The 114,755-nt window shown below is 59.8% G+C and carries 104 protein-coding genes and 2 tRNA genes (1 of these 106 cut by a window edge); 43 read left to right on the plus strand and 63 right to left on the minus strand.

Annotated elements, in window-relative coordinates; genetic code table 11:
* Window positions 1-293 precede the first annotated feature (293 nt).
* Window positions 294-752, plus strand: a complete 459-nt coding sequence (locus tag OOZ53_RS15425; RefSeq protein WP_271090546.1) for an acyl-CoA thioesterase — start codon at window positions 294-296, stop codon at window positions 750-752.
* Window positions 753-846: 94 nt separating this feature from the next.
* Window positions 847-2,058: a trans-sulfuration enzyme family protein gene (locus OOZ53_RS15430; RefSeq protein WP_271090547.1), complete on the plus strand. Its 1,212-nt coding sequence runs from the start codon at window positions 847-849 to the stop codon at window positions 2,056-2,058.
* Window positions 2,059-2,065: 7 nt separating this feature from the next.
* On the opposite strand, the gene OOZ53_RS15435 is transcribed toward OOZ53_RS15430, so the two are convergent.
* Together OOZ53_RS15435 and OOZ53_RS15440 are read right to left on the minus strand one after the other, a co-directional pair.
* Window positions 2,066-4,018, minus strand: a complete 1,953-nt coding sequence (locus OOZ53_RS15435) for a hypothetical protein (protein WP_271090548.1) — start codon at window positions 4,016-4,018, stop codon at window positions 2,066-2,068.
* A gap of 198 nt (window positions 4,019-4,216) precedes the next feature.
* Window positions 4,217-6,109, minus strand: coding sequence for a PhoX family protein (locus tag OOZ53_RS15440; protein WP_271090549.1), 1,893 nt, complete (start codon window positions 6,107-6,109; stop codon window positions 4,217-4,219).
* 292 nt (window positions 6,110-6,401) lie between these two features.
* Here OOZ53_RS15440 and OOZ53_RS15445 point away from each other — a divergent pair, with 292 nt between their 5' ends.
* Window positions 6,402-7,163 (plus strand): DUF1194 domain-containing protein, encoded by a 762-nt coding sequence (locus tag OOZ53_RS15445; protein ID WP_271090550.1) that lies wholly within the window; start codon window positions 6,402-6,404, stop codon window positions 7,161-7,163.
* Window positions 7,164-7,168: 5 nt separating this feature from the next.
* On the plus strand, window positions 7,169-8,065 hold the full coding sequence (gene yghX / locus OOZ53_RS15450; RefSeq protein ID WP_425499161.1) for a YghX family hydrolase: 897 nt from the start codon (window positions 7,169-7,171) through the stop codon (window positions 8,063-8,065).
* A 14-nt stretch (window positions 8,066-8,079) separates the two neighbouring features.
* Here the strand turns inward: yghX and OOZ53_RS15455 are convergent, their stop codons facing one another.
* The 7 genes from OOZ53_RS15455 to OOZ53_RS15485 all read right to left on the minus strand — a co-directional run bounded on the left by OOZ53_RS15455 (window position 8,080) and on the right by OOZ53_RS15485 (window position 14,423).
* Window positions 8,080-8,601, minus strand: a complete 522-nt coding sequence (locus OOZ53_RS15455; RefSeq protein WP_271090552.1) for a GNAT family N-acetyltransferase — start codon at window positions 8,599-8,601, stop codon at window positions 8,080-8,082.
* A 17-nt stretch (window positions 8,602-8,618) separates the two neighbouring features.
* A complete protein-coding gene (locus tag OOZ53_RS15460) occupies window positions 8,619-10,163 on the minus strand; it encodes an ankyrin repeat domain-containing protein (protein ID WP_271090553.1) in 1,545 nt (514 codons plus the stop codon).
* Between the two features lie 261 nt (window positions 10,164-10,424).
* The gene (locus OOZ53_RS15465) at window positions 10,425-11,171 is read right to left on the minus strand and encodes an outer membrane protein (protein WP_271090555.1); all 747 of its coding nucleotides are present in this window, start codon (window positions 11,169-11,171) and stop codon (window positions 10,425-10,427) included.
* Between the two features lie 184 nt (window positions 11,172-11,355).
* Window positions 11,356-11,772, minus strand: coding sequence for a PaaI family thioesterase (locus tag OOZ53_RS15470; RefSeq protein ID WP_271090556.1), 417 nt, complete (start codon window positions 11,770-11,772; stop codon window positions 11,356-11,358).
* 5 nt (window positions 11,773-11,777) lie between these two features.
* Entirely contained in the window at window positions 11,778-13,259 is a 1,482-nt protein-coding gene (gene gatA / locus OOZ53_RS15475; RefSeq protein ID WP_271090557.1) for an Asp-tRNA(Asn)/Glu-tRNA(Gln) amidotransferase subunit GatA, read from the minus strand.
* Window positions 13,260-13,331: 72 nt separating this feature from the next.
* Window positions 13,332-13,619, minus strand: a complete 288-nt coding sequence (gatC, locus tag OOZ53_RS15480; RefSeq protein ID WP_271090558.1) for an Asp-tRNA(Asn)/Glu-tRNA(Gln) amidotransferase subunit GatC — start codon at window positions 13,617-13,619, stop codon at window positions 13,332-13,334.
* Window positions 13,620-13,715: 96 nt separating this feature from the next.
* Window positions 13,716-14,423, minus strand: coding sequence for a metal-dependent hydrolase (locus tag OOZ53_RS15485; protein WP_271090559.1), 708 nt, complete (start codon window positions 14,421-14,423; stop codon window positions 13,716-13,718).
* A gap of 95 nt (window positions 14,424-14,518) precedes the next feature.
* On the opposite strand from OOZ53_RS15485, the gene ruvX reads away from it, so the two are divergent.
* Window positions 14,519-15,001 (plus strand): Holliday junction resolvase RuvX, encoded by a 483-nt coding sequence (gene ruvX, locus OOZ53_RS15490; protein WP_271090560.1) that lies wholly within the window; start codon window positions 14,519-14,521, stop codon window positions 14,999-15,001.
* Here ruvX and OOZ53_RS15495 read toward each other — a convergent pair.
* Complete coding sequence (locus tag OOZ53_RS15495) at window positions 14,950-15,306, minus strand: DUF6105 family protein (protein WP_271090561.1); 357 nt, start codon at window positions 15,304-15,306, stop codon at window positions 14,950-14,952. The genes ruvX and OOZ53_RS15495 overlap by 52 nt on opposite strands.
* Window positions 15,307-15,545: 239 nt before the next feature.
* Here OOZ53_RS15495 and OOZ53_RS15500 point away from each other — a divergent pair, with 239 nt between their 5' ends.
* Window positions 15,546-16,481: an AEC family transporter gene (locus OOZ53_RS15500; RefSeq protein ID WP_271090562.1), complete on the plus strand. Its 936-nt coding sequence runs from the start codon at window positions 15,546-15,548 to the stop codon at window positions 16,479-16,481.
* Here OOZ53_RS15500 and OOZ53_RS15505 read toward each other — a convergent pair.
* Complete coding sequence (locus tag OOZ53_RS15505; protein WP_271090563.1) at window positions 16,463-18,115, minus strand: acyl-CoA dehydrogenase family protein; 1,653 nt, start codon at window positions 18,113-18,115, stop codon at window positions 16,463-16,465. The two genes, OOZ53_RS15500 and OOZ53_RS15505, sit on opposite strands and share 19 nt — an antisense overlap.
* A 191-nt stretch (window positions 18,116-18,306) precedes the next feature.
* Between OOZ53_RS15505 and OOZ53_RS15510 the strand changes: the two genes are divergently transcribed.
* From OOZ53_RS15510 to rpmG, 9 genes are all read left to right on the plus strand, one after another.
* Window positions 18,307-19,245 (plus strand): aspartate carbamoyltransferase catalytic subunit, encoded by a 939-nt coding sequence (locus OOZ53_RS15510; RefSeq protein WP_271090668.1) that lies wholly within the window; start codon window positions 18,307-18,309, stop codon window positions 19,243-19,245.
* Window positions 19,242-20,519, plus strand: a complete 1,278-nt coding sequence (locus OOZ53_RS15515; RefSeq protein ID WP_271090564.1) for a dihydroorotase — start codon at window positions 19,242-19,244, stop codon at window positions 20,517-20,519. Before OOZ53_RS15510 ends, OOZ53_RS15515 begins: the two co-directional genes overlap by 4 nt.
* 103 nt (window positions 20,520-20,622) lie before the next feature.
* The gene (gene plsY, locus OOZ53_RS15520; RefSeq protein WP_271090565.1) at window positions 20,623-21,237 is read left to right on the plus strand and encodes a glycerol-3-phosphate 1-O-acyltransferase PlsY; all 615 of its coding nucleotides are present in this window, start codon (window positions 20,623-20,625) and stop codon (window positions 21,235-21,237) included.
* Entirely contained in the window at window positions 21,237-22,394 is a 1,158-nt protein-coding gene (gene dprA, locus OOZ53_RS15525) for a DNA-processing protein DprA (protein WP_271090566.1), read from the plus strand. Before plsY ends, dprA begins: the two co-directional genes overlap by 1 nt.
* Window positions 22,395-22,650: 256 nt before the next feature.
* Window positions 22,651-25,266 (plus strand): type I DNA topoisomerase, encoded by a 2,616-nt coding sequence (gene topA, locus OOZ53_RS15530; RefSeq protein WP_271090567.1) that lies wholly within the window; start codon window positions 22,651-22,653, stop codon window positions 25,264-25,266.
* A 2-nt stretch (window positions 25,267-25,268) separates the two neighbouring features.
* Window positions 25,269-27,560 (plus strand): ribonuclease R, encoded by a 2,292-nt coding sequence (gene rnr, locus OOZ53_RS15535; protein ID WP_271090568.1) that lies wholly within the window; start codon window positions 25,269-25,271, stop codon window positions 27,558-27,560.
* Window positions 27,561-27,562: 2 nt separating this feature from the next.
* Window positions 27,563-28,003 carry a DUF983 domain-containing protein gene (locus OOZ53_RS15540; RefSeq protein ID WP_271090569.1) on the plus strand — a complete coding sequence of 147 codons (441 nt, stop codon included), beginning with the start codon at window positions 27,563-27,565 and terminating at the stop codon, window positions 28,001-28,003.
* A 41-nt stretch (window positions 28,004-28,044) separates the two neighbouring features.
* Window positions 28,045-28,788 carry an NUDIX hydrolase gene (locus OOZ53_RS15545; protein WP_271090570.1) on the plus strand — a complete coding sequence of 248 codons (744 nt, stop codon included), beginning with the start codon at window positions 28,045-28,047 and terminating at the stop codon, window positions 28,786-28,788.
* 137 nt (window positions 28,789-28,925) lie between these two features.
* Complete coding sequence (gene rpmG, locus OOZ53_RS15550; RefSeq protein ID WP_136657050.1) at window positions 28,926-29,093, plus strand: 50S ribosomal protein L33; 168 nt, start codon at window positions 28,926-28,928, stop codon at window positions 29,091-29,093.
* Window positions 29,094-29,508: 415 nt separating this feature from the next.
* Here the strand turns inward: rpmG and OOZ53_RS15555 are convergent, their stop codons facing one another.
* Window positions 29,509-30,879 carry a PleD family two-component system response regulator gene (locus OOZ53_RS15555; RefSeq protein WP_271090571.1) on the minus strand — a complete coding sequence of 457 codons (1,371 nt, stop codon included), beginning with the start codon at window positions 30,877-30,879 and terminating at the stop codon, window positions 29,509-29,511.
* 17 nt (window positions 30,880-30,896) lie between these two features.
* Window positions 30,897-31,268 carry a response regulator gene (locus OOZ53_RS15560; protein WP_271090572.1) on the minus strand — a complete coding sequence of 124 codons (372 nt, stop codon included), beginning with the start codon at window positions 31,266-31,268 and terminating at the stop codon, window positions 30,897-30,899.
* A 171-nt stretch (window positions 31,269-31,439) separates the two neighbouring features.
* Between OOZ53_RS15560 and OOZ53_RS15565 the strand changes: the two genes are divergently transcribed.
* From OOZ53_RS15565 to OOZ53_RS15575, 3 genes are all read left to right on the plus strand, one after another.
* A complete protein-coding gene (locus OOZ53_RS15565; protein WP_271090573.1) occupies window positions 31,440-31,697 on the plus strand; it encodes a DUF3572 domain-containing protein in 258 nt (85 codons plus the stop codon).
* Window positions 31,697-32,344, plus strand: a complete 648-nt coding sequence (locus OOZ53_RS15570) for a hypothetical protein (protein WP_271090574.1) — start codon at window positions 31,697-31,699, stop codon at window positions 32,342-32,344. Before OOZ53_RS15565 ends, OOZ53_RS15570 begins: the two co-directional genes overlap by 1 nt.
* A 61-nt stretch (window positions 32,345-32,405) precedes the next feature.
* Entirely contained in the window at window positions 32,406-33,752 is a 1,347-nt protein-coding gene (locus tag OOZ53_RS15575) for a DNA polymerase IV (protein WP_271090575.1), read from the plus strand.
* Between the two features lie 32 nt (window positions 33,753-33,784).
* Here OOZ53_RS15575 and dnaE read toward each other — a convergent pair whose 3' ends face one another.
* A complete protein-coding gene (gene dnaE / locus OOZ53_RS15580) occupies window positions 33,785-37,279 on the minus strand; it encodes a DNA polymerase III subunit alpha (protein WP_271090576.1) in 3,495 nt (1,164 codons plus the stop codon).
* A 210-nt stretch (window positions 37,280-37,489) separates the two neighbouring features.
* On the opposite strand from dnaE, the gene OOZ53_RS15585 reads away from it, so the two are divergent.
* Window positions 37,490-38,641 carry a benzoate/H(+) symporter BenE family transporter gene (locus OOZ53_RS15585; protein WP_271090578.1) on the plus strand — a complete coding sequence of 384 codons (1,152 nt, stop codon included), beginning with the start codon at window positions 37,490-37,492 and terminating at the stop codon, window positions 38,639-38,641.
* Window positions 38,642-38,909: 268 nt separating this feature from the next.
* Here OOZ53_RS15585 and OOZ53_RS15590 read toward each other — a convergent pair whose 3' ends face one another.
* The 4 genes from OOZ53_RS15590 to OOZ53_RS15605 form a co-directional block, all read right to left on the minus strand.
* On the minus strand, window positions 38,910-39,590 hold the full coding sequence (locus OOZ53_RS15590) for an ABC transporter ATP-binding protein (RefSeq protein WP_271090579.1): 681 nt from the start codon (window positions 39,588-39,590) through the stop codon (window positions 38,910-38,912).
* A 9-nt stretch (window positions 39,591-39,599) separates the two neighbouring features.
* Window positions 39,600-40,910: a lipoprotein-releasing ABC transporter permease subunit gene (locus tag OOZ53_RS15595; protein ID WP_271090580.1), complete on the minus strand. Its 1,311-nt coding sequence runs from the start codon at window positions 40,908-40,910 to the stop codon at window positions 39,600-39,602.
* Between the two features lie 9 nt (window positions 40,911-40,919).
* Window positions 40,920-42,248: a proline--tRNA ligase gene (gene proS / locus OOZ53_RS15600; protein ID WP_271090581.1), complete on the minus strand. Its 1,329-nt coding sequence runs from the start codon at window positions 42,246-42,248 to the stop codon at window positions 40,920-40,922.
* 467 nt (window positions 42,249-42,715) lie between these two features.
* Window positions 42,716-44,278: an EAL domain-containing protein gene (locus OOZ53_RS15605; protein ID WP_271090582.1), complete on the minus strand. Its 1,563-nt coding sequence runs from the start codon at window positions 44,276-44,278 to the stop codon at window positions 42,716-42,718.
* Window positions 44,279-44,536: 258 nt separating this feature from the next.
* Between OOZ53_RS15605 and OOZ53_RS15610 the strand changes: the two genes are divergently transcribed.
* Both OOZ53_RS15610 and OOZ53_RS15615 read left to right on the plus strand, forming a co-directional pair.
* Complete coding sequence (locus OOZ53_RS15610) at window positions 44,537-44,992, plus strand: GNAT family N-acetyltransferase (protein ID WP_271090583.1); 456 nt, start codon at window positions 44,537-44,539, stop codon at window positions 44,990-44,992.
* Between the two features lie 318 nt (window positions 44,993-45,310).
* On the plus strand, window positions 45,311-46,465 hold the full coding sequence (locus OOZ53_RS15615; protein WP_271090584.1) for a phosphatase PAP2 family protein: 1,155 nt from the start codon (window positions 45,311-45,313) through the stop codon (window positions 46,463-46,465).
* Between the two features lie 18 nt (window positions 46,466-46,483).
* Here the strand turns inward: OOZ53_RS15615 and OOZ53_RS15620 are convergent, their stop codons facing one another.
* The 25 genes from OOZ53_RS15620 to OOZ53_RS15740 form a co-directional block, all read right to left on the minus strand.
* Window positions 46,484-46,759, minus strand: coding sequence for a DUF1467 family protein (locus tag OOZ53_RS15620; RefSeq protein ID WP_271090585.1), 276 nt, complete (start codon window positions 46,757-46,759; stop codon window positions 46,484-46,486).
* 6 nt (window positions 46,760-46,765) lie between these two features.
* Window positions 46,766-47,170: a methylmalonyl-CoA epimerase gene (mce, locus tag OOZ53_RS15625; protein WP_271090586.1), complete on the minus strand. Its 405-nt coding sequence runs from the start codon at window positions 47,168-47,170 to the stop codon at window positions 46,766-46,768.
* A 26-nt stretch (window positions 47,171-47,196) separates the two neighbouring features.
* Window positions 47,197-48,864 (minus strand): ribonuclease J, encoded by a 1,668-nt coding sequence (locus tag OOZ53_RS15630; protein ID WP_271090587.1) that lies wholly within the window; start codon window positions 48,862-48,864, stop codon window positions 47,197-47,199.
* Between the two features lie 36 nt (window positions 48,865-48,900).
* The gene (locus OOZ53_RS15635; protein ID WP_271090588.1) at window positions 48,901-49,653 is read right to left on the minus strand and encodes a biotin--[acetyl-CoA-carboxylase] ligase; all 753 of its coding nucleotides are present in this window, start codon (window positions 49,651-49,653) and stop codon (window positions 48,901-48,903) included.
* Between the two features lie 4 nt (window positions 49,654-49,657).
* Window positions 49,658-51,109, minus strand: coding sequence for an NADH-quinone oxidoreductase subunit NuoN (nuoN, locus tag OOZ53_RS15640; protein WP_271090589.1), 1,452 nt, complete (start codon window positions 51,107-51,109; stop codon window positions 49,658-49,660).
* 17 nt (window positions 51,110-51,126) lie between these two features.
* Window positions 51,127-52,635: an NADH-quinone oxidoreductase subunit M gene (locus tag OOZ53_RS15645; RefSeq protein WP_271090590.1), complete on the minus strand. Its 1,509-nt coding sequence runs from the start codon at window positions 52,633-52,635 to the stop codon at window positions 51,127-51,129.
* On the minus strand, window positions 52,635-54,620 hold the full coding sequence (gene nuoL, locus OOZ53_RS15650) for an NADH-quinone oxidoreductase subunit L (protein ID WP_271090591.1): 1,986 nt from the start codon (window positions 54,618-54,620) through the stop codon (window positions 52,635-52,637). The genes OOZ53_RS15645 and nuoL overlap by 1 nt, the downstream gene beginning before the upstream one ends.
* 7 nt (window positions 54,621-54,627) lie before the next feature.
* Window positions 54,628-54,936 carry an NADH-quinone oxidoreductase subunit NuoK gene (nuoK, locus tag OOZ53_RS15655; protein ID WP_271090592.1) on the minus strand — a complete coding sequence of 103 codons (309 nt, stop codon included), beginning with the start codon at window positions 54,934-54,936 and terminating at the stop codon, window positions 54,628-54,630.
* An 18-nt stretch (window positions 54,937-54,954) separates the two neighbouring features.
* Entirely contained in the window at window positions 54,955-55,569 is a 615-nt protein-coding gene (locus tag OOZ53_RS15660; protein WP_271090593.1) for an NADH-quinone oxidoreductase subunit J, read from the minus strand.
* Between the two features lie 152 nt (window positions 55,570-55,721).
* Window positions 55,722-56,210 carry an NADH-quinone oxidoreductase subunit NuoI gene (nuoI, locus tag OOZ53_RS15665; RefSeq protein ID WP_271090594.1) on the minus strand — a complete coding sequence of 163 codons (489 nt, stop codon included), beginning with the start codon at window positions 56,208-56,210 and terminating at the stop codon, window positions 55,722-55,724.
* A gap of 18 nt (window positions 56,211-56,228) precedes the next feature.
* Window positions 56,229-57,281: an NADH-quinone oxidoreductase subunit NuoH gene (gene nuoH, locus OOZ53_RS15670; RefSeq protein WP_271090595.1), complete on the minus strand. Its 1,053-nt coding sequence runs from the start codon at window positions 57,279-57,281 to the stop codon at window positions 56,229-56,231.
* 13 nt (window positions 57,282-57,294) lie between these two features.
* A complete protein-coding gene (gene nuoG / locus OOZ53_RS15675) occupies window positions 57,295-59,376 on the minus strand; it encodes an NADH-quinone oxidoreductase subunit NuoG (RefSeq protein ID WP_271090596.1) in 2,082 nt (693 codons plus the stop codon).
* 54 nt (window positions 59,377-59,430) lie between these two features.
* A complete protein-coding gene (gene nuoF / locus OOZ53_RS15680; protein ID WP_271090597.1) occupies window positions 59,431-60,735 on the minus strand; it encodes an NADH-quinone oxidoreductase subunit NuoF in 1,305 nt (434 codons plus the stop codon).
* Between the two features lie 11 nt (window positions 60,736-60,746).
* Entirely contained in the window at window positions 60,747-61,709 is a 963-nt protein-coding gene (gene nuoE / locus OOZ53_RS15685; protein ID WP_271090598.1) for an NADH-quinone oxidoreductase subunit NuoE, read from the minus strand.
* A 2-nt stretch (window positions 61,710-61,711) separates the two neighbouring features.
* Complete coding sequence (locus OOZ53_RS15690) at window positions 61,712-61,969, minus strand: hypothetical protein (protein ID WP_271090599.1); 258 nt, start codon at window positions 61,967-61,969, stop codon at window positions 61,712-61,714.
* Window positions 61,969-63,159: an NADH-quinone oxidoreductase subunit D gene (locus OOZ53_RS15695; protein WP_271090600.1), complete on the minus strand. Its 1,191-nt coding sequence runs from the start codon at window positions 63,157-63,159 to the stop codon at window positions 61,969-61,971. Before OOZ53_RS15695 ends, OOZ53_RS15690 begins: the two co-directional genes overlap by 1 nt.
* 4 nt (window positions 63,160-63,163) lie before the next feature.
* Window positions 63,164-63,610, minus strand: coding sequence for a GFA family protein (locus OOZ53_RS15700; protein WP_271090601.1), 447 nt, complete (start codon window positions 63,608-63,610; stop codon window positions 63,164-63,166).
* A 24-nt stretch (window positions 63,611-63,634) separates the two neighbouring features.
* Complete coding sequence (locus OOZ53_RS15705; RefSeq protein WP_271090602.1) at window positions 63,635-64,237, minus strand: NADH-quinone oxidoreductase subunit C; 603 nt, start codon at window positions 64,235-64,237, stop codon at window positions 63,635-63,637.
* Between the two features lie 14 nt (window positions 64,238-64,251).
* Complete coding sequence (locus OOZ53_RS15710; protein ID WP_271090603.1) at window positions 64,252-64,833, minus strand: NuoB/complex I 20 kDa subunit family protein; 582 nt, start codon at window positions 64,831-64,833, stop codon at window positions 64,252-64,254.
* Window positions 64,824-65,189 (minus strand): NADH-quinone oxidoreductase subunit A, encoded by a 366-nt coding sequence (locus OOZ53_RS15715; protein WP_271090604.1) that lies wholly within the window; start codon window positions 65,187-65,189, stop codon window positions 64,824-64,826. The genes OOZ53_RS15710 and OOZ53_RS15715 overlap by 10 nt, the downstream gene beginning before the upstream one ends.
* A 418-nt stretch (window positions 65,190-65,607) precedes the next feature.
* Complete coding sequence (locus OOZ53_RS15720) at window positions 65,608-67,170, minus strand: hypothetical protein (RefSeq protein ID WP_271090605.1); 1,563 nt, start codon at window positions 67,168-67,170, stop codon at window positions 65,608-65,610.
* Between the two features lie 863 nt (window positions 67,171-68,033).
* On the minus strand, window positions 68,034-69,053 hold the full coding sequence (locus tag OOZ53_RS15725; protein WP_271090606.1) for an RES family NAD+ phosphorylase: 1,020 nt from the start codon (window positions 69,051-69,053) through the stop codon (window positions 68,034-68,036).
* Window positions 69,053-69,994, minus strand: a complete 942-nt coding sequence (locus OOZ53_RS15730) for a sce7725 family protein (RefSeq protein WP_271090607.1) — start codon at window positions 69,992-69,994, stop codon at window positions 69,053-69,055. Before OOZ53_RS15730 ends, OOZ53_RS15725 begins: the two co-directional genes overlap by 1 nt.
* A 5-nt stretch (window positions 69,995-69,999) precedes the next feature.
* Entirely contained in the window at window positions 70,000-70,884 is an 885-nt protein-coding gene (locus tag OOZ53_RS15735; RefSeq protein WP_271090608.1) for a sce7726 family protein, read from the minus strand.
* Between the two features lie 324 nt (window positions 70,885-71,208).
* Window positions 71,209-71,285 (minus strand) — tRNA-Asp (locus tag OOZ53_RS15740).
* 211 nt (window positions 71,286-71,496) lie between these two features.
* Between OOZ53_RS15740 and OOZ53_RS15745 the strand changes: the two genes are divergently transcribed.
* A tRNA-Val gene (locus tag OOZ53_RS15745) sits at window positions 71,497-71,572 on the plus strand.
* A 16-nt stretch (window positions 71,573-71,588) separates the two neighbouring features.
* On the opposite strand, the gene OOZ53_RS15750 is transcribed toward OOZ53_RS15745, so the two are convergent.
* Window positions 71,589-71,741 carry a hypothetical protein gene (locus OOZ53_RS15750; protein ID WP_271090609.1) on the minus strand — a complete coding sequence of 51 codons (153 nt, stop codon included), beginning with the start codon at window positions 71,739-71,741 and terminating at the stop codon, window positions 71,589-71,591.
* 334 nt (window positions 71,742-72,075) lie between these two features.
* Between OOZ53_RS15750 and OOZ53_RS15755 the strand changes: the two genes are divergently transcribed.
* Both OOZ53_RS15755 and OOZ53_RS15760 read left to right on the plus strand, forming a co-directional pair.
* Window positions 72,076-73,224 (plus strand): mandelate racemase/muconate lactonizing enzyme family protein, encoded by a 1,149-nt coding sequence (locus tag OOZ53_RS15755; RefSeq protein WP_271090610.1) that lies wholly within the window; start codon window positions 72,076-72,078, stop codon window positions 73,222-73,224.
* Window positions 73,221-74,825: a GMC family oxidoreductase gene (locus tag OOZ53_RS15760; RefSeq protein ID WP_271090611.1), complete on the plus strand. Its 1,605-nt coding sequence runs from the start codon at window positions 73,221-73,223 to the stop codon at window positions 74,823-74,825. The genes OOZ53_RS15755 and OOZ53_RS15760 overlap by 4 nt, the downstream gene beginning before the upstream one ends.
* Here the strand turns inward: OOZ53_RS15760 and OOZ53_RS15765 are convergent.
* From OOZ53_RS15765 to OOZ53_RS15785, 5 genes are all read right to left on the minus strand, one after another.
* Complete coding sequence (locus OOZ53_RS15765) at window positions 74,816-76,210, minus strand: MATE family efflux transporter (RefSeq protein WP_271090669.1); 1,395 nt, start codon at window positions 76,208-76,210, stop codon at window positions 74,816-74,818. The genes OOZ53_RS15760 and OOZ53_RS15765 overlap by 10 nt on opposite strands.
* A gap of 171 nt (window positions 76,211-76,381) precedes the next feature.
* Window positions 76,382-76,657 carry a DNA-binding protein HupB gene (gene hupB, locus OOZ53_RS15770; protein WP_271090612.1) on the minus strand — a complete coding sequence of 92 codons (276 nt, stop codon included), beginning with the start codon at window positions 76,655-76,657 and terminating at the stop codon, window positions 76,382-76,384.
* 196 nt (window positions 76,658-76,853) lie between these two features.
* A complete protein-coding gene (gene lon, locus OOZ53_RS15775; RefSeq protein WP_271090613.1) occupies window positions 76,854-79,268 on the minus strand; it encodes an endopeptidase La in 2,415 nt (804 codons plus the stop codon).
* Window positions 79,269-79,690: 422 nt separating this feature from the next.
* Entirely contained in the window at window positions 79,691-80,968 is a 1,278-nt protein-coding gene (clpX, locus tag OOZ53_RS15780) for an ATP-dependent Clp protease ATP-binding subunit ClpX (RefSeq protein ID WP_271090614.1), read from the minus strand.
* A 278-nt stretch (window positions 80,969-81,246) separates the two neighbouring features.
* The gene (locus tag OOZ53_RS15785) at window positions 81,247-81,879 is read right to left on the minus strand and encodes an ATP-dependent Clp protease proteolytic subunit (RefSeq protein WP_271090615.1); all 633 of its coding nucleotides are present in this window, start codon (window positions 81,877-81,879) and stop codon (window positions 81,247-81,249) included.
* A gap of 199 nt (window positions 81,880-82,078) precedes the next feature.
* On the opposite strand from OOZ53_RS15785, the gene OOZ53_RS15790 reads away from it, so the two are divergent.
* Window positions 82,079-83,308 carry a cytochrome P450 gene (locus tag OOZ53_RS15790; protein WP_271090616.1) on the plus strand — a complete coding sequence of 410 codons (1,230 nt, stop codon included), beginning with the start codon at window positions 82,079-82,081 and terminating at the stop codon, window positions 83,306-83,308.
* Window positions 83,309-83,314: 6 nt separating this feature from the next.
* Here the strand turns inward: OOZ53_RS15790 and phnE are convergent, their stop codons facing one another.
* From phnE to OOZ53_RS15805, 3 genes are all read right to left on the minus strand, one after another.
* Complete coding sequence (gene phnE, locus OOZ53_RS15795) at window positions 83,315-84,109, minus strand: phosphonate ABC transporter, permease protein PhnE (RefSeq protein WP_271090617.1); 795 nt, start codon at window positions 84,107-84,109, stop codon at window positions 83,315-83,317.
* The gene (locus OOZ53_RS15800; RefSeq protein WP_271090618.1) at window positions 84,102-84,857 is read right to left on the minus strand and encodes a phosphonate ABC transporter ATP-binding protein; all 756 of its coding nucleotides are present in this window, start codon (window positions 84,855-84,857) and stop codon (window positions 84,102-84,104) included. Before OOZ53_RS15800 ends, phnE begins: the two co-directional genes overlap by 8 nt.
* A gap of 76 nt (window positions 84,858-84,933) precedes the next feature.
* A complete protein-coding gene (locus tag OOZ53_RS15805; protein WP_271090619.1) occupies window positions 84,934-85,797 on the minus strand; it encodes a PhnD/SsuA/transferrin family substrate-binding protein in 864 nt (287 codons plus the stop codon).
* A gap of 181 nt (window positions 85,798-85,978) precedes the next feature.
* Here OOZ53_RS15805 and phnF point away from each other — a divergent pair, with 181 nt between their 5' ends.
* Together phnF and OOZ53_RS15815 are read left to right on the plus strand one after the other, a co-directional pair.
* Entirely contained in the window at window positions 85,979-86,779 is an 801-nt protein-coding gene (gene phnF, locus OOZ53_RS15810) for a phosphonate metabolism transcriptional regulator PhnF (protein WP_271090620.1), read from the plus strand.
* A complete protein-coding gene (locus tag OOZ53_RS15815) occupies window positions 86,776-87,906 on the plus strand; it encodes an alpha-D-ribose 1-methylphosphonate 5-triphosphate diphosphatase (RefSeq protein WP_271090621.1) in 1,131 nt (376 codons plus the stop codon). The genes phnF and OOZ53_RS15815 overlap by 4 nt, the downstream gene beginning before the upstream one ends.
* 9 nt (window positions 87,907-87,915) lie before the next feature.
* Here the strand turns inward: OOZ53_RS15815 and OOZ53_RS15820 are convergent, their stop codons facing one another.
* The 4 genes from OOZ53_RS15820 to OOZ53_RS15835 form a co-directional block, all read right to left on the minus strand.
* A complete protein-coding gene (locus OOZ53_RS15820) occupies window positions 87,916-88,497 on the minus strand; it encodes a disulfide bond formation protein B (RefSeq protein WP_271090622.1) in 582 nt (193 codons plus the stop codon).
* Window positions 88,498-88,507: 10 nt separating this feature from the next.
* Window positions 88,508-88,663, minus strand: coding sequence for a DUF5993 family protein (locus OOZ53_RS15825; RefSeq protein WP_271090624.1), 156 nt, complete (start codon window positions 88,661-88,663; stop codon window positions 88,508-88,510).
* Window positions 88,664-88,811: 148 nt separating this feature from the next.
* A complete protein-coding gene (locus OOZ53_RS15830) occupies window positions 88,812-90,095 on the minus strand; it encodes an O-acetylhomoserine aminocarboxypropyltransferase (protein WP_271090625.1) in 1,284 nt (427 codons plus the stop codon).
* A 101-nt stretch (window positions 90,096-90,196) separates the two neighbouring features.
* Window positions 90,197-90,724, minus strand: coding sequence for a CoA-binding protein (locus tag OOZ53_RS15835; RefSeq protein WP_271090626.1), 528 nt, complete (start codon window positions 90,722-90,724; stop codon window positions 90,197-90,199).
* On the opposite strand from OOZ53_RS15835, the gene OOZ53_RS15840 reads away from it, so the two are divergent.
* Window positions 90,716-90,916: a hypothetical protein gene (locus OOZ53_RS15840; protein WP_271090627.1), complete on the plus strand. Its 201-nt coding sequence runs from the start codon at window positions 90,716-90,718 to the stop codon at window positions 90,914-90,916. The genes OOZ53_RS15835 and OOZ53_RS15840 overlap by 9 nt on opposite strands.
* Window positions 90,913-91,218, plus strand: coding sequence for a hypothetical protein (locus OOZ53_RS15845; protein ID WP_271090628.1), 306 nt, complete (start codon window positions 90,913-90,915; stop codon window positions 91,216-91,218). The genes OOZ53_RS15840 and OOZ53_RS15845 overlap by 4 nt, the downstream gene beginning before the upstream one ends.
* Before the next feature lie 6 nt (window positions 91,219-91,224).
* Here OOZ53_RS15845 and OOZ53_RS15850 read toward each other — a convergent pair whose 3' ends face one another.
* The gene (locus OOZ53_RS15850; RefSeq protein WP_271090630.1) at window positions 91,225-92,046 is read right to left on the minus strand and encodes an enoyl-CoA hydratase; all 822 of its coding nucleotides are present in this window, start codon (window positions 92,044-92,046) and stop codon (window positions 91,225-91,227) included.
* Between the two features lie 154 nt (window positions 92,047-92,200).
* Between OOZ53_RS15850 and OOZ53_RS15855 the strand changes: the two genes are divergently transcribed.
* From OOZ53_RS15855 to OOZ53_RS15895, 9 genes are all read left to right on the plus strand, one after another.
* Window positions 92,201-93,073, plus strand: coding sequence for a crotonase/enoyl-CoA hydratase family protein (locus tag OOZ53_RS15855; protein ID WP_271090631.1), 873 nt, complete (start codon window positions 92,201-92,203; stop codon window positions 93,071-93,073).
* A 16-nt stretch (window positions 93,074-93,089) separates the two neighbouring features.
* Complete coding sequence (locus OOZ53_RS15860) at window positions 93,090-93,533, plus strand: PaaI family thioesterase (protein ID WP_271090632.1); 444 nt, start codon at window positions 93,090-93,092, stop codon at window positions 93,531-93,533.
* Between the two features lie 236 nt (window positions 93,534-93,769).
* Window positions 93,770-94,234 (plus strand): 50S ribosomal protein L13, encoded by a 465-nt coding sequence (gene rplM, locus OOZ53_RS15865; RefSeq protein WP_271090633.1) that lies wholly within the window; start codon window positions 93,770-93,772, stop codon window positions 94,232-94,234.
* Window positions 94,235-94,236: 2 nt separating this feature from the next.
* Window positions 94,237-94,713, plus strand: coding sequence for a 30S ribosomal protein S9 (gene rpsI, locus OOZ53_RS15870; protein WP_271090634.1), 477 nt, complete (start codon window positions 94,237-94,239; stop codon window positions 94,711-94,713).
* 206 nt (window positions 94,714-94,919) lie between these two features.
* Window positions 94,920-96,620 carry a sensor histidine kinase gene (locus OOZ53_RS15875; protein WP_271090635.1) on the plus strand — a complete coding sequence of 567 codons (1,701 nt, stop codon included), beginning with the start codon at window positions 94,920-94,922 and terminating at the stop codon, window positions 96,618-96,620.
* A complete protein-coding gene (locus OOZ53_RS15880) occupies window positions 96,617-97,957 on the plus strand; it encodes a sigma-54-dependent transcriptional regulator (RefSeq protein ID WP_271090636.1) in 1,341 nt (446 codons plus the stop codon). The genes OOZ53_RS15875 and OOZ53_RS15880 overlap by 4 nt, the downstream gene beginning before the upstream one ends.
* Before the next feature lie 122 nt (window positions 97,958-98,079).
* Window positions 98,080-99,090: a C4-dicarboxylate TRAP transporter substrate-binding protein gene (locus OOZ53_RS15885; RefSeq protein ID WP_271090637.1), complete on the plus strand. Its 1,011-nt coding sequence runs from the start codon at window positions 98,080-98,082 to the stop codon at window positions 99,088-99,090.
* Window positions 99,091-99,175: 85 nt separating this feature from the next.
* Window positions 99,176-99,808 carry a TRAP transporter small permease subunit gene (locus OOZ53_RS15890; protein WP_271090638.1) on the plus strand — a complete coding sequence of 211 codons (633 nt, stop codon included), beginning with the start codon at window positions 99,176-99,178 and terminating at the stop codon, window positions 99,806-99,808.
* A 9-nt stretch (window positions 99,809-99,817) separates the two neighbouring features.
* Window positions 99,818-101,218, plus strand: a complete 1,401-nt coding sequence (locus OOZ53_RS15895; protein ID WP_271090639.1) for a TRAP transporter large permease — start codon at window positions 99,818-99,820, stop codon at window positions 101,216-101,218.
* 20 nt (window positions 101,219-101,238) lie between these two features.
* Here the strand turns inward: OOZ53_RS15895 and OOZ53_RS15900 are convergent, their stop codons facing one another.
* The 3 genes from OOZ53_RS15900 to OOZ53_RS15910 form a co-directional block, all read right to left on the minus strand.
* Window positions 101,239-102,864 (minus strand): SH3 domain-containing protein, encoded by a 1,626-nt coding sequence (locus OOZ53_RS15900; protein ID WP_271090640.1) that lies wholly within the window; start codon window positions 102,862-102,864, stop codon window positions 101,239-101,241.
* Window positions 102,865-102,892: 28 nt separating this feature from the next.
* The gene (locus OOZ53_RS15905) at window positions 102,893-103,642 is read right to left on the minus strand and encodes a hypothetical protein (RefSeq protein ID WP_271090641.1); all 750 of its coding nucleotides are present in this window, start codon (window positions 103,640-103,642) and stop codon (window positions 102,893-102,895) included.
* Between the two features lie 131 nt (window positions 103,643-103,773).
* Window positions 103,774-104,955 (minus strand): cytochrome-c peroxidase, encoded by a 1,182-nt coding sequence (locus OOZ53_RS15910; protein ID WP_271090642.1) that lies wholly within the window; start codon window positions 104,953-104,955, stop codon window positions 103,774-103,776.
* Window positions 104,956-105,148: 193 nt separating this feature from the next.
* Between OOZ53_RS15910 and argC the strand changes: the two genes are divergently transcribed.
* Window positions 105,149-106,081, plus strand: a complete 933-nt coding sequence (gene argC / locus OOZ53_RS15915; RefSeq protein ID WP_271090643.1) for an N-acetyl-gamma-glutamyl-phosphate reductase — start codon at window positions 105,149-105,151, stop codon at window positions 106,079-106,081.
* Between the two features lie 35 nt (window positions 106,082-106,116).
* Here argC and OOZ53_RS15920 read toward each other — a convergent pair whose 3' ends face one another.
* Window positions 106,117-107,451 (minus strand): alpha/beta hydrolase, encoded by a 1,335-nt coding sequence (locus OOZ53_RS15920; RefSeq protein ID WP_271090644.1) that lies wholly within the window; start codon window positions 107,449-107,451, stop codon window positions 106,117-106,119.
* Between the two features lie 104 nt (window positions 107,452-107,555).
* On the minus strand, window positions 107,556-108,635 hold the full coding sequence (locus OOZ53_RS15925) for a COX15/CtaA family protein (protein ID WP_271090645.1): 1,080 nt from the start codon (window positions 108,633-108,635) through the stop codon (window positions 107,556-107,558).
* A gap of 186 nt (window positions 108,636-108,821) precedes the next feature.
* On the opposite strand from OOZ53_RS15925, the gene OOZ53_RS15930 reads away from it, so the two are divergent.
* Together OOZ53_RS15930 and OOZ53_RS15935 are read left to right on the plus strand one after the other, a co-directional pair.
* Window positions 108,822-109,040 (plus strand): DUF2842 domain-containing protein, encoded by a 219-nt coding sequence (locus OOZ53_RS15930; protein ID WP_271090646.1) that lies wholly within the window; start codon window positions 108,822-108,824, stop codon window positions 109,038-109,040.
* A gap of 179 nt (window positions 109,041-109,219) precedes the next feature.
* The gene (locus OOZ53_RS15935; protein WP_271090647.1) at window positions 109,220-110,389 is read left to right on the plus strand and encodes a GNAT family N-acetyltransferase; all 1,170 of its coding nucleotides are present in this window, start codon (window positions 109,220-109,222) and stop codon (window positions 110,387-110,389) included.
* 12 nt (window positions 110,390-110,401) lie between these two features.
* Here the strand turns inward: OOZ53_RS15935 and OOZ53_RS15940 are convergent, their stop codons facing one another.
* On the minus strand, window positions 110,402-112,864 hold the full coding sequence (locus OOZ53_RS15940) for an exopolysaccharide transport family protein (protein ID WP_271090648.1): 2,463 nt from the start codon (window positions 112,862-112,864) through the stop codon (window positions 110,402-110,404).
* 226 nt (window positions 112,865-113,090) lie between these two features.
* Between OOZ53_RS15940 and OOZ53_RS15945 the strand changes: the two genes are divergently transcribed.
* Complete coding sequence (locus OOZ53_RS15945) at window positions 113,091-113,666, plus strand: polysaccharide biosynthesis/export family protein (RefSeq protein WP_271090649.1); 576 nt, start codon at window positions 113,091-113,093, stop codon at window positions 113,664-113,666.
* 19 nt (window positions 113,667-113,685) lie between these two features.
* A protein-coding gene (locus tag OOZ53_RS15950; RefSeq protein WP_271090650.1) for a glycosyltransferase crosses the window boundary here: on the plus strand, window positions 113,686-114,755 show its 5' portion. 67 nt of this gene lie beyond the right edge of the window; only the first 1,070 of its 1,137 coding nucleotides appear in the window; it begins with the start codon at window positions 113,686-113,688; the stop codon falls past the right edge of the window.

Here is a 114,755-nt window from a genome sequence, read left to right on the forward strand (position 1 = left end):
GGACCGGGTTGACGTCACCCGGTGACGTTCGTCCGGTTACCGGGCTCCGATCGGAGGCTGCTCCTTCTCGTTGCCCTTAAACTCTGTCCCAACGCGACACGTAAAAACGCTAGACATTGGACCACCTCCTTCCGTTGAATTGAACATTCCTGCCTTATACGCGGATTCGCCGCGGCGGTCCACTTGCGGTCGACATGGCCGCCGCGCGGACCGTATTGCGCATATGCGGCTTTCCATTTGATCGGCAATCGGATTAGGTTACGGCCCGGTCGATATTCAGCGGGAGCCCTCTCATGATCATGTATTCGCGCGAACTGACGGTGAACTGGGGTGAATCGGACCCTTTCGGCCTGGTCTATTTCCCGCTCATGCTGGCCTGGTTCAACGACACGGAGCACGAGCTCCTGCGCGCCATCGGCTTTCCGACCAACCGGATGATTGCCGAGAACCGCAGCGCCTTCGTCATGGGCGATGTGCATTTCAAGTTCATTGGCCCGGCCGCCTATGGCGACCGCGTGCGCACTGTCATCCAGCTCTCCAAGATGACCCGCTCGACCCTGCACTGGGACTGCCGCGCCGAACACTCATCCTCCGGCGATCTGATCACCATGGGTCGCGCCATTCGCATCCACGCGCAGATCCAGGACGACGGCAATATCAAGTCGATCCCGATCCCGGACGACATCCGGGACGCACTGTCGAAGCCCGGCGCCCTGGTCGATATGGACAGCGGCCACCCACAGTCGGATTAGCGATATCTCGACGTCGTGGCGGAAACGGACCTTTCCGCCTGCAGATACCATGATACGGCTGAGCTTCTGACAGCCAGAGCGCGGAGCAATGACCATGGCGAAATCCAACGCGTATAAGGGTCTTTCAACAACGGCGATCCATGCGGGCGAAGGTCCCGACCCGGCAACCGGCGCTTCGGCACCCAATATCGTCATGTCCTCGACCTATGTCGCCGAGGAGATTGCCGGCTTCTCCGCCCACGACCTTTCGGACGACAGCCCCTTCCTGTACGGGCGCTGGGCCAACCCGTCGGTGCGCGCCCTTGAAAACAAGATCGCGGCGCTCGAAGGAACCGAATCGTGCCTGTGCCTTGCATCGGGCATGGCGGCGGCAAGCGCCATATTCCTTACCGTGCTTTCGGCGGGAGATCACGTCATCGTCTCGGACGTATCCTATGCCGGCGTTGCCGAACTGGCCCGCGATACGCTGCCCAGGCTAGGTATCGAGGTGTCGCTGGTCGACATGACGGATCTGGGTGCTGTTGCACAGGCCGTTCGAGCGAACACCAAGCTGATACACACCGAGACGCCCGCCAATCCGATCATGCGGTTGACCGACCTCGCCGCCATTTCCGAAATCGCCCGAAGCGCCGGCGCCCGGCACTCCTGCGACGCCACATTCGCCTCGCCCATCGGCCAGAAATCAGCCGAACTGGGCGTCGACTATGTCATGCATTCGATTACCAAATATATCGGCGGCCACGGGGATGCCATCGGCGGCGCAGTGTGCGCACGCGCGCAGGATATCAGGGCGCTGACGGTCGAGGCCGCCATCCATCATGGCGGCATCCTGTCGCCCTTCAACGCTTGGCTGATCGCCCGCGGCACGTCCACGCTGCCATTGCGCATGCGCGCCCACCAGGAGGGCGCAATGGCCGTCGCAGCCTGGCTGGAAGATCATCCGAAGGCGACAAAGGTGCTCTATCCCGGCCTTGCCAGCCATCCGCAGCACGAACTCGCGGCCCGGCAGATGCAGAACTACTCCGGCATGATCGCCTTCCAGGTCGGCGATGAACGAACCGGCGAAACACTGGCCGCGCGCATGGCTGAAGAGTTGCAGGTCATCCACTATGCCGTCTCGCTCGGCCACCACCGCTCTCTGATCTGGTGGCTGCCGACCAGCGGCATGATGGAAACCTCTTTCCGGTTGAGCGGAAAACAGTTCGACCGCTACCGCGACTTTGCCGGCGACGGCATCTTCCGCCTGTCGATCGGCCTGGAAGACGCCGAAGACCTGATCGCGGATCTGGACCGGGTGTTGGGATAGACCTTCGTCAGACACCCCGCCAGGCGCGGATCAGCCGGAAATTGGCCTCCTTGTCGATCGAACAGGCGATGGTGTGGATCGGGTTGGTCTTGTCGGCATCCCCGCCGAACGCCTCGTTGAGCGCCTTTCCCTGACCGGCCAGGTCCTTGTAGTTGGCGATAAACTGCGTTGCGTTGCGAATGCCGAGCCTGCGCAGCTTCTCCACCGTCGTTTCGCCCTCGCCCCGCTTTCTGGGCCGTGCGCCCAGAACGCTGTACAGGATCGCCTGATCGACCCAGGAAACCAGCCTTTCGGGAGGGATCTGGGTGCGCAGCATGATGTCGACCACGTCGACCGTCGCCATGTTGCCGACATTCTCGACATCCTCTTCTTCCAGCCGCGCCGCATGCCAGATGGTCAACCCGTCAAGCTGGCTCAGCGGCTGGTCCTGATCCGTCTCGGGCATGGCGATCGAAACAATCTTGGCCTTGGTGAACATCGACTTGATGACCTGCCACAGGACCTGCGGGAAGAAACCGATGACAAAGGCCAGGACCAGCAGAAAGGCCGGCCACTGATACTGGCTGTTCGAATGCGCCAGATTGGCGGCAATTTTGGCGTAGGCATTGGTTGCATCGCCAAAGGAGCCCAGCACCTGAAGGCACAGCGCCGCGACCCAAACGGCGATAACGGAAAGCACGATGCGGACGGCAAAGGCCATGAAGGCATTGGGACTGAGATCGCGGATTACGAAACGCCGGAAGAGCATCTGGATGCCGAAGAAATAGGCGCCGAAAAATGCGAAATTGACCGGTGTCAGTTCCAGCGTCAGCCGGAAATCCTCGGGGCTCGGCGTTGTGCCCGAGCCGCCTGCTGCCGCAGGCGTCCAGGCCGGGTGGATCGACAGCATCCAGCCGACGCCCGACAGGATGGTGACGAGGCCGATTGGAATGACGAGATTGGCCTGGAAAATATCGGCGATCCGCACGACGCTTTCCGGCATGAAGATACCACCGTCGCCGGTGCCCGTCGGCTTGTCGGCCTTGCCCTTGTCGGAGGCTTGCCGCGGCTGGGACGCCGCTATGAGGGAGGTCGCGAAACTGCGCAGATTGCGACCGTCGTCAAAGCGCAATTGCCCGTACATCGCTTCGAAGCGTTGCAGATAGCCTTCGATGCGAAGCTGCCGTTCGCGGTTCGATTCGTGGCGTAGCGCCCGTTGCGGCTTACCGTCTTCTTCCCGCTCCCTGTCCGGATCGTAGATAAGGCGTGGCTCGTAGAGCGAGAAGTGGCCCAGATTGCCGATGAACTCGTTGAGAATGCCGAGCCGGCGCGAGCGCAGGAACAGGTAGTAGGTTGCCGCCGGCAGAATGCACACAACGGTTATGAACGTCGATTCAATGACATATTTCTGCCTGATCGGATCCAGGAAAGTGATGCTGCCGAGCGCGATGATAATCAGCGGGATGGCGCCGAACACCAGCACGAAATTCCTGGTGTTTTCCGACCATTCCGGAAATTTCTTCTCCGCCGCATTGACCGCAACACCCAGGACGGCAAATGCCACCGTGCCGATAATGACGGTCAGCCAATTATCGCTCCAGAAAGTGCGCGCGCCCCAGGCATCGAACAGCGCCGCCAGGCCGTGGATGACGAAGAACCAGAAACCGAGACCGGCAATGATGATGAAGATTATCGTCAGCGCCCCCGGCTCGTCCTGCGCGATGATTTTTGCCTTCAGTTCAGCCGCCTCAGTGGCTTGCGGCGAGTTCGGGAACTCCTCGATGACGCGATTGCAAAGATTCTTCGATCGAACGGCATCGCCGCCCGCGAAGGCCGCCGTGGCAGCGCGCATGATATCGGCCGCCTTTTCCAAGGTCTTTTGTTCGGTTGCGGCAGGCGCTCCGTCACCCGAACCGGTCGCCTCGGTTACACTCGCCGTTTGGTCACCCGTGCCGGATTTTCCAGATTTCTTCGAATCCATCGCCACGCTCTCCGGTTGCCGCATGGAAATGTAACCGGCAAACGGAATATTACCAAGTTCACGTGACGTTCCTTAGTTAAAAATACTTTATTCATACAAAATAAGGCATTGTAATTACTGAAATTATTCAGTCAGAGTAAAATAGAAAACCCCCGCTTGCCAAAGCGGGGGTTTCTTTTGCGTGTCCGATAATCGGGCCTAGCCCATCGGGCCGCCATCCTTGCGCGTAATGGCGATCACGGCGGAACGCGGCACCGCATCGCCACCCTCCGGCCAGTGGCTTTCGCCGCGCTCGCCCGGGTGCTGGATCCCGACAAACATGGTGCGCAGATCCGGGCTCCAGGTCATGCCGGTGACTTCGCACTCTTTCGGGCCGACCAGGAAGCGGCGGATCTCTCCGGTGACCGGATCGCCCGCCAGCATCTGGTTGTTGCCGTGCCCGGCGAAACCTTCCGCGTTGGAATAGTTTCCGTCGGTCTGGATCCACAAGATGCCGTTGGAGTCGAATTTCAGGCCGTCAGGCGAGTTGAACATGTTGTCGGCATTGACATTGTCCGAACCCTTGTTGGCGTCCTGGTGAACCGTCGGGTTTCCGGCGAGCACGAAAAGATCCCAGGTGAAATCCTTCGACGTATGATCGCCGTCCTTCGGGCGCCAGCGCACGATCTGGCCGTAATTGTTGGCCTCGCGCGGATTGGGTCCGCCCACAGGTGTCGGATCGCCCCCGGCATTCGGCTTGATGCCGCGGTTCTTGTTGTTGGTCAGGGCACAATAGATCTCGGCGGTGTTCGGATTGGAGGTCACCCACTCGGGACGGTCCATTGTGGTTGCACCGACCGCGGAACCGGCCTGGCGCGTATGCACGCAGATCTCCGCCTTGTTGGCCATGCCGGTGGTCTCCGGCGTCAGTTCCAGCCACTCGCCGGTCCCGTTCGGATAAAATTTGGCCACGGAAATCGTGCCTTCGTTCAGAAGGCCTTCCGTCGGGCCGCCCGGAGCGAAGACACCGTCGGAAACGAAGCGGTAGAGGAATTCGCCGCGTTCGTCGTCACCCATATAGACAACGACCCGGCCATCATTATTGACGACCGCCTCAGCGTTCTCGTGCTTGAACCGGCCGAGCGCCGTACGTTTCTTCGGCGTCGAATTGGGATCGCGTGGATCGATCTCGACGACGTAACCGGCACGGTTCGGTTCATTGGGATGTTTGGAAACATCGAAACGCTCATCCACCTGGGCCCAGCCATAGCCCCAGTCTTTCGAGGAAATGCCGTAACGATTCAGTTCCGGTGACACCTCATGGTTTTCATCCGCAGCAGAGAAATAACCGTTGAAGTTCTCCTCGCAGGTCAGATATGTGCCCCACGGCGTCGAGCCGTTGCCGCAATTGTTCCAGGTGCCCATGGACTTCTTGCCCGTCGGATCGGCGGCTGTCTTGAGCAGATCGTGACCGGCTGCGGGGCCTGTCAGTTCCATCTCCGTGTCTGGCGTGATGCGCCGGTTGAGCTGGCTGTCCTTGACGATGGTCCATTTGCCGTTTTCGGGCCTGATCTCGACGATGGAGATGCCGTGGGCCATTTTGCCTTTGTTCACATCGTCATCATTGGCGGACTTGCCTTCCTCGCGGTTCCCCCAGATGATTTTCCGGTTGGTGTATTCATTGTTGGCGACAAGCACCATCTTGTCGCCAATGGCGTAGACTTCCATCCCGTCGATATTGTCACCGAACGCCGTTGCCTGGCTTCCTGCCGTGCCGCGTGTCGCATGGTCGAACTCGGCGCCGTTTGACCAGAGCGGATCGCCCCAGCGCACCATCACATCGACATTGTAACCGTCGGGCACGGTCACAGCATCGTCGGTGTTGGCGGGAATCTGCTTGAAGGCGAAGCGATCGGAAGCGGCCTTGGCGGTGCCCGGAACGAGCGTGCCGCCCAGCAGGGCGAAACTGCCGAAAGCGAGCGCGCCGCCCAGAAACCCGCGACGTCTGACCGCTGCTTCGACGATACGGTCAAAATCGGTTTCTTCCGGGCGCGGGCTGACGACTTCGTCGAAATCGTCGAATGACAAGGGTTCGTTGGGCGATGAAGACATGGTGGGCTCCTCTCAGTTAAACAACTTGGTTCATACCGACGCCAAAATCCGGTCTGCGGAGGGCAAATTTCAAAGAACGGACCGGGTCTGCCGGCGGTAATTGGCGAGGCACGGGTGCCTGCGTTCATGGGCACTTCTAATTGGAATTAAAATTATTCTAGTTACAGTTTTGCGACGGTTTTGCGACGAAAGCCTGTTTCGGCTGATAGAAAATACCTATCGAGCAGCCACCGTTCTCGTTGAACTAAGTTTGAATTGGTGGAGGGCGCTCTTTGCCCTAGGCTCAACGCCCATGAAGAAAGCGCTACCCACCCTGTTGCTGTGTTTGTTGTTGTGGCCGATGGCCGCGTCCGCACAGACGGAGACCGATCTCGAACTCGTGCTGCTTGCCGATGCGACAGGTTCGATCGACGATGCCGAGATACGCTTCCAGCGCCGTGGCTACGCGGAGGCGATCACCAGCCCGCAGGTCCTGAACGCCATCCGCAGCAATGCGATCGGAAACATTGCCGTTACCTATGTGGAGTGGGCAAGCGATACGTCCCAAGACGTGGTCGTGTCCTGGACGATCATCGATGGTCCGGAAGCGGCGCAATCCTTTGCCGATAAACTCATGGCGGCACCGCGAAGGGCATGGGGCCGCAATGCGATCGGTGCGGCGTTGCTCTTCGGCAAGGAGCTTATCGAGAACAATGAATATACCGGCCTGCGCCGGGTCATCGATCTTTCCGCTGACAGCGCCAACAACTGGAGCGGGCCGCCGATCAGCGTCGCGAGGCAGCAAGTGCTCGATGCGGGTATCGTCATCAACGGACTTGCAATCCTGTGCCGGCAATGCAGCGGCCGCCCTGTCAGCTACGATCTGGAAAAGGCCTTTGCCGAAAACATCATCGGCGGTCCAGGCTCCTTCATAATTACGGCTGAAAACGCCGCTAACTTCGCAGTTGCGGTGCGGCGCAAGCTGGTGCTGGAAATCGGCGGCAAAACCCCTGCATCACGCTATGCACTGCAAAACCAAGCGCCCGGCCCATTGCAACAGGGAGAGCAGCGATGACATTCATGACACAGCAAAAAAGACTGACTGCGGCCGATTTCGACCAGGAACTTCTCGACCTCTACGACTTTTATGCCCACGGGCTGATCACCAAGCGCGAATTCCTCGACCGCGCCGGAAAATTCGCCGTCGGCGGCGTGACCGCGCTGGCGCTGCTTAAGACGCTCAGCCCGGACTATGCGCTGGCACAGCAGGTTGCTGCGGATGACCCGGATATCAGCACCGAATACGTCACCTATGACTCACCCGATGGCAATGGCGAGGTGCGCGGCTATCTCGTAAGGCCGGTATCGGCTTCCGGCCCCCTGCCCGCCGTACTCGTCGTTCACGAGAACCGCGGGCTCAACCCCTATATAGAGGACGTCACCCGCCGCATGGGCAAGGCGGGTTTCATGGCATTTGCGCCGGACGGGCTCACCTCCGTGGGCGGCTATCCGGGCAATGACGACGAAGGCCGGGCACTGCAGCGGACGGTGGACCGCGAGAAACTGATGAACGATTTTTTCGCCGGTTATGAATATCTCATGGCCCGCGACGACAGCTCCGGAAAAGTTGGTTGCGTGGGCTTCTGCTATGGCGGCGGCGTGTGCAATGCGTTGGCCGTTGCCTATCCGGAACTCGCCGCCTCCGTTCCATTCTACGGACGTCAGCCGCGCGCCGAGGACGTTCCGCGCATCCAGGCACCGCTGCTGCTCCACTATGGTGAACTCGACCAGCGCATCAATGAAGGCTGGCCGGCCTATGAAGAGGCGCTCATGGCAAATGGCAAGACCTACACCGCCCATGTCTATCCGGGCGCCAATCACGGTTTTCACAACGACACCACGCCACGGTACGACAGCGATGCCGCAGCGCTCGCGGAAGAACGTACGATCGCGTTCTTCAAAGAGCATCTGAACTGAGCCTAGAGCGTCGCCTAAGGCGGCGGCGCCACCCAGACCAGACCCCGCCATTGACCACCCGTATCGCTTGGCACCGTGAAGTCGCGTACCGCGTCTCGGCGCATGCCGAGACGGCGGATCACGGCCTGCGACCTGTAATTGTCCGGAGCCGTATAGGCGATCACCTCAGGTAACCCGATACGCCTATAGACATCGTCCAATGCGGCTCCGGCGGCCTCAAGGGCATAGCCATGACCCCAGGCGTGGCGGTTCAGCCGCCAGCCGATTTCGTCATGATCGCCCAGCGGGTGCTCGCCCCGGCGCGGCATGACACCGACATAGCCGAGGAAATTGCCTGATTGGTCCTCGACAGACCAGCGGGCGAAACCGAACGCCTCCAGCGCCGCAAGATAGCTGTCGAAACGACGCTCGCTGCCCGCGCGGTCACGCGGACCGCCAAGGTCGGCCATGACCTCGGGATCGGCGCACAGCGCCGCGTGCGCGTCCCGGTCGGCGTCACGCCACCAGCGCAGGCGCAGGCGGGCCGTTTCAATCAAAGATCGCTCCGCGACCACTATTCCTCCTTCCGGGCCGTTTGCCGGTCATCCTCGACCTGTCGCGGATGTGCCTCGGCCCAGTCGGCGAGAAGTTCCGTCATGTCCTCCACACCGCACAGATCGATTTCCGTTTGCCGCAGCACAGCGCCCTTGGCCAGCACCAGCCGCGCGCACTCCAGATGATTGCGACCGGCCCGCTTCGGACAGAACTCAGCGCCATGGATGATCGTGCCGAGCAGATCGCCGCCATAGTCGTTCTTGTGGTTAAGGTCGGGGTTCAAGGTCAGCAGCCACGCGACTGCATCCGCCTGTCCCTCCCAGCCCGCAACATGAATGGCCGTCATGCCCATCTCGTCCGTCCATTCCGGATCGATGCCGATCGCATATAGGCGCTTGATGTGTTCAAGCCTTCCGCTAAATCCGATCATGCGCATCATGATCCGCTGTGTTTCATCGGTCAGCGCGCCAGGATCGACACGCCCGCAAACGGGCCCGTTTACCGCAGAAGCAATAGTCGCCTCGACCGCATCCAACGCGGTCCCCTGTCCCGCATGTTCAAGCACATCGGCGACTTCGTTGTTGCCGAACATGCAGGCGAATGCGTAGGCCGAATGTCCGTTGAAGGGCACTGTGCCATCCGCTCCATGGTCGATCAGCAACTGCGCAATATCGCCGGAGCACATGCGCCGCGCGGCCTGATGCAAGGCAAAAACCATCATCATCGGCTGTCCGGAAGGATGCGGCACTATTCCCTCATTCGGATCGGCGCCGCCCTCAAGCAACAATTTCACCGCTTCAATATCATTGAAGTCCAGTGCCCGCGGCAAGGCATTGGTGCCCTCGGCGACCGCGCCATGTTCAAGGAGCATTTTCAGTCCTTCGTGATGACCCAGCTCAGTCGAATGATAGAGCGATTCATTGTCGTTGGGATCGGCACCGTTCTCCAGAAGCCACCGCGAGAGCCGCATATTGTCGCCGTGGCCGAGCGCCCCGTAGAGAGCCGAAAGGCGATGTTCCGAACCCGGTTCGAACGGATAGCTGTCGTTCACATCGGCACCATTGCGCAGCAGCGCCTCGGCTATGGCGATCATATCGTCGGCGCGGCCGGGCGCCGCATGAATGTGCCGCGAAAACGCAAGATGCAGGATCGGGCTCCGTATGCCGACGGTGCGGACCGCAGCTTCAGGATCGTCTTTGAGCGCGGCATCCACCGCCGTGCGGTCGTAGAGCGCCACTTGCAGCCCGAAATTCGCGTTCTCCAGACCAGGCTCCGCCTCGAGCAACGCCTTGGTTATCCAGTGCTGCCCGTAATAAAGCGCGATCTTCAGCCGTTCCGCTTTCTGCTCGCGGTTCATCTTTGCTGTTTCGGAGGCAAGTTTCAGGCGCGGCCAGCTCTCGTAGCCCTGCTCATGGGCAATCACATGGAGCGCCTGCGCATGTTTGAGCGCCTCCGCGTCCGGCAGAACGGACCGGGCGCGTTGGATAGCATGGGGATCGCCGGCTGCGAAGCCGCGTTTCAGTTGCTTGGCCTGACGGCGCAGATAGTCGATTGAATGGTTCATCGGTTTCCTCGCTTAGCCCGTCGATCCGCTGTGCGGGCCCGAGTTGACCGATTGAAAGGGTCAGTTTGGTGCGAGGTGCCGATACGGCTTTCCGCGGATCAGGGTGCCGCCTCCAACGGCAGCGGCAGGCTAGGCGAAACGTCTGCCGCAGGCAAGCCTGCCATGTTCGTTTTTGGCGATTCACACCGGCAGGCCGCTGCAATTGAAACAACTGTTGTCAGCGGCCTTGAAGGACGCAGCGCAATAGCGCGCCCGGCAATATCAGAAGGAAACGGATATTCCCACGCGTGTATTGAACATCTCCAAATCGATTTCTCCGACCGGAATAAAACCTGGATTGCCGTATGTTTCGGAACCGTAGTCGGAGTAAGTGAACTCGCCGCGAACGCGAAATCGCTTTGAAAGCGCATACTCCGCACCGCCACCGACATAGTATCCGACATGCGTCCGATCAAAATCGAGCGGAGCCCCTAAGTCCGGATTGTAGGTTCCAATAATCACCGCATTGGTGTTTTTCAGATTGACCCTGGCGACTGCCACGCCACCGGTCGCGTATAGCAGTGTCCGGTCATTGACCAGAACGCCACCGCGCGCACCGGCGTTGATGGAATAGTCTATCGACAAATCCCAGATATCTGAGTTTCCAATTGCACCACCACATATAAGCTGGCTGCACCAATCGATACTTTGTAACGATCCGCTACCGTCCACATTGCCGATATTTGCAGAAGCACTTACGCCAAGGACAAAATTGTCAAACTTCCGATCGTAGCCGCCGAATATTCCGATGTCGAAACCGTCAGGATCGATCGATCCAAACCCGGTCGGGACTTTCTGATCGGAGAAATCACCGGTTCCGAACCCGAAGCCGCCGTGAATGCCGACATATCCGCCGGTCCAGTAATCAACAGGCAGCAATGTAACCGGTCCGCGGGCTTCATCCTCCGCGTTCGCTGTACCGCTCACCATCAACGCAACCGCAAATGTCAGGACATGTCCATGTCTCATCGGATACCTCAATAAAATCAATAAAATCAATAAACCAATATCTAAGCTATTAATTAGATTCTATGCCGTTATGCAACAGGGAAATTTCCGCCCCTAACGGCAATTTCAACGCCGTATCCGAAATACCACACCCTTGACGATCACTCGCAACAAGAGCGCTACCAAGGGCTGGATCAAAGACGATTCACGAACGCCCGTCGAGAACGCTGAAAATGCCGCTGGCCCTGACGATGCGTTTCTCGCCAACATGGGCATAGGTGTTGGCGAAGGCGGCCATTCGGCCGACTTTCTGCACATCCGTCTTGAAGACCACCCAGTCGCCGAGCTGGGCGCTGCCGGCGAAATCGATCGTTATGCTTGTCGTCACCATCGCCCTGTTGCCGTTCGGAAAATCGCCGGCGCCGTAACCCAGCGCAATATCGGCGGCCGTGCTGAGCATCCCGCCATGGACGAAGCCCCTCGAATTGCAGTGCTTTTCCTCGGCCCGAAAAGCGACCTGCAGCCCTTCGTCGGTCAGCTTGTAATAGAGCGGCCCGACCATATCGATATAGGGGCTGCTGCGGGAAATGACCTGAAAACCGGCGGGTATGTCGTCAGGCATCTGGTCTACCACCATTTCTCCGCTGTGAAATGGCCCGCCGCCTGTTCGACGATGTGGGCAAGCCGGAACAGCGTTTCTTCCTCGAACGGTTTTCCGATGAGCTGCAGACCGAGCGGCAGGCCGTGATCGTCAAGGCCTGCCGGCACGGCGATTCCGGGAAGACCGGCCATGTTGACGGTCACCGTGAAGATGTCGTTGAGATACATCTTCACCGGATCGGCCGCCATGTCCTGATCGGCGATGCCGAAGGCCGCCGAAGGCGTCGCCGGCGTCAGGATCGCATCGACGCCGGCATCGAAGACCTTTTCGAAATCGCGCTTGATCAGCGTGCGGACCTTCTGGGCGCGCAGATAATAGGCATCGTAATAACCAGCGGACAGCACGTATGTGCCGATCATCACCCGGCGCTTGACCTCCGGTCCGAAACCGGCGGCGCGGGTCTTTTCATACATTTCGACAATGTCGCCGCCCGGTTCGCGCAGGCCATAGCGCACCCCGTCATAGCGCGCGAGGTTGGACGAGGCTTCCGCCGGCGCCACGATATAATAAGCCGGAAGAGCGTATTTTGTGTGCGGCAGCGAGATCGGCACGATTTCCGCGCCGGCATCCTTCATCCAGGCAATGCCCTTCTGCCAGAGCACCTCGATCTCCTCCGGCATACCATCCATGCGGTATTCCTCCGGAATGCCGATGCGCATGCCCTTGACTGACTGGCCGATCGCGGCCTCGTAATCGGGAACCGGCATGTCGACCGACGTCGTGTCCTTCGGATCGCTCGAGGCCATGGATTTCAGCAGGATGGCCGAATCCCGCACATCCCGGGTAATGGGTCCGGCCTGATCCAGCGATGAAGCGAAGGCAACCACCCCCCAGCGCGAACAACGACCATAGGTCGGCTTGATGCCGACGGTGCCGGTAAAGGCAGCCGGCTGCCGGATCGATCCACCGGTGTCCGTCGCGGTGGCGCCGGCGCAAAGATGCGCGGCGACGGCGGCTGCCGAACCTCCGGACGAGCCGCCCGGCACCAGTGCCTTGTTATCGTCCTTGCGGCGCCACGGATTGGTGACCGGTCCATAATATGACGTTTCGTTGGACGAGCCCATGGCGAACTCGTCCATGTTCAGCTTGCCCAGCATCACCGCCCCATCGGCCCAGAGATTGGCGGTAACGGTTGACTCGTAGCGCGGCTTGAAGCTGTCCAGGATATGACTGCCGGCCTGCGTGTGCACGCCTTCGGTGCCGAACAGGTCCTTGATGCCAAGGGGAATGCCCTCAAGCGCTCCGCCCTCGCCCTTGTCGAACCGCGCGTCGGATTCAGCCGCCTGGCTTCTGGCCTTTTCCGCCGTAACCGCCACATAGGCGTTGATCGACGGGTTTGCCGCCTCGATCGCGCCAAGATAGGCGTCGGTCAGTTCAGCGGACGTAATGTCCCTGCTTTTCAGCTTGTCCCGCGCTTGCGCGATCGTCAGGCTTGTCAGTTCGCTCATGTTCTTATTGTCACTCTTCGGGCAACGACTCATCCGGCCGAGGCCGGGAAATGAAATTCGGTATCGTCGGATCTATTCGACGACTTTAGGGACGAGGAAGAAATTCTCGTCGCTTTCGGGCGCGTTGGCGACGATATCATCCGCCTTGCCGCCATCATTGACGACATCCTGGCGTTTCTTCATCGGCATCGGCATCACCGAGGTCATCGGCTCGACACCATCCACATCGACTTCGTTCAACTGCTCGACAAAGCCGAGAATGGTGTTGAGCTCGCCTTCCATTCTGGCCGCCTCCTCATCGCTGACGGCGATGCGGGCAAGGTGGGCAACGCGTTTGACCGTTGCAAGATCGACAGACATCGGGGATCAACTCCGGAAGATGGAAATTCAGCCGTGGCTATAAACGCGCCCACGCGGAAGGGCAAGGGCGCGCCGTGCCGGATTTGAACGCCGGCTTTACAGATCCAGCGCGCCGCCGACTTCGGGGACCCGCACCAGCCCGGCATCGCCCTCCATGGCGGCGACGAACTTGTCCGCATTCTGGTCGATAATGGGAAATGTCCCGAAGTGGCACGGTATGACGCTGGAAAACTTGAAATAGCGCCGGCAGGCGAGCGCCGCCACCGCTCCGCCCATGGTGAACCGGTCTCCGATCGGTACGATGCCGATATCCGGCTGATGCAATTCCTGGATCAGCGCCATGTCGGAAAAGATATCCGTGTCCCCCATATGCAGAAGCGTGGGCTCGCCATCGATATGCAGGACGACGCCATTGGCGTTGCCGAGACAATGCGAAACGCCATCGCTGGTGATATGCGCGGACGAATGGAGCGCATTCACGTAAGTGACGGTGAAGCCGTCGTGACCGACGGTGCCGCCGGTGTTGGTCGGATCCAGCTTCTCGACGCCGCCGTGGTGACCGAGCCACATCGCAAGGTCGTAATTGGCGATCACGGTGGCGCCGGTTTCCTTTGCGATATCGGCCGTGTCGCCCACATGGTCGCCATGGCCGTGCGTCAGGACGATATGGGTCACACCCTTTACCGCTTCGGCCTTGTCCTGCCCCTCGAAACTCGGATTACCGGTCAGGAACGGGTCGATCAGGATCGTTGCCTTTGCGGTTTCCAGCCGGAATGCGGAATGCCCCAACCACTTGATTTTCATCGCTTAGCCTCACAATTCATGATGTACCTGCGGACAGCTTATGGGTTGACAGCGCCGGTGAAAAGCACCAACCCGGCCAAAAAGGACAGTTGCGGATGAGTGTGAAGTCACTGGAAGAACTGGCGGCAGGCCTGCCGGAGGGTTCCGTTCTTGCCGGGCTCGATCTCGGCACCAAGACGATCGGCATTGCCATAAGCGATCTTGGACTGTCGCTGGCGACGCCACGCGATGTGCTGCGACGCACCCGCTTCACCAAAGACGCCGAAAAGCTCTTGGAGATCCTCAAGGCCGAGCGGGTCGGCGGTTGCATCATCGGCCTGCCCGTCAACATGGATGGAAGCCAGGGCCCGAGGGCGCAGGCAACCCGGGCCTTTGTCCGCAACCTCGAGACAAAGACCGATCTTGATTTCGCATTCTGGGACGAGCGCCTTTCGACCGTTGCGGCCGAGCGCGCACTGCTGGAGATGGATGTGTCGCGAAAGAAGCGCGCTCAGCGCATCGATGCCGCCGCCGCCGCCTTCATTCTTCAGGGAGCCCTGGACAGGCTCTCCTCGCTTTCGACCGGCAGTTCCGGATAGGCCGGCTCGGCGGGCCGCTCGGCGAAGGCTTCACGCCTGCTTTGCACCCACGCCCGGATCTGCTTGCGCCAGCGGAAACAGGCGATGGCAAGCACGATCAGACTGTCGACGACAAGCGCCTTGAGCAACAGCGGTGGAATGGCGTCCGGCGGCATGCCGAGCATCTCGCCATAGACCTGGAAGACAAGGTCGTGGACCTGCCGTGACAGCATGATAAAGCCGAAATTGATATCGTGGTAGGACAAGCCATACCATGACGCTATGAGCGCCACCGGCACAAACCACAATATCAAGAACCACTTCATGCAGCATGCCCCCTAGCTCAAAGGCCCCGTGCATCGCAGGGCGGCACTGATTATTCAGCGTTGTTGCCACGCAGCCCGTCAAAGCCACGTGGTTAACCAAATCTGGAGCCTTTTGCATCCGGGCGCAACGTAAACCATTTGTTAAGGTTAATATTCACATGCAGCACAGGCAGGCTGGCGCTTGTGCGCGCGGCCGACGGGCGCTATGACAAAGCCTTCCTCCCGCCGCGATTTTCCCGATGTTACCGATATTCGAGAGCATTCTGCCCATATTCCTGATCGTCCTCCTGGGTGTCGTCCTCAAGCGGCTGCCCATTGTTGACCGCAATGTCTGGCACGGGCTCGAGGAGGTCGGATATTACGTCCTGTTTCCCGCATTGCTGTTCCTGACGCTTTACCGGGCGGACTTCAGCGGCCTGGAACTGACCGAGGCCAGCATCGGAACATTCGCGACCATGGCCATCATGTTCGCGCTCATGCTGGCGCTGTGGCCGCTCATGAAAAGAAACGGCGTATCGGGCGCTGCCTACTCAACGGTCTTCCAGACGGCGACACGCTGGAACGGCTTTATCGCGCTTGCCGTCGCTGCCAAGCTTTATGGCGATACCGGCCTTGCGCTCACCGCGCTGGTCATGGCGCTCGTCATCATTCCGATCAATTTCGGCAATGTCGCCATGCTGGTCTGGTTCGTCAGCCCCAGCCGCGACATGCGCATGCTGGCCTGGCGCGTTGTCACCAATCCGCTCATCCTGTCGTCCATTGCGGGAATCGCGTTCCACTATTTCGAAATCCCGATCTACGCGCCGCTCGAGCAGGCCGTCGATCTCATTGCCAGCGCGGCGCTCGGCATGGGCCTTTTGATGGTCGGTGCCGGGCTGCGGATTCGCGACACCGTCAGGCCGAAACCGATTGCGGTTCTGCCGGTCGTGCTGAAGCTGCTGCTCTACCCGGCCATTCTGACGACTATCTGCTGGTGGGCCGGCGCACGCGGGGAGGCTCTGGTCATCCTCGCGATCTGCGGCAGCGTGCCCACGGCCATGAACGGCTATCTGCTGGCGCGCCAGATGGGCGGCGACGCGACGCTTTACGCGACCGTTGCGACCCTGCAGACGGCAGCCGCATTCTTCACCATACCGCTGGTCATCTATGTGGCCGGCTACTTTGCTTCCGGATAGAGCAAGGAGACGATCTGCCCGGCATCGAAACGCATGTCGAGCATGCCATAAGTCGTGCGCCACGCACCGGCGAGCCGCGATTCGGCAAAGGCGTCGGCGATGCGCCCGGCACCCATGCGATAAAGCTCGGCTGCCGCCGCTGAATAGGCCAGTTGCTCCGTCAGAAGCCGCACCGCGCTCTCGTCGCGCTGGCAAAGCGCCGTCGCCGCCGTCAGGACATCCACCGTGCGCTTCGAGAACGGTCCGAGATCGGCGGCGATCGTCGTGACCACTGCCTCAAGCTGGCGCGGATCGGCGTTGATCGTTCTCATGAGGTCGAGAGCCATCACATTGCCGGAACCTTCCCAGATGGCGTTGACCGGCGCTTCGCGATAGTGGCGCGCCAGGGCGCGCTCTTCCACATATCCCGCGCCGCCCATGCATTCCATGGCTTCGTAGATGAGCGCCGGCGCCATTTTGCAGACCCAGTATTTGATCACCGGCGTCATGACCCGCGCATAGGCCGCCTCCTGCTCGTCATCGCCGGATTTGTCGAAGGCGCGCGCCAGGCGCATGGAAATGGCCGTGGCCGCTGCAACATCCAGCGCCATATCCGCCTGGACCCGGGCCATCATCGGCTGTTCCGTCAGCGCCTTGCCGAAAACCTTTCTCTGCCGGCAGAAATGCACCGCCTCGGCCAGCGAGGCGCGCATGATGCCGGCGGACGCCAGCGCACAGTCGAGCCGTGTCAGGGTGACCATTTCAAGGATCGTGCGCACGCCCTTGCCCGGCTCGCCCAGCAGGTATCCATAGGAATTGGCGAACTCCACTTCGCTCGATGCATTGGAACGATTGCCGAGCTTGTCCTTGAGGCGCTGGAACTGCAGGCCATTGGGTTTGCCGTCCTCAAGGTACCGCGGCACCAGGAAACAGCCGAGCCCTTCGGGCATCTGGGCGAGCATCAGAAAGGCATCGCTCATCGGTGCGGACATGAACCATTTGTGCCCCGTCAGCCGATAGACCCCCTCGCCTGCCTTGTCGGCGCGGCTCGTATTGGCGCGCACATCCGTGCCGCCCTGTTTTTCGGTCATGCCCATGCCGATGGTGACCGCTTTCTTGGAAGCCACCGGCCGCTGCGCCGAATCATAGTTGCGGGTAAGGACCTTCGGCGCCCAGATCTGATAGACAGCCGGATTGGCCTGTATCGACGCGAGCGATGCATTCGTCATCGTGATCGGACAAAGATGACCGCTTTCGAGACCGGCCGTCATGAAGAACCTGATGGCACGCGCCTGATGCGCAATGCCCTTCTCCTCGGGCAGATTTTCCCAGGTGGAGCAATGCAGGCCGTTGCCGCAGGAACGGCGCATCAGCGCATGATAGGCAGGATGAAAATCCACCTGATCGATGCGGTGTCCCGCCGGGTCGAAGTTGCGCAGTTGCGGTGTCGACACATTGGCGATACGGGCCAGATCCTGCGCTTCGGGCGTTGTCACAAAACGGCCGACCGCTGAAAAGGTGTCGCGCACCTTCTTCGGCATCTGGCTGGCGACCTCGTAAAGCATGGGATCGGACTGGTAGGCATTGATGCCCGAATAGGGCATCGGCTGGTTGAGAACCTCATGCGTTACGCGGTTCACGGTCGGCTTTGACATATGAGTCATGTTCCTGCTGGGGTCTTCCCCGTTCTTTGCAATTCAATGCGGCCATGCGTTTCGCAACGGCATCGCCTGCAATATCTGGCGGTTCCAGGATGGGATCATCCACACCCGTCGTGTCGTTCCTTGCCCATTTCGACTATGACGCCTATAGAAGCGCCAATCGGCAAAATTTGCGAGTACTATCCATGGTTTTTCCCCATCGCCACCTGCTTGGCATAAACGGGCTCTCGGAACTGGATATCTCGTTTCTTCTCGACAAGGCGGACGAAGCTGTCAAGCTCAGCAGGCAGCGCGAGAAAAAAACATCGACGCTGCGCGGCCTGACCCAGATCAATCTGTTTTTCGAAGCCTCGACCCGCACACAGGCATCCTTCGAGCTGGCAGGCAAGCGCCTGGGTGCGGATGTCATGAACATGTCCGTTGGAAACTCCTCGGTCAAGAAGGGTGAGACACTTATCGATACGGCGATGACGCTCAATGCCATGCATCCCGATATCCTTGTCGTGCGTCACTCTTCGGCCGGCGCGACGGCGCTGCTGGCGCAGAAAGTCGGATGCTCGGTGGTCAATGCCGGAGACGGTGCCCATGAACACCCGACACAGGCACTGCTCGATGCGTTGACGATCCGGCGGGAAAAAGGCCGGATCGCCGGACTGACGGTCGCCATATGCGGCGATGTGCTGCACAGCCGCGTGGCGCGCTCGAACATTATTCTGCTCAGCGCGCTTGGCGCGCGATTGCGGGTTGTCGCGCCATCGACCCTTCTGCCCGCCGGCATCGGTCAGATGGGTGTCGAGGTCTTTCACAATATGGAAGACGGTCTTCGCGACGCCGATGTCGTCATGATGCTGCGCCTGCAGCGCGAACGCATGACCGGCTCCTTTGTGCCGTCAGTGCGTGAATATTTCCGCTATTTCGGTCTCGATGCGAAGAAACTGGCGCTGGCCAGGCCTGACGCGCTGGTCATGCATCCGGGGCCCATGAACCGGGGCGTCGAGATTGCGTCCGAGATCGCGGACGGCCCCCAGAGCGTGATCGAAGCCCAGGTGGAAATGGGCGTGGCCGTGCGCATGGCGGTCATGGAAGCCCTGTTGCTGTCCGGAAACGGAGGGCCTGCGCTGTGAACTCCATCGTCCTTAAAAACGCCCGCATCATCGATCCGTCCGAGGACCGGGACGAAACCGGCGACCTGCTCATCGAAGATGGCCGCATCGCTGATACCGGAGCTGGTGCGATCCCGAACGACGCACGCGAGATTGACTGCCGCGGGAAACTGGTCATTCCCGGCCTTGTGGATGCAAGGGTCTTTGTTGGCGAGCCGGGCGCCGAACACCGCGAGACCATCGCCTCGGCAAGCCAGGCAGCCGCTGCGGGCGGTGTGACCGCGCTGATCATGATGCCGGACACGGCCCCGCCCATCGACGATGTAGCGCTGGTCGAGTTCGTCATGCGCACTGCGCGCGAGCAGGCATGCGTGCATGTGCATCCCGCTGCCGCGATCACCAAGGGTCTGAAGGGCGCGGAATTGACCGAGTTCGGCCTTCTGCGCGATTCCGGTGCCGTGATGCTGACCAATGGCCGCGCATCCATCGCCAACGCGCTGGTCCTACGCCGCGCAATGACCTATGCCCGCGATTTCGGACTGGTGGTCGCCAGCGAGACGCAGGACACGCATCTGGCGGCGCAAGGTGTGATGAATGAAGGTCTTTTTGCCAGTTGGCTCGGCCTGGAGGGCATTCCCCGCGAGGCCGAGATCATCCCGCTGGAACGCGATCTCAGGCTGGCGGAGCTGACAGGCGCGCGCTACCACGCCGCCAAGATTTCGACATCCGATTCGGTCGAAGCGATCCGCACGGCGCGCAAGCGCGGCGCCGACGTCACCTGTGGCATTTCGATCAACCACCTGTCATTGAACGAAAACGATATCGGCGAATACAGGACGTTTTTCCGCCTGTCGCCACCGCTGCGCAGCGAGGACGATCGCCGCGCGATGGTCGATGCCCTCGCCGCCGGCGATATCGACATCATCGTATCCTCACACGATCCGCAGGACGTCGACACCAAGCGTCTGCCTTTCGCCGACGCGGCGGACGGCGCGGTCGGGCTTGAAACCATGCTGGCGGCAGCGCTGCGCCTTCACCACAATGGCGATGTTCCGCTGATGCGGCTCATCGACGCCATGTCGACCCGCCCTGCCCGTATCTTCGGCCTGGACGCAGGTTCGTTGAAACCGGGCTGCCGGGCCGACCTTGCCATCGTCGATCCCGACGAGCCCTGGGTCGTTTCCAAGGACGAACTGCGCTCCCGTTCCAAGAACACGCCCTTCGAGGATGCGCGCTTCCAGGGCCGCGTTCTTGCAACCATGGTCGACGGTGCCTTCGTTTATGGTGACCCGTAAGCGAACCGGGACCGCGGCGCTTTTATTGCATTCCTATTTGTTTTAATTTGCCGGCGTTTCGATTTGCAGCCCGCAACTGAAAATTACGCACAGGAAGGGCCCCATGCCGGATCCGATCAATTGGCAACTCAGCCTGCCCTATTTCGCGGCAGCTCTGGTCTTCGGGTATTTGCTCGGTTCGATCCCTTTCGGGCTGATCCTGACCCGATTGGCCGGGCTCGGCGACGTGCGCAAGATCGGCTCAGGCAATATCGGCGCGACCAACGTATTGCGCACAGGAAACAAGGCGCTTGCCGCCGCGACACTGCTTCTCGACGCGCTGAAGGGCACCGCTGCGGTTCTTGTTGCCGGCTTCTGGGGACTGGATACGGCCATTATCGCTGGTTTCGGAGCCTTTATGGGGCATCTGTTTCCTGTCTGGCTGAGGTTTCGCGGCGGCAAGGGCGTTGCCACCTATGTCGGTGTCCTGCTCGGCCTTGTGCCGATCGGGGTCGTCATATTCGCCGTTGTCTGGCTCTCAACCGCGGCCATTACCCGTTACTCCTCGCTCGCGGGACTGATCACCGCGATCGTCGTTCCGGTCGCCCTGTTTTTCCTGGGCCATATCCAGGTTGCCGAGCTTTTCACGGTGATGAGCGCCATTACCTTCTTCAAGCACCGGGCAAATATCGCGCGGCTTCTCTCGGGCGAAGAAAGCCGCATCGGAGACAAGAGCTGATGGCGGAATCCGGTTCGGATTGCGCGAACCTCCCGGAAGAAGAACGCCTTGCGTGGCTGCGCCTCGCCCGCAGCGAAAATGTCGGGCCGGTGACATTCACCAAGCTGCTGGCCCGTTTCGGAACCGCAAGCCGGGCACTCGAACACCTTCCGCAATTGTCGCGCAACGGAGGATCCGCAAGAGCGCCACGGATCTGCACACCCGAAACGGCGACACGCGAGCTGGAGGCGGCTCACCGGCTGGGCTGCCGCATCATCTGCCGGTGCGAGCCGCAATATCCGGCGGCACTGCGGGCGGCTGACGGCGCGCCGCCGGTCCTGACCGTGAAGGGTTCCGATGCCGCGCTCGCCAAACCTTTCGTGGCGATCGTCGGCTCCAGAAACGCATCCGCCGTCGGCACCCGGATTGCCCGAACGCTTGCCGCCGACATCGGCAGATCGGGCTACGGGATCGTATCGGGACTTGCCCGCGGCATCGACGCGGCGGCACATGAGGCGGCTCTCGAAACGGGCACCATCGCTGTCATGGCCGGTGGTCTCGACCGGCCCTACCCGCCGCAGAACATTCCGCTTCTGGATGAAATCTGCGCCAGCGAATCGGGCGCCGCTGTAAGCGAGATGCCGCTTGGCTGGGAACCCCGCGCCCGCGATTTTCCGCGCCGCAACCGGATTATCGCCGGTATCGCTCTCGGACTGGTCGTCGTCGAGGCGGCCAAGAAATCGGGATCGCTGATATCGGCACGCCTGGCGGGTGAGCTTGGCAGGCTTGTCTTTGCCGTTCCCGGATCGCCGCTCGATCCGCGCGCCAGGGGAACCAATGATCTGATCAAGGACGGCGCCATTCTGACCACTGAGGCCGAAGACGTGTTGACTGCGCTCGCGCCCATGAGTGGGAAACCCGCCCGCGCGCAGGGCGAGCTGTTTGCCGTCGAGGCACAGGAGATCGCCAGGGAAGACCTGACCGGACCGACGACCGCCGAGCGCTCGCAGGTGACGGAGGCGCTCGGCCCCGCGCCGGTCGCAATCGATGAAATCGTGCGCCACACGGGGCTTCTTCCTGCGCAAATCTATGTGGTGCTTCTGGAACTCGATCTTGCCGGCAGGCTCGCCCGCCATCCGGGTGGCCTGGTATCGTTGTTGCCCGGTTCGGCGCGTTAATCCTGTCGCGCACTATTTCGGTCGCGCGGTTCAAATCCGGGCTGACTTGAACTAGGAATGCGGCCCCACTCGCCTGATAAAGCGTACGAAATTCTTCGCTTCGGGCGGTGTTGCAAACGGGCTATCAGGGCAAAAATTCCTGTTTCGGCCCTTGACCCGCGGCAATTCGGTGTTCATTTCGAAGCGGTGAATTGCCGATTCAAACGGAAAACACGCAGCTTAACTTGCCCGCCGGGCATCACATCAGAGTTGATATATGAACGTAGTTGTCGTTGAGTCACCCGCCAAAGCCAAGACGATAAACAAGTATCTGGGCTCGGGTTACAAGGTCCTGGCCTCCTTCGGTCACGTCCGCGATCTGCCGGCCAAGGACGGGTCGGTCAATCCGGACGAAGACTTTGACATGACCTGGCAGGTCGACTCGGCTTCCAACAAGCGCCTCAAGGAAATATCCGACGCGGTCAAGGCGTCCGACGGCCTGATTCTGGCGACCGACCCGGATCGCGAAGGCGAAGCGATTTCCTGGCATGTGCTCGAAGTGCTGCGCAAGAAACGCGGCGTTCTCGATGACAAGCCCGTCAAGCGCGTGGTCTTCAATGCGATTACCAAGCAGGCCGTCCTCGACGCCATGGCCCATCCGCGCGACATCGACGCATCGCTGGTCGATGCCTATCTGGCGCGCCGGGCGCTCGACTATCTGGTCGGTTTCAACCTGTCGCCGGTGCTTTGGCGCAAGCTTCCGGGAGCGCGCTCCGCCGGGCGCGTCCAGTCCGTGGCCTTGCGGCTGGTCTGCGACCGCGAGAGCGAAATCGAGCGCTTCGTCGCCGAGGAATACTGGCAACTGACGGCCCAGCTGCAAACCCCGCGCGGCGACAGTTTCGAAGCGCGCCTGGTCGCAGCTGATGGCAAGCGGCTGCAGAAAATGTCCATCGGCAACGCCGAACATGCAGAAACGCTGAAATCGCTGCTCGAGGGCGCCAGCTTCGTCGTCAGGAGCGTGGAGGCCAAGCCGACCCGGCGCAATCCCGCGCCGCCCTTCACCACCTCGACACTTCAACAGGCGGCATCCTCGAAGCTCGGCTTCAACGCATCGCGCACCATGCAAGTCGCGCAGCGCCTCTATGAGGGCCTCGACATCGGCGGCGAAACGGTCGGCCTGATCACCTATATGCGAACCGACGGCGTGCAGATGGCGTCCGAGGCAGTAGACGGCGCGCGCGTGGTCATCGCCTCCCACTTCGGCGAACGCTATCGCCCCGACGCACCGCGCCACTATGCAACCAAGGCCAAGAACGCGCAGGAAGCGCACGAGGCGATTCGCCCCACGGACTTCAGCCGCATACCGGACTCCGTGAAGCAGCATCTCGACAGCGATCAGTTCCGCCTCTACGAACTCGTCTGGAAGCGTGCCATTGCCAGCCAGATGGCGCCGGCCGAAATCGAACGGACCACGGTCGAGATCATCGCCGACAACAACGGCGAAGAGGCGGGTCTGCGGGCCACCGGATCGGTGATCCGTTTCGACGGCTTCATTGCCGCCTATACGGATCAGAAAGAAGACTCCGAGGGATCGGACGACAATGAGGACGGCCGCCGGCTGCCGCCAATCAATGCCGACGAGGATCTCGTCCGCGAGAAGATCAATGCGACGCAGCACTTCACGGAACCGCCGCCGCGCTATTCCGAGGCTTCACTGATCAAGAAGATGGAAGAGCTCGGCATCGGCCGCCCCTCCACCTACGCGGCGACCCTTGCAACCTTGCGCGACCGCGAATATGTGGCGATCGACAACCGCAAACTCATACCGGAAGCAAAGGGTCGGCTGGTAACAGCGTTCCTTGAAAATTTCTTCGACCGCTACGTAGAATACGACTTCACCGCCGACCTTGAGGAAAAGCTGGACCGCATATCCGCCGGCGAACTGCAGTGGAAGGATGTCCTGCGCGATTTCTGGCGCGACTTCCTCAACCATATCGAAGGCACCAAGGAACTGCGGATCAGCAATGTCCTCGATGCCCTGAACGAGGAGCTGGCGCCGCTGGTCTTTCCCGAGCGCGAGGACGGGTCCGATCCGAGGATCTGCCCCAAATGCGGCACCGGCAACCTTTCCCTGAAACTCAGCCGTTACGGCGCCTTTGTCGGCTGTTCGAATTATCCCGATTGCGCCTATACGCGTCAGCTCTCGGCCGACGCTTCCTCCGACGAAGCGGCCGCGTCGAACGATCCCAAGGACCTCGGCAAGGATCCGCTGACAGGCGAGGAGATCACGCTGCGCACCGGCCGCTTCGGGCCCTATGTGCAAAGAGGCGACGGAAAAGGAGCAAAGCGCTCCAGCCTTCCCAAGAGCTGGAAGCCCGAGGATATCGATCACGAGAAGGCCGTGGCGCTGCTGTCCCTGCCCCGCGATGTCGGCTCACATCCCGAATCCGGAAAGATGATTTCCGCAGGGCTCGGCCGATATGGTCCCTTCCTGCTGCACGACGGTGTCTATGCCAATCTCGAATCGATCGAGGACGTGTTCTCCATCGGTCTCAACCGCGCGGTTACGGTTCTCGCCGAAAGGCAGGCGAAAGGTCCCGGGCGGCGCGCCAAGCCGGCGGCGCTGAAGGAACTCGGCGACCATCCCGATGGCGGAGCGATCACGGTGCGTGACGGGCGATACGGCCCCTATGTGAACTGGGGCAAGATCAACGCCACGCTGCCCAAAGACGCCGATCCGCAGTCGATCACCGTTGAAAAGGCGCTCGAACTGATCGCCGAAAAGGCCGCCAAGAGCGGCAAAGGCAAAACCAAGGCCAAGACGACGCGCAAGAAGACAACCAGGAAACCGGCTGCGTCCCGCAAGAGCAAAACGGTCAAGGCCGAGGAGTAGACTTGCCCAGGAAATCGGCTCCCGGCAAAAGCAACCGGCCTGACGGCGGCGTACCGGACCGGGAGACAATCCTCCGCTTCATTGCGGAGCACCCCTCGCGCGCCTCAAAGCGGGATATCGCCAAGGCCTTCGCCGTACGCGGACATGATCGTGTGGTTCTGAAGACGATATTGCGCGACCTCGAGGACGAAGGGCTGCTGACGCGGCGGCGCAAGCAACTGATCCGGCCGGGCGCGCTTCCACCGGTCACGGTGCTCGACATAACCTCGCGCGACGACGATGGCGCCCTGATCGGCCGGCCCGCCGAGTGGCCGGATGACGGCACGGTGGCGCCCGCGGTCCTGATCAGGCAGCCGGTGCACAGAAAAGGCAAGTCCAGAACGCCGGCGGCGGGCGTGGGCGATCGTGTGCTGGCCAGGATATCCGCCTCCAATGAAAAGGCCGGCCCGGCCCACACCGCCAAGATCATGAAGGTCCTGGACCGTCAGCGCGGCACCGTGCTGGGCGTGTTTCGCGAAACGCCGGGCGGTGGCGGCCGGATGGAGCCGGTCGAACGTCGCGACAAGGAAGTCATCATCGACCCCGAATTTGTCGGCAAGGCAAAGGATGGCGATCTTGTCGAGGTGGATCCGAACCGCGGTGGACCGCACGGCATGCCGCGCGGAAAGGTCCTGAGTGTGGTCGGATCGGTCGCCAGCGAGAAGGCGATTTCGATGATCGCCATCCATGCGCACGGCATTCCCTACAAATTCCCGGCCGCGGTTCTCGCGGAAGCCGAAAAGGCAAAGCCCGTAACGCTGGGCAAGCGCGAGGACTGGCGCAAGCTACCCCTGATCACCATAGATCCGGCGGATGCCAAGGATCACGACGATGCCGTTTTTGCCGAGCCCGACGACAACCCGGCCAATGCCGGCGGCGTTGTCGCCTATGTCGCGATCGCCGATGTCGCCCATTATGTCCGTTCCGGCTCGGCGCTCGACCGCGAGGCGCTCAAGCGCGGAAACTCGGTCTATTTTCCCGACCGGGTCGTTCCCATGCTGCCGGAACGCATTTCCAACGATCTTTGCTCTTTGAAGGAAGGCGTCGACCGGCCGGCGCTCGCCGTGCGCATGGTCTTCTCGGCCGAGGGCCGCAAGATCAGCCACACCTTCCACCGGATCATGATGAAAAGCTTCGCCCGCCTGAGCTATCCGCAGGCGCAGGCGGCCATAGACGGCGCACCGGACGACAAGACCGCACCTTTGTTGAAGGACATTCTGCAACCACTGTGGCAGGCCTATGCGGCGCTTTCGCGCGGCCGCGAAAGACGCCAGCCGCTCGAACTCGACATTCCGGAACGAAAGCTGCGTCTCAATGAAGACGGCCGTGTCGACACCGTGGTCATACCGGAGCGCCTCGACGCCCACCGGCTGATCGAGGAATTCATGATCCAGGCCAATGTCGCTGCCGCTGAAACCCTGGAACAGAAACGCCAGCCGCTTGTTTTTCGCGTGCATGACACGCCGTCACTCGCCAAGCAGGAGGCATTGCGCGATTTCCTCAAGACCCTTGATATACCGCTCGCCAAGGGCGGGCATCTGCGGGCCAACAGTTTCAACGGCATCCTCGCCAAGGTTCGTGGCAAGCCTCACGAAACCATGGTCGGCGAAATGGTTCTGCGCACGCAAAGCCAGGCCAATTACAGCCCTGAAAATATTGGCCATTTTGGCCTGAATCTAATGAAATATGCGCATTTCACCTCGCCGATCCGGCGCTATGCGGACCTGATCGTCCATCGCGCGCTCATCGGGTCGCTCGGTCTTGGCGAGGGCGCGATCACGCCCGAGGAGGAAGCAGCGCTGGAGGAAATTTCAGCCGAGATCTCGACATTCGAGCGCCGCGCCATGGCTGCCGAACGCGAGACGGTCGACCGGCTGATCGCGCATCATCTGGCCGACCAGGTCGGCGATGATTTCGAAGGTCGCGTTTCGGGTGTCACCAAGGCCGGCCTGTTTGTCTCCCTGCAGCAATTTGGCGCAGATGGCTTTATTCCGGTTTCAACACTCGGACTTGACTATTATATCTACGACGAAGCGCACCAGGCCCTGGTCGGCGAAAAGTCGGGCAAGGGCTACAGGTTGGGCGACAGCGTGGAGGTTCGGCTGGCTGAAGCGATACCGCTTGCCGGAGCCCTGCGTTTTGAGATGCTGAGTGAGGGGCGCAAGCTTGCCGCCGCCACAAGGTCATTTCACAAGGCAAAACGAGGCGCATCGCGATCGAATGGCGCCCGGAAAAGAAAACGCAGAGGATACTGACTTTGGCCAAACAGCACACCGTTTCAAGCCGATCAGCAGCCATGCGCCCGCAGCGCGATCTGTGGCGCGCCGTCACCAAGGGCTGGTCGGGCCGCTGCCCCCATTGTGGGACCGGCCCGTTGTTCAAATCATTCCTGAAGCCGGTGCACCATTGCGAAAGCTGCGGCGAGGAGATGCACCACCACCGCGCCGACGACCTGCCACCCTATCTGGTCATCTTTATTGTCGGTCATGTCGTTGTGGCCGGCTACATGATCGCCGAGCCGTTTCTGGACTGGAACAGCTGGCAGCACCTGGCGATGTGGATACCGATTACGCTGGCAATGGCCCTTGCCATGATCCAGCCTGTGAAGGGTGCGGTCATCGGCCTGCAATGGGCCAATTACATGCATGGTTTTGGTGGTGAGGAGGACGAAGCCGCGGAAATTGCGCAGGGCGGATAGCCGGCGTCATTCGGCGGCTTATCGATCGGCCGATGAAGGACATGAACAAAACGGGTGAAGACAAATCCGGCCCCGATCTCGATTCCGAAGCCCGGCGCGGTTCGGGCGCGAACCCGCCCATGCGTCCCAAAGACGCGGCGACGCTGATTCTCATAGACCGGTCCGGTGACGAACCAATGCTCCTGATGGGCAAACGCCACACGGCCCATGCCTTCATGCCCGATACCTATGTCTTTCCCGGTGGCCGGCGCGACCGAGGCGACGGCTACATTCCCGCCGCCGACGACCTTCATCCCGCTGTCGAGGAAAAGCTCCTCAACAGGATGCCGAAGCCGGCAAGCGCGTTCCGCGCCCGCGCATTGGCAATCGCCGCTGTGCGAGAGACCTTTGAGGAAGTTGGCATACTGATTGGCGGCCCCGGCCCTGTCAGCAGCCGGCAGGACTGGTCCGGTTTCGCAAACCGCAAACTCGCCCCGCGATTGTCTCCGCTGCGCTATATAGCGCGCGCCATCACGCCGCCCGGAAGAACGCGCCGTTTCGACACACGCTTCTTTGCCTGTTTTCGTGACGAAATCGGCCGCGCCGATGCCGAATCCAGCAACGAACTCCTGGATCTGAAATGGGTCCCGGTTTCGCAGGTCGGCGAGGTCGAGATGCCGCGCATTACCCAGGCCATCATCACCGAGCTGGTGAGTGAATTGAACCACGACCCTTCCCTGCCCTTCGGAAGGCCGGTTCCTTTCTATCAGGCGCGCCATGGGCGCTTTGTCCGGGAGTTGCTGTAGTCGTTTCGACACAGCGCGGCAAAACCGGCCACGACGGGACTTGACATTTTCATCGCGACTTGTAGGTTCCGCCCAGATTTTCGCCGTGGAGGCTTGTAGGCTGTCCACGGCTTCGTTTTTGCAAGGCAGGTAGAACAATGGCCAAAGCCACCACAATCAAGATCAAGCTGCAATCTACGGCAGATACAGGCTACTTCTATGTCACGAAGAAGAATAGCCGCACCATGACCGAGAAGATGGTCAAGACCAAATATGATCCGGTCGCGCGCAAGCACGTCGAGTTCAAGGAAACGAAGATCAAGTAATTTTGGTCTTCCCGCTGAACAAAAAAGCCGCTTCGGTCGCGAAGCGGCTTTTTTGTTTTGGGGGCTGGTCAGCACAGGTTGCGGTACGAGGAGGCCACATTTCCTAGTGCCGACCAGCCAACCCCACGACCCAGGAGATGCGGCGGACCTGAGCACCATGGGGTAGACGATTCGAAAGGGTGTGCGCTGGACGGAAATCGTCCCGCTCTCACCCCTATCCACAACATTTGCTCATTGGAGCAAAAAAATCAACGTTTTCTTAACCGTTTTGCCGCCGCAAATGAGCACATGGTAAACGGCGCAAACCGACCAATCTGCGATAAATCTTAAGAATCAGACTTTTGTAACAGGATACGCTGACGTGTCGTCAACATCGCCACAAAGGCGCCTTTGTGCCACCTGATGGCAAGAAAGATCACGCAGCCTGTGCGACGACCCTGTTTCGGCCCCTTGCCTTGGCCTCAAACAGCGCATTATCGGCTCTTTTGAGGAGTTCCGCGGCTGATTCGCCGGCTTCGGAGAGCGATGCGACACCGACGGAAGCGGTTACCGTCAGCCCCTGCCCGTCCGGTCCGGCGCGGAACGGCACCTCCGCGATCTCGCGGCGCAACCGCTCGGCAATCGATTCCGCCACCGGCCCTTCCGTGTCCGGAAGCACGATGACGAACTCCTCGCCGCCAAGCCGGCAGGCAAGATCGATTCCCCTGATGGCTGCCCGAACGCGGTTCGAGAACTCGCGAAGCACCTCATCGCCGACGTCATGACCATAGGTGTCGTTGACCGTCTTGAAACGGTCGAGATCGATGGCCAGCACCGACAAGATCCGGTCCCTGGCGACCGAACGCTCGATAAGTATGTGCATGTGCGAATCGAGATAACGGCGGTTGTAGAGCCCGGTCAACGGGTCGGTCACGGCAAGTTCGATGGAATGCTGGACACTCGACCGCAGATAGTCATTGTAACGCTTGCGGCGAAATTGCGTGCTGCAGCGTGCCACCAGTTCGTTTGGATCGATCGGCCGGATGATGTAGTCGTTGACGCCGAGTTCCAGTGCGCGGTTGACGGTATCTTCCTCGCCCTGATCGCAGACCAGCAACAATGGCACAAAACGTGTGCGGTCGAGCGAGCGCAACTGCGAACAAAGACGCAGCGGATCGTAATTCGAGAAATTCGTGCTGACCAGAATCAGTTCATAGGCATTCTCTGCGGCCTCGAACAGCGCGGCCTGTGGATCCGACATAACCGTCAGATCAGCGGTCTTGCGCAGGATCTGAGCTATTCTGTCCTGAGAGTTGCGGCGTTCGTCGACGAGAAGGGCCTTGCCCTTGCCTTCTTGTTCGGCCTTGGTGCCGAGCAGGCTGTTGATGCCGACATCATGGGCGGCCTGGGCCCGGATTCGAAGCTCGTCGGTAAGCGCCTTCAGCCGCACCAGGCTCTTGACCCGCGCAAGCAACTGCAGATCGTTGACCGGCTTGGTGAGAAAATCATCGGCCCCGGCGCGCAAACCGCGCACGCGGTCGGAAGGCTGGTCGAGGGCGGTCACCATGACCACGGGAATATGGGTCGTCGCACTGTCGGCCTTCAGCCGCTCGCACACTTCAAATCCGTCCATGCCCGGCATCATGATGTCGAGCAACACAAGATCCACCTGACCGCCGGCACAAATTTCCAGGGCCTGTTCGCCGTTGACGGCCGTTATGACGTCGAAATATTCGGCCAAAAGGCGGGCTTCCAGCAATTTCACATTTGCGGGAATATCGTCCACGACCAGGATGCGGGCTGTCATCAGTAATTTTCCTCGATTTATCCGTCGCCCAGATAGGTTTTTATGGTTTCAACAAATTTGGGCACCGAAATAGGCTTGGACATGTAAGCCTCGCAGCCGCCTTGTCGTATTCTTTCTTCGTCGCCCTTCATGGCAAAAGCCGTCACGGCGATGATCGGAATTGAATGCAGTTCATCGTCCTCCTTCAGCCACTTCGTGACCTCAAGGCCGGAAACCTCCGGAAGCTGGATATCCATGAGGATGAGATCGGGTTTGTGCGCGCGCGCAAGGTCGAGCGCTTCAAGCCCGTTGCGGGTCTGAACCGTCTCGTAACCCGATGCTTCGATGAGGTCGCGGAAGAGCTTCATATTCAGCTCATTGTCCTCGACGATCATAACCCGTTTAGGCATTTACAGCTCTCATCCCCACTCAATCTTGCTCTTCCACCGCCAGCCATTATGCTGCCGCCGGAAAGATTCTCAAAACTGATCCAAATTCAAGCTAGCGCAATTTGGTTGAAGAAAAGCAAACCCGTGGGCTCAAATCCTAGCGAATTCAATAAGGAAGCCGAAACGCAAGCATTGGCGATCGACGTCCTTGCATGGATTGCGGGCGATGAGGACATGCTGGCGCGTTTTCTGGCGATTTCCGGACTGAATATCGAAAACCTGCGCGCTGCCTCCTCGGAGCCGGGCTTTCTTGCCGGCGTGCTCGGTTTTCTGATGAGCCACGAGCCGACGCTGCTCGCCTATTGCGATGCCCGTGAAACCGATCCGGAGAAGGTTGTCGAGGCCTGGCGGGCCCTGGGTGGCGAAGCGCCGTTCGAGGGAAGCATCTGATGACTACCCAGGCAACGGTGGGACACACGCAGCTTTCGTTGGAGGACAGGCCGCTTGTCATCTGCGATGTTGATGAGGTCGTGCTTGAGTTCCTTACACCGTTCAACGCCTTTCTTAACGCCAACGGTTTCGAATTGCTGCCGCGCTCGTTTCGCCTGACCGGAAACATCATCGGGCTCGATGACGGTGAAACCGCCGAGAAAGAAACCTGTCGTGAACTGCTGGAGCGCTTCTTCTTCGAACAGCTGGATTGGCAGACACCGACCAGCGACGTCGAAACCGTGCTTTCAAATCTTGCCGACACTGCGGACATTATTTTTCTGTCCGCCATGCCGCCGCACCACTACGATATCAGGAGAACACTGCTCGACCGTCACGGGCTGAATTATCCGCTGGTTGCAACCAATGAAGAAAAAGGGCCGCTGATCCGTGAGATCCATGCCGAGCGCGAGCTGCCGCTGATCTTTGTCGACGACATGGCCTACAATCTCCATTCCGCAAAGAAACACGCGCCCTCCGCTCACGCCATCTACTATATGAGCAACGCCACATTCCGCTCCATGGCGCCGCATCCCGGTGACGATGTCGTCGAAGCTGAAGACTGGCCCCATATAGAACAGATCATCCGTGCGCATATGGGCGCTTGATTGCCTGGCGGATGCGGCGTAAACGAGTTATGTTCAACTTTTGTTCCAAACCGGTGGAGCAATGTCGGCCATCGACCGGGATCCCGATATCGGCTTTTGCCGAGACTGCCTGACCTATCAGGAAGAACGCCTGCATCGCTGTGCGCATTGCGGCAGCCCTCGGATATTGCGCCACGACGAGCTTTACGCCCTGACAGTGGCGCATATCGATTGCGACGCCTTCTACGCCACTGTCGAAAAGCGCGACAATCCGGAACTGGCCGACAAGCCGGTCATCATCGGCGGCGGCAGGCGCGGTGTCGTGTCGACCGCCTGCTATCTTGCCCGTATCCACGGCGTGCGCTCCGCCATGCCGATGTTCAAGGCCCTGAAAGCCTGCCCGCAGGCCGTGGTGATCAAGCCCGACATGGAAAAATACAGCCGGGTGGGCAAACAGGTCCGCCGGATGATGGAGGAGCTGACCCCACTGGTGCAGCCGATATCCATCGACGAAGCATTTCTCGAACTTGCCGGGACACAGGTGCTCCACCGCAATCCGCCGGCGCGCACCCTGGCGGCGTTCGCCAGGCGCATCGAGGATGAGATTGGCATCACGGTCTCGGTCGGCCTTTCCTACTGCAAGTTCCTGGCAAAGGTCGCGTCCGACCTGGAAAAACCACGCGGCTTTTCCGTCATTGGCGAGGCGGAAGCGATCGATTTCCTGAAGGACATGCCGGTCACCACCATCTGGGGTGTCGGCAAGGCCTTCGCCGCGACACTGGAACGCGACGGCATCACCAGGATCGGCCAGTTGCAGGAGATGGAGGAAGGCGATCTGATGCGGCGCTACGGCGCCATCGGGCAGCGCCTCTACAGGCTCTCGCGCGGCGAAGATGCCCGCCAGGTCCATACGCGCGACAGCGCCAAGAGCGTCTCGGCGGAAACCACATTCAACAACGATCATGCCGACCGCGAGACGCTGGTCGCCGTGCTTCGGTCCCTGTCGGAAAAGGTGTCGCGCCGGCTCAAGAAGAGCGATATCGCCGGCCAGACGGTCGTTCTGAAACTGAAGAGCGCCGACTTCAAGATCCGCACGCGCAACCGCCGCCTCGACGATCCGACCTGCCTCGCCGACCGCATCTTCCATACCGGCCTCTCGCTTCTGGAAAAGGAACTGGACGGCACGAAATACCGCCTGCTCGGCATCGGGGTTTCGGATCTGTCCAGCGCCGATCTTGCCGATCCGCCCGATCTGGTGGATACCAAAGCCACCCAGCGGGCTGTCGCGGAACGGGCGATTGACAAAGTCCGGGACAAATTCGGCCGTGACGCCGTCGAGACCGGCTACACCTTTGGCAGGCAGCGCAGCGCAAGGCCGCAGCGCGACCGCGACGCTACAGGTCCCAAATCAGGGCAAACCGGCGACTGAGCGAACCGCGTTATACCGGAAGAAGCCAACGCTTAAACGAGTTCGACGTCGACAATACCCTTGGCCGTTTTTAGGGCGGAGGCGATCTGTGGTGAGATCCGGTAGCGCTGCGGAAGCTCCACCTCGATCTCACGGCGGCCGTCCTCCTTGATGACGACGAATGAGACAAGCCCGTCACCGCTGGCGTTGAGATGTCCGGCAATCTGGGCAATCGGCGAGCTGTCGCGCACATAGATCCGCAGGGCCTTTTGCGTCTGGACGGCCTGCTCCTCCAACGATTTAACCGTCTGGATACGCAGGCTGATCCCTTCCGGCCGCTCTTCGGCGTCGACCGTGACCACCAGCGATTTTCCCGGTTCCAGTAGGTCGCGATATTGGGCGAGTGCCTCGGAGAACAGCACCGCTTCATACTGGCCCGACGAATCGGAAAAGACGATGATCCCCATCTTGTTGCCGGTGCGGGTCTTGCGCTCCTGCCTCGACGTGACCGTACCGGCGAGACGGCCTGCCGTGGCGCCCTGACGCACCGCATTGGAGAATTCGGCAAAAGTCTGCACACGCATCTTGTCCAGCAGCTCGCCATAAGTATCGAGCGGATGGGCGGACAGGTAAAAGCCGAGCGACTGGTATTCCCGATGGAGTTTTTCCGAAGGGACCCAAGGCGTTACACCGTCCAGTTGAATCACTTCCGGGCCGGTCGCAGCGCCGGCGCCGAACAGGGCGCCCTGGCCGGTATCGCGGTCGCTGGCGGCGGTCTGGCAAAAGCCGAGCAGCCGGTCGATGCCACCGACCAGTTCCGCCCGGTCGCGGCCGAAACAGTCAAAGGCACCGGCACAGATCAGATGTTCCAGTACCCGCCTGTTGATCAGTTTCGGATCGACGCGCAGGAAGAAGTCCTCGATGCTCTCAAAGGGCCGGTCTCCGCGCATCTCCACGACATGATCGACGGCCGCCTCGCCGACGCCCTTGATGGCGGCAAGCGAGTAGTAGATCCGGTTCTCCCTGGTCTTGAAGATCCGGTGCGAGGTCTGCACCGATGGCGGCACCACCTCGATGCCGAGACGCTTGGCGTCCTGTCGGAAATCGTTGATCTTGTCGGTGTTCGACATGTCGAGCGTCATCGACGCTGCAAGGAACTCGACCGGATAATGCGCTTTCAGGTAAGCGGTCTGATAAGAGACGATCCCGTAGGCGGCGGCATGTGACTTGTTGAAGCCGTAATTGGCGAATTTCGCCAGGAGGTCGAAAATGAGATCGGCCTGCGGTTTGGTGACACCGCCCTCCACCGCACCGCTGACGAAGCGGCTGCGCTGCTTGTCCATCTCCTCCTTGATCTTCTTGCCCATCGCACGGCGCAGCATGTCGGCTTCGCCGAGCGAATAGCCGGACAGGACCTGGGCGATCTGCATGACCTGTTCCTGGTAGACGATGACGCCCTGCGTCTCCTCCAGCAGATAGTCGATCTTCGGATGGATCGAGGAAACCTCTTCCTCGCCGTGTTTGCGTGCATTGTAGACCGGGATGTTCTCCATCGGTCCCGGGCGGTAGAGCGCGACAAGGGCGATGATGTCCTCGATACGGTCCGGCCGCATGCCGATCAGCGCCTTGCGCATGCCGGCACTTTCAACCTGGAAAACGCCGACCGTCTCGCCGCGCGCCAGCATCGCATAGGTCTCGTCGTCATCGAGCGGCAGGGCGTTCAGATTGATGTCGGTCCCGCGCTCGGCGATGAAGTCGACGGCTGTCTTCAGCACCGTCAGTGTCTTGAGGCCGAGAAAGTCGAATTTAACGAGGCCCGCCTGCTCGACCCATTTCATGTTGAACTGTGTCACCGGCATGTCCGAACGCGGATCGCGATACATCGGAACGAGCTGCGACAATGGCCGATCGCCGATCACGATGCCGGCGGCGTGCGTCGAGGCGTGCCGGTAAAGGCCCTCGATCTTCTGCGCGATATCGAGAAGACGCCCGACAACGGGTTCCTTGTCGGCCTCTTCGCGCAGCTTCGGCTCTTCCTCGATCGCCTTGTAGAGCGGTGTCGGGTTGGCCGGATTGTTGGGCACCAGCTTGCAGATGCGGTCGACCTGCCCATAGGGCATCTCCAGCACGCGGCCCACATCGCGCAGAGCCGCGCGCGCCTGCAGCGACCCGAAGGTGATAATCTGCGCCACCTGCTCGCGCCCGTATTTTTCCTGCACGTAGCGGATGACCTCATCGCGCCGGTCCTGGCAGAAGTCGATATCGAAATCAGGCATCGATACGCGTTCCGGATTGAGGAAGCGCTCGAAAAGCAGCGAGAAGCGAAGCGGGTCGACATCGGTCACCGTCAGCGCATAGGCAACCAGCGATCCGGCGCCCGATCCGCGGCCGGGACCAACCGGAATGTCATGCGCCTTGGCCCATTTGATAAAGTCGGCGACGATCAGGAAGTAGCCGGGAAAGCGCATCCGCTCGATAATGCCGAGTTCCACTTCAAGGCGCTCGCGATAGTCGCTCTCCGAAAAGCCTTCCGCATATCCCAGTTCCGCCAGGCGCGCATCAAGTCCTTCCTCGGCCTGCCGCCGCAGCTCCGCCGCTTCCGCTTGCTCGGCCTCCTCCGCATCGTCCGAAGCACCGGTAAAGCGCGGCAGGATGGGCGCGCGCGTATTCAGAATGAAAGAGCAGCGCTGTGCAATCTCGACCGAATTTTCCAGCGCTTCAGGCAGGTCGTCGAACAGCGCACACATATCGGCGCGGCTTTTCAGGTAATGATCCGGCGTCAGTTGAAAGCGGCTGTCGTCCGAAACCATGGCGTTGTGGGCGACGGCCATGAGCGCGTCATGGGCGTCGAAATCCTCGGGCGACGGAAAGAAGGCCTCGTTTGTCGCGACGATCGGAATCGCCTTTTCATAGGCGAGTTCGAGCATATGGTTTTCATGGGTCCGGTCAAAGCCGGCTTGTCGCTGCAACTCTATATAAAGACGGTTTCCGAAAATCGTTTTCAGCCGTTCAAGCCGCGTTTCCGCGAGATCTTTCTGGTCCTGCGAAACCGCCTTGTCGATCGGCCCGCCGGAGCCGCCGGTCAGGCAGATCAGCCCGTCCGCGCCGCTCTCGGTGAGCCAGGACAGACAGATATGCGTGGTATCGGTGCCGGCCCCGTCCAGATAGGCCCGGCTTACAAGTTCGACCAGCCGCCGGTAGCCGTCTTCGTTCATGGCGATCACCACGATGGACGGCCGCTCGGCCACGTGATCGCGGTGGCCGCGTTGACCTTCCTTGCCGCCATCCTCCATATCGATGTCGAGCTGGCATCCGAGGATCGGCTGCATGCCCTCTTCAACAGCCTTGACCGAAAATTCCAGCGCTCCGAAAAGGTTGTTGGTGTCGGCGATGCCGATGGCCGGCTGCGCGTCGGCAGCCGCCATGGAAATGATCTTCTTCAGCGGCAAGGCGCCTTCGAGCAGCGAATAGGCGGAATGCGCGCGCAGGTGAACGAATCCGGGGCCTGCCGCGTTGTCTTGCGCCCTGTTCACTGTTTCTTCCGTCATGTGCCGGTCTCCGCATTACCGCTGTCCAGTGCCAGACGCGAGTTTAAATCATCGGGCAGCAATCCGCATTCGCGCGCAAGGCTCAATCCACACTGTAATGACCCGATTCGGCCGCAATAAGCACCCGCAATCTGTGTGCCTTCGATGCCGTTATCGCTGGCGCGAGCTGAGGATTGACGGTAGCCTCCGCTCGTCCGGGTGGGGGAATCAATGCGTGCATCCGTTGTCATATCGGCGCTTGTCGCCGTACTCGTCGGCTTTGGCAGTTCCGTCGCCATCGTCCTTGCGGCGGCCGAGGCGGTTGGAGCCAACGCGGCCCAGACCTCTTCCTGGATCGCATCGATCTGCCTTGCCACCGCCGCCACGACCGCCATTCTGAGCGTCCGCTACCGCATGCCGATCGTCGCTGCATGGTCGACCCCCGGCGCCGCCCTCATCGCACAATCTTCCGGAGAGACGATCGAAACGGCGGTGGGCGCATTCTTCTTTGCCGCCGTGCTGACGCTTCTGACGGCCATCTTCAAACCGATTGCGGCGATGATCGAACGGATTCCGGGCTCGGTCGCATCCGCCATGCTGGCCGGCGTGCTTTTCAGTTTCGTCCTCGGTGTCTTCGATCATCTGAAATCGGCGCCCGAACTGGTCCTGCCGCTTCTGTTCTTATTCGTTGCCGTGCGCCTGTTCTCGCCGATCTGGGCCGTTCTTGCCGTCCTCATATGCGGAATAGCGTTGACTTATGTTCTGGGACTTGCCGGATCCGTGGACGGGCTGCAGATCTCGCGGCTCGAGTGGATCACCCCGAAATTCGACCTCGAGCCGATGATCGGGCTGGGCCTTCCGCTCTATCTTGTCACCATGGCCTCACAGAACCTGCCGGGCTTTGCGGTCCTCAAGGCTTCGGGCTATTCGCCGCCATCCCGCCCGGTTCTGTCTGTCACCGGGCTGGCTTCCCTTGCGAGCGCCGGTTTTGGCGCGCACGCCACGAACCTTGCCGCGATAACGGCCTCCATATGCACCGGCCCCGACGCCCATCCGGACAAGGACAAGCGATGGCTGACCGGTCCGTTCTATGCCGGCGGCTATGTGGTCATAGCCGCTTTCGGCGCTTCCCTTGTCGCGCTTTTTGCCAGCTTCCCGAAAGCGCTGATCGCCACCGTCGCCAGCATAGCGCTGATCGGTGCCCTCGCCTCGGCGCTGGGCAACAGCGTCGCCGAGGGCAAGGATCGTTTTGTCGCGATCGCCACATTTGCGGTGACCGCATCGGGCCTGTCCGCATTCGGGATCGGTTCGGCTTTCTGGGGATTGGCCGCAGGCTTGTTCATCTACGGCCTGGATCGGCTATACGAGCGCCTCAAGACGTGAACGGACACTGTTAAGCCGGGTAGAAATCACAGCGCCATCACCACGAGCGTCAGGCTGGTTACAAACATGAGCATGGAGGCGAGCGCGGCACAGTCTTTTGCAAAATCGAACATATGTTCCTCCTTATTCCGTCTATGTTTGCAATTTGTTCCTTTCTTGTTCTCAAGTCAAGCGAATAGCGTATCGTGCTTAAGGAAGCCTTAATATGCCACCGGATACGGCGAACGGAGGGGATCGAATTTTGCGGAAGATACGGCGCGTATGCCGCTCAGCCCTCGACGACCTGCCCGTCTTCGATGGTCACGCGCCGGTCCATCAGCGAAGCGATTTCGTGGTTGTGCGTGGCAATCAGGGCCGAAAGGCCGGACTGGCGCACCAGGGCTTCAAGCGCTTCGAAAACATAGCCGGCGGTTCCGGGATCGAGGTTTCCGGTCGGCTCGTCGGCGAGCAGAACAAGCGGCGCATTCGAGACCGAGCGGGCAATTGCCACCCTCTGCTGCTCGCCGCCCGACAGTTCGGCCGGTCTGTGCTCCGCGCGGTGGCCGATACGCATATAGTCGAGCAACTGGCGCGCCCGCTCAGAGGCAGCTATTTGTGAAAGGCCCGCGATCATCTGCGGCATCATCACATTTTCGAGCGCGGTGAATTCCGGCAGCAGATGATGGAACTGGTAGACGAAACCGATATCGGACCGCCGCATTGCGGTGCGTGCGTCGTCGCTCAGCCCGCTCGATGCCCGGCCATTGACGAAGACCTCGCCCGCATCGGGGTGTTCAAGCAGGCCGGCCACGTGAAGCAGCGTCGATTTGCCTGCCCCGCTTGGCGCCACCAGAGCAACCGTCTCGCCCTTGCGCAGCGTGAAGTCCGCGCCATTGAGGATCGAAAGTATATTGTCGCCTTGCTTGTAGTGCTTGCGCACGCCGTCAATCTGCAAAACCGTGTCCGTCATCGCGACGCCCTACTCGTAACGCAACGCATCGACCGGATCGAGCCGGGACGCGCGCCACGCCGGAAACAGCGTCGCAAGGAAGGAAAGGCCGATGGCCATCAGGAGAACCGAAAGCGTTTCGCCGGCATTCATGTCCGCCGGCAACTGGCTGAGGAAGTAAAGCTCCGGATCGAACAGCGTGGTTCCGGACAGCCATGAGAAGAACTGGCGGATCGATTCGATGTTCCAGCACACAATGACACCCAGTAGAAAGCCGGCAATCGTCCCCGTGACGCCGATGGCTGCTCCGGTCATGAAGAAGATCCGTAAAATGGCGCCCGATGTCGCGCCCATCGTCCGCAGGATCGCGATGTCGTGCCCCTTGTCCTTCACCAGCATGATCAGGCCGGAGATGATATTGAGCGCCGCCACCAGGACAATCAGCGTCAGGATCATGAACATGACGTTGCGTTCGACCTCAAGCGCGGAAAAGAACGTCCGGTTCTGCTGGCGCCAGTCAGAGATATAGACCTGTCTTCCGGCCGCCGTCTCAAGCAACGGACGCACCGCGTCCACCGTGTCCGGATCGTCAATGAACAGCTCGATCGCCTGCACGAGGCCATCCGAATTGAAATAGAGCTGCGCCTCCGGAAGCGGCATGAAGATCATCGAGCCGTCATATTCCGACATGCCGATCTCGAAGATACCCGACACCGGATAGGACTTGATCCGCGGGGTCACGCCAAGCGGCGTCACGTCGCCCTCCGGTGAAATCAGCTTGACCGTATCGCCGACGCCGACACCAAGATGGGAAGCGAGCCGCGAGCCGACCAGAAGCCCCTCGCCGGCAACGAATCCGACCAGGTCCCCACTGAGGATATTGTCGGTGACACCGCCCAGGCTGGACAGGTCATCGGCCCTTATGCCGCGCACCAGCGCGCCTGTGCCGACATCCCGATAACCCGATACCAGGGCCTGCCCGTCAATCATCGGTATTGCCGCGCGCACGCCCTGCACTTCGGCAAGACGTTTTGCAAGCGCCGCATAGTCGTCGAACGGCTCGTCGATCGGCTGCACCATGATGTGACCATTGACGCCGAGAATACGGTCGATCAGCTCGCCCCGGAAGCCGTTCATGACCGCCATGACGATGATCAGGGTGGCAACGCCAAGCATGATGCCGACAAAGGAAAATCCGGCTATGACGGAGATGAAGGCTTCCTTGCGACGGGAACGAAGGTAGCGCCAGGCGATCATGCGCTCATAGGCGCAAAATGCGCCGGCGAACGGTCCGCCGCTCCCCTTGGATGTCCTTGTCGCCTCTGCGATGTCGCCGCTCATCGCCACTCCTTAATTTGCCGAAACCAACCGGTTGACGGCAGCCTCGAGCGTCATGTTCTCACGCTCGCCGGTTTTGCGGTCCTTGATTTCAACTTCACCATTGGCAATCGATCGCGGCCCGACAACGATCTGCTGCGGAATGCCGATCAGATCGGCCGTTGCGAATTTGGCGCCCGCCCGCTCGTCCCGATCGTCGTAAAGCACGTCGAGCCCCGCCGCCTCCAGCTCGGAATAAAGCTTTTCGCTGGCGCTGTCACAAGCACCGTCGCCGACTTTCATGTTGATGATGCTGACATCGTAGGGCGCAACGCTCTTCGGCCATATGATGCCGTTCTCGTCATGGGAGGCCTCGATGATGGCCGGCACAAGCCGCGTCGGCCCGATACCGTATGAACCCATATGCACCAGATGCTCCTTGCCGTCCGGCCCCATCACCTTGGCGCCCATGGGTTCGGAATATTTGGTGCCGAAATAGAAGATGTGGCCGACCTCGATGCCCCGCGCGGATAGTCTGGCATCCTCCGCGACGGCGGCGAATGCGTCCGCATCGTGCATTTCCGAAGTGGCGGCGTAAAGCGATGTCCATTTGTCGACAATCGCCTGCAGCGCACCGGCGTCCTGGAAGTCCGTCGTCTCGTCGGGAATGTCGAAGCCAAGATAGTCGCGATGGCAGAACACTTCGGATTCGCCCGTATCGGCAAGGATGATGAATTCATGGCTGAGATCGCCGCCGATCGGCCCCGTGTCGGCGCGCATCGGCACTGCGGAAAGACCCATGCGCGAAAATGTGCGCAGATAGGCCACGAACATCTTGTTGTAGGCACGCCGCGCCGCGTCCTGGTCGATGTCGAACGAATAGGCATCCTTCATCAGGAACTCGCGCGAGCGCATGGTGCCGAAGCGCGGCCGGATCTCGTCGCGGAACTTCAGCTGTATGTGGTACAGGTTGAGCGGCAGATCCTTGTAGGAACGCACATAGCTGCGGAAGATGTCGGTGACCATCTCCTCATTGGTGGGGCCGTAGAGCATGGGGCGCTCCTGACGATCGTTGATGCGCAGCATCTCCAGGCCGTAATCGTCATATCGCCCGCTCTCCTTCCACAATTCTGCCGACTGGATCGTTGGCATCAGGATCTCGATGGCGCCGGTCCGATCCTGTTCCTCCCGGATGATCGCATTGACCTTTTCAAGGACGCGCTTGCCGAGCGGGAGCCAGGAATAGATTCCGGCCGCCTGCTGGCGGATCATGCCGGCACGCAGCATCAGCCGGTGCGAGACGATCTCGGCCTCTTTGGGGTTTTCTTTCAGTATGGGAAGGAAATAGCGGGAAAGGCGCATCTTCATGTCCGGTCGGTATTTGCCGCCTGATCGAGGAATCAGGTGAGACAGCATAAAACGACAGTTGTATTAGCGGCTTGGCGGTTCGAAGGGAAGCCGAAGACCCGTCGGGCATGTCCGCTTATTGCAACGGTCTATGGTCAGATTACGCATTACGCAAAAAAAATTCTCGACAGCGATAAAAATGTCACTTTTCTGATGACATCGGGTAAACAATCGGCTAGTTTTCACCACCAATGAGACAGGGGCAATCGATCTCTGTCCGTTTCGCGGTCAAAGTCTTGGGAGGATGGATCTAAGGCGCGGTTTGACCTGCAGCCGCCGAGTAACATCGGTAAAATGATCAACGCGATACTTTAAATACAAGGCTTCTGCCTTGTTTTTTTTTGCAATATCGAAAATCAGCTTGAGCGATGGCGAAGGGTCCGTTTCGCGCCGCATTGTTCAGACACATGCAGCGCGGAGATTCAGGCCGCCGTCTTTTGGTCTTCCGAATGTGAAAGTTTTTCGGCAAAACCCACAAAGGATTTGAGCGGCAGCGGCTTTGACACCAGAAAACCCTGTCCCTTGTCGACACCAAGTTCGGCAAGAGCCTGCATCTGTTCCTCGGTCTCGATACCTTCCGCCACAGTCGTCATGCGCAGATCGCGCGCAAGGCGCACCAGCATCTTGATAAGCGAGCGGGCGCTCGGATCATGCACGACTTGATCGACGAAGAACCGGTCGATCTTGATAATGTCCGCACCAAGCTTCTGAATATGGCTGAGCCCGCTGTGCCCGGTTCCCGCATCGTCAATGGCGATGTGGAATCCATGTTCTTTCATTCTGCCCATGATCGCGGCCGCCACGTCCATGTCCTGGAACTGCTGGCGTTCCGTCACTTCGATGGTGACCTGACGCGAGCCGACTCGCGCCTCGCGCACATGGGTGCGCAGTTCCGAGATGAAGGACGGCTGTATGAGTTGCTGCGCCCCGACATTGAAGGCAGCGGTGAAATGCTTGTTTTTCCTCAAGAAGGGGCGCAAGCCCGCCAGCGCGTCATCCATAACCTGCCAGTTGATCGCGTCGATCTGTCCTGTCTGCTCGGCAAGCGGAACGAACTGCTGCGGCGAGACAACGGTGCCGTCGTCCAGCAGCCTGCGCGCCAGTATCTCACAGCCGGTAATGGCGCCGGTCTTCAGGTCGAAGATAGGCTGGGCAAAGGCCTTGAACTGACCTTGCTCAAGCGCATCGCCGATCTCGGCATCGATACCGCGCGGCTTCGAAAGTGCGCGGATCGCAAGCAGACCGAAAAGGAAGCCGAACACCCCGCCGCTTGCCGGATAGGAAGCGCCGATGCCGTTGTTCCACCGCATCATCAAATGATCGAAAATGTGAATCTCGGCATGAAAGGGATAACGGTCCGATTGGGCCTTGAATACCAATGGTCGTGCATTTTCACCCGTGTCCTGAACCGTTGACCCCATCTCATCGTGAGAGGCGATCAGGGTATTTTCATCAAGGGCCACACGCGCCGCATTGCCGTTCCTCAATGCCTTCGGAAGGACGTCATGAACCAGCATGCGCGTGCTGACCGTAGCCAGCAACAGCGTGTCCTGGTCCACCACCCACATGACGCCAAGCGCCGATTGCCCGCGCAGTTGCAGAGGCACCAGCTTGGTGTTTTCATTGCGGGTGTCTCTCATTTCGCCGAGGTCTACGCGCATATGCGCACCCCCAAGGACTTCCGGGAACGCCGCACACCGGGTGAAACCCCGTGCATCGAGAATACGGATGTCCTTCACGATCGAACGCTGGTGAACTTGCGAGCGAAACGTTGCCAGTGATTGTTCGCCACAGGTGAGGTCGGAGCCCTCGGCCACCGCGGTCAGCGCCGCAAAGGCGTAGTCAGCTCCGAGTTCCGCCCGATTGACGGTCGAACCGGCAAGTTCCTGCAGCCGGTCTCGGTTCTGTGCGGCATGGACGGAATGAACGAAGGAATTGGTGGCATATGCAAAGAAGGCAGTACTGGCCATCACCATGATGATCATGGCCGACCATTTCAGCAACTTGCGGCTACGCGACCGATGGCCCGCAAACGACTGTGGCGGTCGTTTGTCCGGCGACGTACGCAGCCTCTCCAATACCGAATGCAGTTCGTTCAACCGTCTCAAGTCTGGCTGCCCGTTCAAAACACAATCGATTGTTTGTAACATCGATGTCTTGCCACTTCCTGAATCGGTTCAGCGGCAGCGGATTAACTGCTACGTTTGTGATGAATTGAACGTAAACGAACGAATTTCGCGAAGATGACCACATTGAGACCCGCTGCCAGCGACGATGTAAAAGCAATCGCTGTCTGCGCCCGCAAGGCCTATCAGATCTATGTCGAGCGTATCGGCCGGGAACCGGCGCCGATGACGGCGGACTTCGCCTCGCAAGTAGCTGACGGCCTGATTTTCGTTCTGGCCGATGAAGGAAACCTGTTCGGCTTCGTGGTCTTCTACGATCAGGAAGACAGTGTCTTCCTGGAGAATATCGCCGTCGATCCGGCCCATCACGGCAAGGGTTACGGGCGCATGCTGATCGACTTCGTCGAGCAATACGCCCGCAAGAACGGATTCTGGTCAATCAAGCTCTATACCAACATCCACATGAGCGAAAACCTGTCGCTCTATCCGTCGCTGGGTTATCGCGAGACCGGCCGCGCCCGGCAGGATGGTTTCGACCGGGTCTTTTTCGAAAAGCCGCTTTCCGCACGATAAAGGGCCGGACTGCTACGAGGGAAAATCCGGAACGGTACGCTGTACCGATTCAACGGGGAGGCCAAAGGTCACCGTTGGTGGAAAAGCAGGTTCCAATCTTGCCGCGCGTTTCCCGCGATAGGAGCCCAACCGCGCCTTAGCGATTTAGACGTTTTTGCAGCACAGAGAATCGACTGTGTCCCACGGACGAACATATCGATCGGCCCTCACACCTTTGACGGCCAGGACACGTCTTTCCATCTCCAGATAAACCGAATTTTAACACGCGTCAAAATATCTCATAGGTTGTATTTTTCTACTTATGTGAGATTTTTAGCCGTGACACACGTGAATAATGATCCCGGCCAACCGACGCCAAGCTCTGGAAATAAATATAATATAATCAGTTATTTAAAGGTAGAGTATCGAAGAAATACGCTGTTCTACCTTATCCTGTTCGTCCTTCTGCTTTATACAACTATAAAATGTATCATTTCCGGCGAAACACTCACCCCTTTTGTCACAAAGTACACAATAAGAGCCGTACGTTTTATTCTCCTGTGCGCATCGATTACTTCCATCGTATGGCTGTTGGCCTTCTTTCGCCATGATTGCAGCCTTGCCGAATACACCAGACGAACATGGAAACACGTCAGCGCATACGCATTCAATGCACGAATCCGCAAGGCACTTCTTGGCGTGATCATATTCACCGCGATTATGGCGCCCTTCCTGTACTGGAAGATGAAAATCCCTCACTTGAACCCCTTTTCCTGGGATCAGACCTTTGCCATTTGGGACAGTCAGCTCTTCTTCGGCCGCCAGGCATGGGAAATCCTGCTGCCGGTCTTTGAAAATCATCCTGCTCTGACACGGGCAATAGACGGCATGTATCTGTTTTGGATGTTCGTCTGTTATGCGTTCTTTTGCGGTTTGCTGCTTTCGGACAGCCGTCGGGTTCAGAACCTACGCAGCCAATATTGGTTGGCCACCATTTTGTCCTGGATCATCATCGGCTTGGTCGCCGCAACCGCTTTATCATCAGCGGGGCCCATTTATTTTGAGGCGGTGACGGGTGACGGTCAGACCTACGGCCCGCTCGTTGAGTATCTGCGTTCATTCGGATCGCAACAAGGTTCGGGCAGCAGCGGAAATCTGCAGGCAATCAATACTGCCAACCATTTGTGGGATGTGTATACCGGAGCGGTCAATGCCCCTGCCGGGATCTCGGCAATGCCGAGTATGCACAATGCCCAAGCTTTGCTGTTTTGTCTGGCGGCCTTTCGCATCCGGTTGTGGTTTGGCCTGCTTATGACCCTATACGCAGCAATTATCCTTGTCGGTTCCGTGCACCTCGCCTGGCACTATTTTGTCGATGGAATTGTTGCATACGCCATGGTCCTGCCGATCTGGCATTTCAGCGGTTGGGTGCTCAATCGCAAACAGAATGCAGTGCCGGTCTTGAAAGACCACGCGCGGACAAACACGCACTAGGTTGAACCGGGAATGGAACTAACGTGTGGAAAAGTCCGGAACGATGCGCGGTATCGAATCGACCGAAAGGCCAAAGGTTACGGTCAGCAGGACATAGATCGCGAAGATCACCGCGGACACCACGCTTGTCAGCATGATCTTGTTGCGCATCCGCAGCCTGAGCGGCGCACTCTCGGCGGTTCCGAGCGTCACGTCCTTTTCGTCGGCCTGCGTGCGCACGCCGATCGGCAGGATCGCAAAGAGCGTGATCCACCATATGATGAAATAGACGGCGAAGGCGGTCAGCAAATTCATTGGCGGCTATACCTGTTCCAGTTCCACCAGGGTTCCGCAGAAATCCTTCGGATGCAAAAACAGCACCGGCTTGCCGTGCGCGCCTGTTTTCGGCTCGCCATCGCCAAGCACACGCGCACCGCCGGCCTTCAGCCTTTCCCGCGCGGCAAGAATATCGTCCACCTCGTAGCAAATGTGATGCATGCCGCCTGCGGGATTCTTTTCCAGGAAAGATGCGATGGGCGAGTTTTCCCCGAGAGCCTCGAGCAACTCGACCTTGGTATTTCCGAGCTCCACGAAGACGACCGTAACGCCGTGCTCGGGAAGTGCCTGAGGCTGCGAGACGGAAGCGCCCAGCGTGTCCCGGTATTGCGCGGTTGCCGCTTGGAGATCCGGAACCGCAATCGCAACATGGTTCAGCCTGCCAATCATGTGAGTTCGCTCCCTGAGCTGTCGCCTCAAACGCGTGTGACGAAGACGGTCATGACCGGCTTCTTGCCCCATGCATCGCGCGCCGCCGCCCTGACGGCACGGCGCACGGATTCGTGGACCACATCCAGATCGCGTCGCCGCACGCGCGGGATGCTTTCCACGGCACTGACGGCCGCTTCCTGCAGGCGGTCCGTCATGCGTTCGCTGTCCTCGTCGAATTCGGGCAGGCCCTGCGTCCGCACCACGGGGTCCCGAACCAGATTATGCTTGCCGTTGAGCAGCACGTTGACTGCGATGTGACCGACATAGGAGAGTTTGCGCCGCTCGCCAATTCCCATTTCGTCGAAGTCGCCGATCAGGTCGCCATCCTTGAAGATCCTGCCGTGCGGCGCTTCGTCGATCACTTCCGCGGGCCCCGGCGCCAGACGCAGCATGTCGCCGTTTCGAACATGCGGCACCGTCTCGATGCCGCATTGGCGCGCGAACGTCGCATGACCGACCAGATGGGCGGCCTCGCCATGCACCGGCACGAGGATTTGCGGGCGGACCCATTCATACATCCGCTTCAGTTCGTTGCGCCGGGGGTGGCCCGACACATGCACCAGCGCCTCGTCGTCGGTGATGATGTTGACACCCTGTTCGATGAGGCCGTTCTTGATATCAAGAATGGCTTTTTCGTTTCCCGGAATGGTGCGCGAGGAAAAGACCACCGTATCCCCGGCATTGAGCATGACGGTGCGCATCTCGTCCCGGGAGATCTTGGCGAGCGCCGCACGGCTCTCGCCCTGGCTGCCGGTCAGGATGATAACGATCTTGTTCCGGTCGATCGTGTTGAACTCGTCCTCGTCGATAAACGGCGGCAGGCCTTCCATGTAGCCAAGATCCGTCGCGACATCGACAACCCGCTTGATCGAACTGCCGAGCAGCAGAACCTTCCTGCCCGCGTCCCTCGCTGCCTCGGCCACGGAACGGATGCGCCCGACATTGGACGAAAAGGTTGTAATCGCCACCCTGCCCTTCGCCGCGCGGATGATGTTCTCCAGGCTCTTGCTGACTTCCTTTTCCGAAGGGGAAACGCCGTCGCGCAGCGCATTGGTCGAATCGCAGATGAGGCCGAGAACGCCTTCATCACCGATTGCGCGGAAGCGATTCTCGTCGGTCAGCGGGCCGAGGGATGGCGCCTCGTCTATCTTCCAGTCGCCGGTATGGATGACCCGTCCCGCGGGCGAGGAAATCACCAGGGAAACCGGCTCCGGGATCGAATGGTTGACCGGCACCGCCTCGATCGTGAACGGGCCGACTTCAAACGTGTCCCCCGCCTTGTAGATCGTGACCGGCACCTCCTGCATGTCACCCTCGTAGGCGCGTTTCGCCTCCAGCATGCCGGCGGTGAAGGGCGTTACATAGACCGGCGCGCCCAGATAAGGCCAAAGTTCGGCGACAGCGCCGTAATGGTCCTCGTGTGAGTGGGTGATGATGATGGCCTTGAGGTTGATCTTCTCATCTTCGATATAGCGGATATCCGGCAGGATGAGATCCACGCCCGGAAGTTCCGGACCGGCAAAGGTGACGCCGCAATCCACCATGATCCACTCACGGCGCCCCTCGGGACCATAGCCGTAAAGCGCCAGGTTCATGCCGATTTCGCCAACGCCGCCGAGCGGCAGAAATACCAATTCGTCTTTTGAAGTCATTTTGCCAGTGCAATTGTGAGTTGGGCAGGACCCGGTTCAGGGCCGGCCGAAGAAGACATCGCCCGCGGCGACGGTCTGAATCTTGTTGTCATTGTCGACCAGAACGAGACAGCCGGATGCGTCGATTTCCCTGAATGTTCCGGTCAAGGTGCTGTCCGGCAGGTTGACACTGATCGGTTTGCCGATCCCTTCCGCCGCGCCGAGCCACGCTTGACGCACGGAGGCAATGCCCCTTCCCTGATCCCAGCGGGCCAGTTCCTCACCCATGGCCTGATAGAGGCGGTCAAAAAGCTCTTCGGGCGATACCGAAGAGCCGGCGGCACGCAACGTCGTGACGGGATACATCGCCTCATCGGGCGCATGCGAAACATCGATGCCGCAGCCGATGACGACGGCCTGTCTGCCGTCCGGCAGGGTCTCGCTCTCAAGCAGGATTCCGGCAATCTTCTTGCCGCCAAGCAGAACATCGTTGGGCCATTTGATCGTGGCGCGTTCGCCGCCCTGCGGCAGGACCTGGGAAATCGCCCGTTGAACGGCGACCCCGACCGCCAGCGGCAGGCTGGCAAGCGCGGCCAGCGGCGCGGGATCGATCATCAGAAGCGAGGCATAAAGATTGCCGGGCTCCGAGACCCAGCCGCGCCCACGCCGGCCACGGCCTTTCAGTTGACGGTTTGCGGTAATCCAGAGATTGCCATTGTCGCCCTGCCGCGCGCGCTCCAGGCATTCAAGGTTGGTCGAATCCACGTCGCCCAACGTTACATGCCTGAAGTCTCCGCCCGCGCCGCTCATCCAGTCACCCTGCCACGAACAGGGTTTGCGCGGCAACGCCCGCCGCACGGCCGAGCGGGCCGCCGACCAGCACGTAACCCAGCACGAACAGGCCGGAAACGCCCATGACGACACGAAGCTCGCCGGCAACCGGCACAAAACCCGCACTTGCCTCGTCGAACCACATGATCTTGACGATGCGAAGGTAGTAGTAGGCACCCACAACCGATGCCAGAACACCGATCACCGCAAGCGCGTATAGCCCGGATTCGATCGCCGCGAGGAAGACGAAATATTTCGCGAAGAACCCGGCAAGCGGCGGAATGCCGGCAAGTGAGAACATGAAGATCGTCAGGATTGTCGCCATCAGCGGATTGCTGGAGGCAAGCCCCGACAGATCATCGATCTGTTCCACATTGCCTTCTTCCTTGCGCCGCATGGCGAGGATACAGGCGAATGTACCGAGCGTCGTGATCATGTAGATCAGCATGTAAATGACGACACCGCGAACGCCGACTTGCGAGCCGGCCGCCAGCCCGACCAGCGCATAGCCCATATGGCCGATCGACGAATAAGCCATCAGCCGCTTGATGTTGCGCTGCCCGATGGCGGCGAAGGCGCCGAGGACCATCGATGCGATCGAGATGAAGACAATGATCTGCTGCCAGTCCAACGCCACCGGCTCAAAGGCGCCGATCACGACCCGCACCAGCATCGCCATGGCGGCAATCTTCGGCGCGGCGGCAAAGAAGGCCGTTACCGGCGTCGGCGCGCCCTCATAGACGTCCGGTGTCCACATGTGGAACGGAACCGCGGAGATCTTGAAGGCGATGCCGGCCAGCAGGAAAACCAGCCCGAACACGACACCGATCGAGCGTTCGCCATCGGCGACAGCGGCGGCGATCTCCGGAAAGCCGATATGGCCGGTAAAGCCATAGATCAGCGAAGCGCCGTAAAGCAGCATGCCGGAGGAAAGCGCGCCAAGAACGAAATATTTAAGCCCGGCTTCAGTCGAACGAGTGCTGTCGCGGTTGATCGCGGCCACCACATAGAGCGCCAGCGACTGCAGTTCGATACCGAGATAGAGCGCGATGAGATCGTTGGCGGAGATCATCAGCATCATGCCGAGTGTCGCAAGGACAATCAGAACCGGGAACTCGAACCGGTCGATCTGCTCTTCCTGCGCATGGCCGACGGCCATCGCCAGTGCGGTGATCGAGCCGATCAGCGTCAGCACCTTCATAAAGCGGGCGAAGGGATCCTGGAGGAAGGAACCGCCATAGCCGACACCCAGGTCGGAAACGAGAACCATCCACACACCGGCCGCGATCAGCAGTGCGACCGCCAGGCCCGTGACCATGTTCGAGGACTGCTTGCCTGAAAACACGCCGATCATCAAAAGCACCATCGATCCGACGGCAAGGATGAGTTCGGGTGTGGAGAGCTGCAGGCTCGCTACGAGGGTTTCAGCTGTCATGTCGCCAGTGTCCTTCGTCAGTCCGCGAGCGCCAGGCCATTGGCGGCCTCTAGCGCGGCATTGTAGTTATTGATCAACGCATCGACGGTCACGGCCGTCACGTCGAACACCGGCAGCGGATACACGCCGAAGAATATGATCAGCGCCGCCAGCGGGTAGAGAAGGACCTTTTCGCGCTGCGACAGATCGAGCAGCGATTTCAGGCTTTCCTTCTCGAGCGGGCCGAAGATCACGCGCCTGTAGAGCCACAGCATATAGCCGGCCGAAAGGATCACACCGAGCGTCGCCAGGATGGCGATCCAGCTGCTGACCTGGAAGGCGCCGATCAGGACGAGGAACTCGCCGACGAAACCGGATGTCCCCGGCAAACCGATATTGGCCATGGAAAACACCAGGAACACGGCCGCGTATTTCGGCATGTTGTTGACCAGCCCGCCATAGGCGGCAATTTCACGCGTGTGCATGCGGTCATAGATCACGCCGACGCAAAGGAAGAGCGCCGCCGAAACGAGACCGTGCGAGAGCATCTGGAAGATCGCTCCGTTAACGCCCTGCGCATTGGCCGAGAAAATACCCATCTTCACGTAGCCCATATGGGCGACCGAGGAATAGGCGATGAGCTTTTTTACATCGTCCTGCATCAGTGCGACGAGCGAGGCCCAGATAATCGCCACGACGGAGAGCGTGAAGATCAGCGGCCACAGCTCCACCGAAGCGATCGGGAACATCGGCAGCGAGAAGCGGATGAAACCGTATCCGCCAAGCTTCAGCAGGATGCCGGCCAGCACCACGGAACCCGCCGTCGGCGCCTCCACGTGGGCATCCGGCAGCCAGGTATGGACCGGCCAGAGCGGCAGCTTGACGGCGAAGGACGCAAAGAAGGCGAGCCACAGCCATATCTGCATATTGGCGGGGAAATCATGCGCCAGCATGTCCGGGATCGAGGTGGTGCCCGAATTCCAGTACATGGCCATGATCGCCAGCAGCATCAGCACGGAGCCGACCAGCGTGTAGAGGAAGAACTTGAATGCCGCATAGATGCGCCGCTTGCCGCCCCATACGCCGATGATCAGATACATCGGGATGAGGCCGCCCTCGAAGAAGACGTAGAACAGCACTATATCGAGTGCGCAGAAGGCGCCGATCACCAGCGTTTCCAGGATCAGGAACGCGATCATATAATCCTTGACCCGGTGCTGCACGGATTCCCAGCTCGCCAGGATACACAGCGGCATCAGGAAGGCGGTCAGCACCACGAACAGCACCGATATGCCGTCGACGCCCATGTGGTAGGAGATCCCCTCGCCCAGCCACTGGGCCTGCTCCACGAACTGGAAGCCGACTTTCGAATCGTCGAAATTCGCCCAGATGAACAGCGAGAACAGGAAATTGAACGTCGTGACGATCAGCGAAACATTGCGGATGTTCCGGCGGCCCGTCTCGCTGTCGTCGCGGATCAGCAATATCAGGAGCACGCCGACAAGCGGCACAAATGTGGCCACGGATAGGATTGGCCAGTCGGTCATTACACAGCACTCCCGAGCATCATCCAGGTGACAAGTGCGGCAACACCAATCAACATCGCAAAGGCATAGTGGTAGAGATATCCGGTCTGCAGCCGGACGATCCGGTTGGTTATCTGATGCACGCGCGCGGCAATGCCGTCAGGCCCGAAACCGTCGATGAGCCACCCGTCGCCCTTCGTCCACAGGAAGTGGCCGAGCCACTTGGAGGAGCGCACGAACATCAGGTCGTAAAGCTCGTCGAAGTACCATTTGTTCAACAGGAACTTGTAGAGACCGTTGTGCTGTGCGGCCAATGCCTTGGGCGTCTCGGGCGAGCGTATGTAGAACTGCCAGGCCACCAGGAATCCGAGCGCCATGGCGACAAACGGGCTGAGCTTCACCCAGGCCGGCACATTGTGGAATTCATGAACGATGTGGTTGTCGGGCAGCGTGTAGAGAGCCCCGTTCCAGAATTCCTCGTAGTGGTGACCAAAGAAATTGCCGATGAAGATCATGCCGGCGAACAGCGCACCCGCGGCCAGGATATAGAGCGGCGCCAGCATGACCAGCGGCGATTCATGCACATGGTGCATGACGTCGGACGATGCGCGCGGCTTGCCGTGGAAGGTCATGAAGATCAGGCGCCATGAATAGAAACTGGTGAACATTGCCGCGACCACCAGCATCACGAAGGCGAAGCCGGCCGCAGGGTTGTTACCGATGAAGGAGGATTCGATAATGGCGTCCTTGGAGATGAAGCCGGCGGTCCCGATCGGTGTGAACGGAATGCCGAAGCCCGTCAGCGCCAGGGTGCCGATGATCATCATCCAGTAGGTGATCGGGATGTGCTTGCGCAGCCCGCCCATGCGCCGCATGTCCTGTTCGTCCGACACCGCATGGATAACCGAGCCGGCCCCAAGGAACAGCAGCGCCTTGAAGAAGGCGTGGGTGAACAGGTGGAAGATACCGGCACCGTAGGCACCGACGCCAAGCGCGACGAACATGTAGCCAAGCTGCGAGCAGGTCGAATAGGCGATCACGCGTTTGATGTCGTTCTGTACCAGCCCCACCGTCGCCGCGAAGAAGGCCGTCACCGCGCCGATGATCGTCACCACGGTCAGCGCGTCGGTCGAAAGCTCGAAGATCGGCGACATGCGCGCGACCAGGAATACACCGGCGGTGACCATCGTCGCGGCATGAATCAGCGCCGAGACCGGTGTCGGGCCTTCCATCGCGTCCGGTAGCCAGGTGTGCAGCAGGAACTGGGCCGATTTGCCCATCGCGCCCATAAACAAGAGCAGGCAGACCGTGGTCAGCGCGTCGCCCTTGTCCATTTCGACGCCGAAGAACTCGAAAAACGCATCGGCGTTGCGCGCCTCCGCGGCAGGCATGAAATCGGCCGTGCCGGCAAAGATCACGTCGAACGAGACGGAGCCAAAAAGCACGAAAATGCCGAAAATGCCGAGGGAAAACCCGAAGTCGCCGACACGGTTGACGATGAACGCCTTAATAGCGGCCGCATTGGCGGACGGCTTCTTGAACCAGAAGCCGATCAGCAGATAGGAGGCAAGGCCCACGCCCTCCCAGCCGAAGAACATCTGCACCAGATTGTCGGAGGTCACCAGCATCAGCATGGCGAAGGTGAACAGCGACAGATAGGAGAAGAAGCGCGGACGGCTCGGATCGTGGTGCATGTATCCGATCGAATAGATATGCACCAGGCAGGAGACCGTATTGACCACGACGAGCATGACCGCTGTCAGGGTGTCGATACGGAAAGCCCAGTCGATATTGAGTGTTCCGGCAACGATCCATGGCAGGACTTCGATCCGGATCAGGTCGCCGTGACCGAGCGCCACCTGGAAGAACGATATCCACGACAGGAACGCCGCGATGACCATCAGGCCGCAGGTCACATATTCGGACGCCCGTGCGCCGATCGAGCGGCCGAACAGACCGGCAATGATTGCTCCCAGAAGCGGGAAGAATACGATTGCGTGATACATGATCCGCTCAGCCCTTCATCATGTTGACGTCTTCAACCGCGATGGAGCCGCGGTTGCGATAAAAGACCACGAGGATCGCCAGTCCGATGGCCGCCTCCGCCGCCGCGACCGTCAGGACGAAGAGCGCGAAGACCTGGCCGACAAGGTCGTTGAGGTGTTCGGAGAACGCCACGAAATTGAGATTGACGGCCAGGAGGATCAGTTCGATCGACATCAGGATGACGATGACGTTCTTGCGGTTCAGGAATATGCCGAACACACCCAGCGTGAACAGGATGGCGGCGACCGTGAGATAATGGGAAAGTTCGATTTCCATGTCTGTTCCTAACCCCGCCTAGATGCCCTGTCCGGGCTTGACGTCGACCACCTCGATGGCGGTCTCCGGCGAACGGGCAACCTGTTGGGAAACATCCTGGCGCTTGACGCTTTCCTTGTGACGCAGCGTCAGCACGATCGCGCCGATCATTGCCACGAGCAGGATCATCCCTGCAGCCTGGAAGAAGTGAACATAGTCTGTGTAGAGGATATCGCCGAGCGCCTGGATATTGGTCACCTGGTTGAGATCGGGAATGGGTTGCGCGGGATTGGCTACCGGCTCGACGGTAAAGGCGTTGCCGGCAAGAACGAGCACCAGTTCCGCCGCCAGGATAAATCCGATCAGGGCGCCGACGGGCGCATATTCCAGGACGCCCGAGCGAAGCTCGGCAAAATCGATGTCCAGCATCATGACGACGAACAGGAACAGGACCGCGACAGCACCGACATAGACAACCACCAGAATGAGCGCCAGGAACTCTGCGCCGGTCAGAAGGAACAGTCCCGCCGCATTGAAAAATGTCAGGATCAGGAACAACACCGAGTGCACGGGATTGCGCGCCGAAATGACCATAAAGGCCGAGGCAATGGCAATCGCCGAGAACAGGTAGAAAAACAGAGCCTGGAGACCCATGATCTGTGCCTTTTTATTTTCCCCCGAAGCCCGAGAGGAAAACACGGGCTTCCGCAGATGGACCGCCGGAGTGCCCGGCGGCAAATTTCAGTTCCCGGCCCCTACGGACCGGTTGGATGCCGGACCGCCGCCTCCGCGGTCCGCTGTGACGCTCACCGGTAGGGAGCGTCCATTTCAATGTTGCGGGCGAGTTCCCGCTCCCACCGGTCGCCATTGTCGAGCAGCTTGTCCTTGTCGTAGTACAGCTCCTCGCGTGTCTCGGTAGCGAATTCGAAGTTCGGCCCTTCAACGATCGCATCCACCGGACAGGCCTCCTGGCAGAAGCCGCAATAGATGCATTTGACCATGTCGATGTCGTAGCGCACGGTGCGCCGCGTGCCGTCATTGCGGCGCGGTCCGGCCTCGATTGTGATTGCCTGTGCCGGACAGATCGCTTCGCACAGCTTGCAGGCGATGCAGCGCTCCTCGCCGTTCGGATAACGGCGCAGCGCATGTTCGCCGCGAAAGCGCGGGCTGACCGGTCCTTTTTCGTAAGGATAGTTCACCGTCGCCTTGGGCGCGAAGAAGTAGCGCATCGAAAGCAGGAATGCTCCGGCGAATTCCTTCAGGAAGACTGACTTTGCGGCTTGTGCGAGCGACATTTCCCTTGATCTCCCGGTTCAGGCGGACCAGCCGGTCAGTTTGAGGACGAATGCGACGATCACGACCATCGCCAGCGACAGCGGCAGGAACACCTTCCAGCCGAGGCGCATGAGCTGGTCGTAGCGATAGCGCGGCACGAACGCCTTCACCATGGAGAACATGAAGAAGACGAAACAGACCTTGAGGACGAACCAGAAGACGCCGGGAATCCAGTTCAGGAACCAGACATCGAACGGCGGCAGCCAGCCGCCCAGGAACAGGATCGTCGTGAGTGCGCACATCAGGACGATGGCGGCATATTCGCCGAGCATGAACAGCAGGTACGGCGTCGAGCCGTATTCGACCATGAAACCGGCGACCAGTTCGGACTCGGCCTCCGGCAGGTCGAAGGGCGGCCGGTTGGTCTCTGCCAGCGCCGAAATGAAGAACACGATGAACATCGGGAACAGCGCCAGCCAGTGCCAATCCAGGAAGCTGTTGGGCAGCCCGAGCATCGTGCCGAGACCTGTTTGCTGGGAAAGCACGATCTCGGTCAGGTTGAGCGAGCCGACACACAGCAGAACGGTGATGATCACGAAACCGATGGACACCTCATAAGATACCATCTGCGCCGCCGACCGCAGCGCGCCCAGAAAGGCATATTTCGAATTGGACGCCCAGCCGCCCATGATCACGCCGTAGATCTCCAGCGAGGAAATAGCGAAAACATAGAGAATACCGACATTGATCGATGCGACGGCCCAGCCTTCGTTGACGGGTATGACCGCCCAGGCCGCCAGTGCCAGGGTAACCGAGATGAGCGGCGCCAGCAGGAACACGCCCTTGTTGGCGCCCGCCGGGATGATCGGCTCTTTAAACACGAACTTGAAAAAGTCGGCAAAGGACTGAAGCAGCCCCCACGGGCCGACGACATTCGGACCGCGCCGCATCTGCACCGCAGCCCAGACCTTGCGGTCCGCATAAAGGATGTAGGCGATGAAGATCAGCAGCGCGACCAGCAGCAACAACGACTGACCGAGCATGATCAAGGTCGGCCAGACATAGTTTGTGATGAACGTGTCGAATGTCATCTGGTCCGTGTCCCTATTCGGCTGCGATCTTGCCGGCTTCGCGGGCGAGTGCCGAGCACTCCGCCATGACCGCGGATGCCCGGGCGATTGGATTTGTCAGGTAGAAGTCCGTCACGGTGGACTGGAAGCCGTCCCCGCCGAACGTGCCGCCCATGGCTGCCAGCTTCGTTATGTCGGCAATGTCCGCCGGCGCCACGACATCGGTGTCGGCAAAATGCGGATACGCATCAAAGAGCGCCGAGCGCAGCTGATGCAGCGAATCATAGCCAAGTTTGTGACCGAGAACATCGGACAGCGCTCTCAGGATCGCCCAGTCTTCCTTGGCCTCGCCGGGCGCGAAAGCCGAGCGCAGGCCATACTGCACGCGGCCTTCCGTATTGACGTAGATGCCTGCTTTTTCCGTATAGGCCGCCGCCGGCAGAATGATATCGGCATGATGAGCGCCGACATCGCCGTGGCTGCCGATATAGATGGTGAAACCGCCCTGGCGTTTCGTCATGTCGAGTTCGTCGGCGCCGAGAAGGAACAGCACGTCGGTGTCGGTGAGCATGGCCTCGGCAGGCTTTCCGCCCTCACCCGGAACGAACCCGACATCAAGACCGCCGACACGGCCGGCTGCCGTATGAAGAACCGCGAACCCATTCCAGTCGCCGGAAACCGCGCCGACAGTTTCAGCAAGCTTGGCTGCCTGCGACAGGACCGCGGCGCCGTCGGCCCGCGCAACCGCGCCCTGGCCGATGATGATCATCGGCTTCTTGGCACGCTTGAGCTTTGCGGCAAACTTGCCGGCGCCGCTGACGATCTCCGACAGGGTTTCGGGACCGGCGCCGAGATACTCATAGTCGTAGCGCAGGTCCACCTGCTCGCCGATCAGCGCGATCGGGAAATCGCCCATGCGCCAGCGCTTGCGGATGCGCGCATTCAGCACCGAGGCTTCATAGCGCGGATTGGCACCGACGATCAGCAGGGCGTCGGCATCCTCGATATCCTCGATGGTCGGGTTGAACAGATAGCTGGCGCGGCCGAGCGAGGGATCGAGCTTGCTGCCGTCCTGCCGGCAATCGACATTCTGCGAGCCGAGCGAAGCCATGAGCTGCTTGAGCGCGAACATTTCCTCGACGGTCGCAAGATCGCCGGCAATCGCTCCGATGCGGTCGCCGGATACGCCCGCGACGGCATTCTTGACCGCGCCGAAGGCTTCCTGCCAGCTCACCGGCTGCAGCCGGCCGTCCTTCTTGACGAAGGGCCGGTCGAGGCGCTGGGTCTTCAGGCCGTCCCAGACGAAGCGGGTCTTGTCGGAAATCCACTCCTCGTTGATCGCCTCGTTTACCCGGGGCATGATGCGCATCACCTCGCGACCGCGCGTGTCGACGCGGATCGCCGATCCGCAGGCATCCATGACGTCGATCGTTTCGGTCTTGTTGAGCTCCCACGGACGCGCCTGGAAGGCATAGGGCTTGGACGTCAGCGCTCCGACCGGGCAAAGATCGATGACATTGCCCTGCAGTTCCGACGTCATGGCATGTTCGAGATAGGTGGTGATCTCGGCGTCCTCACCGCGGCCGATAAGGCCGAGTTCCGAAATGCCCGCCACTTCCGTGGTGAAGCGGACGCAGCGCGTGCAGTGGATGCAGCGGGTCATGATGGTCTTGACCAGCGGCCCGATATATTTGTCTTCGACGGCGCGCTTGTTTTCGTGGAAGCGCGAGGAATCGACCCCGAAGGCCATGGCCTGGTCCTGCAAGTCGCACTCGCCGCCCTGGTCGCAGATCGGGCAGTCGAGCGGATGGTTGATCAGCAGGAACTCCATCACGCCTTCGCGTGCCTTCTTGACCATCGGCGTATTGGTGAAGACTTCCGGCGGCTCGCCATCCGGTCCCGGACGAAGATCGCGCACGCCCATCGCGCAGGACGCGGCGGGCTTGGGCGGTCCGCCCTTTACTTCGACAAGGCACATGCGGCAGTTGCCGGCGATCGACAGCCGCTCATGAAAACAGAAACGCGGAACCTGCGCGCCGGCCTCCTCGCACGCCTGCAAGAGCGTGTAGTGATCCGGCACCTCAATCTCGTTCCCGTCTACCTTGATCTTAGCCATCGTCCGTCCAGTTCCGCGGTCGCCCGCATTCGCCCCGTCTCCTGCCCGTCGCGCCTATTCGGCCGCCTCGAGCGCCGGCGCGTCGCCGGAATTCTTCCGCGTATATTCATCGATGCGCTTTTCCATCTCCGGCCGGAAATGCCGGATCAGCCCCTGGATCGGCCATGCCGCGGCATCGCCGAGCGCGCATATGGTGTGCCCTTCGACCTGCTTGGTCACGTCGAAGAGCATGTCGATTTCCTTCTTGTGCGCATTGCCGGTGGCCATGCGCTCCATGACCCGCCACATCCAGCCGGTGCCTTCGCGGCACGGCGTGCACTGGCCGCAGCTTTCGTGCTTGTAGAAATGCGCCAGCCGCGCAATCGCCTTGATGATGTCGGTGGACTTGTCCATGACGATCACCGCGGCCGTTCCGAGACCGGATTTGAGGTCGCGCAAGCTGTCGAAATCCATCGGGCAGTCGATGATCTGTTCGGCGGGAACGCAAGGAACCGACGAGCCGCCGGGAATCACCGCCAGCAGATTGTCCCAGCCGCCACGAATTCCACCGCAATGCCGGTCGATCAATTCGCGGAACGGGATCGACATCGCTTCCTCGAAGGTCGCCGGCTGATTGACGTGGCCGGAAACGCAGAAAAGCTTGGTGCCGTGATTGTTCGGCTTGCCGAAACTCGCGAACCAGGCACCGCCGCGCCGCAGAATGGTCGGCGCCACCGCGATGGATTCCACATTGTTGACCGTCGTCGGACAGCCATAGAGGCCGACATTGGCCGGAAATGGCGGTTTCAGGCGCGGCTGCCCTTTCTTGCCCTCAAGGCTTTCGAGCAGAGCCGTTTCCTCGCCGCAGATATAGGCGCCGGCGCCGTGATGGACGTAGACGTCGAAATCCCAACCGCATTTGTTGTTCTTGCCGAGCAGGCCGGCATCGTAGCATTCGTCGATGGCCGCCTGCAGCGCCTCGCGCTCGCGTATGTACTCGCCGCGGATATAGATGTAAGCCGTATGCGCACCCATGGCGAAACCGGCGATCACGCAGCCCTCGATCAGCGTGTGCGGATCGTTGCGCATGATGTCGCGATCCTTGCAGGTGCCGGGCTCGGATTCGTCCGCGTTGACGACGAGGTAGTGCGGCCTTCCGTCGGATTCCTTCGGCATGAAGGACCATTTCAGCCCGGTCGGGAAGCCGGCACCGCCGCGGCCGCGCAGGCCCGATGTCTTCATCTCGTCGATGATCCAGTCGCGGCCCTTTTCAATGAGTCCCTTGGTGCCGTCCCAGTGGCCACGCGACATCGCGCCCTTCAGGCTCTTGTCCTTCAGGCCGTATATGTTGGTAAAGATGCGATCCTTGTCCTGCAGCATTTTATGCCCCTTTACCGCGGTTTCTTGCCGAAGACGCGGACATATTCCTCGACGCCGCCCCTGGCGAGCGCATCGGCCTGCTTGACCCATTCCTCACGCTCGATGCGGCCCTTGAATTTCAGGAAGCCATCGACCCAGGCACGCTCTTCTTCCTTCCAGCCGGCAATCTGCTCGAACTTGAAGATGCCGATCGAATGAAGCACCGTTTCGATCTTGGGACCGACGCCGGAGAGCATCTTGAGGTCGTCCTTGTCCGCCGGCTCTTCCATGGCGGCTGGCTGCTTTCCTTCCACCTGCTTGGCCGGAGCGGCAGCAGGTGCCGGCTTGGCAGCCGGTTCTTTCGTTTTCGCCGCAGGTCCGCTGTCACCGCCGGCAAGCGTCGTCAGTCCGCCGATGGGCGCCGAAAGGTGCCGGCCGTTCTGGGGCCCCGGAGTGACGGATTCGCCCTCGCCGGCCTCGAACGTGTCTATGATATCCGCCAGTTGCTCGGGCGTCAGGTCCTCATAGGCATCCTTGAAGATCATCACCATCGGCGCATTCACGCATGCGCCCTGGCATTCGACCTCTTCCCACGACAGCGTTCCGGATTCATTCGTCTCGAAGGGCTGTGCGTTGATCTTGTTCTTGCACACGCGGATCAGCTCTTCGGAGCCCCGCAGCATGCAAGGAGTGGTGCCGCATACCTGGACATGCGCCTTTGTTCCAACCGGCTTGAGCTGAAACTGCGTGTAAAAGGTCGCCACTTCCAGCGCGCGGATATACGGCATCTCCAACATGTCGGCCATGTACTCGATCGCCGCCTTGGTCACCCAGCCATCCTGCTCCTGCGCGCGCATGAGCAACGGAATGATCGCCGATTGCTGACGGCCTTTCGGGTATTTCTTGATGGTCGCCTTTGCCCACGCGGCATTGTCGCGGCTGAACTTGAATTCAGCGGGCTGGACGGACTCTTCTGCAAGACGGCGGACGGACATACTTATTCGGACTCACTGTTGATGGCACGGCACCGCGAGTTGGTGACCGTCACGAACTCACACGCATAGGCGGCCTTGTCCTTTTGCAGCAGCACGACATACTGGCTGCCATTGGGCGCCATTGCCTTGATCTCGAAGCCGTCACGCAGCAGGGCCTGCATGGTCGCGTCCGCGCTGCCGGAGGACTGGGCAGCCGCCACTTGCGCCGCGCCCGTCAGGGCGGCAATGCACAAGGCCGCTTTGAGGATTGTTCTGGTCATCAGCGATCCACCTCTCCAAAGACGATATCGATCGAGCCAAGAATCGCGGAAACATCGGCCAGCATGTGATTGCGGCAGATGAAGTCCATCGCCTGAAGATGCGCATAACCGGGCGCTTTGATCTTGCATCGATAGGGTTTGTTGCTTCCGTCGGAAACAAGATAAACGCCGAATTCCCCTTTCGGCGCCTCGACCGCGGCATACACTTCGCCTTCCGGCACGTGATAGCCTTCGGTGTAGAGCTTGAAGTGGTGGATCAGCGCTTCCATCGAGCGCTTCATCTCGCCGCGCTTCGGCGGCACGATCTTGCCATCCGTCGAGGAAACCGGTCCCGTTCGGTGGTCGCCGAGAAGCCGCTCGACGCACTGCCGCATGATGCGGACCGACTGCCGCATCTCTTCCATCTTGATCAGATAGCGGTCATAGCAGTCGCCATTCTTGCCGATCGGGATCTCGAATTCCATGTCGCTGTAGCATTCATAGGGCTGCGCCCGACGCAGATCCCAGCGCGCGCCGGAACCGCGCACCATCACACCCGAAAATCCCCAGGCCCAGCAATCGTCCAGCTCGACCACGCCGATATCGACATTGCGCTGCTTGAAGATACGGTTGTCGGTGAGCAAACCTTCGATATCGTCGCATACCTTGAGGAACGGATCGCACCAGTTACCGATGTCTTCGACCAGATCAGGCGGCAGGTCCTGGTGGACGCCGCCCGGCCGGAAATAAGCCGCGTGCAGGCGCGCTCCGCAGGCCCGCTCATAGAACACCATCAGTTTTTCGCGTTCCTCGAAACCCCATAGCGGCGGCGTCAGCGCACCGATGTCCAGCGCCTGGGTCGTGACGTTGAGAAGATGCGACAAGATCCGGCCGATCTCGGAATAGAGCACGCGGATAAGCTGGCCGCGCATCGGCACCTCGACCTCGAGCAGGCGCTCGACGGCCAGCGCGAACGCGTGCTCCTGGTTCATCGGCGCGACATAGTCGAGACGATCGAAATAAGGAACGGCCTGAAGATAAGTCTTCGTCTCGATGAGTTTTTCCGTGCCGCGATGAAGCAGGCCGATATGCGGGTCGACGCGTTCGACAACTTCCCCGTCGAGTTCCAGGACCAGCCGCAAAACACCGTGCGCGGCCGGATGCTGCGGACCGAAATTGATGTTGAAGTTGCGAACGTCGTGTTCCGTCATCGTGTCATTCCTGCCCTTCGGCAAACATTTCGAACACCTGTGCTCCGGTCAGTTTCCTGGTGTCATTGGCAAATGCATAGCAGTCCGGCTTCTCGTCGATAAAAATCTCATCGCTGAACCGGGCGTCGGGCCTCGGCTCGAAAGCCGTCAAGGAAACATGGTAGTCCGCCTTGCCGCGGAGGTTCCAGAACAGTGAGGTTCCGCATTTCCGGCAAAATCCGCGCTCGGCCCATTGCGAGGACTCGTAGCGCACCAGGTCATCGCTCTGCTCGAATTCAACGCTATCCTGACAGTGCACACCAAAGAACGGCCCGGCAGCCCATCGCTGGCACATATGGCAATGGCACACGCTGGTATCGGCGTTGACCGGAACGGCAGAGAAGCGCACGGCGCCGCAAAGGCATTGCGCCTTCAGTCTTTCACCCTGAGCTTTTGACGTCTCGTCGCTCATATCCTGGTCTTTCTCGACGGTTCCCTATTCATCGGCCTTCTCGTCCCCCGGAAGCACATAGTCGGTGCTCTCCCAGGGAGACAGAAAATCGAAATTCCTGAATTCCTGCTTCAACTGGACCGGCTCGTAGACGACGCGCTTGACCTCATCGTCGTAGCGAACCTCGACAAAGCCCGTGAGGGGAAAATCCTTTCGAAGCGGATGTCCTTCAAAGCCGTAGTCGGTCAGGATGCGCCGCAGGTCCGGATGACCGGTAAACAGGATGCCGTAAAGATCATAGGCCTCGCGTTCGAACCAGTCGGCGCCCGGAAAAACCGAGGTGGCGGAAGGAACGGTCTCTTCCTCCCCGACTTCGAGCTTGACCCGGATACGCATGTTCTGACGCGGAGAAAGCAGGTGGTAAACAACGTCGAAGCGGCGCATCCGTGAGGGCCAGTCGACGCCGCAGATATCGGTGAAGTTGATGAACTGGCACTGGGCGTCGTCACGCAGGAATGTCAGCAACGCTATGACATTCTCCGGCGTTGTGCCGATGGTCAATTCGCCATAGCGAATTTCCGAACCTGTAATGTACTCGCCCTTGCGTTCGGTCAGATAGGACGCCAGTTCGTTCAGCGCTTCACTCATGAAACCGGCCTTTCCTATCGTTCGATGGTACCGGTACGCCGGATTTTCTTTTGCAGGAGCATAACACCGTACAAAAGCGCCTCAGCAGTCGGCGGGCAGCCCGGAACGTAGATATCGACGGGAACGACACGGTCGCAGCCGCGCACCACCGAGTAGGAATAGTGGTAGTAGCCGCCGCCATTGGCGCAGGAGCCCATGGAAATGACGTAGCGCGGCTCCGGCATCTGGTCGTAGACCTTACGCATGGCCGGAGCCATCTTGTTGGTCAGAGTGCCGGCGACGATCATCACATCGGACTGCCGGGGCGTCGCACGCGGCGCAAAGCCGAAACGTTCCGCGTCGTAACGCGGCATCGCCATCTGGATCATCTCGACCGCGCAGCACGCCAGGCCGAACTGCATCCACATAAGCGATCCCGTCCGCGCCCAGTTGATCAACTCATCCGTGGACGTAACCAGAAAACCCTTATCCGCCAGTTCGTCGTTGATCTCGCCGAGGAAAGGATCATCCGATCCGGCGGGCTTACCGGTGGCCGGGTCCACGATGCCGCGCGGCTGCGGGGCAACCAGCGTGGAGCTGCCGTCGCCTACTGCCATTCTAGCGCTCCCTTTTTCCATTCATAGATAAAGCCGACGGTGAGGATTGCCAGGAACACCATCATCGACCAGAAACCGAACCAGCCGATACCGCCGAAGGAAACCGCCCAAGGGAAAAGAAACGCCACTTCCAGATCGAAGATGATGAACAGGATCGCCACCAGATAGAACCGGACATCGAACTTCATCCGTGCATCGTCGAATGCATTGAAACCGCACTCATAGGCCGAGAGCTTTTCCGAATCGGGCGCCTTGTGCGCCACCAGAAACGGAGCGATCAGAAGTGCAAGTCCGATTACCAGACACAGGCCCAGAAAAACCACTATGGGAAGATAAGAACTCAACAGTTCAGTCATCTCGGTTTCCTTGCTGCTTCGCGGCTGTTGCAGTCGCGAATGGTTCCAATGTGCCGGTTTACACATAAAGCCCGCTCAGTCAACGCAATTGCCCCCGCTCAAACAGATAAATGCGACGAATTGACCATTGCGATAGTGCACTGCAAAACCCGCGCAAACAACCGGCGCCTCCCCGCTCCTAAGGGTGGGCAAAACGACGCAGCCCGGGTCGGCAGTGCGCAGCGATCGGGAATGGAATTCGGGTGCGCGTATTGTTGCCTGTGCCCAACGTAAAATAGTGCTGCCGGAAGCGCCTGAAATGCTAGGCGAACGCGGCCGAAGACGAAAAAGCGCCCGCCAGGGTTCTGGCGGACGCTTTGTTTCCTGCGGGATGCAATATCAGTTCAGTTTGCTGACGTTGCCTCCATTCCGGGATGGCCTACCGGCAGACGACCGTGCCATCGACCAGGAGCCGTTCACAATCGACTGGCTCTATGACCAGGTCCGGCTCCGGCTTCTTGCGACGGTGCTTGCGCTTTTTCTTATGTTTTTTGTGCTTCTTGGCATATTTGCGCTTCTTGTCGTGCTTCTTGGCGTGCTTCTTCTTTTTGCCATGATGCTTGTAGGCATGTTTCTTCTTTTTACCATGATGCTTGTGCACATGCTTCTTCGGACCATGCCGCTTGCCGAACTTTTTCTCGGAATCGCGTTTCTTGCCGTAAGCATGCTTGCTCTTCTTGCCACGCTCCCATTCGTCGCCACGCTTGCGATCGCGTTCTACACGGTCACGGTCCTTGCGGCCGTCCCTGTTCTTGGCGTAGTGCCGCTCGCGATTCCAGTCCTTTTTGCCGAACTTGTGATCGCCATTCTTTTTGCTGTAGCGACGCTGATCATCGCGCGGACCTTCGCGGCGCTTCTTGCTGTCGCCATACTTGCGATCCTTACGCTTGTCGTTTTCACCGCGGCGCCGATCCTTGTCTTTCTTTCCGGAACGGTGCTTGTAGTGATGTTTGTCCGCGTGACGCTTCCAATCGTCCCTCTTGGTATGACGACGATCGCTGTCGCGCTTTGACTTCTGGCGATTTCTCCTGTCGCCATATTCCTTGTCTTTGCGCTTGTCGCGACCGCTGTGGCGCCGGTCCTTGTCCCGTTTGCCGGAACGGTGCTTGTAGTGATGCTTGTCGGCATGTTGCTTCCAACCACCGTCGCGCTTGGAGCGGCTGCGGTCTCCGTCGTTCCGACGATCGCGGTCTTTGCCCTTGCCGAATTTTCCGGGCGTACGGGCATCGTCCCAACCGCCATGCTTGTTATGGCGGCCGTTTCGGCTAAAGCGACCTTTGTCACCGCGCCCTTTGCCACGACCGTTCCAGCCATTGTCGCCACGGTCACGGCCTTTCCAGCCATGTTTGCCACGACCCCGGCCGTCCCAGCCATTGTTGTCGCGACCGTTCTTGTTGCCAAAGCCACGGCCCTGGTGCGCGTGTTTGCCACCCTTGCCTTTGCCGAAACCACGACCGTGATGGCCGTGCTTGCCGCCTTTGCCGTTTTCGGCGCTGTCGCGGCCTCGGCGACCTTCACGTCCTCCTCGGCCATCTTTGCCGCTTTTGCCGTTTTCGGCGCTATCGCGACCGTTGCGGCCTCCCCGGCCGCTGCGCCCGTTGTTGTCATTGTCGTTATTGTCGGCACTGCGACCACCACGGCCACCGCGGCCGTTGCCTGCCTGGTTGCCATTGTCGTTGTTGCTGGCGTCCTGGCCACCGCCTTGACCGCCGCCCTGGCCGCCGCCGCCGTTTTGGCCACCGCCCTGTTGGCCGCCACCTTGGCCGCCGCCGCCCTTTTGGCCGCCGCCTTGCTGGCCGCCACCACTGTTTTCGCCACTCTGACTGCCGCCGTCGTTTGACTGGGCCAGGCTGACGCTAGGCCATACGACAGCGTGCGCCGCGCCAAACAGCACGGCAGCTGCCAGCACGGCTGGCAGTCTCATTCGACTGAATACCCTCATGGCACTCCCCTTTCACGCTTCCCATTCGCGTGGCCCCCTCGTGCAAGAAGTTAAATTACATGCTTATTCAACAATTAATCTCCGCCTGACAATTTATAACAACTCCAAGCAATCTATGAGTCAATATTAATTGTAATTATTATTTGTTATATATCATAATATAAAACTTTATTCAATTTTTATACATAAATTTACTCAAATTATACTTGTGAGAAGACGTTTCGCAGCTAGCACTTTAGGGCCGAAGAAAAATCGCAATTGTTCTGAGGTTTGTCGGGTTTTGTTAAAGCGATGTGAAAGGCAAATGTGCCCGACGCACGACCTGCAAGCCTGTCCGACGGGTTTTTGACCGACCTTAAATTGGAAATACGATGGCAACGGGCCACGCAGTATTTTGGGGCGGCCCGGTCGCGGAAATGAAGCGAACGCTCTGGTCCACCATGGGTCTAGCGGCGGCATTTGTAGCGAACGTTACGAAAGCCCGTCCTGCGAACGGCAGTGAAGGCAACAATACTGGACCACACACCAAAGTACTGCTAGCGGACGCGCCGAACGCCGGCCACGCCGATTCACCGTGCGCGCGCCTGCGGTTTGCGCTGTAAGGTCTGATAATCTTGTAAGGGGAAAAGTGGCGCGAGTGACGGGGCTCGAACCCGCGACCTCCGGCGTGACAGGCCTATCGGTTTCACAACGCAAACAAAGCGTTCATACTTTTTTGAACGGCCTGAAGGGGATTAATTTTGCCAAGAATTATCAACAGTTGTCCCCAGCGGTTTTTCCACTACAATCGAGCGCTGTGGATGGATCAAACGACAGGAAATCGTCTAGAAAACTGATCGACAAATGGCACATGGAGATCCAGATCATGCGGTCTGATTGATCTGGACCGTTACCTTCTCGATCTCCCACATCTTGATACGCTTGGGGTCTGCTTTAGCTGGATCAAATATCGCTAAATTCACACCATCGCTTACTGAACTTGAGTAAAGCACTCCGTCCCAATCCGATGTCTTGATGAACTCGCAAAGGTATTGACTCGGGACGTATTCAACAGGTGCAGCTTGTGGCCTAACCGGCCGCGTGAGCTCGCTTCCTAACCTTTCAAGAAATCCTATGTCGCCGCGCAGCGCGCCTATCTTGTCTTCATCGCCTAGAGAAAACGGAGAGATCAGTCGTTTGGGGTCTCTGAGATCCACTATAGACAAAGAACCTGCATCGACTTCGAACTCAGCAACTGTGGCTGTTTCTCCAGTGTGTGGTCGAATTTCTGCAATAGAAGTCTCTGGAGTGGAGCCAACATACAGATAAGGAATTCCAGGCGGATTCGCACGTCCATGTGAGGCAACGCCCGTCGGAGGCGCACCCATTTTGTCAATAGGATAAGCTTCGCCTTCGGCATTAATCCGTGCGCGAAACCAGTTATCTTGTATGTCTCTTGCTTTCAGGAATTTCAACAACTCCGCAAGACGCGAGAAATCAATTTCGATTTCTGGGAAGTAGCGGTTTCGATTGCGGAGTTCCGCCGTCAATTGCTCCCAACGTTCTAAACGGTCGCTCTTGAATCTGCCAGATGGTTTATATGTCTTCCTTACTGCTCCTGCACCGCCCAGTATCGCGGTCAGTAAATCCTTGACCCGAATATCGTTCATTCGGGGATGCCCAAACATGGCCCAATCTTCGCGGAACCACCTAACCAGTTCCTGCCCGTCGTCGGCCTCCTCATAAATGTTGGTGACAGATGCGAACAGATCATACAACTTGTTTGGTTCGACAAGCTGAACATTCTTCGATCCGCAATAATCACACTTCCCCTCATCTGAGTAGAGCGACGGTAAAATATCGCGAAGCCCAATATCGTCAAAGCAATGGGCACAGCAGAGCATTACTGCTCCTCGAAATATTGAGCGAGTGTTTCAATATGGTGCTGCATCGACAGCTTTTTCACATACCCCAAACCGGGGTAATGGCGATCTCGGTGCAACTGTCTGAATTCTCCAACCGCGTTAGATTCAAGAATCGGGGATTCTCCGTTATCAAGCACTGCGATCATCGCCTCCAGCGCTTCCGCAAATTTTCCCGCGGGATCAGTCGGGGTATCCTGCCTCCGGGACAGAAAGTGACGAACGAACATCGCTTCGTCTTGCTCTGGGTCTATGTAGGTCAGATGGATGGCAATGGCATATGCGGGACCCCCAGTCTCCGAGTATTCGTCTCCGACCGTAAGGAAATCACCAAACCCGCTCATTCCTTCTTCCGCAAAGGTAACATGGAGGTCAGAAAAAAACTCCATAGGCGGATGGTCGCGATTACGCCTGCGCTCAAATCCATCTCTCAAAAGGACTCTTTGGTTACCTTGAAAATGCCTCCGATATAAACGCCCACAACTATCTTCAAGAAAAACATGACAGAGATCAGCCACACGTTCGTCGAGAGCCCGAGCGAGCGCTGCACCGTCGGAGAAACCTGCATGAACCAGTGTCACTTGTTCATTCTGAAACTCTTCGCAGATCTGCACCGCTTCTTCGAGCGTGCAGTGCTCCTTCAGAAGTACGGCCGGAGATATATCCAGAGCGTCCAAAAGGCCAGCTCGCAAGAATTCGACTATCCGGTCTCCATCCTCGGCATGATCTCCATGGTATGGATTAACAACAACTGCAGAGCGACCTCCAGCATCCCCAACTGCGGTAAGTGCTCGTTCAAGGCCATTGAGCGCTTCTTTGACTGGCTCCACGATTGGCACAAAGTTTGAAGCAGCTAAAACGTCCGCATTTTCTCGGATTGTAATTAGCTCGTATTGTTTCCCACGGAAGTATGGATAATACATTTTCGCTAGGCCCAGTGCTCCGCCTCAACCAGCGGCGTTTCTACAGCAGCAATCAATCTATCTTGGTCGCCTTTGCGGATTGGTGTGGAAAGAGCCGCAGCCTGCAAAGAATACGGCAGATTAGACAAAAACTTCTGGAGTCCAAGTTGAGTACGGGATTGTCTTAGGACCGCAATTACGCCTTCGTGTAGTTCAACCGGTTTTTGACGCTCGAATAACTCCTGAACCACGCCGAATCTTTCAGTGTTCGGAACCTGAGGCACCGCTACACCCAATCCAGATAGAACCTGGCATGCTTCTTGAATTCTCAATGTCTCGAATAGTGTTGCAGGATTAATTCGCTCCGGGCAATCTACGGCATCTCTAATTTGGCTTATTTTTCCCTGCCTATTGAGAACTAGTAAGCCGACTTCAGAAGGCGCAATGTCCAAAGTGCAATCCAAGTGCGCTTCAGATGTAATTACGTTCACGGATGCAAACGCCCGCAGATAGGAATCAAGCTGGTTTGGAAGCCGTTTTAGACTATCTCGCTCCGATTTTATTTCATACACCGTGGATGTGCCATTAAGTACAACTACGTCTGCTTTGCTTCCTTCTACCCTAACTTCAGTCAACATGGCTGCAGTGCGCAGACTGTGACGTCCAAGAAGAATTTTTTTGGCAATGGCGTTCTTGTAAACGTATTCGCTGCGGCTTCCGGGTACTGTAATTGATTGCAGGGCAGCATCAAAAGCGTCTGATACTGAAACTGCAGAGCACAACCGCTCTCTGCCAATTTCCTTAACCAGCCGGGCAAATATGGGTGATTTGCCTTTTTGAGCCATCTGGTGAAACACCGCTGCCGAAAAAAGGCGAGTAGCCGCAGCAAGCTTTGATTTTTCAACAACCATCCGATGTAATTCCGCACACTGCGCGTTGGTGCATATTGTCAGACTCGCGCCTGAATGAACACCCTCACCCATCATCATTGAACGCAAAACGCGTTGGTAACAAGATCAGGATAGCGTGCACATCCTGAGTGAAGCTTAACCGATTCATCAATGGGAGATTGCTCATATCCGTATCGGCATTCGCCTATCGACGCTAAAGTGATCGCTCAGCAGAAGGTATCTGAGTCAAAGACAAGTAATCGCGATCAATAGGCACAGAAGTAGGAACACCGGCCAGTGTTCACAATTTAGAGAAGCACAATATTAGCTAAGCCATTGATATTGTGGCGCGAGTGACGGGGCTCGAACCCGCGACCTCCGGCGTGACAGGCCGGCACTCTAACCAGCTGAGCTACACCCGCGCTTGGCCTTGCAAATCTGCAAAACGTGAGCGGTGGATTAAGCTGTTCCCCCCATCCTGTCAAGCACTCATCCGGCGCTTTTGTTACAATCCGGCGACAATTTTTCGTTTCCTCAAATGGACGTCAGTACCGGACAAAAACTTTATCGGGCGCGCGTCTTTTCTCTTGCACTCGCCGAACGAAGCGCATAAACGGTCCCAAGCTTTTCTAAGGGCGGTTAGCTCAGCTGGTAGAGCGCCTCGTTTACACCGAGGATGTCGGGAGTTCGAGTCTCTCACCGCCCACCATTCACCGAATGTCTATTCAGTAGCGGCCCGACCAGATGCCAGCGGCATTGGGATGCACGAAGCGCCCGGCCCTGCTCGGCATGTGCGGATTGATGACGTCGACGACTTTCATCCTGACCGGTACGAACTGGCGGGATGCGGCCTTTGTTTCGTGAACCTGAGTGTGCATCTGGGTCTCCTTTCGCTGTAGAACAGCCGGATCATTTGTCCCGGCTTCTGGATAGGAATGTGCGGCTGGAAGGTTTCAGTACGACGTCGGTCCGGGAAATTCGCGTATCGTTTGTTTCAGCAGTGTTGGCCCGGCTTTGCACGACACTGGCACGATACCCATCGGTGCAATTTGGTCGCCGCGCTCAGCATCAAGCACCCTTGCCGCATCTCGAAACCGCTATTTGTAGTCTCTCTACCCGCTGCGAACTTGCAATCTGTTGCGCTTGATTTCTCATGAGTGCTCTTATGGTTTGCTCGAAAGCGGATTCTGCTGTCGGGCATAAGGAGTGTTCATGCCTCAAAACCACCGCATCGCCAGAATCGAGGCATATGCCTATCGCTGCCCAGTCGAGACCCCGGTCGACACGTCATTCGGCCGCATGTCTGATCGACCGGCGGTGTTCGTGCGACTGGAGGACGAGGATGGCTGTTTCGGCTGGGGCGAGGTTTTTGCCAACTGGCCAGCCGCCGGCGCCGAACACCGGGTCAACCTGATCGAACGCGATCTTGCACAACTGGTGCTCGGCCAGACCGTAGAAGACCCCGCCGATTTCTTCGGCCATCTCAGCACCGCAACGCGCATAAGGGCATTGCAAAGCGGCGAATGGGGACCGTTCCGGCAGACCATCGCTGGGATAGACACCGCACTTTGGGACATGAAGGCGCGCGCCGCGGATCTTTCCTTGCGCAAACTTCTCAATCCGGAGGCCGCAGATCGTCTCCCCGCCTATGCGAGCGGCATCCATATCGGGAGCGCGCCATCCGGACTGGCAAGGGCACGAGAAGACGGTTTCAAGGCCTTCAAGGTCAAGGTCGGCTTTAATCTGGAGCACGATGCACAAGCAGTGCGTTCGATGGCCGGAACACTCGACAAAGGCGAAACCCTGTATACGGACGCAAACCAGGCGTTCAACGCGACCCAGGCAATGGCTTTTCTATCGCTTCTGAACGACGCTCCGATCGGCTGGCTTGAAGAACCGATTGCAGCCGATGCTCCGTCGGCGCATTGGAAAGATGTGGCTGCGTCCACGCACATACCGCTGGCCGGCGGCGAGAACTTCGCCGGTAAGACCGCGTTTGCCGACGCGATCCAAGCCGGACATCTGAAATTCATTCAGCCGGATATCGCCAAATGGGGCGGCATCTCCGGATGCTTCGCCGTTGCCCGCGCGGCAAAGACGGCGGACCTGACCTATTGCCCGCATTTTCTGGGCGGCGGCATTGGCCTGTCGGCTTCAACCGAACTGCTGGCCGCCGTGGGCGGCGATGGATTGCTGGAGGTTGATGTCAATCCCAATCCGCTGCGGCAGGCTTTTGCACCATCAGGAATCGACCGAAGCACCGGAACATGGGCCGCAACGTCTAAACCCGGACTTGGATGTGATGAACTGCCGCCAGAGCTTGCAAGATACAAGACCCACCAGATCGGCGTTCATCTATGAAGGCGCAGGATGAATTTGACTACATCATTGTCGGCTCCGGAACAGCCGGTTCGGTGCTTGCCGCCCGGCTGAGCGAAGATGAGGATTGCCGCGTGCTGGTTCTGGAGGCCGGCGGGTCGGATCGCGGTTTCTGGCAGCGCCTGCCGGTTGGCTACTTCAGATCCATCTATGATGGCCGCGTATCGCATCTTTATAAGGGTGCCCCGGACGACGGCATTGCCGGCCGCCGGATGGACGCGCCTCGCGGCCGCGTCGTGGGCGGTTCCAGCTCGATCAACGGTTTGATCTATATTCGGGGACAATCGGAAGATTTCGACGATTGGCAAGCGCTCGGCGCCACAGGGTGGGGTCACCGGGATGTCCTGCCCCACTTCCGAAGCATCGAAACCTATTCGGGCCCGCCATCGCAATATCGCGGCGCCCACGGCCCCTTGCAGATTTCCGGTCTGCGCAATGAAAACCCCGCTTGCGATGCCTGGCTGGAGGCTGCGCACCAGTTCGGCCTTCCGGACAATCCGGACTTCAACGGCGAAACATCCTACGGCCTTGGCCGGTATCAGCTCACATTGCGCGGGCGCTGGCGCGACAGCGCCGCCACGTCCTTCTTGTATCCGGCACTGAGGCGGCCGAACCTCGAATTAAGGACACGCGCCCACGTCATTGGTCTCGACTATGACGGCGACAGAACCGTTGGACTTCGATACGTTCGGCGCGGAAAAATCGAAACGGTCCAGGCCAGCCGTGAGGTCATCCTTGCGGCTGGCGCGGTGCAAAGCCCGCAAATCCTGCAGCTGTCCGGCATAGGGCCCGCCGATCTGCTGCGAAAGCACGGCATCAGCGTGAAGGTGGACGCTCCGGAAGTGGGCCTGAACCTTGCCGATCACCTGCAGATGCGCACGATCGTGGAATTGTCCTCACGCAGGGACAGCCTCAACGACCATGTGCGCAATCCCTTCAAGCTCGCGAAGATGGGCCTGGACTGGCTGTTATGGTCGAAGGGACCGCTGACGGTCGGAGCCGGACAGGTCGGCGGCGCTGTCTGCACCCGCTTTGCCGACGGCACGCGCCCCGATTTGCAGCTCTTTGTAATGCCGCTATCCGTGGACAAGCCGGGAACGCCGCTGCATCGCTATTCGGGCTTCACGACATCCTACTGGCAGTGCCACCCGGAAAGCCGCGGCTCGGTCGCGATCGGCTCTGACGATCCCTTCGCCGACCCGCTGATCCGGACCGGCTACCTCAGTTCGCAGCTCGACCGCGACGTGATGGTCGAGGGCATGAAGATCGTGCGCGAGATCTACCGGCAGCCGGCCTTTGCCGATCACTGGCGCAAGGAAGTCATTCCCGGCGCCGACGTGCAGTCTGACGCGGACATTCTGGCAGCGGTTCGAAAACACGCGAGCACGGTCTATCACCTTGTCGGCACCTGCCGCATGGGAGCGGACGAGACATCCGTGGTCGATCCGCAGCTTCGCGTCCGGGGTATTCGCGGGCTGCGTGTCGTCGACGCATCGGTCATGCCGAAGATCACTTCGGCCAACACCAATGCGGCAACATTCATGATTGCCGAAAAGGCCTCGGCAATGATCCGTCAGGGGTGAGCGCCCACCAGCCCCAGCCGCTCGCGCATCATAAAGCGCCAGTTCATCAGGATAGCGGCCAGCAAAAGCCCGACGGCAAGGCCCCACCACACGCCGACCGCGCCCAGATCCCAGCAAAAGGCAAGCAGATAGGCTGCGGTCATGCCGATTGCCCAATAGCTGAAGACCGCGTAAATCATCGGAACTTTGGTGTCCTTCAGTCCCCGCAAAAGGCCGGCGCCAATGGCCTGCAGCCCGTCCACCGTCTGAAAGGCGGCGGCAACGAAGAGCAGCGGAACCGCATGGCGAAGCACGGCGGCGGCATCCGGATTGCTTTCATCAAGGTAAAGCCCGATAAGCGCTTCCGGGAAAATCCAGAAGACAGCGGCCAGGGACAGCGTGATCGCGATCGCAAGAGCGATCGAAACGCTGCCCGCGCGGCCAAGCCCCACCCAGTCCTTCCTGCCATAGGCATTGCCGACACGCACGGTCGCGGCACCAGACAGGCCGAGCGGAAACATGAAGGCGATGGACGCGAGCTGAAGAGCGATGCCGTGCGCCGCCAGTTCGATGGTGCCGATCCAGCCGATCATCACCGACGAGGCGGCGAACAGGCTGGTCTCGGCCAGGATCGTCGCGCTGATCGGCCAGCCGAGGCGCTGGACCTCGAAAAAGGCCTGCCAGTCCGGACGCCAGAACCGTACCAGCAACTGGTAGCGTTTTAGATCGCCACGGGTGACCGTATAGAGCGTCAGCAGCACGAATGTGACGGTTGCCGTGCCGACCGAGGCCACGGCCGCACCGACCACCTCCAGTCGCGGCGCACCGAAATTGCCGAAAATGAACATATAGTTCAGAAAGGCATTTGCGATCGTTCCTGCGACGGTCGCCCACAGGACGACCTGCGCGCGTTCGAGCGCGCTCAGATATGACCGGAACGTCATGATCATCAGGCTGGGCGCCATTGCCCACTGCGCAACGCGCATATAGTCGCCCGCCAGGGCCGCCGTCGCCTCCGGCTGCCCGAGCGCCAGCAATATGGATTCCGTCATCCACAGCGGCACCATGACAATGGCGCTGTAGAGAAGGACAACCCACATGCCCATGCGCACGGACCGTCTTACGCCACGCACATCGTCGCGGCCGTGGGCCTGGGCGGCCAGCGGCATGACAGCCAGAGTGAAGCCGGTTCCAAAGATGAAAAACAGGAAAAATGCCTGTGCACCGAGCACGGCGGCCGCCAGTTCTGGCGCACCCAGCCAGCCGATCATGACCGTGTCGGTAACGCCAATCGCCATCTGCGCCAGCTGGGCGCCGATCAGCGGCATGCCCAACGCCAGCGTCGCCCGGGTGTGCCCGGCCCACGAAAGGGTGGTCTGACTGCCCTCCCCGGATGGGTTGCGCATGCTGTCCATGGTTCACCGAAGGATGTGTGCTGCTACCGAAGGCGGGCGATGTCCCGCGTTCGGCTCATCCATAGTCCAAATGCCGGACATCGGCAATCGCGGAGAGGTGCAAAGAAAAAGCCCGGCACGAATGCCGGGCTGCATGTCTGATGAACCGGGTCGGGTTCGTGTCTAGCTGTTGACAGCGTCCTTCAGGCCCTTGCCGGCCGAAAACTTCGGAACGTTACGGGCTGGGATATCCACTTCCGCGCCAGTCATCGGATTGCGCCCTTTCGATGCCTCGCGGTGCGAAACGGTGAAGTTACCGAATCCCACCAGGCGAACGTCCCCGCCACCCTTCAGCTCGGATGTGATGGTGTCGAACACTGCTTCAACTGCAGAGCCGGCATCAGCCTTGCTCATACCGCTTTTGTCAGCAACGGCAGCCACCAGTTCGTTCTTGTTCATTTTCCAACCCTCTCAGTGTGTAAGAATCGACTCACTCAAAGTCGAAGGGAATTGTACGTTGCAAACGCAAAATCACAATGATTCAGTGCGGAAAACCCCTGTAATCCGGCGTTTTTTATGGGTTTTTACCCTTTAAAACAACAGAAACGGGCTTTCGCCCGTTCCCAAATCGCTTTGCCGGATGATTTTGACAGAATCAGTGCGCGACCGAAGCGCCTGTCTCATCGCCGTTATTTTCGGCCGGAAGCGGCGTTTCCGCCTCCTCCCATTCGATGCTCTGGGGCTGACTGGTAAGGGCCCGCTCCAGGACTTCGCTCATATGGGAAACCGGTATGATCTCAAGCTCGTTCTTCACATTGTCTGGAATTTCCGCCAGGTCCTTGGCGTTTTCTTCCGGGATCAGAACCGTCTTGATACCGCCGCGCAGCGCGGCAAGCAGCTTCTCCTTAAGCCCGCCGATCGGCAGGACACGGCCGCGCAGGGTGATCTCTCCTGTCATGGCCACGTCCTTGCGGACCGGGATCGACGTCATGGTCGAAACAATGGATGTCGCCATGGCGACGCCGGCCGACGGTCCGTCCTTGGGCGTTGCGCCCTCGGGCACGTGGACGTGGATGTCGCGGCGGTCGAACATGGGCGGCTCGATGCCGAAATCGACAGCGCGCGAGCGCACATAGGATGCGGCCGCCGAAATCGACTCCTTCATGACATCGCGCAGATTGCCGGTCACGGTCATTTTGCCTTTGCCGGGCATCATGACACCCTCGATGGTCAGCAATTCGCCACCCACCTCCGTCCAGGCAAGTCCCGTCACCACACCAATCTGGTCGTCGCGCTCGGCCTCGCCATAGCGGAACCGCGGCACGCCGAGATAATTGTCCAGATTGTCTTCCGTCACGTCGACGGCTTTGACGCCGTCCTTCAGAATTTCCGTGACGACCTTGCGGGCCAGGGACATCAGCTCGCGCTCGAAATTACGCACGCCGGCCTCACGGGTATAGCGGCGGACAATCTCGCGCAGCGCACCATCGCTGACCGCGAACTCCTCGGACTGCAACGCATGGTCACGCAGCGCCTTCGGCAGCAGGTGACGGCGTGCGATCTCGAGCTTTTCATCCTCGGTGTAACCGGCGATACGGATGATCTCCATACGGTCCATCAGCGGAGCCGGAATGTTCAGCGTATTGGCCGTGGTTATGAACATGACATTCGACAGGTCGTATTCCACCTCGAGATAGTGGTCCATGAAGGTCGAATTCTGTTCCGGGTCGAGGACCTCGAGCAACGCCGATGACGGATCGCCGCGGAAATCCATGCCCATCTTGTCGATCTCGTCGAATAGGAACAGCGGATTGGCCTTCTTGGCCTTTTTCATCGACTGGATGACCTTGCCCGGCATGGAGCCGATATAGGTGCGGCGGTGGCCACGGATCTCGGCCTCGTCGCGCACGCCGCCGAGCGCCATGCGCACATATTCGCGGCCCGTCGCCCTTGCGATCGATTTGGCAAGCGACGTCTTGCCGACGCCGGGCGGGCCGACGAGGCACAGGATCGGCCCCTTGATCTTGTTCGACCGGCTCTGGACGGCAAGGTATTCGAGGATACGTTCCTTTACCTTCTCCAGCCCGTAGTGATCGGCCTCCAGGATGCCCTCGGCCTTGTTCAGGTCGACCTTGATGCGTGATTTCTTGCCCCACGGAATACCGAGCAGCCAGTCCAGATAGTTGCGCACGACCGTCGCCTCGGCCGACATCGGGCTCATCTGCTTCAGCTTCTTGAGTTCGGCATCCGCCTTTTCGCGGGCCTCCTTCGACAGCTTGGTCTTTTCGATGCGCTCTTCCAGCTCGCTCATTTCGTCACGGCCTTCCTCGCCGTCACCGAGCTCCTTCTGGATCGCCTTCATCTGCTCATTGAGGTAGTATTCGCGCTGGGTCTTCTCCATCTGGCGCTTGACCCGCGAGCGGATGCGTTTCTCGACCTGCAGGACGGAAATCTCGCCTTCCATGAAGCCGAGCGCACGCTCAAGCCGCTCCTTGACGCTGACCGTTGCCAGCATCTCCTGTTTTTCGGGAATCTTGATCGACAGGTGCGATGCGACCGTGTCGGCCAGTTTGGAATAGTCGTCAATCTGGCTCGCCGCCCCGACGACCTCCGGCGAGATCTTCTTGTTGAGTTTGACGTAGTTCTCGAATTCCGAAACCACGGACCGCGAAAGCGCCTCGATCTCGACCGCATCTTCTTCCGGTTCCGGCAGGATATCGGCGAAAGCCGCGTAATATTCCTCGTTCTGCTCAAATCCGGTGATTTGCGCACGCGCCTTGCCCTCGACGAGGACCTTCACGGTGCCGTCGGGCAATTTCAGCAGTTGCAGGACATTGGCAACCGTTCCGACTTCGTAGATATCCTCGGTCGCGGGATCATCATCGCCGGCATTGATCTGCGTCGCCAGCAGGATCTGCTTGTCGGCGCCCATCACCTCTTCAAGAGCGCGTATGGACTTCTCGCGACCCACAAAGAGCGGCACGATCATGTGCGGAAACACAACGATATCGCGCAGCGGAAGCACCGGATAGGTGGCCGCATCATTCTGCTGGGTGGCTATTTCATTCATCTTGTTTCCTTTCGGCCGCCGAATTCGGCAATCACATAGCGCTTCGCGGCCCTTTTTTCACTTGTTTCCTAAGTGGAGTGTTCAAATAGCCGTTTCAACCCCGCAAGAATGCGACAAGCCCATGCCTACCGTATGTTCGCACGCGAATCTCAACCTGTTCGTATGGCGCTCAGCTTTAGCGCAGCAAGGCCTTGAGTCAAACGCACAGGAACGAGAATCTACTGCATTACGCACGAGGGGCATGAAACTCCGGAATTGCTGTGGAAAATTCATCGCACGTTCTATTTTCCGAGCCTTCGCTGTTGTCAAGGTCTGGGTCCGGTCGACTGCCTTCTCAAGCGCATTTGCCGCAAGCCGCAGGAAAACCCGCCCATAAAAAAACCCGCCGTTTCGGGCGGGTTCTTAGAGAGATCGGAAAACAGCTAGGCCGTGGCGTTGCCTTTTTCCTCTTCCCGTTCGGAGTAGATATAGAGCGGACGCGCGGATCCCGATACCACCTCATCCGATATCACCACTTCCTGAACGCCTTCCAGGGATGGCAGTTCGAACATGGTGTCGAGAAGGATCTTCTCCATGATGGAGCGCAATCCGCGGGCACCCGTCTTGCGCGCGATCGCCTTGCGCGCGATGCCTCGCAGCGCATCCTCGTGGAAGGTCAGTTCCACATCCTCCATCTCGAAGAGACGCTGATACTGTTTGACGAGCGCGTTTTTAGGCTCCGAGAGGATCGAAATCAGTGCATCCTCGTCGAGATCCTCGAGCGTCGCGATCACCGGCAGGCGGCCGATGAATTCCGGGATCAGTCCGAATTTGACCATGTCCTCGGGCTCGAGTTCCCGCAGGATCTCGCCGACGCGGCGCTCGTCCTGCGCCTTGACGGTAGCAGCAAAGCCGATGGAGGTCCCCTCGCCCCGCGCGGAGATGATCTTGTCGAGGCCGGCGAACGCGCCGCCGCAGATGAACAGGATGTTGGTCGTATCCACTTGCAGGAATTCCTGTTGCGGATGCTTGCGGCCGCCCTGCGGTGGAACCGATGCCACGGTTCCTTCCATGATCTTCAACAGCGCCTGCTGGACGCCCTCGCCCGAAACGTCCCGGGTAATCGAGGGATTGTCCGACTTGCGCGAAATCTTGTCGACCTCGTCGATATAGACAATGCCGCGTTGCGCGCGCTCGACATTGTAGTCGGCCGACTGCAGCAGCTTCAGGATGATGTTCTCGACATCTTCGCCGACATAGCCGGCTTCGGTCAGTGTCGTCGCATCGGCCATGGTGAACGGCACGTCGATGATGCGCGCCAGCGTCTGTGCCAGATAGGTCTTGCCGCAACCGGTCGGCCCGACCAGCATGATATTCGATTTGGCAAGTTCGATATCGGCGCTCTTGCTTGCGTGCGCCAGGCGCTTGTAGTGGTTGTGCACGGCGACGGACAAAACGCGCTTGGCCTGCCCCTGGCCGATCACATATTCATCGAGCGTATCGATAATCTCCTGCGGCGTCGGCACGCCGTCGCTGGACTTGACCATCGAGGATTTGTTTTCCTCGCGGATAATGTCCATGCACAACTCGACGCATTCATCGCAGATGAAGACCGTCGGTCCCGCGATCAGCTTGCGAACCTCGTGCTGGCTCTTGCCGCAAAACGAACAATAGAGCGTGTTTTTCGAGTCGCCGCCGCTACCACCGCTGACCTTGCTCATACTTATTTCCTTCCACCGGCCCTGCCCAATGCCGGACCCAGTCTTTATGCCATCCGCCTCGATCAGCCATCAAGCCTGCCGACCGGACACTCCTTTACGGTGCCCTGCGCTGGTTTACCGTCGCCAATATACAGAGCACCAAATACAAAGCTATGCGCTTTGTCTTGAAAAATACCTTAACACTCAGAATTAACGCATCTTCCGGGCCGGTCTACCCCCCATATACGCCAATATGTTGCTGTTTTGCAGCACCATTGTGTTGATCTGGCGGCAACGGCCTACTCCTTGGATTCTCCCTCCATCGCCTCACGCGAAGAGATAACCCGGTCGATGAGGCCGAAATCCTTCGCCTCATCGGCGGTCATGAAGTGGTCGCGGTCAAGGGTTGTTTCGATCGTATCGTAGTCCTTGCCGGTATGCTGCACATAAACTTCGTTCAACCGGCGCTTCATCTTGATGATATCCTGCGCGTGGCGCTCGATATCGGAAGCCTGACCCTGGAAACCGCCGGACGGCTGATGAACCATGATGCGCGCATTGGGCGTTGCAAAACGCATATCCTTGTGCCCGGCGCAAAGAAGCAGAGAGCCCATGGACGCGGCCTGGCCGATGCACAGTGTCGAGACGGCGGGTTTGATGAACTGCATCGTGTCGTAGATCGCCATGCCCGACGTCACCACGCCACCCGGAGAATTGATGTAAAGGGCAATTTCCTTTTTCGGATTGTCCGCCTCAAGATACAGAAGCTGCGCGCACACCAGGGTCGCCATGGTATCTTCGACCGGTCCGGTAATGAAGATGATGCGCTCCTTCAGTAGCCGGGAAAAGATATCAAAAGCGCGCTCGCCGCGGTTGGTCTGTTCGACCACCATGGGGACAAGCGACAGTGCGGTATCGACGGGATTGGACATTGCGTGGCCTTCTTGTGCTGCCCCCGTCTTTCGGATGAAGCGGGGAATCGGAACTGTTTCTTCTGCATACATAAGATGGCAAGGCGTTTCGGTTCAAGCCATGTTGACATCAGCAGGCCCTTGCAGTCCGTAAAGCGTCAAAGATAGTTAAAGCCGTCGGGTGGTCCCTGACACCGCAAAACAAGCTGAAGAGGCCCGAATGAAATTCGACAGGCAGGCACGAACGGTCGATCTCGATCCGCGCGATCCGCAGTTCTACAACGACCCCTATTCGGCCTATGAGGAGATCCGGGCCCATACGCCGACCTTCTTCTGGAACCAATACGGCATGTGGTGCTTTACCGCGTTTTCCGACGTCGACCGGCTGTTGCGGGACAAGCGTTTCGGCCGGCAGATCCTGCATCTCATGTCCCGCGAGGAGCTGGGACTGGAGCCGCCGAAGCCGCATCTGTCCGATTTCGACGCCGTCGAGGCGCACTCGCTGCTTGAACTGGAACCGCCGGCGCACACGCGGCTCAGGACACTGGTCAACCGCGCCTTCGTATCGCGCCAGGTTGAAAAGCTGAGACCAGAGATCGCAGCGCTGACCCACGCAACGATCGACCGTTTCGCCGCCGATGGCGCGGTTGAACTCATCAAGGCCTTCGCCGAACCGATTCCCGTATCGGTCATCGCGCGCATGCTGGGCGTTCCGCAGGAACGCTGCGCAGACCTTCTCGACTGGTCGCACGCCATGGTGCGCATGTACATGTTCGAGGCCGACGCAGCAGCCGAGCACGCGGCCAACCGGGCGGCAATCGAATTCGCAGATTGTCTGACCGAGTTGATCGCCGAGCGGCGGCGCAAGCCCACGGACGATCTGCTCAGCCACATGATCACATCCGAACGCGGCGGAGACCGGCTCTCCGACGCGGAACTGATCTCTACCAGCGTGCTGCTGCTGAACGCCGGACATGAGGCGACGGTTCATCAGACCGGCAATGCGGTGAAAGCGATTCTCGAAAACGGTCTCGATCACCGCGCACTTTTCAGGGACGACGCGGCGGCGGCTGCCGCGATCGAAGAATCGCTGCGCTACGATGCTCCCCTGCACATGTTCACACGCTATGCGCTGGAGGATGTCGTGCTGGACGGTGGGATCGAAGTGCGCAAGGGACAGGAGATCGGCCTGATGCTCGGCGCAGCCAACCGCGACCCGCGACAATTCGCGGATCCAACCTCATTTGCCGCCGGGCGTGCGGACCAGGCGAATGTGACATTCGGCGCCGGCATCCATTTCTGCATCGGCGCGCCGCTGGCCCGGCTCGAGATGCAGGTATCGCTGCCAATCCTGTTCGAGCGTCTGCCAGGTCTGCGGCTCGCCGATACGCCCCGATATCGCGATGCCTACCACTTCCATGGCCTGGAACGCCTTGATCTTGCCTGGTGACCGCCTCTACTGGATCAGTGCCCGCAGCCGGTCCGTTACGAATTCCATCACCAGCACGATGATGAAGATCGCCAGGATAATGGCCGAGGCGTTCTGATATTGAAACAGGTCGAAGGCGACCTTCAGTTCCTGGCCGATACCGCCGGCGCCGACGAGGCCGAGCACCACCGATGACCGCACGGCCATCTCAAGCGCGAAAAGACCGGTATTGATCATTGACGGCATGGCGTCGGGAATGACCGCGCTGCACAGGATCGAGAAGCGGCTGGCGCCATGGGCCGCAAGCGCTTCCTGCGACTGCTTGTCGGCGTCCTCCATGGCCTCGGCAAAGAAGCGTCCGCAAAAACCGATCGTATCGACGATGATGGTCAGCGTGCCGGCCACCGCACCGAGGCCGACGGCCGCGACGAACAACAGTGCCCAGACAAGATCGGGCACGGTCCTGAACAGCGAAACCAGCGCCTTGAACGCATATCCGAAGACGCCGAGCGGCGTCACGCCGCGCGCAGCCAGCCAGGCGATCGGCAGGCTGATGATCAGCCCGATGGCTGTGCCGACGAGCGCGATCTGAAAGGTCTCCAGGATGCGCCAGAAGACCCGGGTGAGAAACTCCGCATCGGTGTTGGGCGGCATCATCCGGTCGACCAGATTAGCCAGCCTCGGAAATCCGTCCGCGAGACGCTGCACCGAGGGCGCGACATCTCCGGCCGAAACGATAATCAGCGCCCCGACAGCCACGGCAATCGCGAAACCGCCTGCCGACAAATTGGCCGTCCGCCTCGGCAACACGCGCTCAACCATCGAAAACCTCCGACAGCATCGATTGCGAAACCGAAGAACTCGCCTGATCGAAATGCACGCGGCCGTCTTTCAGCGCGATGATCCGGTCGGAGTAGGAAACGGCATGCTCCATGTCATGCGATGTATAAAGAAGGGTGATGCCCTGCTCGCTTGCGAGCCGGCTGAATACGGTCATGACGTCACGTCCCGCCGAAGGATCGAGACTCGCCGCCGGCTCATCGGCGATCATCAGGCGCGGCCTGCGGATCAGAGCCCGCGCGATCGCAACGCGCTGCTGCTGCCCGCCCGACAACGCGTCGGCCCGCTCCAGTGCCTTGGCTTCCAGATTGACGGCCGACAGCGCCTCCATCGCCCGGATGCGCCATTCAGCGGGCGCCATCACCTGGATCGCGGCGCGCCAGGAGCCGGGATAACCAAGCATGCCGTGCGTAACGTTCGAAAGCACCGACAATTGCCGCACCAGGCCGTGATGCTGAAAAACAAACCCGATCTGCAACCGGATACGGCGAAGCTGCGCCTTGCTCGGAGAACCGCTAAACGTCTCGCCGAGCGCGCTCACGGTTCCATCACTGCCGGGAAGCAGACCGATAAGGCATTTCAGCAAAGTCGACTTGCCCGTACCGTTTGCGCCGATCAGCGCGATGCGCTCACGCGGCCGGATTTCGATATCAAGATCCCGGAGCACCGGTACGCCCGGAGCGTAGCTTTTGGCGAATCCGCTGGTGCGGATGATGCTGTCTTGTTCCATGGAAACCATCGGTAACGGGCTGAACGGTTTGAGAGGGCCTGGCGGCCCTCTCAAAGGCTTGATCGACGTGATCGGCTCAGTCGCCGACAAAATTCGAGAAGGTATCGACACCGATGGTCTTGTACATCGAACGCACGTAGTCGTAGTCGCTGTCCTTGACCTCCGTCAGGAAGAAGCCCCCGGAATATTTCTGGTTGTCGTCCCCTTTCAGGACGGCAGCCATCAAATCCTCGCCATTGTTCAGGAAAGCCTCGCGGATCTTCTCCACGACATCCCCGGAGACGTCCTTGCGCGCGACAAGAATATCATTCGGCAGATCGCGGCCGCGTGCCACCACGGTGAAGGCCTGATCCGGGAAAGCATCGCGGATCTTGCGCAGATGCCCGAGATTCATGCCGACGCCCGCAACATCGCCACGAATGAGCGCCTCGATGGCGACATTGCGCGAAATGATCTGAGGCTCGTAGTCCTTGCCGTAGTGAAGGCCGAGGTCAGCCAGGGACTGTGCCGGTCCGAGGTGCTGCGAGGTCGATCCGACGGAACCGAACGTGACCGTCTTGCCTTTCAGATCGTCGGCCGCCTTGATCGGTCCATCGGCCAGAACGACGATCTGGGCGAAATAGTCCGGGCGCTGCCAGGCGACCACGATCTCCGGATCGGTCAATTGCTTGATGACGACATATTCGGCCGGGCCGGTAAGGACGAAATCCACATGACCGGCATTCATCGCCTCCACCGCGGCAGTCCGCGAACTGACCGGGAACAATTCGATGTCCAGGCCTGCGGCTTTTTCAAGCGCGCCCTCGAAGGCGCCGAACTCCTGCTGCAGGGCTTCGAGCCCTTCAACATCGGTCACGGCAAATTTCACCACGGAATCGGCCATGGCGGACGATGCCATCGCCACTGCGGCGAAGGCTGAAACAATCAGTTTGCGGAACATCTCCATCTCCCCACTTCAGAGCCTAGCCTGTCTAGACAGGTGGGGTGTCAATACGTTATGGACATGACGCGTATATGACAGGAAAACGGCGGACACGGTGAAAAAGGCTGACAGCACACTGTTTCCCCGGGAACCGGTTGAACGAAACAGGACCACTCAGGCGGCGGGAGTAGTGCGTACGATGTCCCTGGACGATATCGCAAAGACGGAAACAGCCGGCAACGGCGGCGCGGCGGACACGTCGCGGTGGCTGCGGATCTATCGGGCGCTGCGCTCCGAGATCCTGTCGGACGATCTGCCCAGCGGCTCCCAACTGCCCAGCGAAAAACAGCTTTGCGAGCGTTTCGCGGTCACCCGCATGACCGTCAGGCGCGCTTTGCAGGCGCTGCAGCAGGAAGGCATGCTGACGGCGCGCAAGGGCGTCGGCGTCTTTGTGCGGCGCGCTCCGCCCTGCTATCAGATCACCGATGGCAATCGCTTTGTCGACAATATCACGGCGGACGGCGACACGGTTGAAACACAAACGCTGTCAATCATCCGTGAGCGCGTGCTCGCCGCATCGGCCGCATCCCTGAAAGTGCCGCGCGGCTCACGCGTGATTGCCGTCACCCGCCTTCGCCTGATCAACAACGAACCGACATTCCTGAACTGCAAACAGCTTCCGGCTGCGCTGTTTCCGCAATTCGATGCGGTTTATGCAAGGCGTCAGTCCGTCGATGATGTCTATCGCCACCACGGAATTGAAAGCTACCGCCGCAGGGAAACCCGGATCACCGGCGGATTTGCCACCGAGGAAGAGGCCCGCATTCTCGGACTGCCGGTGGGCGCGCCATTGCTGCGCAGCCGTTCGGTCAACGAGGATGACACCGGAACCCGCATAGAGTACAGCAATGGCTGCTGGCCGTTGACCGCGGTCGAGTTCGTATTCCCCGGTCCCTCGGAAAATCTTCAAATATCCAGGCACGGCGGTGTTCAAGGATGAGCGACTTCTCGATTGTCAACGGCCAGGTGTTGCTGCCGGCCGGCTTTGAAGAAGTGCCGATACGCATCAGCGATGGCTTGCTTGCTGGCATCGACGAAGCCGCGGGCAATGTAATCGATGCGCGCGGCGCCTATGTGCTTCCGGGCATCGTCGACGTTCACGGCGATGCGTTCGAGCGCAATCTGATGCCGCGGCCAAAGGTGCATTTCCCTCCCGAAATCGCTCTGCACGAGACAGACCGGCAGCTGGTTTCGAACGGCATCACGACGGCCTATCACGGACTGACGGTTTCCTGGGAACCGGGCCTGCGCAGTTTCGGCCACACGCGGGAAATGTGCGAGGCGATTGCGCGAAATCGCAAGACACTCTCCTGCGACACGCTGGTGCATCTGCGGTGGGAAACCTTCGCGCTTGACGACGCGGAGGGTGTCCTGGAGATCCTGGAAGATCAGCCGCACGCGATCCTTGCGTTCAACGACCACACGACCAAATCCGCCCTGGGCAAGGAAAAACCGCACAAATTCGCGCAGATGGCCCAACGCGCCGGCCTTCCGCTGGATGAATTCCGCGCCCTGGTCGAGAGGGTATGGGCACGGCGCGCCGACGTCGAGCCGATGATCGCACGCATGGCGCGGCGCGCCCGCGAGGTCGGCGCAACCCTGCTTGCCCACGACGAGGCCAGTGTCGAACAAAGGCGCTGGTTCCGCAATCTCGGCGCGCTTGCCAGCGAATTTCCCCTCACCCCGGAAACGGCGGCAGACGCCCGCGCCCATGGTGAGCACGTTGTGCTCGGCGCGCCCAATGTCGTGCGCGGCGGCAGCCACAATGGCGCCACGGACGCGACGGCCGCCATATCGGAAGGTCTGTGCTCGGTGCTTGCAACGGATTACTACTATCCCGCGCCGCTCCTTGCGGCCTTCAAACTGACGCGCGAAGGCGTTTGCGACCTGGCAAACGCCTGGGAACTGATTTCGAAGAACCCCGCCGAAGTTGCCGGACTGTCGGGCCGCGGCACGATCGAGCCCGGAAAACGGGCCGATTTGATCCTTGTCGATGCAACCGACATGCACCATCCGCAGGTAAAGGCGACTTTCGTGGCGGGAAAAAAGGTCTTTGACCGGATCTGAACGCCAGGCCTAGCCGCTCTTTTCCACGTCCTCGATAAGCCGGTAGTCGGTCGGCGGATCGGCGCACACGGTCGGTCCGCATTCGATCAGGGTCGAGACCGCGTTTCCGGCCGTTATCAGCAGCATCAGGAAAAACGCGAACAGCGCCAGCTTGTGGCCGCCGAATTTCTCGTGGCCGGGCTCGTCCTTCAGACCCTTGTACTGCCCCTCGAACAGCAGCATCACCGCCGTGCCGACAAGCACGAGGAAGAAGCATATGCCCGCCCAGGTATAGTAGTGCAGACCCAGGACCGGCGATCCGTAGGCGCCGGTTCCCGGTACGATATGCAAGAGGATCTGACGCACGGAAACAGATCCGCCATAGAGCGCACCGATCAGCATGATGCCGTAATGGTGCGGCTTGGCCCCGTAGATCAGGTTCAGACTAAGCCCGAAACCGACCATCACAAGCCCGACCCTTTGCAGCAGGCAAAGCGGACAGGGAAGCTCGTCGAGGGCGAACTGGAAGATATAGGCGGCGATCAGCACACCGCAAATCACCAGCAGCCCGATGGCGTTGAGTGTTCTGGAAGGATGCGGCGCGACGATCATGGGCCGACCCTCACAGGATGATCTTCAGTGGCGTGGTGGCGTGATAGTCGAGCCAGTAGATACTCAACAAAAGCGTCACCCCAAAGAGAATGTAGGACCAGCGCCAATGATCGATCCAGGCAAGCACCATGGCAATGGCCAAAAGAGCGAATAGAAGGGCGATCATCGCGGCAGCCTCCCGAAGGCGAATCGTACAAAACCGATGATAGCAAATGCGGACTTCGACAAGAACCTTTGATTGCAGCAGATCCGGCAATCACAAATAAAAACCGGCCGCAAATCATGCGGCCGGTTCGCGTGTTCGAACCCTTGGGTCAGGCCTTGTCGAGCGCCTGGCTGATATCGCCGATAATGTCGGCCACGTCTTCGATGCCGATCGACAGGCGCACCACATCCGGACCCGCGCCGGCCGCAACCTGCTGTTCCGGGGAAAGCTGCCGGTGCGTCGTCGATGCCGGATGAATGACCAGTGAGCGCGTATCACCGATATTGGCGAGATGCGAGAAGATCTCCAGCGCCTCGACGAACTTCACGCCGGCCTCATAGCCACCCTTGAGCCCGAAGGTAAAGACGGCGCCCGCGCCCTTCGGCGAGTAAGCCTTCATCAGCGCGTGATTGTCATCATCCTCAAGACCCGAATAGGAAACCCAGGCGACCTTGTCGTGATCCTTCAGCCATTTGGCGACTTCCAGCGCATTTTCGCAATGGCGCTGCATGCGCAGCGGCAGGGTCTCGCAGCCGGTCAGGATGAGGAACGCGTTGAACGGCGCAATCGCCGGGCCGAAATCACGAAGGCCGAGCACACGGCAGGCAATGGCGAAGGCAAAATTTCCGAAGGTTTCATGCAGCACCAGGCCGCCATATTCAGGGCGCGGTTCGGACAGCATCGGGTAGTTGCCCGAGGCCGACCAGTCGAACGTTCCGCCGTCGACGATGATACCGCCCATGGAATTGCCGTGTCCGCCGATGAACTTCGTCAGTGAATGGACGACGATGTCGGCGCCGTGTTCGATCGGGCGCACCAGATAGGGGCTCGCCATCGTATTGTCGACGATCAGCGGTATGCCATGCTTGTGGGCGATTTCGGCGAAGGCCTTGATATCGACAAAGGTTCCGCCCGGATTGGCGAGACTCTCGATGAAGATGGCACGGGTGCGGTCGTCGATCTGGCTTTCGATCGCGCCCATGTCTTCCGGATCGCACCAGCGCACCTCCCAGCCGAAATTCTTGAACGCATGGCCGAACTGGTTGATCGAGCCGCCATAAAGCTTGTTGGCGGCGATAAAATTGTCGCCCGGCTGCATGATGCCATGGAAAATCAGCAATTGAGCCCCGTGACCCGACGCCGTCGCCAGGGCGGCCGTGCCGCCTTCAAGCGCGGCGATGCGCTCTTCCAGGACAGCCTGTGTCGGATTCATGATCCGGGTGTAGATATTGCCGAAAGCTTTCAGCCCGAAAAGCGAAGCGGCGTGATCGGCGTCCTCGAAGACGAAACTCGTCGTCTGGTAGATCGGCGTGGCACGTGCGCCAGTGGTCGGATCCGGCTGTGCGCCGGCATGGATGGCCAGTGTGCTGAAGCCTGGTTCGCTGTTCGACATGGAAAACCCCTCTGAAACTGGAACGCGGAAGCATGTTTATCCCGTAGGAAGGCCCTAAGGTCAAAGGGGTTTTTGTATCGCACTTCGACCGGGGCGATCCGTTATTGCGGACGGGTCCGAATGCCAAGCGCCTGATAGCCGCTTTGAAGGACCGGTTTTTTGGACGAGATGATGCGGCTGTTGACGCCGTTCCATCCGATTTCCCCGGAATGGCGCCCATATTCGATCTTCGGGCACCGGTTCATGACCACCTTCAGGCCGGCCGCTTCCGCCTTGGCGGCCGCTTCATCATTGCGGACAGTCAGCTGTGCCCAGATCACGCCGGGTCTGGGTTCCATTTTAAGAACTTCGTCTACGATCGCCGGCAGCGCATCGGAGCCGCGGAACACGTCCACCATATCGATCGGCGCCGGAACATCCGAAAGCCGCGCATAGGTCATTTGGCCGAGGATTTCCTTGCCGGCCTGACCGGGATTGACCGGATGGACCTCATATCCCTTGGCGAGCAGATATTTCATGGCAATGTAACTCGGACGCACGTCCTTCGCAGATGCACCGATCATCGCAATGGATTTGACCGAATGCAGGATATTGGCAATATAGCTGTCGGGGTAACTGTCGTGGTTCATGAAAATCTTCTTCACTATTCAGCGCAATGGCCTGCCGAAGATTCGACCGGGCATATTGCTGTGCAAAATGGCGTGCCGGAGAGTTGCCGGGAATCAACAGAATTTGATTTGTTGACAGCAACCGGCGGCACGATAAGGTCCCTCGAACGAACTGCCAAGTGGCAAATCAACTCAGGAGGAGATGGCAAGTGACAAAAAAAATAATACTGTCTTTGTGTCTGCTTATTGTCAGCCTCCCCGCGCACGCCATCAGCAGATATTCGACGCCGACACTGACTTGCGATCGCATACAGCAGATCCTGAGGGCCGAGAACTCGGCGATCCTGCGCTATCCCTCGCCGCGCATATCCGATCTGACGTTGTACGATGTTTACGTGTCGGAAGGCCGCTTCTGTGCCGCCGGCGAGCGTGGCGTCACCGCCTATGTCCCTGCAAGCGACACCCGACAGTGCCGGGTCCTCGAGTGCAAGGAGCGCACGGACAACGATCGCTAGCGCGCTTCAGCGGTCCGACCATTTCGGATCGCGCTTCTCCAGAAATGCGCTGATTCCTTCCTCAGCGTCGCGGGCCAGCATATTTTCCGTCATCACCCAGGCCGTATAGTCATAGGCTTCTGCCAACGGCCGCTCGATCTGCTGATAGAACGCTTCCTTGCCGATCTTCAGCGTCAGAGCTGATTTCGAAGCGATCGATGAGGCGTATTTGTCGGAAACGGTGCGCAGATATTCGCGCGGCACGATCCGGTTGACCAGCCCGAATTCCTTGGCCGTGGACGCATCGATTGTCTCGCCCGTCAGAAGCATCTCCATGGCCTGCTTGCGATGTGCCGCCCTTGAAACGGCAACCATCGGCGTCGAGCAGAACAGGCCGATATTCACGCCCGGCGTGCAGAAGGTGGACGTATCCGTGCAGATCGCAAGATCGCAGGTCGCGACAAGCTGGCAGCCGGCAGCAGTCGCCAGCCCATCGACCTCGGCGATCACGGGTTTCGGCAACCGGGTGATGGTCATCATCAGTTCAGAGCATTGCCGCATCGTCTGCTCGAAGAAAGCGCGTCCCCGGTCCTTGTCCGAACGGTGCGCCGTCAGTTCCTTCAGGTCGTGGCCGGCGCTGAACACCTTGCCCGCCGCCGCGATGACAACGACGCGCACGTCGCCATCGCTCCCCGCATCGTCCAGTGCCGCCTGCAGGGCATCCATCATGGCAATCGACAACGCGTTGGCCGGCGGATTGTTCAAGGTGAGCCGAAGAATACCGTCGCTCAACTGGCGCACAACCAGCACGTCCTGATCCGCATCTTGCGCCGCGGGGGCTTCTGACATGACCGTTCTCCCCAATTCGATGTGCAGCCTTTGCGGCCACATCTTCCATCCAACTGGTATATCGCCGGCAGCAATCTTGGCAAGCACCGCCCTTGCTTTAACGTTTACGTCAACGTTAAAGATTGCCGATGTCAAAATCTCGGGAGGAGTCGCGATGGCCAAGGTGATGTTTGAAAAGGATGGGCGTATTGGCCGTCTCACACTGAACCGGCCCGAAGTGATGAACGCCATCGACGACGACCTGCCGCGCGAACTGGAGGCCGCCGTCGCCCGCGCCAACAACGATGGTGGCATTCATGTCATTGTCCTTTCCGGCACCGGCAAGGGGTTCTGCGCCGGCTACGATCTTGCCTATTACGCGCAAGCCAGCGAGGGCAATGGCTTCGAAGCGACGCAGGACATGCCCTGGGATCCGATGAAGGACTATGCCTTCATGATGCGCAACACCGAGGCCTTCATGTCCTTGTGGCGGTCCCATATCCCGGTGATCGCGAAGGTGCACGGTTTCGCCGTCGCCGGCGGTTCCGACATCGCGCTGTGCGCCGACATGATCGTCATGGCCGACGATGCCAGGATCGGCTACATGCCGACCCGCGTCTGGGGTTGTCCGACCACCGCCATGTGGGTCTATCGGTTGGGCCCGGAAAAAGCCAAACGCATGCTCTTTACCGGCGATACGATCGACGGCAAGGAGGCCGAGGAAATGGGCCTCGTGCTGAAATCGGTGCCCGGCGAGCGTCTGGATAACGAGGTTGAAGCGCTGGCCGAGCGGATGGCCGGCGTCCCGCTCAATCAGTTGATGATGCAGAAGCTGGTCGTCAACCAGGCCATCGAAGCCATGGGATTGAAGCAGACACAGATGTTCGCCACCATCTTCGACGGCATTACCCGCCACTCGCCAGAGGGTCTCAACTTTAAAAAGCGGGCCGAGGAGGTCGGCTGGAAACAGGCGGTCCGGGAACGCGATCTCGGAACCTTTGACTGGACAACGAACCGTCCGATCAATTCAGCCAAAGACAGCCAGTGACAAGGAAGCCACCTGCATGACCAACTCAGTCCCGAAGCCCGTGATGGATGCCGAAGAGCTCAACGCATTCCTGTCGCAGGTCTATCCGCAGCTCAACGATCATCTCGAAGGATACAGAGTCGTCGACGTAAAGCCGGGTGGCTGCACGGTCAGGCTCCAGGCATCGGAGCAACATCTTCGACCCGGCGCAACGGTGTCTGGCCCTGCCCTGTTCACGCTTGCCGATATCGGTGGCTATGCCTGCGTACTTTCCCATCTCGGCCCGGAAGCCCTTTGCGTGACGACCAATTTGAACATCAACTTCATGCGCAAGGCGGAAGCCGGGGAGATTTTGGGCCGCAGCCGCATCCTCAAGCTCGGCAGATCCCTGATGGTGTTCGATGTCGAGATGATCACGCCGGCGAATGGGCTCACGGTCGCCCACGCCTCCGGCACATATTCCATTCCGCCGAAAAAATAGCCTCAGCGGCGCCATCACTATTGTGGTAATATAATACCTATTTTGTAACACATTGATTTATATAGGATTTACTTTACGCATTTGCAGGAATTTCGCTTGCACGGGACAAATCCCTGTTCTATAACCCGCGCCATTGTCGGTCCCTTTTGGGGCCGATCTGTTTTTGCCGGCCGCGGCCGGCGCCAAGCAACAAGAAATGCCTTTGTCTCAAAGGTTCGAAGGAAAGAGCAATCCACATGAAAACCTTCTCGCAGAAGCCTGCCGAGGTGGAGAAGAAATGGGTTCTGATCGACGCCGAGGGTCTCGTCGTCGGCCGCCTTGCTTCCCTCGTCGCACTGCGCTTGCGCGGCAAGCACAAGCCCACCTACACACCGCATGTCGATGACGGCGACAATGTCATCATCATCAACGCGGACAAGGCCGTCTTCACCGGACGCAAATACACCGACAAGAAGTACTACTGGCACACCGGCTATCCCGGCGGCATCAAGGAGCGCACCGCGCGCCAGATCTTCGAGGGCCGCTTCCCGGAACGCGTCGTTGAAAAAGCCATCGAGCGCATGATTCCGCGCGGACCGCTCGGCCGTCGCCAGATGAAGAACCTGCGCGTCTATGCAGGCGCCGAACACCCGCATGAAGCCCAGCAGCCGGTCGTCCTCGACGTCGCCGCGCTCAATGCCAAGAACAAGAGGGATGGCTGACCATGGCTGAACTCAACTCCCTTGAGGAACTCGGCGAGGCAACCGAAACTGCCGAAGTCCAGGCGCCCGTCCACGTCCAGAAAATCGACGAGCAGGGCCGCGCCTATGCGACCGGCAAGCGCAAGGACGCCGTCGCCCGCGTCTGGATCAAGCCCGGAACCGGCAAGATCACCGTGAACAAGAAAGACTTCACCGAGTATTTCGCCCGGCCCGTATTGCAGATGATCCTGCAGCAGCCGATCGTCGCGGCCGCCCGCGATGGCCAGTTCGACGTCATCGCAACGGTTACCGGCGGCGGCCTGTCCGGCCAGGCGGGTGCTGTTCGCCACGGCATCTCCAAGGCGCTGACCTATTACGAGCCGGCCCTGCGCGGCGTGCTCAAAAAGGGCGGCTTCCTGACCCGCGACAGCCGCGTCGTGGAGCGCAAGAAATACGGCAAGGCGAAAGCCCGCCGCTCCTTCCAGTTCTCCAAGCGCTAGAACGGAACGAAGTACCGAACCATACGAAAAGGCGCTGCCCCGGCAGCGCCTTTTTTGTTCGCCGCTCCATGGACCGCTGTCGCCGCCTGCATTCGATCATGGTATGGTTGCCAGTCAGCCGGCCGTGCCCCCGCGATCAGATTTTACTTGCCTTTTGAACGATTTCCCGCCAATCGCTCCCTATGCGCAATGTGCTGCGGATACTGATGATCGCCGTGGCGGTCCTTGCAGTTGCCGGAATATTCAGGCTGTCCTACGCCTATTTCCAGTCCGAGGAGCTGTCCAAGGCCGATGAGCGGCTGTCGCTCTATCGCAGTTCCGTCGTCTCGGCCCTGGAGCGTTTCTCGCACCTGACCTATGTGCTTGCGCGCGATCCCTTTGTGATTGCCACGGCCGGTGGTGATAACACCGATCTCCTGAACGCGCGCCTGAAAGGGTTTGCCGAACAGGCCGGCCTCGATGCGATCTACCTGATGGGACGGAACGGCGAGACCGTGTCTGCCTCGAATGCCGGGCAGCCATCCAGCTTCGTCGGACAGAACTACGGATTCCGGCCCTATTTCAAGGATGCGATGGTCGGCAAACAAGGCCGCTTCTACGGCATTGGCGCGACAACGGGCGAACCGGGCTATTTCATAGCCGATGCCGTGCGCGATCCCGTCGGCGCCATCCTCGGCGTGATTGCCATCAAGATCGATCTTTCCCGCCTCCAGGAAAGCTGGCGCCGCGGCGGCGAGCAGGTCTTCATGGTCAATGCCGACGGCGTCGTGCTCCTGTCCTCCGACCAGGACTGGTCCTACCGGGTCCTTGCGCCGCTGAGCGCCGAACAGCGCGAAGTAATCCGCACAAGCCGTCAGTTTCCCGGTCAGGATCTGGCCCCGCTCGATTGGACGCAGCTTCCCGCACAACGGGCCAGGATCAACAATATCGAGCGTCTGCACCTCACGGAGACCGGCCTGCCGCACGGCTGGCAGCTTCATTATCTCGCCAGTGACGACCGGGCGATCACCCGGGCATGGCTGGCCACCGGCACCGCCGTCATCCTCGCCGGCTTCGTTCTGATCCTGATGCAGATACAGAGGACGCGGCGCATGAAAGCCGCGCTGCAACGTTCCGAAGAGGAAGAGGCGCAATTGCGGTCGGCCAATGAACGCCTGGCAATCGAAATCGAAGAGCGGCGCACCGCGGAACGAAGGCTCAAGCGCACCCAGGGCGAACTGGACCGCGCCAGCCGTCTGGCGGCACTCGGCAGGCTCGCCGCTTCCGTAACCCATGAACTCGGACAGCCGATCGCGGCCATGCGGAACCATCTGGCCGCCGCTGAGTTATCCGCATCCGGCAATCTCGCCCTCACTGGCGGATTGAGCGGGCTGGTCGACCGGATGGAGGGCATAACGCGGCAACTGAAATTTTTCGCGCGTACGGAGTCGGAGAACTTCGAAGATGTCGACCTGCGCGAGGCGATGAAAGCGTCCATTGCTCTGGTTCAGCCCAATCTCGACGAGATCGACGCGAAGGTCGCGGCCGATTTCGGCGACAGCCCTGTTGTCATGCGCGGCAGCCGGCTGCGGCTCGAGCAGGTGATGACCAACCTTCTGCGCAATGCCGTCGATGCGATGGAGGAAACCGAAAGCCCCGAAATCGGAATCCGCATCGGCGCTACGGATTCGACGGCATGGTTCGAGCTCCGGGACAACGGTCACGGACTTGGCGAAGCGACACTCGCAGACATAAGGGAACCCTTTGTCACCACGCGTGAAAGCGGTCGCGGAATGGGTCTCGGGCTTGCCATATCCTCCACCATCGTCAACGACCACGGGGGTGTCATGACGGCCGGGAACGCGGAAGGCGGCGGCGCGGTATTCAGGGTCGAATTTCCAGTGAATCCCGAAAGCGATGCGCAATGACGGAACAGCCGCGATACAGCATTCTGATTGTCGATGACGACAAGTCGATGCGTCAGTCTCTCGTCACGCTTCTGGATGCTGCGGGCTGGCACACGGACGCGGTCAACCGTGCCTCCCATGTCGACGCCCGATTGGCCGAGACACGACCGGATGTGATTCTGTCGGATGTGCGCATGCCGGGCATGTCCGGCCTGGACCTTCTCCAATCCATGGATGTCGACGCCTCGCCGCCGCTGGTGCTGATCTCCGCACATGGTGATATTCCGATGGCCGTGCAGGCCATTCAGGACGGTGCCTACAGCTTTGTCGAAAAGCCGTATGAGCCGCGACGGCTGCTGACCATCCTGCGCCATGCTGCTGAGCAGTCCCGCATGCGAAAAAGCAATGACCGCCTGAAAAACCGGCTGCTGCAGCTGTCCGGTCTCGATCGGATAATGCTCGGCAGAACCGACGAAATCCGGCATCTGCGACAGGACATCCTCGATCTGGCCGAAACGGAAGCCGCCGTCCTCATCCAGGGCGAGACCGGGACCGGCAAGGAACTGGTTGCCCGTGCGCTGCATGACCTGGGACCGAATGCCGACGGCCCCTTCCTCGCCCTCAACTGCGCGGCGCTGCCGGCCGACGGATTCGAAACCGAAATGTTCGGTGTCAACGACGGGCCAGGCGGCCGGTTGCTTGCAGCCTCCGGCGGCACCCTGTTTCTGGATGAAATCTGCTCGTGCCCGGTGCCGGTCCAGGCAAAGCTGCTTCGTGTGATCGAGGAAAAACAGATAATGCCGGTCGGCGGCTCGGCTCCAATACCTTTGAGCTTTCGCGTGGTTTCGGCCACCAACGAAGATGTCCAGGAAGCCGTCGGGCAGAACCGGCTGAGGCAGGATTTCCTGTTTCGCATCAACACCGTGGTTCTGGATCTGCCCGCCTTGCGCCACCGGCGCGACGATCTGGTGCTTCTGCTCTCTCATTTCTTCCAGGAATATGCCGACCTCTACGAGACCGCTATTCCCGAACTGACCCAGGACGATCTGACGGCACTTCTCGCGCATGACTGGCCGGGCAATGTGCGGGAACTGCGCAGCGTGGCCGAAAGACGGGTCCTGTCATCGCGGCGCGGAAGCGGCACGATCGCCCAGGCAATCTCCTCCGACCCGCAGGTCGAAGATGTGCCCGACACCCTGCGCGAGGCCGTCGCGGCTTTCGAACGGGAGCTGATCGGCAAGGCGATCAGGGCGAACAACGGCCGGATGGATGCTGCTGCCGAAGCGCTCGGCATCGGCCGGCGCACCTTGAACGACAAGATCGTCAAGCTGGGGCTCGACAAGGACGCGTTGCTCTGATCGGCCGCATGCGGATTTCCGCAGGGCATCCTGCAATCGGCACGCGAAAATCTTCATTGTCTTCGTTCCTCCCCTTCGCGATGATACAGTCGGGACAATCACAGCCATCCGGGAGGATCATCATGCGCAAATTCTTTGGCCGCACAGCTTTGGCGGCAATCGCCGTTTCCATGGCGACGGAAGCCCTGGCGACGGAGTGGAACGTATCATTGTGGGGCAAGCGCCGCGCATTTACGGAACATGTCGAGAAGCTGGCCGAACTCGTCAGCCAGAAGACCAATGGCGGCTTCACGCTCAATCTGAGCTATGGCGGCCTTTCCAAGAACCGCGAGAATCTCGACGGCATCTCCATCGGCGCTTTCGAGATGGCGCAGTTCTGCGCCGGTTATCACCGCGACAAGAACCCTTCGATTACGGTGCTTGAGTTGCCGTTCCTGGGCGTCGATTCCCTTGAGAAGGAACGTGAAATCTCGATGGCGCTGTACAAGCACCCGGCAGCCGTCAAGGACCTGGCGCGCTGGAACGCGACGTTGCTCATGCCCTCGCCGCTGCCCCAATACAATCTTGTGGGTGTCGGCGATGCACCGAAGAGCCTGGGAGACTTCGACGGCCTGACGGTTCGCGCCACCGGCGGCATCGGTGCAGCCATGAAGTCCGTCGGCGCGGTTCCGACCTCCATGTCCGCGACCGAGGTGCGCCAGGCGATCGACAGCGGCGTGGTCAAGGCAGTCGCATTCGCACCGCACGCCCATATGTCTTTCGGCGTCATCGAAAGCGGCAACTGGTGGACGACCAACCTCAACCCCGGCACCGTGAATTGCCCGGTCGTGGTCAACACCGATGCTCTGAATGCACTGTCCGATGAGGAGCGCGACGCTCTGATGAGTTCCATCGACGAAGCGCTCGATCATTACATCGACAACTACAACAACAAGACCATGAAAGCCTGGGGACCGGCTCTCGAGGAACGCGGCATCGAGCAGGTGACGTTCACGCAGGAAGAGATCGACGCTTTCCGTGAAGCCGCAGCAGCGCCCGCCGCCGCGGCCTGGGTCGAGGAAAACGGCGCTCGTGGGCTTCCCGCCCAGGAGCTTTATGATTTCGTCCTCGAGCAGATCAATCAGGGCAGCTAGACGCCCGCCGAAGATAATCCGCGCCGCATCCATCGCGGCGCGGATGCTTATCCGGACCTGATTTGCCGCATTCTGGGAGGTGGTTGTGGCAGGCTCATCCCTGGTGCTGTCGGACGACAGCACGCTCAGCAAGATCGACCGTGGACTTTACCGGCTGGAAACGCTCATGGCCCTGCTCAGCGGGCTCGCAGTGTTCGCGCTCATGCTGCTGGCGGTCGTCTCGGTCAGCGGGCGCAACTTTTTCAACCAGCCCCTTCCCGGCTATGTCGACTGGATCGAACAGGCCATGCCGCTTATCGCGTTCCTGGGCGTCGCCTATGTTCAGCGAAACGGCGCCCACATCCGCATGGACATCGTTGCCGGAGCGCTTTCCGGCCGTACACTCTACCTGGTCGAACTGATCACGACATTCGCCATCCTCGTCCTGATGGTGCTCATGGTCTGGGGAAGCTGGTCCCATTTCCTGCGCAGCTTCGATTTCGCGGCGCCGCTGTGGAGCCGCGACAGCTCGATGGATATCGCCCTGCCCATCTGGCCCGCCAAACTGCTCGCCCCCATTGCCTTTGCGGTTTTGTGTCTGCGCCTGTGCCTGCAGATCTGGGCCTACGGCCTCGCCTTCTGGCGCAACGAGGAACGCCCCGTGGCGGTGCCGCTGATCGCCGATGCGGCCACGCAGGCGGCCATGGAAGCCGAACATGTCTCCGGACATGATGATTAGAGCAGGATCATGGAACCGATTGAAATTGGATTGATCGTCTCAGGCGGACTTCTGGTCCTTGTCCTTCTGGGCATGCGCGTCGCCTTTGCCGCCGGACTTGCCGGGCTGGTCGGCTTGATCTGGATTTTCTGGGCAAAGAAGAACTATGGCGCCGACGATTTCGGCTGGGCCCTGAGCGTCGCGGTAAAAACCGCCGGCCAGGTGCCCCACTCCAAGATCTCCAGCCAGGCGCTCAGCCTGATCCCGACCTTCATACTGATCGGATATCTGGCCTATTATGCGGGCCTGACCAAGGCCCTGTTCGAAGCCGCCAAACGCTGGCTGGCCTGGGTGCCGGGCGGCCTGGCCGTCGCCACCGTATTTGCCACCGCCGGCTTTGCCGCTGTCTCCGGCGCATCCGTTGCGACCTCGGCGGTCTTTGCCCGCATCGCCATTCCCGAGATGCTCGCCATCGGCTACGACAAGCGCTTCGCGGCCGGCGTCGTCGCGGCGGGCGGCACGCTGGCCTCGCTCATTCCGCCGTCGGCGATCCTCGTCATCTACGCCATTATCGTTGAGCAGGATGTCGGCAAGCTGCTGCTCGCCGGCTTCATCCCGGGCGCGTTTTCCGCCCTCATCTACGGCCTGCTGATTATCGGCCTTGCACTGACCATACGCGGCTTCGGCCCGGCGGTCAGGGGTTTCACCTGGAAAGAGCGCATAGTGTCGCTGCCCCCGGTCCTGCCGATCTTCTTCGTCGTCATTACCATCATCCTCTTCGTCTACAATCCCTTCGGCGGCGATGCCTGGGGAACGCCGACGGAGGGCGGCGCGATCGGCGCGTTTGTCGTGTTCCTGATGGCCGTCTTTCGTGGCATGCGCTGGCCGCAGTTGAAGGACGCGCTGTTGGAGACGGCAAAGCTCAGCGTCATGATCTTCACGATCATCTGGGGCGTGCTGATCTATGTCCGGTTCCTTGGATTTGCCGACTTGCCGGGTGCATTCGCCGACTGGATCACATCCCTGACCATGTCGCCCATCCTCATCCTTGTCTGCATCCTGCTGGCCTACGCGGTGCTCGGGATGTTCATGGACGCCATCGGCATGCTCCTGCTGACGCTGCCCGTCGTTTATCCCGCGGTCATGGCGCTCAATGGCGGTGAAGCGGTTTCGGCGGCCGACAGCACCTTCGGCATGAGCGGTCCGATGTGCGCCATCTGGTTCGGTATCCTGGTGGTTAAGATGGCCGAGTTCTGCCTGATAACGCCACCCATCGGGCTCAACTGTTTCGTCGTCGCCGGCGTCCGCGAGGATCTGAGCGTTCAGGATGTCTTCAAGGGCGTGACGCCGTTCTTCATCGCCGATGCGATCACCATCGCTCTTTTGGTCGCATTCCCGGCAATCGTGCTTTGGCTGCCGATGCGGGTATGATGGTCAAATCACAGATCGCTCTACGGCAGTTGTTCAAGGTAGCGGACTGAAACATAACCGCGTCCGCCATTCTTCAGGCGGATCGCGGCCCAACCGTCCTCGACGGAGACCACCGCCACCCGATCGCCGGTTGCCAATCCACCGATCCGGTCAAACGCCGTTCCTGGACCCCGACGGATATTGACCGCTGCGGTCGCCTTGTGGATCTGGCCGGGCTCAGCTTTCTCAATCGATTCGGTCGCGTCCCGCGGCCTGCCTGCGTCCTCAGCGCCGCCACTGAGGAACCAGTCTGCAAAAGCCTCATCGATTTTCTCCAGGCTGCGATTGCCGAGGCTTGCCCGGACAACCGCGACCGCCTGATCACGGGGATTGACCTCGCGGTCCTTGTTTACCCCAAGATCGCTTTGCTTCATCTCCTGGAATACCCGCTTCAACTGGCCGTTCTCCTGCAGATACAGCGCAAAATAGCGTGCGGTCGCCATCATCGCCGCCTGCCGCGCCGACTCCTCTTCGCGATAGATCAGTTCATCCGGGTTCTCTGCCGCCGCCTCGACCGCCTCGACCTGCGCCGGATCGTCAAAAAGATACCAGTCGCTCCGGATCAGTTGCTCGACGCTTGGCCGGTACTCGTCCCACAGCCGCTCCAGCACCTCGCCGCGCCAATTGTGCACGCCCCAGTAACGGTCCCCGTTGCTGACCGAGACCTCGTAGAGCGAGGCAATCCCCTCATCCAGCCATTGCGGGATGTTGCCGTATTCGGACCGCACCATAAGGTGGAAGAGTTCGTGCAGGACAGTACCCGTAGCCGTGCCCGGCACATAGGCGATCAGGCTGAGGTCGTCGGCGTAAGCATAGCCCAAAGTGGCCGCGCTGACATCCAGCCCATGCAGGTCCCTTGCCCGATCCTGCAAATGATATCGGTCACCGACCAGATGAACGGTCACGTAGTGGTCGAGATTGCCGATGCCGTATTCACGCGACAGGAAATCAAGGTATCGGTTCAAGGTCGATGCAATCGTCTTGAGTTCCGAGCTTTGGTGATCGCTCTCACTGATCAGGATCAACCGGCCCGATACCCAGGCGCGTCCTGCGGGCGACAGGTCCTCGGCCATTCGGTAGGCGGCCTCTTCATCGTCCAAAGGCACCCGCCGCCTCGTGAAATACGACCGCTCGAAATTCTCCACGCGCCGCATCGGGTAGGACGTAACGGGCTGCGTATCATTGTCCCAATAGAACACCTTGAAGACCACGCTCACACCGGCCGGCGGCCAGTCGATGCGCGCCAGTTGAAGCCCGTCGCCGGTGCCGGTGCCGGTGCCGCTACCGCGGCACAGCCTCAACTCGTTTTGGACAATCGCGCGGCTCTCCGCAGTGAGCGGATAGACATAGAGCATCGCATTGAGCATGTTGATGCCGAAAGTCCGAAGACCGTCGATGCGGCAGCCACTGGTGCCCAGCATATAGTCAACGTCGGGCCGTCGGCCGAAATTCAGCAATCTGTATTCGCGCAAGGGTGAATAGGCCGCCGGCCAGGACTGCCGTTCCCACTCGAACTTGCCCTCGTCGTAGAGGGCCTGCCCTTGCGCCCACGCAATACCAGGAAGGCCCAAAAGGCCGATACAAAGAACGATCAGCAATCCGCGCATGACAACGCCCCTTCTTTCTGGCCACCGACTAATCGCCGCCGGAACTGGTGCCACCACCGCTCTCTATCGATTGCGGCAACGGTGGCGGCTCCGGCAGTTCCACCGGGCCGATCGGTCGAATTTCCGACTGGGCCGGAACGACCGGCAGAAGATAGACCGGGGTATCCGTGGTGACGATGCGCCCGGGAATGGCGATGGCCATTCCCATCAGAACGGCTCCGAGCGTTGCAAGCACAATGCCCGGTGACGTCGTGGCCAAAGACGCCTTTAAAGTGTTTGCGGCGGCTTCCGGAACTGCGCTTCCGGCGGACAGCGTCGTCTGTTTCACCTCAATGCGGCCCAGAATAAAGGCGGAACCGATCAGCGCCATCAGCATGCCTGTCAGAAAGCCCATCTGACGGGTCCAGATCCGCGACAGCATGGCTGCACTTGCTTGCCGATAGCGGCTTTGCAGCGCGTCCGCTTCGAGCAGCGCGAACGTCTTGAAGCGGAGATAGCCAAGATCGCCGGTGGCAGCGGGCTGATTTTCCTCGAAACGCTCGAAATAGGGCGCGAGAGAGACCGGTTGATGCTCGAGCTTCGGGTAGAGCGTGCGAATTTCCTGGATGATCGCGACCGCGAAGAAAATTCCGGCACCGATCACCGCAGACACCATGACCGGCAGAACCAGCCGCTGCCAGCGTGCGAGCTCCTGCGGGCCGTGCCGATCCGGCCCGTCCTGCGCCGCTGGTTCCTTCACCTGTTGTTGTTTCGACTGCGTATCCACGGTACGCCTCACGTCTCAACCCGGCATCGATACTGCACGGGTGCAAATTTCCCCCATTAATTCAGGGAATCTGCCCGAATGTCTGTGTGAAACACCACATCCAACGCAGGCGATGACAGTGAATGGGCGACCGACGGAAGCGGCTACTGGCGATCGTCCAGCAAATGCTCGTAGCGCGCATCGGTCAGCGTCTTCAGGAACGCCACCAGCGCATCGATGCGCTCGTCCTCAAGTGCCGGCCCGACCGTCAGTTCCTCGACGGACAAGGTCTTCGGGAACTGCGTGCGCCCCCAGGGCTCGCCGGTTTCAGGATTGATCTTCGCCGAATCCGCCTGGGTGTTGTACTGATTGTAGAAAGCGACGACAGTACGCAGCTCCTTGAAGACGCCATTGTGCATATAGGGGCCGGTCACGGCGACATTGCGCAGGGTCGGAACCTTGAACTTGCCGGCATGTTCAGCATCGCTGACGGCCGTATTTGCGAGCAGCCCGAGATCGGCGAATTTGTCTCCGCTGCCATTGGCGGCCCGCACCGCGGTGTGCACGGGCGTTCCGATATTGTGGTACTCGTAATTCGAGAAGGTTTCCCGCTCGGCGCCCGGAATCTCGCGCAACTGATGGCACTGGTTGCAGTTGCTGAACTGGTCCGAGAAGAACAGGGTGCGCCCGAGTTCCTCCTGCTTGGTGAATTCAACCTCGCCTCTCAGGTAACGGTCATAGCGCGAATCGAAGGGCGCGAACGCGTCCGTGCGCTCGAAGGCCGCGATGCTCTGCGTCATGGCGCGGTACGCATTTTCGGGGTCGTCGAAAACGGTGTCGCCGAAATGGGCCTTGAACGCCGCGACGTAATCCGGGTTCTCCATCAGGCGCGCTACCACATGTCCCTTGCTGGCCATACCCATCTCGATCGGATTGAGCGGCGGTCCGCCGGCCTGACCCTCAAGATCGGCTTCGCGGCCGTCCCAGAACAGGCCGCCGACATATTCGCCATCCTCGCGCAGATGGAATTTCGGGATGAAGCGGGCATAGCTTGCCGTCGGCGCATTGCGGTCGCCGATCGACGTGCCGTCGTCGCCCAGCGAGACCGCGCGCGAGACCGGATCGTCATACCCATTGTCGCGCGGGTCGGCAAAGCCGGCATCCGGCGCATGGCAGGTCGAGCAGGACTGGCTCCGGTTTTTGGACAGATTGGCGTCGAAAAACAGCGCCCTGCCCAGTTCTGCGACCGATTCAATTGCCGGCCCGTCGGCGCCGGCGGGAGCCGTCGGCATGAGGAATACGACCGCTGAAAACGCCAGACAAAATGCCCGATTGGATGCCGTCATTGCACGATTCCACTTGAGTTTCAGTGTCCCCGACAATATAGGGGAGCGCGATTTACGTCGTTAATGCCACAGTGAGGACCAATTGCAATGCCGGACGGACCGTCAGGGCATTGGCCAATTGACGCACTTGGCGTATTCTTGCGGGCCTGCGCCGTGAAGCGACATTCGGCGGGAAACAGAAATCGAGACGGATATGAAACCGAAGATTTTCATTGATGGTGAGCATGGTACGACCGGTCTGCAGATCAGGACCCGTCTGGCCGGCCGCGATGATATCAACGTCATTTCGATTCCCGAAGCCGAACGCCGCAACGATGCCATGCGCGAGGACCGGCTGAACGAGGCCGATATCGCCATTCTGTGCCTGCCCGATGGGGCGTCCAGGCAGGCCGTCGGCATGCTCGGCGGCAGCAACTCCACGCGGGTCATCGACACCAGCACCGCCTTCCGCACGGATGCCGGCTGGGCCTATGGATTTGCCGAAATGGAACGGGCGCAAGCCGAGCGGATCGCCAGTGCGCGTTTCGTTGCCAATCCGGGATGCTACCCGACCGGCGCCATCGCGCTGGTCCGGCCGCTGCGGATGGAGAACATTCTGCCGTCGGACTATCCGGTCACCGTCAACGCCGTATCCGGCTATACGGGCGGCGGAAAGCAGCTCATCGCCAGGATGGAAGACGATACCAATCCCGACCACATCGGCGCGCCGCATTTCGCCTACGCCCTGACGCTGAGGCACAAGCACCTGCCGGAAATGCAGGAACACGGCCTGCTCGACCGCCTGCCGCTGTTCACGCCGAGCGTCGGACGCTTCCCCCAGGGCATGATCGTTCAGGTGCCGCTGTTTCTGGACCTTCTGAACGGCGAAATGGACATAGCGAAGATCCATGCCGCCCTTGAAGCCCATTACGCGGGCCAGCCCTTCGTCGATGTGGCCTCACTTGAGGAGAGCGCATCGACGGAGCGCATAAACGCAGAAGAACTGGCCGGAACCGATGGCATGAAACTGTTCGTATGCGGAAGTCCCGATGGCGCTCATGTCAACCTGATCGCGCTGCTCGACAATCTCGGAAAGGGCGCATCCGGCGCCGCCGTTCAGAACATGAACCTGATGCTGGCGAGCTAAACGAAGACGGGCCGGCCACGTCGCGCTGGATCGCTCTATCGCAAACCGACCGTACGCTTTTGGGGATAGCCTTCCGGCAACCGCCAGAAATTGATGTCGATATGCTCGAGCGGCCGTTCCGGTGTTCCGGGTCGGGCTCGCTCGCGCACGGTGATGGTGATGTCGGACAGGACTTCCGGGTTGCGCCGGAAATAGCCATGGCCGATCCCGTCCGTCTGGCTCTCGACATCGATGAAATTCACATTCCTGATGCGTGAGAAGATGCTTCGCTCGCCGCTTCCGAGATCCTCGACACCGAGGCGCCCGAAGCGCTGGCCGGCCATCAGCCGCTGCGAAAGGCCGAGCGCGCTGTCGCCCTGGTTCATATAGACTGTAATCTGACCGATGGCAGGGCCAAAACGCTCGGCCATGAGCCTTTGGCGCACAATCCCGAAATCGAGGTCCGGCGCCGCCATGATCAAATTCTCGACCTTGAGAACCTTTCGCGGGTCCTGCCCCTTCGCCCGCATTTCGATCACCAGTTCGCGCAGCGCGGTCGTCGTCACATCGGTTCCGCGGCTGTGCGCCAGTATGTGCACCGCGTCGACTTCGTCTATCAGGCTGAGTGTGCGCAGGAATTCCTTCAGGTGGTAAACCGTGTACTCGCCGGATTCCCGGTCCTTGAAATAACCGAAAAGACCGCCATTGCCCGCCGGCCAGGTATAGAAGATCGGAACGCCCACGCGGCCCGAAAAGTGCCAGACATCGGCGAGCGACAAGGCGGCATCCTCGAAATCATTGTTGAACCCGTGCACGAACAGGAAAATCTCCTTCCTGGGAGCGACACGCAGTTTTTCTCGGATGGCGGAAACGAAAGCGGTCTGTGCGGCACGGTATTCGCGCGCCGGCCCGTCCAGCGTCACCAGGCGGCCATTCACCGACTGAAACGGAAGCGGCGTTTCCGGAAAGCGGACAATTTCCTCGACTTCCGTCACCCGAAGCGGGATCGCCTTGTCCCGCCTTGCGGACGTGCTGGCCGCCTTGAGTTCGTCCCACGATCCGTCCGTTCCGTATTCGACGTCGACAACACCGAGGGCCATGGAGGCGGACCTGTCAGCGCTGTAGCTGAGCCCGTTACTGCTCTGCTGTGCAAGGCGGTCGGTAACGAAGAATAGCTCCGCCTCGGTCGTCCGCAGCTCAATCGGAAGCTCCGCATCGGGATAAGCGCCTTGAGCGACATAGAGCGTTGGTGCGTCGACCAGAACGCGCCCCTGGGTACAGGACGCTGCGAGACCGGCAAGGATCAGCATGACGACAAGCCGTATCGCCGGCCTGAAATCGCCCCTGCCCCAACCGACAGGCCGTCCAAATCCCTTTAACAGCCATCCCATGGCAGGACACTACAATGCCAGAGCCAAAATGAAAGGTTCTCGCTGTCAACCGATGCGAAAGAAATCGCACCGCCAACTCGGAACGGCACCCGAATGCCGGCTATCTAACCGAATGTTCGCGCGACCGCCTGTGAGGAACTGTAGCTGCCGCGAAAGGCCCGCCAGTGTGCGACGGCAAACGCCAGCACGATCAGCGCCGTGCCCTGGTGCACCAACGCCCAGGAAACCGGCACCTGCTGCAGCAAGGTAACGATGCCGATACCGGCCTGTATCGTGACCAAAACAAACAGAACCACGGTGCGTCGCGCATGCGTTGTGTCTGGTGCGCGGGCGAGACTCGCGATCATGTGGATGAGAACCGCCAGCCACAGCGCGTAGCCAAAGAAGCGGTGCGTGAACTGGACGGTCTTGGCATTCTCGAAGAAGTTCGCCACCAAAGGGCTCATGGTGAAAAGGTTCGGCGGCACGATCGCTCCGTCCATCAGTGGCCAGGTATTATACGCGAGGCCGGCATCGAGCCCGGCGACAAGCCCGCCGAGATAGATCTGAACAAGCACCATGATCGCGATCAGGCCAGCGGTCCCGGCCGAACCGGCAGACGGCGCTGGATCGCCGCTGTGGGGCGCGAGCCCACGCGACACCCAGACGATCGCCGCCAGGATGACACAGGCGAGCGTCAGATGGGTGGCCAGCCGGTACTGGCTCACATCGACCCGATCGACAAGGCCGGAAGTGACCATCCACCAGCCAATGAAACCCTGGAGCCCGCCAAGCGCCAGTATACCCAGCAGAGGCAGTTTCAGGTGTGGTTCAATCCGGCCGCTCAGCCAGAAGAAAGCAAGCGGAACCGCGAACAGCACGCCGACCCCGCGTGCAAGAAGTCTGTGTGCCCACTCCCACCAGTAGATGTATTTGAACTCGGAAAGGCTCATGCCCTTGTTGATCTGCTGATATTCCGGAATCTGCCGATAGAGTTCCAGTTCCTCTTCCCATTGCGCTTCGCTCAATGGCGGAATGACGCCATGAATTGGTTTCCACTGCGTGATCGACAGACCGGAGTCGGTCAGCCGCGTCGCCCCGCCGACAATGACCAGCGCAAAGATCGCAAGGCTGACGATCGCAAGCCACACGCGTATGGCAATTCGGTTGGCGGCGGGATCGCTGAAGGACTCCACATTTGTCATGGCTGTTTTGATGGCCTTGCCCGTTAATATGCGCAGACATTTGTAACAGTCCGCGATAGAAGGCAAGACGTTGTTTGGCGGCGGGGATGCGGCAAACCGCGCAGCCCCGGCGTCAAAATGGGGCTTGATTGCTCCAGCATATCCTTTACTTGCTGCAGCAGCAGACCGCAGAACCGCAGGGATCGAATGCCAGTCCGCCTGAGAAAACTGATCGGCATGATCGTGCTGATCGTGCTTGTTGTAACCTATGCGCTGATCGCCACCACAGTGGCCTCCTACCGATTGGCGGAATCGCCGTGGTGGGTGCACCTGCTTTATTTCCTTGTCACCGGCCTCTTGTGGGTCCTGCCGGCTATGCTCGTAATCCGCTGGATGGAAAAACCTGCGCGCAATGCGCGGCGCTGAGGCGTCCATTTCTGTTTTGATTCACGCGACAATCAGAGTTTTTTAATTTCAGTCGGTTAATCTCTATCGGGGACAAAAATTGACCCTCTGGTTGATTGCCCCATTTGTCGATACACGTGACTGTTGCGCTGGATCGGCCGAATGCCGTGGGGGCACCGAGTCGGCGGAGACGAATTGCAATGCGAAAGCCGGTTGAGGCTACCAGTTTTTCCCTCCAGTGTTCGAACGAACTGGAGCCGATCGAGCCTGTTTGGCGAGCGCTCGAAGCGGCACCCGAATGCCCTGTCCACCAGACCTATGACTGGTGCCGCGGGTGGATTCTCGAGACCGGCGCAAAGCCGCTTATCATAACGGCGGTTTACGGATCCGGTGCCCGCTCCGGCGAAACGGCATTCATCCTGCCGCTTTACATCACGCGCTTCGGACCCTTGAAAGTCGCAAGATACATTGCGGCCCCGTTCAACAACGTCAATTTCGGCGTGTTTTCCTCCCACTTTCTCGACGACGCGAACCCGGCGACCATGCGCGAGTTACGCAGGCAGCTCGCCACGCTGCCCCTTGGCGTGGATTTTATCGCGCTGGATCGCCAGCCGCGTGAATGGCATGGCTATAGAAATCCGTTTTCCCATTGGCCCAGCGTCGAAAACCAGAACCGCTCCTTCCATGTGACGCTCGACGGAGATTTTTCTACGGTCCTTGAGCGCGGCAACGCCAAGCGCCGCCGAAAGCGCTTCCGCAAATCAGAACGCAAACTCGACGAAATCGGCGGATACGACTTCATCAAGGCGGGCACCCACGATGAGGCGCGCGAACTTCTGGACGAGTTCTTCCTGCAGAAAACGGCGCGCTTTGCCTATCAGGGGTTACCGGATGTTTTCGGCGATGCCGATGTTCAGAATTACTTCCACCGCCTGGCGGCCGAGAGTGTCGGTCATGAACGCAAGATGATCGAAATGTACGCAATCCGGCTGCGTCAGCACGAGGGCCTGATCTGCGCGCTTGCCGCACTGTCAAGCAAGGGCCGCGACATTATCTGCCAGTTCAGCTCGATCGCGATGGGGCCAACCGAACATGCCAGCCCGGGCGAGCTTCTGTTTTACCTGATTATTCGCGACGCCTGCGAATCGGGCGCGAACATGTTCGACTTCGGCGTCGGTGACGAGCTTTACAAGCGCAACTGGTGCGACGTGGAAACCAGGCACTACGATACATTTCTTGCCATTACGCCGCTCGGCCATATCGGTGCGCTCTCGGCACTCATCTCGACGCACATCAAGCGCTTCGTGAAATCGCGGCCGGCCGTGTTCAGACTGGCGAAAGCCATCAGGCTCTGGATAACAAATCGCTAGAGCAAGATGAGGTTAAGCCGCGCTCCGGTCGGATGGATTGGGCGTTCCGGCCCCCGGACTCATCATGAGCAACTCGTTGAAGCCTTGCGAATAGAAGTCGGAGAGGTATTCGGTCATCAGATCCTCTTCCGGCTGCACGACCGAGAAAATCATGTCCACGTCCAGACCGTCGAGCAGGCGTCTGACTCCAGCCGAGTTCGCCGGCCCGCACTCTATGACAACGATGTCATAGACTTTCGAGACCTGAGCGATCACCTCGGGAAGATGATCCGCATGGCGCATGGCTTGGGCCGGATCGACGCCGCCCTGCGGAAGGATATGCGCGTTTGAGAGGCGGTCGGCATGCAAAGCTTCGGGAATGGTGCATGCATCCACCAGGACTTCCGTAATTCCCGGCAGATTGGTCTGAGGCACCATCATCCGGCTCGGGCAGGCCGAACCCGTCATGTCGACGAGCAGTGTCTGGCGGCCCTCATTGGCAAGCATGCGCGCCAGCATGACCGACGTGGTGGACCCCTTGTCGCCCTCGGGCGACACGACCACCGCGATATTGGTGTGGGCCGCGATCAAATGTCCTGTAATTGCACTCACACTGTGCTCGACCTCCCGGTCGACAATCAGTTCATGACCTTCGACATATTCGTCATTGGCCGCCCTAAGCGCTCCGTCCCCCTCATCCATCGCCGGGTCAATCGCCGCAATGGTGTTTCCGGAGGCTTCCTCGAGCCTGGGTGCCTCGGAACCGGCACGGAATTCATGAACCACAGGATCGACCGGTTCAACGGGATCGTCAGGCCCGGCATCATCGATCCGGTCCTGCGGGTCGATACCGTCTTCAAGCGCGACGTCGATCATCTCCCGGTCCGCTTCCGGCTCGCCTGCTTCGCCCGTATCGAACGCGGCTTCATTCGACAGGTCGGCACCGGGCAGATCATCGGCCGGCCCGTCTGGAATACGCCGCTCGGTCGCCCGGGCAATGCGGTCCGCCGCTGTGAACGGCGCGGCTTCGGCGGCAATTCCGGGTTCGGCAACCGGTTCAGGCCGCACCGGCGTACGGTCGGCTTCGCCGTAATCCACCGGCCTGAGTGCCCGGCCCGAGAAAAGCTCGTGCATCATGATTGTAATGGAGGCAAGCAACAACGTGACAAGGCCGGCGATGATGGTGATCGGTACCGGCTTCGGAAAATAGGCCTCGGTCGGCACAAGCGCTTCGGAAATGATGCGCGCATCGGCAGGCAGGTTGCCGCGATCGGATCGCGATGCTGCCTCGCGGTAGCGGCTCAGATAAACTTCGAGCAACTCGCGCTGGGCCGTTGCTTCGCGCTCCAGCGCGCGCAGCTCAACCTCTTCGCTTCCCGCACGTGCCGAATCGGCTTTGAGATCGTTGAGTTGGCCGACCAGTTCCTCCTCGCGCAGTTGGGCGACCTCGGCCTCGTTCTCGAAGCCGCGCAGGATATTGCGTGTTTCCGCCCGGACCTGCTTGTCGATGTCCCGCAACTGCGATCGAAGACCCTTGATGCGCGGATGGGCGTCCAGAAGCGCCACGGAAAGATCGGCAATTTCCGCCTGAACGGCGGCTTGCCGCTCACGCAGGCGCTGTATCACTTCTGACTGAACGACATTTGCGAAATCTTCCGTCGGGCGACCGCTGTTTATGGCGTTACGCACCGCCGTTGCCCGCGCAAGAGCCTCAGCCTTCTCGCCGCGCACGCGGCTGAGTTCGGTCGAAATCTCCGCAAGCTGTTGTGTCGCGAGCGTCGCGGTATCATCCACGAGCAGGAGGCCGGATTGGGCGCGGTAGTCCGCGACCTTTGCCTCGGCGACGCGAACCTTCTCACGAAGATTGGCGATTTCCGGCTCGAGCCAGGCTGTCGCGTCCGCGTTTGAAAGCAGCTTGGCACCGCTTTGCATGCTCAGATAAGTTTCGGCCATGGCGTTGGCGACCTGGGCGGCGAGTTTTCTGTCCGTTGACCAGAACGCAACGACAATGACCCTTGAATTGGCAACCTGATAAACATTCAGATGGCTGCGAAACGTTTCTATGAGACGCTCCTCGGGAGGCGCATCATAGGGATCGGACTTCAGCCCCGCCCCGATCAGGATACTCGTGATCATGGACGGCTTGACCGCGCCGCTGAACTCCGACTTGTCGGCAAGATCAAGCTGGTCGGCGACCGATTTTATCAGGTTGGTGGAGTTGATGATCTCGACCTGGCTGGTTATGCCGCGCTCGTCGAGAAACTGCGCCTGCCCGGTTTCCTGCTGGCCGGCCTGAACAAACAACGGTTCGCGCGCCTCGATGAGAATGCGGCTTTCCGCGCTGTAACGCGGCGCAGCCATTCCCGAAATCACGAAGGCTGCGGCGCACACGATGAGTATCAAGGACACAATCGCGACACGGCGTTTCCACACGGCCGAAAACAGCCTTGCTATATCGATATCCACATCGTTGCCGTTTGATTGCGGGCGCGACATTATCTGTATCTCCCTCTGAACACTCGAAGAGGTAAACAATTATAGTAACGTAAGGGTTAAGCGCCTCTTTACCGATCATTTACGTCTTCGCTCCGAAAACGCACCTGCAGCCGCCAGCCGCGAACTGTCACGCGAAAAATCCACCGCACTTTACCGGCCATTAACCTTAACCGGATGATAACAGGGCCACTTCTTTCGTCCTGAGTTCAAAGAGTAATAGCTGAAGATGGCGTTTGGAAATTTGAGAAATGCGGCTGCACTGTGCCTCGTCGGCCTCGCGCTTGTGCTGTCCGGCTGCTCCGGCTACCGGCCGGCTCCGTCCGCCTTCCACGAGGCGGTTGTCCAGCCTTACCGGCTCGATTCCGGCGACAATCTTCGCATTACCGTTTTTGAGCAGGACGATCTCACAAATACCTATGTGATCGACCAGGCCGGTTATGTTTCATTTCCCCTCATCGGATCGGTAAGCGCCCGTGGCGAGACGGTTCAAGGACTTGAAACCAAGATTGCGGGCCAATTGCGCAAGGGCTATCTGCGCGATCCCGATGTATCCATCCAGGTCGATCGGCACCGCTCTTTCTTCATACTCGGCGAAGTCAATTCTGCCGGCCAATATTCCTATGTTCCGGGGATGAACGTGCAAAACGCTATCGCAATCGCCGGTGGTTACACCGCGCGCGCCAACCAGTCCAATGTCGACATAACGAGAAAGGTCAATGGCGAAGTCCTGACCGGGAGGGTGCCGATTTCGGATCCGATCCTGGCGGGCGATACCATCTACGTTCGCGAACGTCTCTTCTGACGGCAAAGTTAGGGCGGCAATGTCGGCTTCCGATTCCCTGCGCATTCTGCACTGCTTCCGCTCTCCCGTGGGCGGGATCTTTCGCCACGTGCGCGATTTGGTCGAGCTGCATTACGAGGCCGGCCACAAGGTGGGAATCCTGTGCGACAGCACCACGGGTGGCGCGCATGAGGATGCGCTGTTCGACGGCATTCGTCCCTATCTCGATCTTGGACTGACGCGCACGCCGATTCGTCGCTCTATCGGGCCGTCTGACCTTGTCGCACTTGTCAGATGTACAAATGAAATCAAGAAATTGCAGCCGGACATCATACACGGACATGGCGCCAAGGGTGGCGCCCTCGCCCGTCTGATCGGCTCAAGGTTGCGGGTTTCCAGGTCTCGCGTAGCCCGCTTTTATTCACCGCACGGCGGCAGTCTGCACTACAGCGACTCCCGCCTCTCGGGGAAATTCTACTTTCTGGTGGAGCGCCTGCTGGAGCGCTTCACCGACGGACTGGCTTTCGTCAGCGATTACGAGCGCAAGGCTTATCTGTCCAAGGTCGGTGGCGCCGCGCCGCCCAACCGCCTCATCTACAACGGGCTGATGGAGCGCGAATTCGAGGACATCCGGCCGGCAAACGATGCAGCCGATTTCCTCTATATCGGCATGATGCGGCAACTGAAGGGTCCCGATATCTTTATCGACGCCATTGCCCGCGCTGAGCAGATTGCGGATCGGCCGTTAACCGCCGTGATGATCGGCGATGGCGACGAAAAAGAGAACTACCGGCAGATGCTCGATCGAAACGGCCTGCTTGAACGTGTCGCCCTGCATGCGGCCATGCCGGTTCGCGAGGCTCTTCGACTGGGCAGAACGGTGATCGTCCCTTCCCGGGCGGAGTCTCTTCCCTATCTGGTTCTGGAGGCCCTGGCCGCTGGCAGACCCATGATTGCAACAAGTGTCGGTGGCATCCCCGAAATATTCGGTGCCGGCAGCGAAGCGCTGGTTCCGAGCGAAAATGTCGAAGCGCTCGCCGAAGCCATGGCCAGAGCCGTGCAGCAACCGCACGACATCGAAAGCCTCATGCCGACCAAGACCGCCCTTCA

It is taken from the genome of Allohoeflea poritis, from assembly GCF_027889715.1.
GTDB lineage: Bacteria > Pseudomonadota > Alphaproteobacteria > Rhizobiales > Rhizobiaceae > Hoeflea_A > Hoeflea_A poritis.

What these genes read in the sequence shown, in the direction of transcription:
- OOZ53_RS15705 (WP_271090602.1), bottom strand. Translation starts at nt 64,237, where the DNA reads ATGAGTGAAGCGCTGAACGAACTGGCGTCCTATCTGACCGAACGCAAG.
- hupB (WP_271090612.1), bottom strand. Translation starts at nt 76,657, where the DNA reads ATGAACAAGAACGAACTGGTGGCTGCCGTTGCTGACAAAAGCGGTATG.
- OOZ53_RS15805 (WP_271090619.1), bottom strand. Translation starts at nt 85,797, where the DNA reads ATGTTCCGCAAACTGATTGTTTCAGCCTTCGCCGCAGTGGCGATGGCA.
- OOZ53_RS15660 (WP_271090593.1), bottom strand. Translation starts at nt 55,569, where the DNA reads ATGGGTCTCCAGGCTCTGTTTTTCTACCTGTTCTCGGCGATTGCCATT.
- OOZ53_RS15710 (WP_271090603.1), bottom strand. Translation starts at nt 64,833, where the DNA reads ATGGCAGTAGGCGACGGCAGCTCCACGCTGGTTGCCCCGCAGCCGCGC.
- OOZ53_RS15925 (WP_271090645.1), bottom strand. Translation starts at nt 108,635, where the DNA reads ATGACAAATGTGGAGTCCTTCAGCGATCCCGCCGCCAACCGAATTGCC.
- OOZ53_RS15465 (WP_271090555.1), bottom strand. Translation starts at nt 11,171, where the DNA reads ATGAGACATGGACATGTCCTGACATTTGCGGTTGCGTTGATGGTGAGC.
- OOZ53_RS15715 (WP_271090604.1), bottom strand. Translation starts at nt 65,189, where the DNA reads ATGACTGAACTGTTGAGTTCTTATCTTCCCATAGTGGTTTTTCTGGGC.
- OOZ53_RS15460 (WP_271090553.1), bottom strand. Translation starts at nt 10,163, where the DNA reads ATGAACCATTCAATCGACTATCTGCGCCGTCAGGCCAAGCAACTGAAA.
- OOZ53_RS15585 (WP_271090578.1), top strand. Translation starts at nt 37,490, where the DNA reads ATGCGTGCATCCGTTGTCATATCGGCGCTTGTCGCCGTACTCGTCGGC.
- gatC (WP_271090558.1), bottom strand. Translation starts at nt 13,619, where the DNA reads ATGTCTGTCGATCTTGCAACGGTCAAACGCGTTGCCCACCTTGCCCGC.
- OOZ53_RS15920 (WP_271090644.1), bottom strand. Translation starts at nt 107,451, where the DNA reads ATGGGATGGCTGTTAAAGGGATTTGGACGGCCTGTCGGTTGGGGCAGG.
- topA (WP_271090567.1), top strand. Translation starts at nt 22,651, where the DNA reads ATGAACGTAGTTGTCGTTGAGTCACCCGCCAAAGCCAAGACGATAAAC.
- OOZ53_RS15445 (WP_271090550.1), top strand. Translation starts at nt 6,402, where the DNA reads ATGAAGAAAGCGCTACCCACCCTGTTGCTGTGTTTGTTGTTGTGGCCG.
- OOZ53_RS15720 (WP_271090605.1), bottom strand. Translation starts at nt 67,170, where the DNA reads ATGAGGGTATTCAGTCGAATGAGACTGCCAGCCGTGCTGGCAGCTGCC.
- argC (WP_271090643.1), top strand. Translation starts at nt 105,149, where the DNA reads ATGAAACCGAAGATTTTCATTGATGGTGAGCATGGTACGACCGGTCTG.
- plsY (WP_271090565.1), top strand. Translation starts at nt 20,623, where the DNA reads ATGCCGGATCCGATCAATTGGCAACTCAGCCTGCCCTATTTCGCGGCA.
- OOZ53_RS15875 (WP_271090635.1), top strand. Translation starts at nt 94,920, where the DNA reads ATGATCGCCGTGGCGGTCCTTGCAGTTGCCGGAATATTCAGGCTGTCC.
- OOZ53_RS15430 (WP_271090547.1), top strand. Translation starts at nt 847, where the DNA reads ATGGCGAAATCCAACGCGTATAAGGGTCTTTCAACAACGGCGATCCAT.
- OOZ53_RS15495 (WP_271090561.1), bottom strand. Translation starts at nt 15,306, where the DNA reads ATGAAGTGGTTCTTGATATTGTGGTTTGTGCCGGTGGCGCTCATAGCG.
- phnF (WP_271090620.1), top strand. Translation starts at nt 85,979, where the DNA reads ATGTCCCTGGACGATATCGCAAAGACGGAAACAGCCGGCAACGGCGGC.
- nuoI (WP_271090594.1), bottom strand. Translation starts at nt 56,210, where the DNA reads ATGTCGCTCGCACAAGCCGCAAAGTCAGTCTTCCTGAAGGAATTCGCC.
- OOZ53_RS15735 (WP_271090608.1), bottom strand. Translation starts at nt 70,884, where the DNA reads ATGGTTGTTGAAAAATCAAAGCTTGCTGCGGCTACTCGCCTTTTTTCG.
- lon (WP_271090613.1), bottom strand. Translation starts at nt 79,268, where the DNA reads ATGAATGAAATAGCCACCCAGCAGAATGATGCGGCCACCTATCCGGTG.
- nuoF (WP_271090597.1), bottom strand. Translation starts at nt 60,735, where the DNA reads ATGCTGCAGGACAAGGATCGCATCTTTACCAACATATACGGCCTGAAG.
- phnE (WP_271090617.1), bottom strand. Translation starts at nt 84,109, where the DNA reads ATGGTTGAGCGCGTGTTGCCGAGGCGGACGGCCAATTTGTCGGCAGGC.
- OOZ53_RS15590 (WP_271090579.1), bottom strand. Translation starts at nt 39,590, where the DNA reads ATGACGGACACGGTTTTGCAGATTGACGGCGTGCGCAAGCACTACAAG.
- OOZ53_RS15760 (WP_271090611.1), top strand. Translation starts at nt 73,221, where the DNA reads ATGAAGGCGCAGGATGAATTTGACTACATCATTGTCGGCTCCGGAACA.
- OOZ53_RS15785 (WP_271090615.1), bottom strand. Translation starts at nt 81,879, where the DNA reads ATGTCCAATCCCGTCGATACCGCACTGTCGCTTGTCCCCATGGTGGTC.
- OOZ53_RS15610 (WP_271090583.1), top strand. Translation starts at nt 44,537, where the DNA reads ATGACCACATTGAGACCCGCTGCCAGCGACGATGTAAAAGCAATCGCT.
- OOZ53_RS15880 (WP_271090636.1), top strand. Translation starts at nt 96,617, where the DNA reads ATGACGGAACAGCCGCGATACAGCATTCTGATTGTCGATGACGACAAG.
- nuoN (WP_271090589.1), bottom strand. Translation starts at nt 51,109, where the DNA reads ATGACAGCTGAAACCCTCGTAGCGAGCCTGCAGCTCTCCACACCCGAA.
- OOZ53_RS15900 (WP_271090640.1), bottom strand. Translation starts at nt 102,864, where the DNA reads ATGCGCGGATTGCTGATCGTTCTTTGTATCGGCCTTTTGGGCCTTCCT.
- OOZ53_RS15605 (WP_271090582.1), bottom strand. Translation starts at nt 44,278, where the DNA reads ATGATCATCATGGTGATGGCCAGTACTGCCTTCTTTGCATATGCCACC.
- dprA (WP_271090566.1), top strand. Translation starts at nt 21,237, where the DNA reads ATGGCGGAATCCGGTTCGGATTGCGCGAACCTCCCGGAAGAAGAACGC.
- OOZ53_RS15485 (WP_271090559.1), bottom strand. Translation starts at nt 14,423, where the DNA reads ATGAAAATCAAGTGGTTGGGGCATTCCGCATTCCGGCTGGAAACCGCA.
- OOZ53_RS15570 (WP_271090574.1), top strand. Translation starts at nt 31,697, where the DNA reads ATGACTACCCAGGCAACGGTGGGACACACGCAGCTTTCGTTGGAGGAC.
- OOZ53_RS15895 (WP_271090639.1), top strand. Translation starts at nt 99,818, where the DNA reads ATGGAACCGATTGAAATTGGATTGATCGTCTCAGGCGGACTTCTGGTC.
- OOZ53_RS15820 (WP_271090622.1), bottom strand. Translation starts at nt 88,497, where the DNA reads ATGATCGTCGCGCCGCATCCTTCCAGAACACTCAACGCCATCGGGCTG.
- dnaE (WP_271090576.1), bottom strand. Translation starts at nt 37,279, where the DNA reads ATGACGGAAGAAACAGTGAACAGGGCGCAAGACAACGCGGCAGGCCCC.
- OOZ53_RS15545 (WP_271090570.1), top strand. Translation starts at nt 28,045, where the DNA reads ATGAACAAAACGGGTGAAGACAAATCCGGCCCCGATCTCGATTCCGAA.
- OOZ53_RS15470 (WP_271090556.1), bottom strand. Translation starts at nt 11,772, where the DNA reads ATGCCTGACGACATACCCGCCGGTTTTCAGGTCATTTCCCGCAGCAGC.
- nuoE (WP_271090598.1), bottom strand. Translation starts at nt 61,709, where the DNA reads ATGTCCGTCCGCCGTCTTGCAGAAGAGTCCGTCCAGCCCGCTGAATTC.
- OOZ53_RS15940 (WP_271090648.1), bottom strand. Translation starts at nt 112,864, where the DNA reads ATGTCGCGCCCGCAATCAAACGGCAACGATGTGGATATCGATATAGCA.
- rpmG (WP_136657050.1), top strand. Translation starts at nt 28,926, where the DNA reads ATGGCCAAAGCCACCACAATCAAGATCAAGCTGCAATCTACGGCAGAT.
- OOZ53_RS15695 (WP_271090600.1), bottom strand. Translation starts at nt 63,159, where the DNA reads ATGACGGAACACGACGTTCGCAACTTCAACATCAATTTCGGTCCGCAG.
- OOZ53_RS15755 (WP_271090610.1), top strand. Translation starts at nt 72,076, where the DNA reads ATGCCTCAAAACCACCGCATCGCCAGAATCGAGGCATATGCCTATCGC.
- nuoH (WP_271090595.1), bottom strand. Translation starts at nt 57,281, where the DNA reads ATGACATTCGACACGTTCATCACAAACTATGTCTGGCCGACCTTGATC.
- OOZ53_RS15910 (WP_271090642.1), bottom strand. Translation starts at nt 104,955, where the DNA reads ATGACGGCATCCAATCGGGCATTTTGTCTGGCGTTTTCAGCGGTCGTA.
- ruvX (WP_271090560.1), top strand. Translation starts at nt 14,519, where the DNA reads ATGAGTGTGAAGTCACTGGAAGAACTGGCGGCAGGCCTGCCGGAGGGT.
- gatA (WP_271090557.1), bottom strand. Translation starts at nt 13,259, where the DNA reads ATGAGCGAACTGACAAGCCTGACGATCGCGCAAGCGCGGGACAAGCTG.
- OOZ53_RS15860 (WP_271090632.1), top strand. Translation starts at nt 93,090, where the DNA reads ATGACCAACTCAGTCCCGAAGCCCGTGATGGATGCCGAAGAGCTCAAC.
- yghX (WP_425499161.1), top strand. Translation starts at nt 7,169, where the DNA reads ATGACACAGCAAAAAAGACTGACTGCGGCCGATTTCGACCAGGAACTT.
- OOZ53_RS15830 (WP_271090625.1), bottom strand. Translation starts at nt 90,095, where the DNA reads ATGTCGAACAGCGAACCAGGCTTCAGCACACTGGCCATCCATGCCGGC.
- rpsI (WP_271090634.1), top strand. Translation starts at nt 94,237, where the DNA reads ATGGCTGAACTCAACTCCCTTGAGGAACTCGGCGAGGCAACCGAAACT.
- nuoK (WP_271090592.1), bottom strand. Translation starts at nt 54,936, where the DNA reads ATGGAAATCGAACTTTCCCATTATCTCACGGTCGCCGCCATCCTGTTC.
- OOZ53_RS15635 (WP_271090588.1), bottom strand. Translation starts at nt 49,653, where the DNA reads ATGAGCGGCGCGGGCGGAGACTTCAGGCATGTAACGTTGGGCGACGTG.
- OOZ53_RS15850 (WP_271090630.1), bottom strand. Translation starts at nt 92,046, where the DNA reads ATGTCAGAAGCCCCCGCGGCGCAAGATGCGGATCAGGACGTGCTGGTT.
- OOZ53_RS15700 (WP_271090601.1), bottom strand. Translation starts at nt 63,610, where the DNA reads ATGAGCGACGAGACGTCAAAAGCTCAGGGTGAAAGACTGAAGGCGCAA.
- OOZ53_RS15500 (WP_271090562.1), top strand. Translation starts at nt 15,546, where the DNA reads ATGTTACCGATATTCGAGAGCATTCTGCCCATATTCCTGATCGTCCTC.
- proS (WP_271090581.1), bottom strand. Translation starts at nt 42,248, where the DNA reads ATGCGCCTTTCCCGCTATTTCCTTCCCATACTGAAAGAAAACCCCAAA.
- OOZ53_RS15630 (WP_271090587.1), bottom strand. Translation starts at nt 48,864, where the DNA reads ATGACTTCAAAAGACGAATTGGTATTTCTGCCGCTCGGCGGCGTTGGC.
- OOZ53_RS15510 (WP_271090668.1), top strand. Translation starts at nt 18,307, where the DNA reads ATGGTTTTTCCCCATCGCCACCTGCTTGGCATAAACGGGCTCTCGGAA.
- OOZ53_RS15825 (WP_271090624.1), bottom strand. Translation starts at nt 88,663, where the DNA reads ATGATCGCCCTTCTATTCGCTCTTTTGGCCATTGCCATGGTGCTTGCC.
- OOZ53_RS15725 (WP_271090606.1), bottom strand. Translation starts at nt 69,053, where the DNA reads ATGCTCTGCTGTGCCCATTGCTTTGACGATATTGGGCTTCGCGATATT.
- OOZ53_RS15575 (WP_271090575.1), top strand. Translation starts at nt 32,406, where the DNA reads ATGTCGGCCATCGACCGGGATCCCGATATCGGCTTTTGCCGAGACTGC.
- OOZ53_RS15885 (WP_271090637.1), top strand. Translation starts at nt 98,080, where the DNA reads ATGCGCAAATTCTTTGGCCGCACAGCTTTGGCGGCAATCGCCGTTTCC.
- rplM (WP_271090633.1), top strand. Translation starts at nt 93,770, where the DNA reads ATGAAAACCTTCTCGCAGAAGCCTGCCGAGGTGGAGAAGAAATGGGTT.
- OOZ53_RS15620 (WP_271090585.1), bottom strand. Translation starts at nt 46,759, where the DNA reads ATGAATTTGCTGACCGCCTTCGCCGTCTATTTCATCATATGGTGGATC.
- mce (WP_271090586.1), bottom strand. Translation starts at nt 47,170, where the DNA reads ATGATTGGCAGGCTGAACCATGTTGCGATTGCGGTTCCGGATCTCCAA.
- OOZ53_RS15765 (WP_271090669.1), bottom strand. Translation starts at nt 76,210, where the DNA reads ATGCGCAACCCATCCGGGGAGGGCAGTCAGACCACCCTTTCGTGGGCC.
- OOZ53_RS15730 (WP_271090607.1), bottom strand. Translation starts at nt 69,994, where the DNA reads ATGTATTATCCATACTTCCGTGGGAAACAATACGAGCTAATTACAATC.
- OOZ53_RS15855 (WP_271090631.1), top strand. Translation starts at nt 92,201, where the DNA reads ATGGCCAAGGTGATGTTTGAAAAGGATGGGCGTATTGGCCGTCTCACA.
- nuoL (WP_271090591.1), bottom strand. Translation starts at nt 54,620, where the DNA reads ATGTATCACGCAATCGTATTCTTCCCGCTTCTGGGAGCAATCATTGCC.
- OOZ53_RS15935 (WP_271090647.1), top strand. Translation starts at nt 109,220, where the DNA reads ATGCGAAAGCCGGTTGAGGCTACCAGTTTTTCCCTCCAGTGTTCGAAC.
- OOZ53_RS15690 (WP_271090599.1), bottom strand. Translation starts at nt 61,969, where the DNA reads ATGACCAGAACAATCCTCAAAGCGGCCTTGTGCATTGCCGCCCTGACG.
- OOZ53_RS15435 (WP_271090548.1), bottom strand. Translation starts at nt 4,018, where the DNA reads ATGGATTCGAAGAAATCTGGAAAATCCGGCACGGGTGACCAAACGGCG.
- OOZ53_RS15425 (WP_271090546.1), top strand. Translation starts at nt 294, where the DNA reads ATGATCATGTATTCGCGCGAACTGACGGTGAACTGGGGTGAATCGGAC.
- OOZ53_RS15505 (WP_271090563.1), bottom strand. Translation starts at nt 18,115, where the DNA reads ATGTCAAAGCCGACCGTGAACCGCGTAACGCATGAGGTTCTCAACCAG.
- OOZ53_RS15560 (WP_271090572.1), bottom strand. Translation starts at nt 31,268, where the DNA reads ATGCCTAAACGGGTTATGATCGTCGAGGACAATGAGCTGAATATGAAG.
- OOZ53_RS15945 (WP_271090649.1), top strand. Translation starts at nt 113,091, where the DNA reads ATGGCGTTTGGAAATTTGAGAAATGCGGCTGCACTGTGCCTCGTCGGC.
- nuoG (WP_271090596.1), bottom strand. Translation starts at nt 59,376, where the DNA reads ATGGCTAAGATCAAGGTAGACGGGAACGAGATTGAGGTGCCGGATCAC.
- OOZ53_RS15815 (WP_271090621.1), top strand. Translation starts at nt 86,776, where the DNA reads ATGAGCGACTTCTCGATTGTCAACGGCCAGGTGTTGCTGCCGGCCGGC.
- OOZ53_RS15555 (WP_271090571.1), bottom strand. Translation starts at nt 30,879, where the DNA reads ATGACAGCCCGCATCCTGGTCGTGGACGATATTCCCGCAAATGTGAAA.
- clpX (WP_271090614.1), bottom strand. Translation starts at nt 80,968, where the DNA reads ATGAGCAAGGTCAGCGGTGGTAGCGGCGGCGACTCGAAAAACACGCTC.
- OOZ53_RS15790 (WP_271090616.1), top strand. Translation starts at nt 82,079, where the DNA reads ATGAAATTCGACAGGCAGGCACGAACGGTCGATCTCGATCCGCGCGAT.
- OOZ53_RS15835 (WP_271090626.1), bottom strand. Translation starts at nt 90,724, where the DNA reads ATGAACCACGACAGTTACCCCGACAGCTATATTGCCAATATCCTGCAT.
- OOZ53_RS15800 (WP_271090618.1), bottom strand. Translation starts at nt 84,857, where the DNA reads ATGGAACAAGACAGCATCATCCGCACCAGCGGATTCGCCAAAAGCTAC.
- OOZ53_RS15750 (WP_271090609.1), bottom strand. Translation starts at nt 71,741, where the DNA reads ATGCACACTCAGGTTCACGAAACAAAGGCCGCATCCCGCCAGTTCGTA.
- OOZ53_RS15595 (WP_271090580.1), bottom strand. Translation starts at nt 40,910, where the DNA reads ATGAGCGGCGACATCGCAGAGGCGACAAGGACATCCAAGGGGAGCGGC.
- OOZ53_RS15645 (WP_271090590.1), bottom strand. Translation starts at nt 52,635, where the DNA reads ATGACCGACTGGCCAATCCTATCCGTGGCCACATTTGTGCCGCTTGTC.
- OOZ53_RS15930 (WP_271090646.1), top strand. Translation starts at nt 108,822, where the DNA reads ATGCCAGTCCGCCTGAGAAAACTGATCGGCATGATCGTGCTGATCGTG.
- OOZ53_RS15440 (WP_271090549.1), bottom strand. Translation starts at nt 6,109, where the DNA reads ATGTCTTCATCGCCCAACGAACCCTTGTCATTCGACGATTTCGACGAA.